Source organism: Aquimarina litoralis, from assembly GCF_039523995.1.
Classification (GTDB): domain Bacteria; phylum Bacteroidota; class Bacteroidia; order Flavobacteriales; family Flavobacteriaceae; genus Aquimarina; species Aquimarina litoralis.
In genome coordinates this window covers 1-115,343 of sequence record NZ_BAAAGE010000002.1, presented here as the reverse complement: position 1 = coordinate 115,343, position 115,343 = coordinate 1, and the positions used below count along the sequence as shown (strand labels likewise).

The 115,343-nt window shown below is 31.8% G+C and carries 113 protein-coding genes, 1 rRNA gene and 1 pseudogene (1 of these 115 running past the window's edge); 67 read left to right on the top strand and 48 right to left on the bottom strand.

Going from position 1 to position 115,343, the window contains the following annotated elements:
- A protein-coding gene (lpdA, locus tag ABD077_RS09460; protein ID WP_343912077.1) for a dihydrolipoyl dehydrogenase crosses the window boundary here: on the bottom strand, positions 1-1,151 show its 5' portion. The gene continues 256 nt to the left of window position 1, outside the view; only the first 1,151 of its 1,407 coding nucleotides appear in the window; its start codon is at positions 1,149-1,151; its stop codon lies off the left edge, out of view.
- A gap of 218 nt (positions 1,152-1,369) precedes the next feature.
- On the opposite strand from lpdA, the gene ABD077_RS09455 reads away from it, so the two are divergent.
- Positions 1,370-2,935: a hypothetical protein gene (locus tag ABD077_RS09455; protein ID WP_343912076.1), complete on the top strand. Its 1,566-nt coding sequence runs from the start codon at positions 1,370-1,372 to the stop codon at positions 2,933-2,935.
- Positions 2,936-2,956: 21 nt separating this feature from the next.
- A complete protein-coding gene (locus ABD077_RS09450; protein WP_343912075.1) occupies positions 2,957-3,253 on the top strand; it encodes a hypothetical protein in 297 nt (98 codons plus the stop codon).
- A gap of 10 nt (positions 3,254-3,263) precedes the next feature.
- Here ABD077_RS09450 and ABD077_RS09445 read toward each other — a convergent pair whose 3' ends face one another.
- Together ABD077_RS09445 and ABD077_RS09440 are read right to left on the bottom strand one after the other, a co-directional pair.
- Positions 3,264-4,133 (bottom strand): leucine-rich repeat domain-containing protein, encoded by an 870-nt coding sequence (locus tag ABD077_RS09445; protein WP_343912074.1) that lies wholly within the window; start codon positions 4,131-4,133, stop codon positions 3,264-3,266.
- 72 nt (positions 4,134-4,205) lie between these two features.
- Entirely contained in the window at positions 4,206-5,066 is an 861-nt protein-coding gene (locus ABD077_RS09440; RefSeq protein ID WP_343912073.1) for a CPBP family intramembrane glutamic endopeptidase, read from the bottom strand.
- Between the two features lie 222 nt (positions 5,067-5,288).
- Between ABD077_RS09440 and ABD077_RS09435 the strand changes: the two genes are divergently transcribed.
- The 3 genes from ABD077_RS09435 to ABD077_RS09425 are packed head-to-tail and all read left to right on the top strand — an operon-like array spanning position 5,289 to position 7,010.
- The gene (locus tag ABD077_RS09435; protein ID WP_343912072.1) at positions 5,289-5,831 is read left to right on the top strand and encodes a GNAT family N-acetyltransferase; all 543 of its coding nucleotides are present in this window, start codon (positions 5,289-5,291) and stop codon (positions 5,829-5,831) included.
- Positions 5,832-5,884: 53 nt separating this feature from the next.
- Positions 5,885-6,403 carry a signal peptidase II gene (lspA, locus tag ABD077_RS09430; RefSeq protein ID WP_343912071.1) on the top strand — a complete coding sequence of 173 codons (519 nt, stop codon included), beginning with the start codon at positions 5,885-5,887 and terminating at the stop codon, positions 6,401-6,403.
- A 1-nt stretch (position 6,404) separates the two neighbouring features.
- Positions 6,405-7,010 (top strand): carboxymuconolactone decarboxylase family protein, encoded by a 606-nt coding sequence (locus ABD077_RS09425; RefSeq protein WP_343912070.1) that lies wholly within the window; start codon positions 6,405-6,407, stop codon positions 7,008-7,010.
- A gap of 32 nt (positions 7,011-7,042) precedes the next feature.
- Here the strand turns inward: ABD077_RS09425 and ABD077_RS09420 are convergent, their stop codons facing one another.
- From ABD077_RS09420 to glyA, 4 genes are all read right to left on the bottom strand, one after another.
- The gene (locus tag ABD077_RS09420) at positions 7,043-7,426 is read right to left on the bottom strand and encodes a VOC family protein (RefSeq protein WP_343912069.1); all 384 of its coding nucleotides are present in this window, start codon (positions 7,424-7,426) and stop codon (positions 7,043-7,045) included.
- A gap of 85 nt (positions 7,427-7,511) precedes the next feature.
- On the bottom strand, positions 7,512-8,048 hold the full coding sequence (locus ABD077_RS09415) for a GNAT family N-acetyltransferase (protein WP_343912068.1): 537 nt from the start codon (positions 8,046-8,048) through the stop codon (positions 7,512-7,514).
- Positions 8,049-8,144: 96 nt separating this feature from the next.
- Positions 8,145-9,002, bottom strand: coding sequence for a hypothetical protein (locus ABD077_RS09410; RefSeq protein WP_343912067.1), 858 nt, complete (start codon positions 9,000-9,002; stop codon positions 8,145-8,147).
- A gap of 182 nt (positions 9,003-9,184) precedes the next feature.
- Positions 9,185-10,459 carry a serine hydroxymethyltransferase gene (glyA, locus tag ABD077_RS09405; RefSeq protein WP_343912066.1) on the bottom strand — a complete coding sequence of 425 codons (1,275 nt, stop codon included), beginning with the start codon at positions 10,457-10,459 and terminating at the stop codon, positions 9,185-9,187.
- Between the two features lie 203 nt (positions 10,460-10,662).
- Here glyA and fahA point away from each other — a divergent pair, with 203 nt between their 5' ends.
- The 4 genes from fahA (at position 10,663) to ABD077_RS09385 (ending at position 14,613) form a co-directional block, all read left to right on the top strand.
- The gene (gene fahA / locus ABD077_RS09400) at positions 10,663-11,943 is read left to right on the top strand and encodes a fumarylacetoacetase (RefSeq protein ID WP_343912065.1); all 1,281 of its coding nucleotides are present in this window, start codon (positions 10,663-10,665) and stop codon (positions 11,941-11,943) included.
- 103 nt (positions 11,944-12,046) lie between these two features.
- Positions 12,047-13,234, top strand: coding sequence for a hypothetical protein (locus ABD077_RS09395; protein ID WP_343912064.1), 1,188 nt, complete (start codon positions 12,047-12,049; stop codon positions 13,232-13,234).
- A 14-nt stretch (positions 13,235-13,248) separates the two neighbouring features.
- On the top strand, positions 13,249-13,848 hold the full coding sequence (locus ABD077_RS09390) for a Crp/Fnr family transcriptional regulator (protein ID WP_343912063.1): 600 nt from the start codon (positions 13,249-13,251) through the stop codon (positions 13,846-13,848).
- 369 nt (positions 13,849-14,217) lie between these two features.
- Entirely contained in the window at positions 14,218-14,613 is a 396-nt protein-coding gene (locus tag ABD077_RS09385; protein ID WP_343912062.1) for a group III truncated hemoglobin, read from the top strand.
- Positions 14,614-14,629: 16 nt separating this feature from the next.
- Here the strand turns inward: ABD077_RS09385 and ABD077_RS09380 are convergent, their stop codons facing one another.
- From ABD077_RS09380 to ABD077_RS09370, 3 genes are all read right to left on the bottom strand, one after another.
- Positions 14,630-15,283, bottom strand: a complete 654-nt coding sequence (locus tag ABD077_RS09380) for a VOC family protein (protein ID WP_343912061.1) — start codon at positions 15,281-15,283, stop codon at positions 14,630-14,632.
- A gap of 32 nt (positions 15,284-15,315) precedes the next feature.
- The gene (gene ytxJ, locus ABD077_RS09375; protein ID WP_343912060.1) at positions 15,316-15,711 is read right to left on the bottom strand and encodes a bacillithiol system redox-active protein YtxJ; all 396 of its coding nucleotides are present in this window, start codon (positions 15,709-15,711) and stop codon (positions 15,316-15,318) included.
- Between the two features lie 122 nt (positions 15,712-15,833).
- Entirely contained in the window at positions 15,834-18,524 is a 2,691-nt protein-coding gene (locus ABD077_RS09370; RefSeq protein WP_343912059.1) for a carbohydrate-binding protein, read from the bottom strand.
- 360 nt (positions 18,525-18,884) lie between these two features.
- Here ABD077_RS09370 and clpB point away from each other — a divergent pair, with 360 nt between their 5' ends.
- The gene (gene clpB, locus ABD077_RS09365) at positions 18,885-21,485 is read left to right on the top strand and encodes an ATP-dependent chaperone ClpB (RefSeq protein ID WP_343912058.1); all 2,601 of its coding nucleotides are present in this window, start codon (positions 18,885-18,887) and stop codon (positions 21,483-21,485) included.
- A 209-nt stretch (positions 21,486-21,694) separates the two neighbouring features.
- A complete protein-coding gene (locus ABD077_RS09360; RefSeq protein ID WP_343912057.1) occupies positions 21,695-22,345 on the top strand; it encodes a hypothetical protein in 651 nt (216 codons plus the stop codon).
- Positions 22,346-22,349: 4 nt separating this feature from the next.
- On the opposite strand, the gene ABD077_RS09355 is transcribed toward ABD077_RS09360, so the two are convergent.
- Complete coding sequence (locus ABD077_RS09355) at positions 22,350-24,311, bottom strand: endonuclease (RefSeq protein ID WP_343912056.1); 1,962 nt, start codon at positions 24,309-24,311, stop codon at positions 22,350-22,352.
- Positions 24,312-24,540: 229 nt separating this feature from the next.
- On the opposite strand from ABD077_RS09355, the gene ABD077_RS09350 reads away from it, so the two are divergent.
- The 4 genes from ABD077_RS09350 to ABD077_RS09335 all read left to right on the top strand — a co-directional run bounded on the left by ABD077_RS09350 (position 24,541) and on the right by ABD077_RS09335 (position 27,400).
- Positions 24,541-25,137: a TetR/AcrR family transcriptional regulator gene (locus ABD077_RS09350; protein WP_343912055.1), complete on the top strand. Its 597-nt coding sequence runs from the start codon at positions 24,541-24,543 to the stop codon at positions 25,135-25,137.
- 49 nt (positions 25,138-25,186) lie between these two features.
- On the top strand, positions 25,187-25,672 hold the full coding sequence (locus ABD077_RS09345; protein WP_343912054.1) for an acyl-CoA thioesterase: 486 nt from the start codon (positions 25,187-25,189) through the stop codon (positions 25,670-25,672).
- 57 nt (positions 25,673-25,729) lie between these two features.
- A complete protein-coding gene (locus tag ABD077_RS09340; RefSeq protein ID WP_299602388.1) occupies positions 25,730-25,855 on the top strand; it encodes a hypothetical protein in 126 nt (41 codons plus the stop codon).
- 258 nt (positions 25,856-26,113) lie between these two features.
- Positions 26,114-27,400 carry a glycoside hydrolase family 5 protein gene (locus tag ABD077_RS09335; protein WP_343912053.1) on the top strand — a complete coding sequence of 429 codons (1,287 nt, stop codon included), beginning with the start codon at positions 26,114-26,116 and terminating at the stop codon, positions 27,398-27,400.
- Positions 27,401-27,482: 82 nt separating this feature from the next.
- On the opposite strand, the gene ABD077_RS09330 is transcribed toward ABD077_RS09335, so the two are convergent.
- Positions 27,483-27,761, bottom strand: coding sequence for a hypothetical protein (locus ABD077_RS09330; RefSeq protein ID WP_299602392.1), 279 nt, complete (start codon positions 27,759-27,761; stop codon positions 27,483-27,485).
- A 158-nt stretch (positions 27,762-27,919) separates the two neighbouring features.
- On the opposite strand from ABD077_RS09330, the gene ABD077_RS09325 reads away from it, so the two are divergent.
- A complete protein-coding gene (locus ABD077_RS09325) occupies positions 27,920-29,044 on the top strand; it encodes an esterase-like activity of phytase family protein (protein WP_343912052.1) in 1,125 nt (374 codons plus the stop codon).
- Between the two features lie 11 nt (positions 29,045-29,055).
- The gene (locus ABD077_RS09320; RefSeq protein WP_343912051.1) at positions 29,056-29,568 is read left to right on the top strand and encodes a SixA phosphatase family protein; all 513 of its coding nucleotides are present in this window, start codon (positions 29,056-29,058) and stop codon (positions 29,566-29,568) included.
- Here the strand turns inward: ABD077_RS09320 and ABD077_RS09315 are convergent.
- A complete protein-coding gene (locus ABD077_RS09315) occupies positions 29,565-30,317 on the bottom strand; it encodes a DUF6503 family protein (RefSeq protein ID WP_343912050.1) in 753 nt (250 codons plus the stop codon). The two genes, ABD077_RS09320 and ABD077_RS09315, sit on opposite strands and share 4 nt — an antisense overlap.
- 218 nt (positions 30,318-30,535) lie before the next feature.
- Between ABD077_RS09315 and ABD077_RS09310 the strand changes: the two genes are divergently transcribed.
- Both ABD077_RS09310 and smpB read left to right on the top strand, forming a co-directional pair.
- Entirely contained in the window at positions 30,536-30,892 is a 357-nt protein-coding gene (locus tag ABD077_RS09310) for a DUF3887 domain-containing protein (RefSeq protein ID WP_343912049.1), read from the top strand.
- Between the two features lie 94 nt (positions 30,893-30,986).
- A complete protein-coding gene (smpB, locus tag ABD077_RS09305) occupies positions 30,987-31,448 on the top strand; it encodes an SsrA-binding protein SmpB (protein WP_343912048.1) in 462 nt (153 codons plus the stop codon).
- A 32-nt stretch (positions 31,449-31,480) separates the two neighbouring features.
- Here smpB and ABD077_RS09300 read toward each other — a convergent pair whose 3' ends face one another.
- Entirely contained in the window at positions 31,481-32,128 is a 648-nt protein-coding gene (locus ABD077_RS09300) for a protein-L-isoaspartate(D-aspartate) O-methyltransferase (protein ID WP_343912047.1), read from the bottom strand.
- A gap of 144 nt (positions 32,129-32,272) precedes the next feature.
- On the opposite strand from ABD077_RS09300, the gene ABD077_RS09295 reads away from it, so the two are divergent.
- The 8 genes from ABD077_RS09295 (at position 32,273) to miaA (ending at position 40,331) form a co-directional block, all read left to right on the top strand.
- The gene (locus ABD077_RS09295; RefSeq protein ID WP_343912046.1) at positions 32,273-33,235 is read left to right on the top strand and encodes a Gfo/Idh/MocA family protein; all 963 of its coding nucleotides are present in this window, start codon (positions 32,273-32,275) and stop codon (positions 33,233-33,235) included.
- 162 nt (positions 33,236-33,397) lie between these two features.
- The gene (locus tag ABD077_RS09290) at positions 33,398-34,285 is read left to right on the top strand and encodes a 3-hydroxybutyryl-CoA dehydrogenase (RefSeq protein ID WP_343912045.1); all 888 of its coding nucleotides are present in this window, start codon (positions 33,398-33,400) and stop codon (positions 34,283-34,285) included.
- Between the two features lie 34 nt (positions 34,286-34,319).
- Entirely contained in the window at positions 34,320-34,934 is a 615-nt protein-coding gene (locus tag ABD077_RS09285) for a M23 family metallopeptidase (protein ID WP_343912044.1), read from the top strand.
- Positions 34,935-34,959: 25 nt separating this feature from the next.
- Entirely contained in the window at positions 34,960-36,198 is a 1,239-nt protein-coding gene (locus ABD077_RS09280) for a DUF1015 domain-containing protein (RefSeq protein WP_343912043.1), read from the top strand.
- A gap of 77 nt (positions 36,199-36,275) precedes the next feature.
- On the top strand, positions 36,276-36,941 hold the full coding sequence (locus ABD077_RS09275) for a YggS family pyridoxal phosphate-dependent enzyme (protein ID WP_343912042.1): 666 nt from the start codon (positions 36,276-36,278) through the stop codon (positions 36,939-36,941).
- A gap of 58 nt (positions 36,942-36,999) precedes the next feature.
- Positions 37,000-38,382, top strand: coding sequence for an exonuclease domain-containing protein (locus ABD077_RS09270; RefSeq protein ID WP_343912981.1), 1,383 nt, complete (start codon positions 37,000-37,002; stop codon positions 38,380-38,382).
- 199 nt (positions 38,383-38,581) lie between these two features.
- Positions 38,582-39,418 (top strand): ion transporter, encoded by an 837-nt coding sequence (locus tag ABD077_RS09265; protein WP_343912041.1) that lies wholly within the window; start codon positions 38,582-38,584, stop codon positions 39,416-39,418.
- Entirely contained in the window at positions 39,411-40,331 is a 921-nt protein-coding gene (gene miaA, locus ABD077_RS09260; RefSeq protein ID WP_343912040.1) for a tRNA (adenosine(37)-N6)-dimethylallyltransferase MiaA, read from the top strand. The genes ABD077_RS09265 and miaA overlap by 8 nt, the downstream gene beginning before the upstream one ends.
- Before the next feature lie 171 nt (positions 40,332-40,502).
- On the opposite strand, the gene ABD077_RS09255 is transcribed toward miaA, so the two are convergent.
- From ABD077_RS09255 to ABD077_RS09155, 21 genes and pseudogenes are all read right to left on the bottom strand, one after another.
- Complete coding sequence (locus tag ABD077_RS09255) at positions 40,503-41,216, bottom strand: response regulator transcription factor (RefSeq protein ID WP_299602427.1); 714 nt, start codon at positions 41,214-41,216, stop codon at positions 40,503-40,505.
- Between the two features lie 3 nt (positions 41,217-41,219).
- Positions 41,220-42,788 carry a sensor histidine kinase gene (locus tag ABD077_RS09250; RefSeq protein ID WP_299602430.1) on the bottom strand — a complete coding sequence of 523 codons (1,569 nt, stop codon included), beginning with the start codon at positions 42,786-42,788 and terminating at the stop codon, positions 41,220-41,222.
- Positions 42,789-42,872: 84 nt separating this feature from the next.
- The gene (gene coaE, locus ABD077_RS09245; protein WP_343912039.1) at positions 42,873-43,466 is read right to left on the bottom strand and encodes a dephospho-CoA kinase; all 594 of its coding nucleotides are present in this window, start codon (positions 43,464-43,466) and stop codon (positions 42,873-42,875) included.
- Positions 43,467-43,502: 36 nt separating this feature from the next.
- Positions 43,503-44,462 (bottom strand): CdaR family protein, encoded by a 960-nt coding sequence (locus ABD077_RS09240; protein WP_343912038.1) that lies wholly within the window; start codon positions 44,460-44,462, stop codon positions 43,503-43,505.
- A 6-nt stretch (positions 44,463-44,468) separates the two neighbouring features.
- Positions 44,469-45,473 carry a glycosyltransferase family 2 protein gene (locus ABD077_RS09235; protein WP_343912037.1) on the bottom strand — a complete coding sequence of 335 codons (1,005 nt, stop codon included), beginning with the start codon at positions 45,471-45,473 and terminating at the stop codon, positions 44,469-44,471.
- Between the two features lie 117 nt (positions 45,474-45,590).
- Positions 45,591-46,409 carry an enoyl-ACP reductase FabI gene (locus ABD077_RS09230; protein ID WP_299602437.1) on the bottom strand — a complete coding sequence of 273 codons (819 nt, stop codon included), beginning with the start codon at positions 46,407-46,409 and terminating at the stop codon, positions 45,591-45,593.
- Between the two features lie 84 nt (positions 46,410-46,493).
- On the bottom strand, positions 46,494-48,149 hold the full coding sequence (recN, locus tag ABD077_RS09225; RefSeq protein ID WP_343912036.1) for a DNA repair protein RecN: 1,656 nt from the start codon (positions 48,147-48,149) through the stop codon (positions 46,494-46,496).
- 82 nt (positions 48,150-48,231) lie between these two features.
- Positions 48,232-49,119, bottom strand: a complete 888-nt coding sequence (gene porD, locus ABD077_RS09220) for a type IX secretion system protein PorD (RefSeq protein WP_343912035.1) — start codon at positions 49,117-49,119, stop codon at positions 48,232-48,234.
- Complete coding sequence (gene coaBC, locus ABD077_RS09215; protein ID WP_343912034.1) at positions 49,112-50,326, bottom strand: bifunctional phosphopantothenoylcysteine decarboxylase/phosphopantothenate--cysteine ligase CoaBC; 1,215 nt, start codon at positions 50,324-50,326, stop codon at positions 49,112-49,114. Before coaBC ends, porD begins: the two co-directional genes overlap by 8 nt.
- 7 nt (positions 50,327-50,333) lie before the next feature.
- Positions 50,334-50,666 carry a DNA-directed RNA polymerase subunit omega gene (locus tag ABD077_RS09210; protein WP_299602446.1) on the bottom strand — a complete coding sequence of 111 codons (333 nt, stop codon included), beginning with the start codon at positions 50,664-50,666 and terminating at the stop codon, positions 50,334-50,336.
- A 14-nt stretch (positions 50,667-50,680) separates the two neighbouring features.
- Positions 50,681-51,472, bottom strand: a complete 792-nt coding sequence (locus ABD077_RS09205; protein ID WP_343912033.1) for an outer membrane protein assembly factor BamD — start codon at positions 51,470-51,472, stop codon at positions 50,681-50,683.
- A 123-nt stretch (positions 51,473-51,595) separates the two neighbouring features.
- Positions 51,596-52,525 (bottom strand): ion channel, encoded by a 930-nt coding sequence (locus ABD077_RS09200; RefSeq protein WP_343912032.1) that lies wholly within the window; start codon positions 52,523-52,525, stop codon positions 51,596-51,598.
- A gap of 9 nt (positions 52,526-52,534) precedes the next feature.
- On the bottom strand, positions 52,535-53,410 hold the full coding sequence (gene dapA, locus ABD077_RS09195; protein ID WP_343912031.1) for a 4-hydroxy-tetrahydrodipicolinate synthase: 876 nt from the start codon (positions 53,408-53,410) through the stop codon (positions 52,535-52,537).
- 1 nt (position 53,411) lies between these two features.
- Positions 53,412-53,936 carry a DUF6913 domain-containing protein gene (locus ABD077_RS09190; protein WP_299902224.1) on the bottom strand — a complete coding sequence of 175 codons (525 nt, stop codon included), beginning with the start codon at positions 53,934-53,936 and terminating at the stop codon, positions 53,412-53,414.
- Between the two features lie 1,637 nt (positions 53,937-55,573).
- Positions 55,574-56,155 (bottom strand): hypothetical protein, encoded by a 582-nt coding sequence (locus ABD077_RS09185; protein ID WP_343912030.1) that lies wholly within the window; start codon positions 56,153-56,155, stop codon positions 55,574-55,576.
- A gap of 230 nt (positions 56,156-56,385) precedes the next feature.
- Complete coding sequence (locus ABD077_RS09180; protein WP_343912029.1) at positions 56,386-57,069, bottom strand: lysoplasmalogenase family protein; 684 nt, start codon at positions 57,067-57,069, stop codon at positions 56,386-56,388.
- Positions 57,070-57,149: 80 nt separating this feature from the next.
- On the bottom strand, positions 57,150-59,144 hold the full coding sequence (gene ligA / locus ABD077_RS09175) for an NAD-dependent DNA ligase LigA (RefSeq protein ID WP_343912028.1): 1,995 nt from the start codon (positions 59,142-59,144) through the stop codon (positions 57,150-57,152).
- A 565-nt stretch (positions 59,145-59,709) separates the two neighbouring features.
- Positions 59,710-61,125, bottom strand: a pseudogene (dnaA, locus tag ABD077_RS09170) (chromosomal replication initiator protein DnaA); the annotation flags it as partial.
- Position 61,126: 1 nt separating this feature from the next.
- Entirely contained in the window at positions 61,127-61,717 is a 591-nt protein-coding gene (locus ABD077_RS09165) for an LOG family protein (protein ID WP_343912027.1), read from the bottom strand.
- A complete protein-coding gene (gene prmC / locus ABD077_RS09160) occupies positions 61,710-62,585 on the bottom strand; it encodes a peptide chain release factor N(5)-glutamine methyltransferase (RefSeq protein WP_343912026.1) in 876 nt (291 codons plus the stop codon). The genes ABD077_RS09165 and prmC overlap by 8 nt, the downstream gene beginning before the upstream one ends.
- 2 nt (positions 62,586-62,587) lie before the next feature.
- Positions 62,588-63,073, bottom strand: coding sequence for a GNAT family N-acetyltransferase (locus tag ABD077_RS09155; protein WP_343912025.1), 486 nt, complete (start codon positions 63,071-63,073; stop codon positions 62,588-62,590).
- A gap of 94 nt (positions 63,074-63,167) precedes the next feature.
- Here ABD077_RS09155 and ABD077_RS09150 point away from each other — a divergent pair, with 94 nt between their 5' ends.
- From ABD077_RS09150 to ABD077_RS09130, 5 genes are read left to right on the top strand one after another with little or no spacing between them, the layout of a single operon-like run.
- Positions 63,168-63,629, top strand: coding sequence for a hypothetical protein (locus ABD077_RS09150; protein WP_343912024.1), 462 nt, complete (start codon positions 63,168-63,170; stop codon positions 63,627-63,629).
- Positions 63,630-63,654: 25 nt separating this feature from the next.
- Positions 63,655-64,692: a bifunctional diaminohydroxyphosphoribosylaminopyrimidine deaminase/5-amino-6-(5-phosphoribosylamino)uracil reductase RibD gene (gene ribD, locus ABD077_RS09145; RefSeq protein ID WP_343912023.1), complete on the top strand. Its 1,038-nt coding sequence runs from the start codon at positions 63,655-63,657 to the stop codon at positions 64,690-64,692.
- Positions 64,670-65,278: an HAD family hydrolase gene (locus tag ABD077_RS09140; protein WP_343912022.1), complete on the top strand. Its 609-nt coding sequence runs from the start codon at positions 64,670-64,672 to the stop codon at positions 65,276-65,278. The genes ribD and ABD077_RS09140 overlap by 23 nt, the downstream gene beginning before the upstream one ends.
- Complete coding sequence (locus ABD077_RS09135) at positions 65,275-66,144, top strand: EamA family transporter (protein WP_343912021.1); 870 nt, start codon at positions 65,275-65,277, stop codon at positions 66,142-66,144. The genes ABD077_RS09140 and ABD077_RS09135 overlap by 4 nt, the downstream gene beginning before the upstream one ends.
- Before the next feature lie 5 nt (positions 66,145-66,149).
- On the top strand, positions 66,150-66,764 hold the full coding sequence (locus ABD077_RS09130) for an IMPACT family protein (RefSeq protein WP_343912020.1): 615 nt from the start codon (positions 66,150-66,152) through the stop codon (positions 66,762-66,764).
- On the opposite strand, the gene ABD077_RS09125 is transcribed toward ABD077_RS09130, so the two are convergent.
- Positions 66,753-67,166: an acyl-CoA thioesterase gene (locus ABD077_RS09125; RefSeq protein WP_343912019.1), complete on the bottom strand. Its 414-nt coding sequence runs from the start codon at positions 67,164-67,166 to the stop codon at positions 66,753-66,755. The two genes, ABD077_RS09130 and ABD077_RS09125, sit on opposite strands and share 12 nt — an antisense overlap.
- A gap of 192 nt (positions 67,167-67,358) precedes the next feature.
- On the opposite strand from ABD077_RS09125, the gene dnaA (ABD077_RS09120) reads away from it, so the two are divergent.
- From dnaA (ABD077_RS09120) to ABD077_RS09110, 3 genes are all read left to right on the top strand, one after another.
- The gene (gene dnaA / locus ABD077_RS09120) at positions 67,359-68,786 is read left to right on the top strand and encodes a chromosomal replication initiator protein DnaA (RefSeq protein ID WP_219010186.1); all 1,428 of its coding nucleotides are present in this window, start codon (positions 67,359-67,361) and stop codon (positions 68,784-68,786) included.
- Between the two features lie 16 nt (positions 68,787-68,802).
- Positions 68,803-69,255, top strand: coding sequence for a low molecular weight protein-tyrosine-phosphatase (locus ABD077_RS09115; RefSeq protein ID WP_343912018.1), 453 nt, complete (start codon positions 68,803-68,805; stop codon positions 69,253-69,255).
- Between the two features lie 190 nt (positions 69,256-69,445).
- Positions 69,446-70,177: an SAM-dependent methyltransferase gene (locus ABD077_RS09110; RefSeq protein WP_343912017.1), complete on the top strand. Its 732-nt coding sequence runs from the start codon at positions 69,446-69,448 to the stop codon at positions 70,175-70,177.
- Between the two features lie 18 nt (positions 70,178-70,195).
- Here ABD077_RS09110 and ABD077_RS09105 read toward each other — a convergent pair whose 3' ends face one another.
- From ABD077_RS09105 to dapF, 4 genes are all read right to left on the bottom strand, one after another.
- Positions 70,196-70,840 carry a peptidoglycan-binding protein LysM gene (locus ABD077_RS09105; protein WP_343912016.1) on the bottom strand — a complete coding sequence of 215 codons (645 nt, stop codon included), beginning with the start codon at positions 70,838-70,840 and terminating at the stop codon, positions 70,196-70,198.
- Between the two features lie 351 nt (positions 70,841-71,191).
- Positions 71,192-72,235 (bottom strand): endolytic transglycosylase MltG, encoded by a 1,044-nt coding sequence (gene mltG, locus ABD077_RS09100; protein WP_343912015.1) that lies wholly within the window; start codon positions 72,233-72,235, stop codon positions 71,192-71,194.
- Positions 72,225-72,752, bottom strand: a complete 528-nt coding sequence (locus ABD077_RS09095; protein ID WP_343912014.1) for a GNAT family N-acetyltransferase — start codon at positions 72,750-72,752, stop codon at positions 72,225-72,227. The genes mltG and ABD077_RS09095 overlap by 11 nt, the downstream gene beginning before the upstream one ends.
- Positions 72,746-73,531 (bottom strand): diaminopimelate epimerase, encoded by a 786-nt coding sequence (dapF, locus tag ABD077_RS09090; RefSeq protein ID WP_343912013.1) that lies wholly within the window; start codon positions 73,529-73,531, stop codon positions 72,746-72,748. The genes ABD077_RS09095 and dapF overlap by 7 nt, the downstream gene beginning before the upstream one ends.
- A 166-nt stretch (positions 73,532-73,697) precedes the next feature.
- Between dapF and ABD077_RS09085 the strand changes: the two genes are divergently transcribed.
- The 17 genes from ABD077_RS09085 to ABD077_RS09005 all read left to right on the top strand — a co-directional run bounded on the left by ABD077_RS09085 (position 73,698) and on the right by ABD077_RS09005 (position 91,394).
- Positions 73,698-75,119: a trypsin-like peptidase domain-containing protein gene (locus ABD077_RS09085; RefSeq protein WP_343912012.1), complete on the top strand. Its 1,422-nt coding sequence runs from the start codon at positions 73,698-73,700 to the stop codon at positions 75,117-75,119.
- A 134-nt stretch (positions 75,120-75,253) separates the two neighbouring features.
- Positions 75,254-76,702 (top strand): glyceraldehyde-3-phosphate dehydrogenase, encoded by a 1,449-nt coding sequence (locus ABD077_RS09080; RefSeq protein ID WP_299602512.1) that lies wholly within the window; start codon positions 75,254-75,256, stop codon positions 76,700-76,702.
- Positions 76,703-77,071: 369 nt separating this feature from the next.
- Positions 77,072-77,689, top strand: a complete 618-nt coding sequence (locus ABD077_RS09075) for a tRNA (guanine-N1)-methyltransferase (protein ID WP_299602514.1) — start codon at positions 77,072-77,074, stop codon at positions 77,687-77,689.
- Positions 77,690-77,748: 59 nt separating this feature from the next.
- Entirely contained in the window at positions 77,749-78,426 is a 678-nt protein-coding gene (trmD, locus tag ABD077_RS09070) for a tRNA (guanosine(37)-N1)-methyltransferase TrmD (RefSeq protein ID WP_343912011.1), read from the top strand.
- A 211-nt stretch (positions 78,427-78,637) separates the two neighbouring features.
- Positions 78,638-78,988: a 50S ribosomal protein L19 gene (gene rplS, locus ABD077_RS09065; protein ID WP_299602520.1), complete on the top strand. Its 351-nt coding sequence runs from the start codon at positions 78,638-78,640 to the stop codon at positions 78,986-78,988.
- Positions 78,989-79,930: 942 nt separating this feature from the next.
- Positions 79,931-82,156 carry an NADP-dependent isocitrate dehydrogenase gene (locus tag ABD077_RS09060; protein ID WP_343912010.1) on the top strand — a complete coding sequence of 742 codons (2,226 nt, stop codon included), beginning with the start codon at positions 79,931-79,933 and terminating at the stop codon, positions 82,154-82,156.
- Between the two features lie 178 nt (positions 82,157-82,334).
- Positions 82,335-82,874 (top strand): RNA polymerase sigma factor, encoded by a 540-nt coding sequence (locus tag ABD077_RS09055; RefSeq protein ID WP_343912009.1) that lies wholly within the window; start codon positions 82,335-82,337, stop codon positions 82,872-82,874.
- 4 nt (positions 82,875-82,878) lie between these two features.
- Entirely contained in the window at positions 82,879-83,433 is a 555-nt protein-coding gene (locus tag ABD077_RS09050) for a hypothetical protein (RefSeq protein WP_343912008.1), read from the top strand.
- A complete protein-coding gene (locus tag ABD077_RS09045; protein WP_343912007.1) occupies positions 83,414-84,505 on the top strand; it encodes a hypothetical protein in 1,092 nt (363 codons plus the stop codon). Before ABD077_RS09050 ends, ABD077_RS09045 begins: the two co-directional genes overlap by 20 nt.
- Before the next feature lie 51 nt (positions 84,506-84,556).
- Positions 84,557-85,225 (top strand): hypothetical protein, encoded by a 669-nt coding sequence (locus ABD077_RS09040; protein ID WP_343912006.1) that lies wholly within the window; start codon positions 84,557-84,559, stop codon positions 85,223-85,225.
- Between the two features lie 81 nt (positions 85,226-85,306).
- Entirely contained in the window at positions 85,307-85,939 is a 633-nt protein-coding gene (locus ABD077_RS09035) for a hypothetical protein (RefSeq protein WP_343912005.1), read from the top strand.
- A gap of 89 nt (positions 85,940-86,028) precedes the next feature.
- A complete protein-coding gene (locus ABD077_RS09030; protein ID WP_343912004.1) occupies positions 86,029-86,577 on the top strand; it encodes an outer membrane beta-barrel protein in 549 nt (182 codons plus the stop codon).
- Positions 86,578-86,642: 65 nt separating this feature from the next.
- A complete protein-coding gene (locus tag ABD077_RS09025; RefSeq protein WP_343912003.1) occupies positions 86,643-86,822 on the top strand; it encodes a hypothetical protein in 180 nt (59 codons plus the stop codon).
- Positions 86,823-87,113: 291 nt separating this feature from the next.
- Entirely contained in the window at positions 87,114-89,498 is a 2,385-nt protein-coding gene (locus tag ABD077_RS09020) for a TonB-dependent receptor (protein WP_425545858.1), read from the top strand.
- A 4-nt stretch (positions 89,499-89,502) separates the two neighbouring features.
- Positions 89,503-90,324 carry a DUF4249 family protein gene (locus ABD077_RS09015; RefSeq protein WP_343912002.1) on the top strand — a complete coding sequence of 274 codons (822 nt, stop codon included), beginning with the start codon at positions 89,503-89,505 and terminating at the stop codon, positions 90,322-90,324.
- Positions 90,325-90,349: 25 nt separating this feature from the next.
- A complete protein-coding gene (murQ, locus tag ABD077_RS09010; RefSeq protein ID WP_343912001.1) occupies positions 90,350-91,162 on the top strand; it encodes an N-acetylmuramic acid 6-phosphate etherase in 813 nt (270 codons plus the stop codon).
- Entirely contained in the window at positions 91,152-91,394 is a 243-nt protein-coding gene (locus ABD077_RS09005; protein WP_343912000.1) for a DUF6095 family protein, read from the top strand. Before murQ ends, ABD077_RS09005 begins: the two co-directional genes overlap by 11 nt.
- An 85-nt stretch (positions 91,395-91,479) precedes the next feature.
- On the opposite strand, the gene ABD077_RS09000 is transcribed toward ABD077_RS09005, so the two are convergent.
- Positions 91,480-91,902: a hypothetical protein gene (locus ABD077_RS09000; RefSeq protein WP_343911999.1), complete on the bottom strand. Its 423-nt coding sequence runs from the start codon at positions 91,900-91,902 to the stop codon at positions 91,480-91,482.
- A 335-nt stretch (positions 91,903-92,237) separates the two neighbouring features.
- On the opposite strand from ABD077_RS09000, the gene ABD077_RS08995 reads away from it, so the two are divergent.
- The 7 genes from ABD077_RS08995 (at position 92,238) to ABD077_RS08965 (ending at position 100,103) form a co-directional block, all read left to right on the top strand.
- Positions 92,238-94,106: a type VI secretion system Vgr family protein gene (locus ABD077_RS08995; protein ID WP_343911998.1), complete on the top strand. Its 1,869-nt coding sequence runs from the start codon at positions 92,238-92,240 to the stop codon at positions 94,104-94,106.
- Between the two features lie 2 nt (positions 94,107-94,108).
- On the top strand, positions 94,109-94,960 hold the full coding sequence (locus ABD077_RS08990) for a hypothetical protein (protein WP_343911997.1): 852 nt from the start codon (positions 94,109-94,111) through the stop codon (positions 94,958-94,960).
- A gap of 22 nt (positions 94,961-94,982) precedes the next feature.
- Positions 94,983-97,988, top strand: coding sequence for a DUF4280 domain-containing protein (locus ABD077_RS08985; protein WP_343911995.1), 3,006 nt, complete (start codon positions 94,983-94,985; stop codon positions 97,986-97,988).
- Between the two features lie 14 nt (positions 97,989-98,002).
- Positions 98,003-98,851, top strand: a complete 849-nt coding sequence (locus ABD077_RS08980; RefSeq protein WP_343911994.1) for a hypothetical protein — start codon at positions 98,003-98,005, stop codon at positions 98,849-98,851.
- A 20-nt stretch (positions 98,852-98,871) separates the two neighbouring features.
- On the top strand, positions 98,872-99,486 hold the full coding sequence (locus ABD077_RS08975) for a hypothetical protein (protein ID WP_343911993.1): 615 nt from the start codon (positions 98,872-98,874) through the stop codon (positions 99,484-99,486).
- 259 nt (positions 99,487-99,745) lie between these two features.
- Complete coding sequence (locus ABD077_RS08970; RefSeq protein WP_343911992.1) at positions 99,746-99,925, top strand: hypothetical protein; 180 nt, start codon at positions 99,746-99,748, stop codon at positions 99,923-99,925.
- A gap of 34 nt (positions 99,926-99,959) precedes the next feature.
- The gene (locus ABD077_RS08965; protein ID WP_343911991.1) at positions 99,960-100,103 is read left to right on the top strand and encodes a hypothetical protein; all 144 of its coding nucleotides are present in this window, start codon (positions 99,960-99,962) and stop codon (positions 100,101-100,103) included.
- 690 nt (positions 100,104-100,793) lie between these two features.
- On the opposite strand, the gene ABD077_RS08960 is transcribed toward ABD077_RS08965, so the two are convergent.
- Positions 100,794-101,396, bottom strand: coding sequence for a LytR/AlgR family response regulator transcription factor (locus ABD077_RS08960; protein WP_343911990.1), 603 nt, complete (start codon positions 101,394-101,396; stop codon positions 100,794-100,796).
- Positions 101,397-101,615: 219 nt separating this feature from the next.
- Here ABD077_RS08960 and ABD077_RS08955 point away from each other — a divergent pair, with 219 nt between their 5' ends.
- The 4 genes from ABD077_RS08955 to ABD077_RS08940 all read left to right on the top strand — a co-directional run bounded on the left by ABD077_RS08955 (position 101,616) and on the right by ABD077_RS08940 (position 104,080).
- On the top strand, positions 101,616-103,289 hold the full coding sequence (locus ABD077_RS08955; protein WP_343911989.1) for a helix-turn-helix domain-containing protein: 1,674 nt from the start codon (positions 101,616-101,618) through the stop codon (positions 103,287-103,289).
- A gap of 111 nt (positions 103,290-103,400) precedes the next feature.
- On the top strand, positions 103,401-103,613 hold the full coding sequence (locus ABD077_RS08950) for a hypothetical protein (protein WP_343911988.1): 213 nt from the start codon (positions 103,401-103,403) through the stop codon (positions 103,611-103,613).
- Between the two features lie 33 nt (positions 103,614-103,646).
- Positions 103,647-103,850: a hypothetical protein gene (locus ABD077_RS08945; RefSeq protein ID WP_343911987.1), complete on the top strand. Its 204-nt coding sequence runs from the start codon at positions 103,647-103,649 to the stop codon at positions 103,848-103,850.
- Positions 103,851-103,867: 17 nt separating this feature from the next.
- Complete coding sequence (locus ABD077_RS08940) at positions 103,868-104,080, top strand: hypothetical protein (protein WP_343911986.1); 213 nt, start codon at positions 103,868-103,870, stop codon at positions 104,078-104,080.
- Positions 104,081-104,123: 43 nt separating this feature from the next.
- Here the strand turns inward: ABD077_RS08940 and ABD077_RS08935 are convergent, their stop codons facing one another.
- From ABD077_RS08935 to ABD077_RS08925, 3 genes are all read right to left on the bottom strand, one after another.
- Positions 104,124-104,843 carry a LytR/AlgR family response regulator transcription factor gene (locus tag ABD077_RS08935; RefSeq protein ID WP_343911985.1) on the bottom strand — a complete coding sequence of 240 codons (720 nt, stop codon included), beginning with the start codon at positions 104,841-104,843 and terminating at the stop codon, positions 104,124-104,126.
- Between the two features lie 15 nt (positions 104,844-104,858).
- Entirely contained in the window at positions 104,859-107,078 is a 2,220-nt protein-coding gene (locus ABD077_RS08930) for a tetratricopeptide repeat protein (RefSeq protein ID WP_343911984.1), read from the bottom strand.
- Positions 107,079-107,255: 177 nt separating this feature from the next.
- On the bottom strand, positions 107,256-107,765 hold the full coding sequence (locus ABD077_RS08925; protein ID WP_343911983.1) for a DinB family protein: 510 nt from the start codon (positions 107,763-107,765) through the stop codon (positions 107,256-107,258).
- Positions 107,766-108,052: 287 nt separating this feature from the next.
- Between ABD077_RS08925 and ABD077_RS08920 the strand changes: the two genes are divergently transcribed.
- The 3 genes from ABD077_RS08920 to ABD077_RS08910 all read left to right on the top strand — a co-directional run bounded on the left by ABD077_RS08920 (position 108,053) and on the right by ABD077_RS08910 (position 113,222).
- Positions 108,053-108,871: a hypothetical protein gene (locus ABD077_RS08920; RefSeq protein WP_343911982.1), complete on the top strand. Its 819-nt coding sequence runs from the start codon at positions 108,053-108,055 to the stop codon at positions 108,869-108,871.
- A gap of 164 nt (positions 108,872-109,035) precedes the next feature.
- Positions 109,036-110,247, top strand: coding sequence for a DNA polymerase IV (gene dinB / locus ABD077_RS08915; protein ID WP_343911981.1), 1,212 nt, complete (start codon positions 109,036-109,038; stop codon positions 110,245-110,247).
- 17 nt (positions 110,248-110,264) lie between these two features.
- Positions 110,265-113,222: a DNA polymerase III subunit alpha gene (locus ABD077_RS08910; protein WP_343911980.1), complete on the top strand. Its 2,958-nt coding sequence runs from the start codon at positions 110,265-110,267 to the stop codon at positions 113,220-113,222.
- Positions 113,223-113,236: 14 nt separating this feature from the next.
- Here the strand turns inward: ABD077_RS08910 and ABD077_RS08905 are convergent, their stop codons facing one another.
- The gene (locus ABD077_RS08905; RefSeq protein ID WP_343911979.1) at positions 113,237-113,833 is read right to left on the bottom strand and encodes a hypothetical protein; all 597 of its coding nucleotides are present in this window, start codon (positions 113,831-113,833) and stop codon (positions 113,237-113,239) included.
- A gap of 135 nt (positions 113,834-113,968) precedes the next feature.
- Positions 113,969-114,796: a LytR/AlgR family response regulator transcription factor gene (locus ABD077_RS08900; RefSeq protein ID WP_343912979.1), complete on the bottom strand. Its 828-nt coding sequence runs from the start codon at positions 114,794-114,796 to the stop codon at positions 113,969-113,971.
- A 177-nt stretch (positions 114,797-114,973) separates the two neighbouring features.
- Here ABD077_RS08900 and ABD077_RS08895 point away from each other — a divergent pair, with 177 nt between their 5' ends.
- Positions 114,974-115,180, top strand: a complete 207-nt coding sequence (locus ABD077_RS08895; protein ID WP_343911978.1) for a hypothetical protein — start codon at positions 114,974-114,976, stop codon at positions 115,178-115,180.
- Between the two features lie 85 nt (positions 115,181-115,265).
- Here the strand turns inward: ABD077_RS08895 and rrf are convergent.
- Positions 115,266-115,343, bottom strand: a 5S ribosomal RNA gene (gene rrf / locus ABD077_RS08890); the annotation flags it as partial.

The following is a 115,343-nucleotide window of genomic DNA, read 5'->3' as shown; positions in this document are numbered from 1 at the left end:
GCTCTAAATGGAAACTGACCAGATTTATAAGCTATTCCTGCTTCTTTTAATTCTTCCTCTGTTTTACCTACAGCAGCAACCTCTGGCCAAGTATATACTACACCAGGGATAAGATTATAATCAATATGTGGTTTCTGACCTGCTAATGTTTCTGCAACAAAGACACCTTCTTCTTCAGCTTTATGTGCTAACATTGCTCCTTTTATTACATCTCCGATAGCATAAATATTACTAGCTGATGTTTGTAAATGATCATTTACTTCTACTTGCCCTCTATCATTTAGTTTAACTCCAGCTGCTTCTGCATTTAATCCATCTGTATATGGACGTCTTCCTACAGAAACTAAACAATAGTCTCCTTTAAACTCCACAGGATTTCCTTTTTTATCATCTGCAGTAATAGTCACCTGTTTGGCAGTTGCCTTTACTCCGGTTACCTTATGCGAAGTATAAAATTTAACTCCTTGTTTTTTAAGAACTTTCTGTAATTCTCTAGATAAAGCCTTATCCATTCCTGGAATGATTCTATCCATATATTCTACTACAGAAACCTCAGCTCCTAAACGACGATATACCTGCCCTAGCTCTAAACCTATAACACCTCCACCAATAATGACAAGGTGTTTCGGAACTTCTTTGAGTTTTAATGCTTCTGTAGAAGTGATTACACGCTTTTTATCAATAGTAATAAAAGGTAAAGTAGAAGGTTTTGATCCTGTAGCAATAATAGTCTGCTTTGCTTCTATAGTTTCTACTGAGTTATCGTTTTTTGTAACATTTATATGAGTAGCATCTTTAAAAGAACCTATACCCTCATAAACGTCTATTTTATTTTTCTTCATTAAGAAATCAACTCCTCCTGTTGTCTGATCAACTACTGCTTGCTTGCGGGCAATCATTTTTTCTAAGTTGATCTTTACATCTCCTGGAATTTCAATTCCGTGATCCGCAAAATGCTTTATTGCGTGCTCGTAATGATGTGACGAATCTAATAATGCCTTACTAGGAATACACCCTACATTAAGACAAGTTCCACCAAGTGTTGAATATTTTTCGATTATTGCAGTTTTCATACCCAGTTGTGCACAACGTATTGCTGCTACATATCCACCAGGTCCAGAGCCGATCACGGCTACATCATATGTACTCATAAAGAGATTTTTATATTGTCTTATAAAATTTTAGAATAACAAATGTACAAATGTTTTGCTTCTTACAGAAGTGAAGATCTTATCAAATTTTTATTACCAAAGCAATATTAGTAGTGGTTAAAAAGTTATACATTTAACACGACGATTAGCTTTTCTAATGATCATACAATTTTTAAAAAGGCTTTTTGGATATATTTTAACAAAATAGCTAGTTAATAATGCGATATTTATCTTCTCTTCTCCTCCTTGTTCTTATTGTTTTATGGAGTTCTTGTCGTAAAGATTTCGAATCTGCTCCGAGTACTGGTAATCTACAGTTCTCCATAGACACTTTGTTTTTAGATACTGTTTTTACTAATATTGGTTCGAGCACCTATAGTTTTAAGGTATACAATAGAACTAATGATGATTTTACAATTCCAAGTATAGCATTAGAGAGAGGAGAAAGTTCTAATTATCGATTAAATGTAGATGGAATACCAGGAAAATCTTTTCAAGATATTCAAGTATTAGCTAAGGATAGTATTTTTGTATTTGTAGAAACTACTACTGATATTACACAGCAAACAGGTGATTTAGAATTTTTATATACGGATCGAATTTTATTTGACCCTACAGGTAGTCAGCAAGACGTAGATTTAGTAACTCTGGTGAAAGACGCTGTATTTTTATTCCCTTCTAGAGATGAAAATGGAGTTGTAGAAACCTTATTATTAGGAGAAGATGATAATATGGAAGAAATTCGAGTAGAAGGTTTCTTTCTCGAAGATGACCAACTTAATTTCACCAATGAGAAACCCTATGTAATCTATGGCTTTGCGGCCATTCCTCCTGATAGAACGTTAACCATAGATGCGGGAGCAAGAATTCATTTTCATGATCAATCAGGAATCATCGCTGCCAACAATGCTACACTTTTAGTTAATGGTGAAGTAAGTTCGGATCCAGAATTATTAGAAAACGAAGTGATCTTTGAAAGTGATCGATTAGAACCTGAATTTAGTGACGTTCCTGGTCAATGGGCTTTTATATGGCTTACTGCAGGTAGCACAGGACATGTTATCAATCATGCTACTATAAAAAATGGAGCTGCAGGAATTATTATGGACTCTAATGATGGAGGTCCTGATCCTACATTAACCATTACTAATTCTCAAATTTATAACCACTCCGCTTTTGGGATTCTAGGTAGAACAGCAAATATCAGAGGAGAAAACTTGGTCATAAATAATGCAGGGATACATGCAATGTATGCTTCGTTCGGAGGAACTTACAATTTTAACCACTGTACATTTGCTAACTATTGGAATGTAAGTTTTAGAGATACACCTGCATTGGCAATTGATAATATATTTGTAGTGAGAGATGAAGGAGGAAATATTACAGAGATATTAGCCGAGAATCTCGTTGAAGCTAATTTTAATAACTGTATTGTGTATGGAAACGAAAATCTAGAACTTGGAATTACTAGAGCCGAAGGGACAACCTTTAATTATAATTTTGGAAATTCTCTCATACGTTTTAATGATTTTAATGGCCAGTTTTCTGATAATGCATTGTACGACTTTACTAATAATAGTTTGTTTAATAACGTCATTTTAAACGAAGGTCCTGATTTTAAAGACCCTTCAGAAAATGAATTGAATATTGGAGAAAACTCCGCTGCAAATGGACAGGCATCTACGCCAACTATGGGTACTGATATTTTGGGTACACCAAGAGATATGACAGCACCAGATATTGGTGCTTATGAAAGTATTATTTTCGAAATGGAAGAAAATTAACTGATTACCTTACTTTTTACTATGAAGATATCTAAAAACAAAGAACTTTTTATCTTAGGATCTAGCGCTATTTTAATAACACTTTTTCTATTTTTTATAGATGAAGGTAATTACAATTTTAATTGGTTAGAGGAACCTTTCGTTTGGGTAATATTTGGAATCTACGCTATTCCGATTTTCTTAGGTCAGTTATTTATTTACAAGGTATTTCTCAAAAATAGTAGATCAACAAAAAAGATAATGCTTAGTATCTTTGGTGGTTCTATCATTGGAATAACTGCAACAGTAAGTATCTTACTAAGTGGGATACTTACATAAAATAAGGATATTAAAAAATCACTTTTGTATCTGGCAACTGTTCTTTTATTCTTTCTTTTTCATTTTCGGAAAAGTTATTTTTACTAAGTTCTAAAACTTTTAACTTAGTAAAACCTTTTAAATTTTGAGGCATAAATTGAAAGTTGTTGTTTCGTAATAGTAGTACTTTTAAACTTCGTAAAGAATCTACTGCAGCTATAAGATTGGAAAGCTGAATTTTTGGATTAGCATCCAAAACCAAACCTTCTATTTGATTTAGTTTACTAATGTTTCTGGGGATTTCAGCAATTTCATTATTAGATAAAACCAAAATCCTTAATGATTTTATTTGTGCTATCACAGAAAATACTTGATCCAAGTCAAGCTCTGGATTATTATTAAGATGTAGCTCTTGCAATACATTACATTTAGAGAATTCTTCTGGTAATTCCTTAAGATTATTTTTACTTAAATACAAAAAATCTAATTTCTTGATTTGGGTTAATACTTTGCTGGCTTGTAAAATATCTAGGTTAGGATTTTTAGCTAAATCAATCTCCCTTAGATTCAGCAATTCACTCAAAACGTTCGGTATTTCATTAAAGTCATTACCCCTAACATTTAATACTGTTAATTGGTTCATTTTATTAAACTCTAGTGGTAAAGAAGTTAATTTATTACCTTCTACATTAAGAAGTTTCAATTTTGACAACCTTAGTACCTCTTTGGGAATCTGTTTTAAGTTACAATCCTTAAGATATAATGATTCTAGTATCATAAATTTATCAATAGATTCAGAAAACAAATTTAACTCTTCACAATCCAGAGATAAGCTAGTTAGCTTTTCATTTCCTTGTACTGCATTCTTTAAGTTTGAACTTTTAGTGTTTTGTGCACTCATAAAGCAATTTGTACATATCAAGCAAATAAAAAATAGTATTACTCTCATAGCGTTATCCTTTACCAACATAAACTATACATTTTCCTTTCTATATCCTTTACTAAGAATAATATAAGATATAACTCCAACAACCATCCAAATACATAATATTCCAAAATTGGCTTGTAATTTATATTCACCAAAATCCATTTCAAATAAAAGTGTCATAACGCCATTAACACCTCCATGAGCAAAAACCGCTGGCCAAACACTTTTGGACTTAATTGTCAATAAAGCTAAGAAACTTGATACAAACACCGTATTTATGGGAAGAAATATAAAAGCCCCTAAAATTGGATATTCTGGATAATTAAATCCATCTAAAACTATTGGTAAGTGCCAAAAACCCCAAACCAATCCTAAAAAGACTATTGATTTTAGTAAACTGTTTTGCTCTAATAATTTCTTTTGTAAAAAACCTCTCCAACCAACCTCTTCTCCAAATGCTAGTAGACTTGAAACTAAATTAACAACAAGCATTGTTATGAAAAAATTAGCCAAGAAAAAAGAAATACTTTGATCTTCACTCCCTAAAAATAACGACAAATCTATATCAACAACCTTATTATCTACAATTAAGTATTCATGATTAATACCCCAACCAATCTTTTCAAACAATAGTCTACCTAGTAATGTAATAATGATAGGAACAAGTAAACTTAATAGAAGATACCAAAATGTACGAGGTTTCCAATTAATATATTTTAAACCAATTTTACTCTTCACTAGATAAATGATGGCGCCAATACTAGGAATGAACATAGCTAAAACCATAAAAGGCTGAAAAAACTCATACTCTTGTCCTCCGTTGAGAATGATAAATATTTGTACTAAATACGTCGCTAACATTACGAGAATAAGGTAAATCCAAACACTTTTTTCTAATTTTATCATGGATATAAGTTTCTAATCTTTTTATCAATTATTATTCCGTTTTATTTATGCTTTATAAAAGCCTTGTCTTATTTAAAGAGCTTCAAATTCTAATAAACCATAGTTTTACGATTTTCTAGAAATGGTATCAAAATTATTTTAAGGTTTTTTAAATATATGTAACTTTCCCTTCTTTATCCATCTTTACAAAACGAGAAGTAAAAATCATCAAAATTCAAACTTTTGAAATCTTATTTGTTTACATCAGAACGACTTGGCTTCCGTAATTGGTTTATGGAGGACTTAGACATCATGCATAACGAGGTTAATAATGACGACGATGTTATGGAGTTTTTCCCATATAAACCTACATTGGATCAAACCAAAGATTTTATTCTTCGCATGCAACAACATTATGAACGTACTGGCTTTTGTTATTTTGCAGTAGACTTATTAGAAAGCAATGAATTAGTTGGTTTTATTGGACTTAGTGAACAATCCTATCTTGAAGAGTTAGGAACGTTTATAGATATTGGATGGAGATTAAAAAAATCAACTTGGAGAAAAGGATTAGCTACAGAAGGTGCAAAAGCTTGTTTAGCATATGCCTCTGAGCATTTAGAATTAGAAGACATTTACTCTGTAGCGCCAGAGATAAATAAAAATTCTATAGCTGTGATGGAAAAAATCGGAATGAAACATCTAAAAATTTTTGATCACCCCAAATTATTAAGTGATGTAAGGTTAAAAACATGTGCTCTTTACCATAAAAACCTTAGAAACTAATATATCCCATATTTCTTTGCTACATTTAGGACTTTATATCGTTATTTATTCATATGAAAAACCTAACCAATAAAATCCGAATTCTTGTAATTTTTTCGCTAGTATTACTAAACGTTAGTTGTGATCAAATTTCAAAAACTGTAGTAAGACACACTATTGAAAAGGATGAAAGAATACATGTTTTTAATGACAACTTTGTATTAACCAAAGTAGAAAACACTGGTGCTGCTTATAGTTTAGGATCAGATCTTGCTCCAGTCCTTAAAATTATTTTGTTGCAAATATTACCAATTCTTGTGCTACTATTTTTACTTAGACTTCTGATTATAAAAACTAATTACTCTAAAGAAACTATAGTAGGTTTTACCTTCATTATAGGTGGAGGAATTGGAAATCTTTATGATCGCATTGTTCATGGTTCGGTTACTGATTTTATGATCATGGATGTAGGAATCATAAAAACTGAGATTTTTAATATGGCTGATGTTTCCATTATGCTGGGTTCCTTCATTATTTTAGTCACAGCTTTGATTACTAAAAAAGATACTTTCTTTAGAGAAACTACAAATTAATATGGCTTGGATACAGGAAATCACTTTCGAAAATGCGAAAGGACAGCTAAAAAGACTTTATGAACGAGTAAAAGGTCCAAATAATAATGTCGACAATGTCTTATCCATTCATAGCCTAAGACCTCATACTTTAGTAGGTCATATGGGATTATATAAAAATATATTGCATAATTCTAATAACACATTACCAAAATGGTATTTAGAGACGCTAGGTGTCTATGTAAGTTTTTTAAATCAATGTGATTATTGTGTCGCACATCATAGCGCAGGATTAAAGCGTTTACTTGCTGATGATCTGAAATTCGAACAAATCATCAATTGTATTCAGAAAGATGAGGCAGCTTCTTATTTTGATACAAAATACCTCGAAGGAATGCGGTATGCTAAAAAATTGACCTTATCCCATCATACTATTACAAAAATGGATATTGATGTATTAAGAGAGCAAGATTTAACTGATGGTGAGATTTTAGAAATCAATCAAGTGGTAAGTTATTTTAATTATGTAAATCGAACAGTTGTCGGACTTGGAGTAAATACTGATGGAGATATCATAGGGTTATCTCCAAATGATTCTAACGATCCCGATAACTGGGGACACTCTTAAAAAACATCAACTAGGCTGATTTTGGATAAATATCAGTTCTCAAGAGGTTCCGTATATTTTACAATATCGATTCCTATTCCATTTGGATCTTCGATAGCAAAGTGTCTTTCTCCCCAAGGTTCATCTCTTAATTCAACTTTAATAACTATATCTTTTGTTTTTACCTCTTCGTACAACTGATCCACATCATCTACTTCGATTGTTAGATACATACCTTGTCCCATAAAAGGTTTATGAAAAAATGGTTGCTGTGTCGGATGATTGGGTAAAAGAAAACTTAGAGTATCCTTAGCATTAGGTGTTTTGAGAAGAAGATAAAAATCATTTTCAAATTTTACTGTAAACCCTAATGTTTTACTGTAAAACTCCTTGGTTTCTTTTAATTTAGTTGTTAAAATACCAGCATTTAATCTCATTATAAAAAAGGTTTTTGTTGTATCCTAAAATTACAATATTCACCTTTTTTTGATTATAGATTTAATCAATTATTAACAAGTAATGTCATTGCGATTTCAACCAGTCAGATTTTTTTAGCGTATAGAAGTTGAGTATTTCATTATCATATTCAAAAGTCTCCACAAATTGTAATCCTACTTTTTTTAGGACTGTATTCGATGCGATATGTTCGATTTCTGCTGCTGCACTAATTTCTTCAAGATTTAATTTTTCAAACCCATACTTTAGCGAAGCTATTGCCGTTTCTGTGGCGATTCCGTTTCCCCAATATTTTTTAATAAGTCGATAACCTATATCATAATAATGAAATTCCTTTCGTAATTCTTTCTCATATTTTAGGCCAGACCAGCCTATAAAATCATGAGTCTTCTTATCAATTACTGCCAATCTACCTATTCCATTGTCTATATATTGAGCCCTGATGGTCGTAATAACTTTTTGTGCTTCTTCTATGGTTTTTATAGGTCGTTTACCTAAAAACTCATGAACATCTGGATCAGAATCAAGTTCAAACATTCCTTGATCATCATATGTCTCCAACTCTCTTAAAAAGAATCTGTCTGTTTCTATGTGTATTTTCATTAATGATTGGTCTTAATTCTGATAAATCCAACTAAATATCAATTAAAAACTTATCAAACATTTATATGATAAAATTAGTGAAAATAAATTCTAATTCTAAGGAGTTGCGGGTATTGGTGCGTAAGGAGATTCTAAGATAATCCAATTATTATTCTTCAACCTTTCTATAGCATCTTCATAAACTTTTATGTAAGCCTTTTTATTTTCTAGCGATATCCTATCTTGATATGTATTGTTTGGATTATTTAATTCCTCTATTGCCAACTGTAAATTAGTTTTGGCCGTTTCTACTTGTCCTTCATTATAAAGTTTCCAAGCGTAATAATAATAGTCTTCTGGATGATTTAATTCTTGATTTGCCAAATCCATATATAAAATTCCATATAATCTACTTTCTCTTACCACTAGAAAGAACACTGAGATTATCAAAATTACTCCAAGTACTAATTGCCCCGAAGTAACCCTATCTTTCATTACAAACATAATGACCAAAGCAATGAAAATGGTCAAAAAAGCAGCAAACTTAAGTGCAGTTGATCCTGGCCAAAACAATACTTTAAAACAAAATGCTAAACTACAAAACCCTAAAGCCAAAAATAAAATCGACACTCCTATTTTATGTTTTTTAATACTACTATAGATAAAAAATATAATGGAGCTTAAGCATACAATTTGACTTCCAATAATGATCATTTCATTTCCAAAAGGCCAACTCATTAGCCAAAACAATACACCCATAATCAATGGAATAGAGACCAACATCATGAATGCTTCGATTCGATGTTGTTTCCTTATTAATGATAGTATGGTATAAATTGGGATACATAACAGAATAATCAAAACTCCTATTATTAAAAGTGCATTAGTTTGTGGAAAAAGAAATAAAAATCTAGAAACTAAACCAAAAAGAGACAATCCAAATAAAACTAAAAGTATGTATTTAAGTATTTTCATGTTTATTTATTATGCTATTCTATTATTTCAAACATATTGTTATTAATCTTAACATCTTTAGTTAGTATCTAATAATGATTAAATGTTACCTAACAATTTGACTTTTTAGGTTTAAGTTGATACAAAAAAAAAAGCGTAACCTTGGGTTACGCTTTTCGAATACATTTATTTTATGTCAATGATTATACTACAAACAAAGGTTTGTCTGCCATCATTGCATTTACATCATTTGCAATATTATGAAGCTCGTCTTCATTTTCTACGTTGTTAATCACACGATCTATTAACTCTACTATCTCCAACATATCATCTTCTTTTAATCCACGTGTTGTTACTGCAGCAACTCCAATGCGAATACCAGAGGTTACAAACGGTGACTTATCATCAAACGGTACCATGTTTTTATTTACCGTAATTTCTGCTACTCCTAAAGCTTCTTCTGCTTCTTTACCAGTAACACCTTTATTTCTAAGGTCAATTAACATCATGTGGTTATCTGTACCTTCAGAAATTACTTCGTATCCTTTCTTTACAAATGCATCTGCCATGGTAGCTGCATTTTTCTTTACCTGAATAATGTAATGTAAAAACTCATCTGTTAATGCTTCTCCAAAGGCAATTGCCTTTGCAGCAATAATATGCTCTAACGGTCCTCCTTGATTTCCTGGAAAAACAGCACTATCTAATAAAGAAGACATCATTCTCTTTTTACCACTTTTAAGTGTAATTCCGAATGGATTTTCAAAATCTTTACCCATTATGATCAGTCCTCCTCTTGGTCCTCTTAATGTTTTATGAGTTGTTGTTGTTACAACGTGACAATGAGGTACCGGATCTGCGATAACCCCTTTAGCAATTAAACCTGCAGGATGCGCTATATCTGCTAACAAAATTGCTCCTACACTATCAGCAATCTCTCTAAATCTTTTGTAATCGATCTCTCTAGAATACGCAGATGCTCCTGCAATAATTAATTGTGGTTTTTCTGCTGTAGCAATTTCCTGAATTTTATCATAATTCAATCTACCTGTCTCCTTCTCTACACCATAAAAAACTGGATTGTATAATTTACCAGAAAAGTTTACCGGAGATCCATGAGTTAAATGCCCTCCATGAGAAAGGTCAAATCCTAAAATTTTATCTCCTGGCTTAAGGCAAGCATGGTATACTGCAGTATTTGCTTGTGATCCTGAATGTGGTTGTACGTTAGCATATTCTGCTCCGAACAATTCTTTAGCACGATCGATAGCGATTTGCTCCACCACATCTACCACAGAACATCCTCCGTAATATCTCTTACCGGGATATCCTTCTGCATATTTATTAGTTAAAACTGAACCGGCTGCTTCCATAACCTGTTCACTTACAAAATTTTCTGAAGCGATCAATTCCAATCCGTTGATCTGGCGCTCTTTTTCGTCTTGAATTAAATCAAAAATCTGCTCGTCGCGTTGCATGTTGTATTGTTTATAAAATAGATCTTCAAAAATAGGAACATTCCATAAAATAAATCTATGGAATAACAATAAATTTCAACATTTTCTTCACAATTAAAAATATCACATTTTTTAGTTAACTTTCACAGAAATAAAATATATAAAACGTTCTATTATTATATATTTGATCATAAGAAGTACCAACACTTATTAAAAGAAAAATAATGCCCATAACAGCAAATAACCCAAATAGAAAAACCTGGATCGATACTCCTACAAATACCGATTTTCCGATTCAAAACATTCCTTTTGGCGTATTCCTTACCAGAGATGACGTCATTACTATAGGAACCAGAATTGGAGATACTGCTATAGATCTTGGTGCTTTGCATCAACTAGGTTATTTTGAAGGAATTCCTCTAACCGATGATATTTTTTTACAAGATTCTTTGAATGATTTTATATCCGATGGTAAAAAAACGTGGAGACTAGTACGCAATAGAATTGCTGAAATTTTTGATGCAAAAAATAATACGCTAAAAAAGAATAAAGAACATTGTAAAATTGTACTCTTTACACTAGATGAAATTGAAATGCAGTTGCCAGTTACCGTTGGTGATTACACAGATTTTTATAGTAGTATTGAGCATGCTACTAACGTAGGAACCATGTTTAGGGATCCTGATAATGCTTTATTACCTAATTGGCTTCACATACCAGTAGGATATCATGGACGTAGTAGCTCTATCATTCCATCGGGAATTCCTGTGCATAGACCACAAGGACAAAAACTAATTAATGGGACCGAAAAACCAATTTTTGGACCTTCTCGATTAGTAGATTTTGAATTAGAGATGGCCTTTATCACTACAGATGCCAATTTATTAGGAGAACCTATACCTATTGAAGAAGCTGAAGATTATATTTTTGGTTTAGTTTTATTTAATGATTGGAGTGCCAGAGATATTCAGAAATGGGAATATGTTCCATTAGGGCCATTTTTAGCAAAAAACTTTGCTTCCTCTATTTCCCCATGGATTGTAACGCTGGATGCACTAGAACCTTATCGTGTTGCAGGTCCAAAGCCTATCAAAGAGCAGCTTCCTTATTTACAATATGAAGGCGATAAAAGTTTTGATATTCATCTAGAGGTAGCCATACAACCAGAAAAAGCGAAAGAAACTGTCGTTTGTAGAAGTAATTTCAAACATATGTATTGGAACATGTCTCAACAGTTAGCACATCATACAATTAATGGATGTCCTGTAAATTCTGGAGATATGATGGGTAGTGGAACGATCTCCGGTCCTACTCCAGATTCTTTTGGATCTATGTTAGAACTTAGTTGGCGTGGAGAAAAACCAGTTCAACTGGATGAAGGAGGAAGTCGTAAATTTATTGAAGATAACGATACCGTAATTATGAGAGGTCATTGTGAAAAAGATGGCGTACGAATTGGATTTGGAGAAGTATCAACAAAACTGTTGCCCATATTTAAAAAATAAAGATCAACAATTCTTAAATAAAAACCTCAAAGAGTGACTTTGAGGTTTTTTTGTTACCTTTTGGCATCAAAATTGAATAAGTGTCCCCCAAACGCATGATATTATGAAAAGAAAACTACTTTTATTTTTAATCACTATTGTTTTGTATTCCTGTGGTGGTAAAAAAAAGACCGTTACTGCATTAAATACTGGTAACTATGATCAAGCCATTAATACTTCTGTTAGTAAATTAAGAACTAATAAACATAAGAAAGGAAAGCAAGATTATATTCTTATCCTAGAAGAAGCTTTTGCTAAAGCTGTAGATAGAGATATGAACGCTATCGCTTTTATGCAAAAAGAAGGAAATCCTGCTAACCTAGAACGTATTTATAACTCTTATACTACTCTTAAAAACAGACAGGAAAGAATTAGACCGTTATTACCTCTATTCCACGTAGAACAAGGGCGTAATGCTAATTTTACTTTTGATAATTATGATGATGAAATTCTGAATACAAAAGAACAATTATCAACCTATCTGTATGATAGTGCAAAATCCTTATTATCCAAAGCAAGAAGAAAAAGCGATTATCGCAAAGTATATGATGATTTGGTATATCTAAATAAAATTAATCCGAACTATAAAAACACCAATGATTTAATTGAAGAAGCTCATTTTAAAGGAACTGATTTTGTAAAAGTAAGTTTAAAAAACAACACCAATGTAATCATCCCAAGGCGTTTAGAAAGTGATTTATTAAATTTCAGCACATATGGATTAAACGATTTATGGACAGTATACCATAACGAACCACAACGCTCTATAAATTATGATTATTTAATGGAAGTGTCCTTTAGGGAAATTAATATCTCTCCAGAACAAATTAGAGAAAGACAACTAGAACGAGAAAAATTAATAAAAGATGGTTGGGAATATCTATTAGATGAAAATGATGATTTTGTTTTAGATGAAGATGGAAAGAAAATTAAGGTGGACAAAATGGTGACAGTAAGATGCGAATATTATGAATTTATGCAGTTTAAAGAAGCTCAAGTGGTCGGAAACGTTCAATATCGTAATCTTAACACCAAACAATTACTAGATGCTTTTCCTTTATCTAGCACCTATGTTTTCGAACATATTTATGCTAATTATAATGGCGATAAACGTGCTTTAGATGATGACTTAATTAGATATTTAGGTTTACAAGCCGTACAATTTCCAACTAACGAACAGATGGTATACGATTCTGGTCAAGACTTAAAGAATAAACTAAAAAGTATTATTACTAGGTATCGATTTAATTAAACGTTGCTTTATTTATGATTGAGGAGGATATCTTAATAAAAGCTGGTACAATCCTTAAAGATTACAAAAGGAATGAACAACTTTTTAAGGAGGGAGATTTTGCTAAATACTATTATCAAATTCATTCTGGAGAAATTAAAATGAATAATTTTAATGATGAAGGAAAAGAATTTATTCAAGGCATTTTTAATAAGGGGCAGAGTTTTGGAGAGCCACCTCTTTTTGCAGATTTCAAATACCCTGCAAATGCTGAAGCGATTATAGACTCAAAAGTTTGGCAGTTACCTAAGGATAAGTTTTTAGAAATCTTGGAGAAAAATCCAAACATCCATTATAAGTTTACAAGTACCCTTGCATCTCGATTATATTACAAAGCAATAATGGTTTCTGAGATATCTACTCAAGAACCAGAACATCGGATTCTAAGAATTTTAGATTATTTCAAAAATAATACTAAAAATAACGAAGATAATACGGATCCTTATAAAATGAAGCTTACTAGACAACAACTAGCAGATTTAACGGGTTTACGTGTAGAAACTGTAATTCGTGCGGTAAAAAAGCTAGAACAAAAAGGTAAATTGATGATTAAAGAACGAAAAATATATCGATAATTTTCCTTTATGATTCAAATCATAAACTGAAGCCTACTTTCTGAAATACCTTTGGACATAACTTTAAATTTCGATGTTATGTATTCCAAATTATTAAAAGATTTCACAGAAATGTATATGGCTTATATTCCTTTAATGATTATTCTATCAAGCTGCTTAGGATCAATAGCTGCGATGTATATTTTAATGTAGGATAGATCTGTTTCGCAAATTTTTCAACTAGTACTTTGTGTTCTTGTATCCATGATTTTTAATGCTTCAATTTTAGCGCAAATGAAACCTAAAATTGTATTTAATTTACTCATAACAAGTTTGATTACAAATACACTTTTGGTAATTATCAACTTTGGACACTAGTAATCTCTTGACATGAATACTTCTGCAAAAAAAGATATTGAAACAAGAAATGATATTTACCTTATCGTTTCTTGCTTTTACGAAAAGGTAAAAACAGAAAAAACCTTAGGTCCTATTTTCAATACTATCATTAAAAACTGGGATGAGCATATTAACACACTAACAGATTTCTGGGAAACCAATCTGCTATGTGTATCAAAATATAAAGGAAATCCCATTAAAAAGCATAAAATAGTAAACACAGCATTTAATAGTAGTATTACGGTATATCACTTCGGGATTTGGCTACAGATATGGTTTCAAACTATTGATGCGTTATACAGTGGAGAAAAAGCAGAAACTGCAAAACGAAGGGCAAGAAAAATGTCTACACACTTATTAATTAAAATGCATGCATCTCAAAAATAATCCATGCATAACTTTATTAATACTTTATCGTGAGTCCTAACTTGGAAAAAATTTCCTCACTTTCTTGTTTTTGATCATCAAATTCAAGAGTTAGATGAGATCGATTACTCTTTATGAACGATATATTGGAGAATTCACTAAAATAATTAGTGAATTCTTTTTCTTTATCTGTAGTATTAACTTCAAACTCAACTTTGGTTAAGGATTTGATTCTATTCAAATGAATTTTAGGTTCATTATTAACCTTCTTTTCATTTCTGTAAGGGAGCCTAAAAGTCCATGGTAACACTGGATTTTCTTTATTAGTGATGATGTCTATCGACATCCCTTTCGGGAAATAATCTGGTTGATACACCTCGCTATTTTCAAAAAGTGGATCTGTAGCTTCCGAATTTACCAAGCATAATCCATATCGTGAGTAACCATTTTTATTGAATTGAGAACGCTCCCAAAGTTTCGTAGGCGAAGTAATATTATTTTGAATTTCTTTTTCATTAATAACCCATAAAACCTCAAGGAAGAAATCTTCGAAATAAAACTTACGATTTGTAGTGCCTTGCCCTGGATGAACTCTACTACTACCTTCTATTAAACCAAAACTGCGTAAATCATCTGCTTCTTTTCCATTATTATCAGAAAATACAAATATATGATCAACTTCCATTTTCATTTAATAATAGCCCTCAAATTACAATTAATATACTATATAAATTGATGCAATACCTGAGCATCTATAGCGCTATGCGAAGCATGGTGCACTGTTTCCCCATTTCTGATCACGATAAACTGTGGAGACTCATGATACACCTGAAATTTAGCTGCAATTTCGGATGAAATATCTCTGTGATTTAATAAATCTAAATAATATAAATCTACCTGATTTTCAGAAACGTCAAAACTACTTTCAAAATTTTTAATCACCATTCTACTAATTCCACAACGGGTAGAATGTTTAAAAATAGCTTGCGTTTTACCCTTTGAAGCTTCTGCAATTGTATCTAATTGCTCCAAAGATTTCAGTTCTTGCCAAGGTAGAGCCTGTTTTTCTTCTTTAGGTTCTTTGTCTTCCGACCCAAATATTTTTCCGAATAATCCCATGCAATTTTTATTTATTAAGTCGTGCAAAAATACTAAAAATTACGGCTAGATTTCTATTTCAAAAAAATAGCGAGCTCCTAGGAACTCGCTACACCAATAAAACAAATATCCAATCAAAAATTCTATGATTTAATAAATTTTAAGACTGTTTTGGTCTCATTTTCTGTAAGTATATATAAGCCATTGCTAAGCTCCGTAACGTCTACTTGTGTAATCTCATTAGAAAGTTTTATTTTCTTCACTACTCGCCCAGTGATGTCTGTAATTTTAAACTCATGTTCTTTTCTTAAACCTAGTAGTGATATCGATGTTTTTGCTGGGTTAGGAAATATGATTACGTCTTGTAAATTAACGTCATCAACAGATAAAACGGAAGAAGAAAACTCTACACTATTAATATTAAATAAAAATCCACTCCCTCCATTATAAGAAAATCGAATATTTTGATTACCAGATGTAAGATCAACAGAAGTATTAATTGTGTTCCAGCTTTGCCACCCTCCAGTATTAGAAACATCTACAGAACCTATCACGGTTTGATCACTCAAAATGTTAATAGTTCCTCCTTGAGAATTGGATGCTATTCTAAAAGACACATCATAAGTACCTGCAGTTTCAATAGAAGATCGATAAGTAGTATAATCACCATTTTCTATATAACCAATATTCATTCCTCCTCCGGTATCACTTGTGGTTTCCCTTTGTATACCTTGTGCTGTTGTATATTCTTCAACTTCAATAATTCCAGGAATAATATGTAAAATAGTACATGTATTAAGTTCATCTACAGGACAATCATCATCAGCATTAGATACATATCCTGTTGGTTGTGCACATGCAGAAACAACATCAGTACTATCTCCTAAACCATCATTATCATTATCCGCATACCAATTAGTAGGATTGGTGCAATTTTGAACACAGTTTTCATTTTCTCCCGGCAAACCATAACACCCTAAACCATTTGGCCCCAGAGTGATATCCCAATCAATTCCTGCAACCCAATTATCACCATTAAATTCATATGCTCCGGCATCTGGATTAGCCCCATTAAATCCATCGGTAATGCCATTGATCACTCTTCCTGCATCTATGGCAGCAGATCCCTGACTTAAATTGAAATTTCCATTGGCAATACTTACATAAGAATCCGAATTGACAACTATATTATTTTGCTTATCTGATTGGGGCTCCCATTCTCCTTTGAAGCCCAAATTATTCCAAACCTTCACATTGGTAAACGATGTTCCTTCTTTATGCCAAGCTCCCATCTCATCAGAGTTGTTATAAAAGGTATTATTAAAAACATCTATATCTTTTCCATCCCAATTGATTTGAACACCTGTCCATTCTGTATTCCAAACCACATTATGATGTACAGAAAAAGCTTCTGCATCATTATCTAAATAAATCCCTGCTGCTTTATTTTTAGATCCGCGAGAAGCAGTATCATGGAACCAATTATGGTGTATTTCTGTGTTTTGTGGTCCGCCAACGGTATAAAAAGTGGCACAATCATCTGCTATTAAATTACTTTTATACACATCGTTATAAGCAATCTCGCATCGGTTTCCATTAAAATTGATACCATCACGCCCTCCATTAAAAATAGTATTATTCAAAATTTTATTATCAATTCCTCCTCTTGCTACTAAAGGCGCGTCATAGGATCCTAAATAATTAAAATCATGAATATAGGAGTTACGGACTTCATTAAACTGTCCTCCCAGACGTAATCCAGTAGCTGCGCTAAATGCTATCTCGCATTTTTCTATCACATTTCTAGAACCATTAACCTCTACGCTAGGCTTACCTGCATTAAATCCTCTGAAAATTCCTTGTGTATGATTACCATAAAACGAAGAAATTCCAAATAAAACATTATTATTCGAATTGTTCTTTAACTCTATAGCACCACCAAAAACAGCCAAATTCCTGATTTCTATATAACTTCTACCATTAAGATCAATAGTTAATCTTCGTTTTCTCATTCGCACCATCCCATCTTGTGGAGCATTCCCATTTGGTAATTGTACAAATAGTTCTTTGGTATTTTCTTTAAACCACCATTCATTTTGATAATCAAGAGCTGCCTTTACACCTTCTAAATAAAAGTCACCAAAATCACCTGGAGCATGAAAAGTTCTAATCCAAGTTGGATTTTTGTCTAGATTAAAATTTACTCTTCCTGCTGAACTTGATGTAATAAAAGATTTCCAGGCAATCCAACCAGATCCTGGTTTATCGCCATAAAAAAATACAGAACCTCCAGTCCAATCAATATTTGGGATTTGTGATGAAGTTAAAAAAGCATTATTTACCACATCTGGCCCACTTCCACCGTCATTACGCAAAGAATTTAGTGTAAAAGGTTCTCCATCTATATTATTTGGCCATCTGGCAAGATCTAATGCTGTGCTTCCGTTCATCACAAAATTTTCTTGCCCCAACGAATCAAAATTTATCGTTGTTTTATAAATAGTTCCAGAATCATTAGACCATCCGCTAAGTGATTCCATTGCAGAAATAATCACTTTTTCACCAGGATATGATGTAAATATAATTGGATTTCCAGCAGTACCTGAATTCGAAGGTTTGAGTATCTCTTCATAAGTACCTTCTCTAATATATACGATATCCCCAGCAACAGCTACAGATGCTGCTTTAGTAATTGTCTTGTAAGGATTGTCAATAGATCCATTACTAGCATCATCCCCATCCATAGCTACATAAATATCTCTTGAAAAAGCGGTGCTATGAGATAAAAATAACATAGCAATATATACTATGAGTGTTTGTTTAAAAGCGTCCATGTGATTAGTTGTTTTTTCTTAGAGGCTAATGACCTCTTTTTTTCCAATTTTCCTCGAAAATATATCACTTATGATAAGGGTTACTATGTAAAACTAGAATTCGTTTGGAATGATTGAGAATATGTCAACTTATCAATAATATTTAAAAAAGTATCATCTATCTATGACAAATAAAATACTTAGATACTACGATAGCATTAGCATAAATTAATTATCTTCAGACTGCTTGTAATGAATCAAATCCAGAACACAAAAAAAGACAAAACGTCATAAGAAACAGAAGGTTTCAAGACATTTTGACATTTGCATAGCAAAGGAATACTATTTGATTTTAGGTAGTTCAAAACAAAGAAATATACTATGAATTTCAATAATTTCACTATAAAATCACAAGAGGCTATACAGCAAGCCCAACAGCTTGCTCAGAGTTATGGTCATCAACAAATAGAAAACGAACACATCTTTAAAGCTATATTTAATGTAGATGAAAATGTGCTTCCTTTCTTGTTAAAGAAACTAAATGTAAATATTACTATTTTACAACAGGTATTAGATAGTACTTTAGAAAGTTTTCCAAAGGTAAATGGAGGAGATATGCAATTATCTCGAGAAGCAGGAAAATCTCTTAATGAAGCTAGTATTATTGCTAAATCGATGCAAGATGAATTCGTTTCTATTGAACATTTGATCATTGCTATTTTTAAATCTAAAAGTAAGATTGGTCAAATCTTAAAAGATCAAGGAGTTACTGAAAAGCATCTAAAAGAAGCTATTAATGAAATTAGAAAAGGAGAACGAGTTACTTCGCAAAGTGCAGAAGAAACCTATCAATCCTTGAGTAAATATGCTAAAAACTTAAATGAATTAGCTGAAAACGGTAAACTAGATCCTGTTATTGGAAGAGATGAAGAGATTCGTAGAATTCTCCAAATCTTATCGAGAAGAACAAAAAACAACCCTATGCTTGTCGGAGAACCTGGAACAGGAAAAACAGCCATTGCAGAAGGATTAGCGCATAGGATTATAGCAGGAGACATTCCAGAAAACTTAAAAGATAAGCAAATATATTCTTTGGACATGGGAGCACTAATTGCTGGTGCTAAATTCAAAGGAGAATTTGAAGAGCGACTAAAAGCAGTTGTTAAAGAGGTAACGGCTAGTGATGGAAATATCGTATTGTTCATTGATGAAATACATACATTGGTGGGTGCTGGCGGAGGTCAAGGCGCTATGGATGCTGCCAACATTCTAAAACCTGCATTAGCAAGAGGAGAGCTAAGAGCGATCGGAGCAACTACTCTTGATGAGTATCAGAAATACTTTGAAAAAGACAAAGCATTAGAACGACGTTTCCAAAAAGTTGTAGTTGATGAACCCGACACAGAAAGTGCTATCTCTATTCTTAGAGGAATCAAAGAAAAATACGAAACACATCATAAAGTAAGAATTAAAGATGAAGCAATTATTGCCGCGGTAGAACTTTCTCAACGATATATAACGAATCGTTTTTTACCAGACAAGGCCATTGATCTGATGGATGAAGCTGCTTCTAAACTTAGAATGGAAATCAATTCTAAACCTGAAGAGCTAGACGTGTTAGATCGAAAGATTATGCAATTAGAAATTGAAATTGAAGCGATTAAACGGGAAAATGATGCTTCAAAACTAAAATCTTTAAATGCAGATTTAGCAAACTTCAAAGAAGAACGCAATGAAATTTTCTCTAAATGGCAAAGCGAAAAAGAAGTTGTAGACGCTATCCAAAATACTAAAACTGCTATAGAAGCATATAAACTGGAAGCGGAACGTGCAGAACGTAATGGTGATTATGGAAAAGTAGCAGAATTACGCTATGGAAAAATTAAGGATGCTCAGGAAAATTTAGAAATATTACAAGAACAATTGAGTCAACAACAACATAAATCTTCTTTGATTAAAGAAGAAGTTACTAATGATGATATTGCAGAGGTTGTTGCCAAATGGACTGGAATTCCTGTAACTAAAATGCTACAAAGTGATCGTGAAAAACTTTTAGTTTTAGAAAAAGAATTGCAAAAGCGAGTTGTTGGACAGTCAGAAGCAATTCAGGCAGTAAGTGATGCAGTTAGACGAAGCCGTGCAGGATTACAAGATCAGAAAAAGCCAATTGGTTCTTTCTTATTCTTAGGAACTACAGGAATTGGTAAAACCGAACTTGCTAAGGCATTAGCAGAATACTTATTTAATGATGAAAGTGCCATGACTCGAATTGATATGAGCGAATATCAGGAGCGACATTCAGTGAGCAGATTAGTTGGTGCACCTCCTGGATATGTAGGATATGAAGAAGGAGGACAACTTACAGAAGCGGTAAGAAGAAAACCATATTCTGTTGTACTCTTAGACGAAATTGAAAAAGCACATCCAGATACCTTTAATATCTTATTACAAGTACTAGATGAAGGTCGTTTAACGGATAATAAGGGAAGAACTGCTGATTTTAGAAATACAATTATTATTATGACCAGCAATATGGGAAGCCATATTATTCAGGAAAAGTTTGAAGCTGTCAAAGATATAGACACTGCTATGGAAAATGCTAAAATCGAGGTATTAGGGCTATTGAAACAAGCTGTACGTCCAGAATTTCTTAACAGAATTGATGATATCATTATGTTTACTCCATTAACTAAAGTGAACATCCAAGAAATCGTGAGATTGCAACTAAAAAATGTTTCAGCAATGTTGGCACAACAAAATATTACTTTAGATGCTACTGAAGAAGCAATTAACTTTTTATCGGAAAAAGGGTTCCAACCAGAATTTGGTGCTAGACCTGTAAAAAGAACAATACAAAAAGAAGTGTTGAATGCGCTTTCCAAAGAGATCCTTGCAGGAAAAGTATCTACTGATAGTATTATACTATTAGATGAATTTGATAATAATTTAGTATTTCGAAACCAAACAGATCTTGTGATGTAATAAACTGTAATTGTTTTAAATATACCTTTATGAAGGGCAAATTTTACTAAAATTTGCCCTTTTCTTGTTTTATTAAAAAACTTTTGATCATCTCTATCTAGATGAAAACACTTGATATTACGGTTTTACCGTAGTTATTAACAAATACATTCTTACATGGTTGATAAAATTTTCTTACACGAGATGAACTTTTAAGTAACTTGCCATCGATGAAACCAACTTTAATTGTATATATCTACCTCTTTTCTTGCACTTTATCTTTCGCTCAAAGTAAGAAAGAAATTTTTGCTGATATTAAAAACAAGTATGAATTAATTAGAGAATTAGTAGATAATAATACACTTAGACAATTTTATACAGATTATACCTGTGAAGAATCTCTGGAAAAAGGCTCCATTACGTTCTATTATAATAGCAGGGAATTAAAGCTCATCGTACATCGATATTCACAGGGAAGAGTATCTTATGAAGATGAATACTATGTTTGGAATGATGAATTATTCTTTGAATTCTCTAAGCACAAGGTAAGATATGAAGACTACAAGCGTATAAAAAAGAAAAAAATCAAAAAAATAGATGTTATACTCAACTTAGAAGAACGATTCTACTTTTATAATTTACTTCCTATTAAATGTCAATTTAAAGATTTTGAAACTAGGAGTAATCGCAGTAAGAATCCTAAGACCAATTACGTAAGAAATAAGAGTACCGATTGTGAGGAAGCTGGTAGAATTCTTGAAAAATATACACTACTGCTAGAATATCAAAACATAGATATGGTGGATAATTGCGATCTTCCAAGAAGCATCGCAAAAATAATATCAGATGATGTTATTTATGGAAGTCTTGGTAGAAATTAATTTGTTAACGAATTATAATTCTTTTCGTTTCTGATTGTTGATCATAATGCATTTTAGCAAAATAAACACCTGTAGAAAGGTTAATCTCTATTCTTGTATTCTCTCTAAGAGGTTGCTCTATTAATATATTTCCAAGCGTATCAAAAATCTCTAACCTTCCTTCTCTTCCATTTGTTTGTAATATTATATAATCCGTTGCGGGATTGGGATATATTAGAAACTGTGATTGTATATTTTCTGAAACTGATAACGTATTTGACCATGGTTGCCCGACATTATTACCCCAAATATACTCTACCAGATCTGGTTGATCTATGAACGGATTGCGATTAAATTGCCAGGTGTAAATAACATTATTTCTATTCATCTCAAAATCGTCAGGTGGATCATTACGATGCCAATCCAATAAGGTTGCTAAATCACCTAGTTGACCAACCGTAGAATTATCTGGATTACCATTTACCACATCTAACCCATTATAACGTACGGTAAGAAAAAAGATACTACGTGCTACATCTCCCTGCCAACTTCCTTGATTTCCAGATGGACCGCTATATTCTCCATAATCCTGATTTCCTCTAGAACTATTCTCTGGACCATCTGTAGCTCTCAATCCATGTGCATCTGAATTAGCATGTCTTAATGAATCTGGTCTGGTTACCGTAAAAACATCAATGCCATCGGCTATATCATCTTCTTCTATACTATCAAAACCACCTCTAGATCTTGGATATGTGTGTTCTCGATTCCATTTTCCTACATTACTCCCTCCACTGGACTGAAAATCTAATTTAGGCCGCTGTTGTTCTGTATACAACAGCCAAACTTGATTACTATTTAACGGACTCTGATCAGCTTCCTTTAGAATATCAATAATGTCCGTGTACGTTTGGGCTCTCACCACTGAAGGATCAGCTATAATATCCTGAATTCCCTGCACCAAAACTCCATCTGATAATCCTTCTATAGCATTATAATAATCTTCTGGTGCTGTTGTAGTAACATTACCATAAGTCGGATTCAAAGGAGTTCCCCAGGAAGCTACAGTAAAATCATTATCTACTATCCTAAGTTCTCTATTGTCATTAAGACGTTCAAAACCATCAGGAATTTCACCAAAGGTTATTTTCATTACTTCATCTCCTTCATCATCTACATCATCTATCAATTGTATGGAGTTAGTTGTTGTATTTGTTCCGTTAAGAATCGTTACCGAGGTACTCCCGGAATAATCCTCTGTTGTAAAGTTTCCACTGGTAATAGAAATATCAAAAGTAACATCGTCAGTAACGTTCGTCTCGGTAGTAAAAATAATATCTATAATATCTCCTTCTTCATAACTCTGTGATATTGTGGATATAGATATCCCATTAAACTGAATACCACTTCCATCATTAAGAGCTCCTGGTGTAGGAGTAGTTACCGTATAGGTACCATCTGCATTACGCTGAATAGACTCGATAGTTTTATTATTATTTTCATCTTCATTAATTTGTTCTGTGATTCCTAATAATGTCATAAGTCCCATGTCATCGGCATCATCCGTATCATGAATCAGGGCATCAATTAAATTAGTAGTAGTCGCCAAGGTACCTTCTGGAAAATCAGTACCATTACCTATGTATAATGCCACAGCATCTGCTCCATTTTGAATAGTGTTTTCAGATAATGTAAAACCTGGAACAGGTGAAACTTCTGGTCCACCTATTAAAAAAACACCGTTTACATCTGTAGTAAAACCATCCAAATCTAAACTAAAATAACTGGAATCTCCTCCGCTAGTCGAACCATTAAAAAGAACTAATACGAATCCATCTAAAGAGAAATTTGGATTATCAGATTTTAGCTCGATGAATTCTTGTGTATCCGTACTAGGCGTATCCGAATCTAATTCATTAATTACTAATTGCCCAAACGACAATTCAGATAGTAAAAAGACAAAAATTGTAACATAAAGGTGCTTCACAAACTTAATTTTTTAATGATAAGTTACCAAATTACTTCAGTTTACTATACATTATATTCATAAAATAATAGCAAAACAAGATACGTATAATAAGTAGTTTATTAGGTTATCTTATTATTAAAAAATCAGAAAAGAACTTGAATTCTAAAAAAGCTTATGTGTTAAATTAAAAACATAATATACCAATTGGTATATTATTCGTTATATTTGTTTCTGTAATTGACTATTAATGTATACTAAAGCCGAAAAAACCACTGAATTTATTATAGAAACAGTTGCTCCTATTTTTAATAAAAATGGATATGCTGCCACAAGCCTTAGTGATATTACAAAAGCAACAGGCTTGACAAAAGGAGCGATTTATGGTAATTTCAAAAATAAAGAAGAACTAGCCGTAGCTGCTTTTACCATGACAGTAAAAAGTATGCTCAGACGAATTACAGAGCATCAATCTTTAAGTAGCTCACCAATCCAAAAACTCTTTTTAATCTCTGATTTTTATAGAAACTATTATAATTTTAGTCAGGAATTAGGAGGATGTCCAGTACTAAATATGGGTGTAGATGCTAAACACCAGAACTCAGCGCTTTTTAATTATGTTCAGTACACCATAAACAAAATTCAGAATAATCTTGCATTACTAATTGATCAAGGAAAGGAATTACAGGAAATAAAGCCCAATATAGACTCTCAATTATATGCCAAACGATTATACACTATGATTATTGGCGCCATATTTATGACACATACTATGGAAGATAATAGTTACTTATTACAAACTATGGACCAAATAGACACAATGATTCAATCCGAATTGAATCTCTAAATATTTTTTTTAAACATTAATATACCAATTGGTATAAAACTTAAAAGTTATGACAACATTACCAAAAACCTTAGAAAGTAAAGCAAAAATCAGATTTCAGCACTGCGATCCCTTCAACCACCTCAATAATGCTGAATATATAAACTATATGATCAATGCCAGAGAGGATCAGATTATAAATAATTACAATTTAGATCTATTTAAAATGGCACAAACTCAAGGAATAAGTTGGGTAGTAGGTACAAACCAAATCGCTTATTTACGTCCTGCATTTCTTATGGAAGATATTATTATCGACTCTCAGCTCTTATCCTTTACAGAAAATGAACTAAATGTTGAAATACGTATGTGGAATCACGATAAAACCGAATTAAAAGCAGTAATGTGGAGTTCTTTTGTTCACTTTAATTTACTAAAACAAAAACGATGGAATCACACGAATGAATTAATGGAATTATTTACATCCATTGTAAACCCGATTAAAGTGCTTTCGTTTAATGAAAGAATTTCTCAATTAAAACCACAAAAAGTGTAACATATCTTCTGGAGAGCAGTCTTATAATATACATCAATCAACAAAATCTAACCATTTATGAAAACTTCTGACAATCTTGGCTCCTCTCACAAGAAGAGAAGTTCTTATTTTTTTATTGCATTTTTTATAATTGCAATTTTATCCATGGCTGTAGTAGCCTGGAAATTAGGAGTGTTTGGATAATATTTTCAAAGTAATTTGAAAATATCAATATAAATCAAAGTCGTATTTCTTTATACTTGGGAAAATACGACTTTTACTGCTTATTGTTATTTAAGAAATTAAATCAGGCCGATTTCAATTTTAATTAATGTATTTAGTTTTACATTCATAAAACATATTCCTATTTACTAAATCATGTATATTCTATACTAAATGAAGATTAAGTGCGTTATGTTGAGATATTGTTAACCAGTTTTAATAACGTCTCAAGCACACATCATGAAACTAAACTTTACACACGTAAACACATCTAAAACATCCAAAAAAACACTTTTTTTAATTACCAGTACTCTATTTTTATTTTCCTTTTTCAATTATACTATTATCGCTCAAACTCCCGTAGAAAGATATGGGAGACTGCAAGTAAATGGAAGCCATGTTACTGCAGAAAACGGTGATAAAATAAGTCTAGCCGGTATGAGCCTTTTCTGGAGTAATGCCGGAGATGGAGGAGATTTTTATAATAGTCAAACAGTTAATCATCTTGCGGATGATTGGCAAAGTCCAATTATCAGAGCTGCTTTAGGAGTAAAAGAAGCTTGGGATGGAGGTAATGGGTATATAGACAATACCGCAGCTCAAAAAGCTAAAATAAGAACGGTTATAGATGCAGCTATTGCCAAAGGTGTATATGTAATAATTGATTGGCATACGCATGCTGCAGAAGTATACAAGGATGAAGCAGTAGCCTTTTTTACCGAAATGGCCGAATTATATGGATCTAATGATCATGTGATTTATGAAATCTACAATGAACCAATTAACCAATCTTGGAATGATGTAAAAAATTATGCTCAAGAAGTTATCGCTGGTATTAGATCAAAAGATCCTGATAACCTAATTATTGTTGGTAGTCCAACTTGGTCTCAGGATGTAGATCAAGCTGCAGCAAATCCAATAACCGGAGATCCTAATCTTGCATATACACTGCACTTCTACGCTAATACACATAAACAAGAATTAAGAAATAAAGCTTTAGCAGCAATGAATAGTGGTATCGCAATATTTGTTACTGAATGGGGAACTACTGATGCTAGTGGAAATGGAGGATATAACCCTCAAGAATCACAAGTATGGATCGACTTTATGATTCAAAATAATATTAGTTATGTGAACTGGACGGTGTCACATAAAAATGAAGATTCGTGTGTAGTAAGTCCTAACCAAGGATTACAAGGACTTCTTAATGGTAGTTTAACTACATCAGGAACGTTTATAAGAAATCATATTCTTTCTAGAGCACAAACATTAAGTACTGATGATTTTGTAATTGGATCAGAAAAACTATCATTGCAACAAAATCCTGTAAAAAACATCCTATCTATTAATTCTTCTACTATCATCGACGACATTACAGTTTTTGATATGAATGGAAGGTCTGTACTCTCGAGAGATGTTAATCAAGACAACCCACAAATAGATATCACCACTTTAACAACAGGTAAGTATATTTTACAAGTGAATGGCAATAATAGCAGTGCCACTACAAAATTTATAAAGATTTAAAGAGTACCATAACGCAAAAAAAGACCTTTCAGTTTTACTATTGAAAGGTCTTTTACTTTATCACACTAATAAAATAAAATCTCTAATTTCCAGCATTAGCACAATCCAAAGGCAAAAGTGCCAATTCATCTGCATATGCCAGTTCACTAGTACATTCTAAATCTCTATACTCCTCTACTGTATCCTTTATAGCTTGACAAGTTGTTTCATTCTGATCTGCTTCATATGCTTCGATAGCAGCTTCTACAGATAGTTGTAAAGCGTCTTCTGCTACATCACAAGCTGCGTCTTCCACATCATCTCCATCACAAGAAATACAAAAAGATCCAACTAATAATAAGGTAAAGATTGTTTTTTTCATCATTGTTTTTTTAAAGTTATGATACAAATATCTCGTTTCCTCCTACTTGTAAGTGTCTCTAAAACAATTTTTCTTAACTCTATTCAATTTCATCAAAAATGCTATCACAACTAAACATATAAATAGTATTTTTGGATACCTTCGATATCATTACAATTATGCACTCCAAACTAAAATTACTTAGCATATTTATTTCTATATTTTTTTTTCTAATTTCTTGCAAAAACACTAATAAGAATTCTAATAAAAATAAAATTTTAATTAATTACTTAGATGAATATGTAATTTATAATGATACCATTTTCACCGAATCCAAAATAGGGGGATTATCAGGTATCGATTATAGTAAAGATGATAAATTTTATTACCTCGTATGTGATGATGCAAAAAAACCTAGATATTACAAGGCTTCTATTCTGTTAGATAATAATCAATTTAGTTCGGTCGAAATAAATGAAGTTGTAGAACTTAAAGACACTATACATCAATTTTTAAATAACAACATAATCGATTTAGAAGCTATCCGAACCTTTGAAGAAAACAAGCTTATATTCGCTAGTGAAGGTTCTATTAAGAACGACTATAATCCTTCTATTTTTATTACAGACCCATATGGAAATTACTCAGAAAGTTTTCCATTACCTAAATACTTTTTAACGGATACAAATTCGAGAAATAAACCTATACATAACGGGGTTTTTGAGGGACTGGCAATAGATATTACAAATGATGGATATTGGGCAGCAATGGAACTTCCTCTAGAATTAGATGGTAAAGAACCTACTTTTAATCATTCTGGAGCTCCTGTGAGAATTACTCATTTTAATACGAAGGCAAATCAAGCAGATTTTCAGTTTACATATCCTTTGGATAAATTAACAAAAGATCCGAAGGGCAATTTTGGGGTAAATGGTGTTACTTGTCTATTACAATTATCCAAAAATGAATTTATTATAATAGAAAGAGCATATTCTGAAGGATATGGAACACAAGGAAATACGGTGAAAATATATCTTGCAAATATTGAAAAAGCCACGAATACTTTACCTTATGATACGCTACAAAATAAGGAATATAAGGTATCGAAAAAGGAATTACTTTTTGATTTTGAAACCGTAAGGGAACAATTAACCAATAATATCTTGGATAATATCGAAGGTATAACACTAGGACCCATTTTAGAAAATGGAAATCAATCATTAATTTTAGTGGCGGATAATAATTTTAGTCCCGTTTCAAAACAAATAAATCAGTTAATCTTACTAGAGCTAGTAAAACCATAACAGTATATCTTATGAAACTCAATATTACGATCTTCATCTTTTGTTTATTTTCTCTTTACGGATACAGTCAAGAAACCAATAAAGAAGCATCAACTACCACTTATATCTTGGTAAGGCATGCAGAAAAAGATCTAAGCAATCCAGAGAACAAAAACCCTGATTTAACCGAAGAAGGTATTTCAAGAGCTAATCGATTGGTAAAAATCTTAAAAGATATCCATATCGATATGGTGTATAGTACTGATTACAAAAGAACACTACAGACTGCTACTCCTATAGCTAAGGACAGAAATATAGAAATTGAATTGTACGATCCGAAGAAATCATATGACAAAACTTTTCAGGAACAAACGCTAGGAAAAACAACCGTAATTGTAGGACATAGCAATTCAACTCCAACATTTGTAAATAAAATCATTGGACAGAAGAAATATAGCGGTATTGATGAAAAAGATTATAACAAACTATTTATCATTTCTTTACAAAAAGATGTGATAACAGATATGATGCTTAATTTCGATTAGAACAAATTACTTTCATCATATACATAAATGTCTTTGAGTTCAATCTGGGATAATAGTTTTAACGCTCCCTTTTCAAAAAGTACATCTAAATTGGATAAAGGAGTTGACATGTCATCGGTTTTGTAGTTGTTATAATCCACAAAACGAATATTTTTAATAACCCTATCGTTGTATGCCTCTCTAAAACGTATTCCACCTCCGTCAACCGCATATTTATAAGCTAAATAGTCTACTGTGAAGTTTTCTTTATGAATCCAATATAAAAACTCATCTTCAAAATCTGTTCCTCCTCCTTCTTGATCAAAGGTTACTTTAATTTTATAATAAGGGACATCATTAATTTTTGATTCACCAACTAACTCCTTATTCACAGCCGGAGCATTTAATCCGTACGGCAAATTAGCAAAATAATGAACCGAATTTACCCCATCGCTAATTTTGGTGATTAATGAATCTGCAACTTTAACCACACAGTTTTCTACAGATCTGGTCAAACCATCGTTCGCAACTATATCATGAACTATTCCTTCTTTGCCAAAGATCTTTCTTTCTAAAAGATAATTCCCATGATCTCTTGTACTTATGTATTCTTTATCTCTAAAATTGAAACGTATTTTAACAGCATCAAATTTAGCTCCTCCAGCTGCATTTATTGTTTTATCAATAATCTCTTGCGCAGAATATTGATCTACTAAAACGTCAAAAGACATTAAAAACAATACCATTGTAAACAACATGAACTTCTTCATAAAATCTTAATTTATTATTGTGCTAAAATACTTTTTACCGGTTTCAAATTTGTAAGAGTTTTGTTAAACTAACATATGATTAGTAAGTTGCAAAACTAATATCACCTAAGTCTATTCTTGAAAGGAAAACTTTCATAATAATGCCTAATTTTAAGTTTATTTTTTTTTAAATCTTCAAAAAGATAATTAATTTGCAATGCCTAAATTCTATGAACATTATGAAATATTTATTACTTTTTTTGGTAGGATTTGCCATCCAACCACTATTAGCCCAAGATGCCGCTGCTTATGAAAAAGCTACAAAGGCTTTTCAGGAAAATTTCAATGCCCAAAATATAGATGCTGTTTTTGATTTGTACGCTACCGAAATGCAAGAGGAAATGACCAAAGAAGGAGTTACTCGGTTTATTAAAGGATGTCATTCGCAATTTGGAAATTTAAACACTGTAACTTTTATAGAATCTGCAGAAGGTATTAATAGTTACACAGCTGCTTTTGATAATATTAGTTTGGTTATGGAATTAAAATTAAATCCAGACGGAAAAATAGCAACGATACAATTTCAAGAACCTTAAAAAAAGATTCTAATTATATATTATAATTCACAAAGCTTTCTATATAGAAAGCTTTTGTATTTTTGTACTCTTTGCAAACATTCTGCATTACCATATGAACAAAAACAAAATCAATATACTAAACAGAAAGGCCAAATTCGAATATGAATTTTTGGATAAATATACTGCTGGAATTAAACTAGCAGGAACAGAAATAAAAGCAATTCGAGAAGGTAAAGCCGGTATTGCTGAAAGTTTCTGTGAGTTTCATAACGGAGGAGAACTTTTTGTAATCAACATGCATATAGAAGAGTATTCTCATGCTACTTATTTTAATCACAATCCAAAAAGTGAACGCAAATTATTATTAAATAAACAAGAATTAAAAAAGCTCGAAAAAGAAGTTAAAAATTCTGGGCTTACCATTATTCCCACACGACTGTTCATAAATGAGAGAGGACTAGCCAAACTTGATATTGTACTTGCTAGAGGTAAAAAACTATATGATAAGCGAGAAACAATTAAAGATAGAGACAACAAACGCGCACTGGACCGAATAAAAAAGAATTACAAGTAATCTTGTAACCTATTATTTTTTTTAAAAAGTGTTTAGTTTTTGTTCTCCAACAAAGGCACAAAGCGGAATTCTCCAAACTCATGCTTCTCAAATTTGGTATCGCTTTTTCGAATAAATAAAGTCATTATTTGAGGATCGTTACCAACAGGAATAACTAACCTACCTCCTATTTCTAATTGAGCTAATAATGCTTTTGGAACATAAGGAGCACCAGCAGTAACTATAATCCCTTTGTAAGGAGCAAATTCTTCCAATCCTTTATAACCATCTCCAAAAGATAAATGTTTCGGTCTATATCCTAATTTAGGCAAAAACAGCTTCGTCTTTTTAAACAATTCTTGCTGTCTTTCTATACTATAAACTTTACATCCTAGCTCACATAACACCGCTGTTTGGTAACCCGATCCAGTTCCTATTTCCAATACTTTATCTCCTCGTTCTACCCGTAATAGTTCTGATTGAAATGCAACCGTATAAGGTTGCGATATCGTTTGATCCGCTCCGATAGGAAAAGCTTTATCCTGATAAGCATGATCATCAAAACTAGAATCCATAAACAAATGTCTAGGAATAGTATTAATTGCTTCCAAAACGGATGCGTCTTTGATGCCTTTACCAATTAATATATCAACTAGTTGCTTTCTTTTTCCAGCGTGTTTTAGCGTATCTTTAGATTTCATTAGGGTAGATTAACAGGCTAAAATTACATAAAGATTTTAAAGAATAAAGAAGAAACTTATCATTAAAATGAATATTTTTTATTTTAGATAGAATTAAGATTTAGAATTTATAAATAATACTATTTTTGTGTAAAATCTTTAATTATGCTCAAAGCCGGAGTACTTGGTGCGGGACACTTAGGTAAAATCCATTTACGTCTACTAAAACAATCCGAAAATTACGAACTCGCTGGTTTCTACGATTCCAGTGAAAAACAAGCAAAATCAATTTCCGAGGAATTTGGTTACACACTTTTTAACTCTGTAGAGGAATTGATAGATGCTGTGGATGTAGTGGATATCGTAACACCTACTTTTGCTCATTTCGAGGTAGCCAAAAAAGCTATTGAAGCAGGAAAACATGTTTTTATAGAAAAACCAATAACCAATACTGTAGCAGAAGCTGAAAAACTTATCGCATTAGCAAAAGCTCATAATGTCAAAGGACAGGTTGGACATGTAGAACGTTTTAATCCTGCCTATACTGCCGTTGCCGATAAAATAATTAATCCTATGTTTATCGAAGCTCATAGACTTGCGGAATTTAATCCTAGAGGAACAGATGTACCTGTAGTTTTAGATCTTATGATTCATGATATTGACGCAATTCTAAGTGTCGTTCATTCTGAAGTAAAACATATTAGCGCGAGCGGTGTATCTGTAATTAGTGAAACACCAGATATTGCCAATGCTAGAATAGAATTTGAAAACGGTTGTGTAGCCAACCTCACGGCTAGTCGTATTTCTCTTAAGAATATGAGAAAAGCAAGATTCTTTCAGAAAGATGCTTATATCTCCGTGGACTTCTTTGAAAAGAAATGTGAAGTAGTAAAAATGAAAGATGCTCCGGAAAACCCTGGAGATTTTGATATGATTTTGCAAAATGCAGAAGGTGTTAAAAAGCAAATTTACTTTGATAACCCTGAAATTCCCTCTAATAACGCCATATTAGACGAACTAGACACGTTTGCAGAAGCTATACAGAATGATACAACACCTATTGTTTCTCTTACTCAAGGTAAAAAAGCATTAGAAGTAGCATTAAAAATAATTGAGTGTTTTAATTAGTTATTAGTTGACAGTTCATAGGTCATGGGAAGCAACTTCAAAAAGATTAAGAATAGGCTTTAACACAAAACCGACTAATAATACCTAAACCACAAAATAAAAAAGCATAAACAAACAACATCTCATTCACTAGTTATTAGTGAAAAATTATAACTATAATACATGAAAAACGTAGCAGTAATCGGTGCGGGAACAATGGGAAATGGAATTGCCCATACTTTTGCACAAAAAGGTTTTAAAGTTCAATTAATTGATATCTCCCAACAATCGTTAGATAAAGGATTGGCAACAATCACAAAGAATCTAGATAGAATGATCGCTAAAGAAAAAATTTCTGAAGCGGATAAAGAAGCCACTCTTGGAAACATTTCTACTTACACTACTATAAAAGAAGGAGTTGAATATGCTGGACTTGTTGTAGAAGCTGCTACCGAAAATATAGAGTTAAAACTAAATATCTTCAGAGAATTAAGTGAAGCTTGCCCAGAAGATACAATATTAGCGACCAATACATCTTCAATTTCCATTACTCAGATTGCTGCGGTTACCAATAGACCCGATATGGTAATCGGAATGCATTTTATGAATCCAGTTCCAATAATGAAATTAGTAGAAATCATTAGAGGTTACAATACATCTGATGAAGTGACCAATACTATTATGGAAATGTCAAAAACTTTAGGTAAAGTACCTGTAGAAGTGAATGATTATCCAGGATTTGTTGCTAATAGAATTCTAATGCCAATGATTAATGAGTCTATAGAAACATTATACAATGGAGTTGCCGGAGTATCAGAAATTGATACCGTAATGAAATTAGGTATGGCACACCCGATGGGTCCGTTACAATTAGCAGATTTTATAGGATTAGATGTATGTTTATCCATTCTAAATGTAATGTATGATGGATTTAAAAATCCTAAATATGCACCTTGCCCATTATTAGTTAATATGGTAATGGCTGGTAAATTAGGAGTGAAAAGTGGAGAAGGTTTTTATGATTACTCAGAAAGCCGAAAAGCTGAAAAAGTAGCTAAACAATTCTCATAAGATATAGTATCAATTCATATAAAAATACTTGCCAATGAAAACTATTTTATACACAACTTTCATTTTGGCAAGTATTTTTTTGTTTAAAGATATTTTCCATACAAGAGAATTTTCGGATTGTAGAAATACTACCAAAGGATTGCAAAACAAATTCCATAAATATGATTCTATTTTCGCAAAGCATCCAGAATTTATAGCCAAAAGCTTTGATTTTCCTATTGGGAAGCCTAGTGCTAAAGGTTATTATAATGCACAAGGATTTCAAGTAAATTATCATTTAGGTGATGACTGGAATGGTGTTGGCGGTGGTAATTCGGATCTTGGAGATCCGATATATTCAATTGGTAATGGATATGTATCATTTGCAGCAAATATTGGTGGCGGATGGGGAAATGTAATTCGAGTTATTCATAAATATAAAGATGCATATTACGAATCGGTATATGCACATTGCGAGTCCATAAAAGTTAATAAAGGAGATTTTGTAAAAAAGGGAAAACTAATTGGAACCATTGGTAATGCTGATGGCACCTATTTAGCACATTTGCACTTAGAGATTAGAGATGATATCTTTATGGACATCGGTCCAGGATATTCTGACAATACAGAAGGATATTTAGATCCAACCAAATTTATTAACGAACATTAGAAAAAATCCAACTAAAAATTTAGCAATGGCAAAAATTCATCCTTTCAGAGCCGTAAGACCGACTAGAGATAAGGTAAGCCTAATTGCCTCTCGTTCCTATCAAAGTTATACTCCAGAAGAAAGAGATTCGAGAATGGATTACAACCCCTACTCTTTTCTGCATATTGTAAATCCTGGTTACAAATATCATAAAGAGATTTCTGGAGAAGAACGTTATAAATTAGTGCGTAATAGATATTTAGAATTCAAAGAAGATGAGATTTTTATCCAAGATAATACGCCATGTTATTATGTGTATAAAATTGTAAACCGAGAACAAGAGTCTTTTTCAGGAATTATTGCAGCTGCTAGTGCTACAGACTATGAAAATGATATCATTAAGAAGCATGAAGACACTTTAGCAGATAGAGAAAGTACATTTAAACAGTATCTAAAGACGGTAGGATTTAATGCAGAACCCGTATTACTAACCTATCCAGATAATGATGCTATTACAAGTATCATTGAAAAAGTGATTAAAGAAAGAGCTGAATATGAGTTTACTACTACATACAGAGATACTCATTACCTATGGAAAGTGGCTGATCCAACTAACATCGAGCAACTAAAATCTGCATTCGAGGGTATGAAAACCATCTATATCGCAGATGGACATCATAGATCGGCCTCATCTTACCTACTGGCTAAAGATCTTTCCAAAGAAAACCAAGAACATAAAGGTACAGAACCCTATAACTTTTTTATGAGTTACTTAATTCCAGAATCTGACTTAAAAATTTATGAGTTTAATAGATTAGTCAAAGATCTAAACGGACTATCTAAAGAAGAGTTTCTGATACGGTTAGATGAATGGTTTAGAATAGAAAACAGAGGAATAGAAGTATACAAACCTTCTAAACCTCATCACTTTAGCATGTACCTAGATGGAGAGTTCTATTCTCTATATCTTAGAAAAACTATTTACGAATTTACAGATGCTCTAGCAGAATTGGATGCACAAGTACTATTTAAAACCGTATTAGAGCCGGTATTGGGTATTAAAGATCTTAGAACCGATACCCGAATAGAATATTCTCATGGTAAAAACGATATTGTATACGTAAAAAGTAAAGTAGATCAAGGAGAGTTTGAAGTCGGTTTTGGTTTATTTCCTGCCACCGTAGATCAAATGAAAAAAATTGCGGATCAAGGGTTGAAGATGCCCCCAAAAAGCACTTACATTGAACCCAAATTACGAAGCGGAATTACTATTTATGAATTCTAATTTGTAATTATTATTTATGATTTACTAAAACGAAATACACCTGCTAATTTCTCTAAATTTAGGTATATTTACGGCTTATGAATTCTATTGCGCAAAACTTAAAGTACATTGAAAATACACTAGCTGATGGAGTAACTCTTGTGGCAGTCTCTAAGACAAAACCTATTCCTGATCTTATGGAGGCCTACAATGCTGGGCAACGTGTTTTTGGAGAAAACAAAATTCAGGAAATGACCCAAAAATGGGAAGAAATGCCAAAAGATATTTTGTGGCATATGATTGGTCATGTTCAGACTAATAAGGTGAAATACATGGCTCCTTATGTAGATACTATTCATGCAGTAGATAGCTTAAAACTTTTAAAAGAAATCAATAAACAAGCGCTTAAACATCATCGAAAAATCAATTGCTTACTACAAATTAAGATCGCTGAAGAAGAGAGTAAATTTGGATTAAGTGAAAACGATGCGATAGACCTCTTAAAATCTGAAGAAGTACAAAAACTAAGAAACGTAAAAATTAAAGGTCTTATGGGAATGGCAACTTTTACCAATGATTCTAATCAAATTAAAAACGAGTTCGATAGAATTCAAGTACTTTTTAAAAAACTAAAAATTACATTTACCGAATTTGAAACTTTATCAATCGGTATGAGTGGTGATTATAAAATTGCTATGGATTGCGGCAGCACTATGGTAAGAATTGGAAGCTCTATTTTTGGAGTAAGAAACTATTCCATTTAAAAACACTATTTTAGGTCATTATTAGATAAACTTATACTACCCCACTCAGTAACGTATGATGTACGCGATTTTAGATATAGAAACTACAGGAGGAAAATATAATGAAGAAGGAATTACAGAAATTGCGATTTATAAATTCGACGGGCATAAAGTTGTTGATCAGTTTATAAGCCTTATTAATCCAGAAAAACCTATTCAACCATTTGTTGTAAATCTTACTGGTATTAACAATAAAATGCTACGTAATGCACCAAAGTTTTATGAAGTTGCTAAAAGAATCGTAGAGATTACAACAGATTGTATTATCGTAGCACATAATGCCTCTTTTGATTATAGAGTATTAAGAACTGAATTTGATAGACTTGGTTATGAATACGAACGTCAATCTTTATGTACTGTAGAGCTATCTCAAAAACTTATTCCCGATCAAAAATCATATAGTTTGGGTAAATTGGTTAGAAGTTTGGGCATAGCCATTTCTGACCGACATAGAGCCACAGGAGATGCACAAGCAACCGTAAAACTCTTTAAATTATTACTTTCTAAGGATATTGAAAAAACAATACTAACAGAAACGGTAAAACTAGATACTAAAAAAAAGGTAAATGATAAATTACTTCGACTTATAGAAAACTTACCGTCTGCAACTGGTGTATATTATATACATCGCAAAGATGGAGGAATCATATATATTGGTAAAAGTAAGAATATAAAGAAGCGTGTTACACAACATTTTACCAATGAAAATAGGAAATCAAGAAAGATTCAGGAAGAAGTTATCAATGTAACTTATGAAATTACAGGTAGTGAACTGGTTGCCCTATTAAAAGAAAATGAGGAAATAAAACGTAACAAACCCAAATACAATAGAACGTTTAAACGAACTAAATTCAATCAGGCGCTTTATGAATTTACGGATGAAAATGGGTATTTAAATCTTCAGGTAAAAAAGGTAGATCGTCGTAAAAAGAGTATTACCACTTTTACCAATAGACAGCAGGCAAAATCATTTATGTATCGCTGGGCAGAAGAATATAATTTATGCTTATTGTATCTGGATCTTGACAATAATAATGAAAAGTGTTTTAAAAATACAACGCAAAAATGTAATGGAGCTTGCATCCAAGAAGAATCAATAGACACCTACAACGACAGAGTACGAGAACTAATATTCAAACATACTTTTAGAAATAAAAACATGATGATTATTGATAGAGGTCGTGATATCGATGAACAGAGCGTTATTTTGATCGAAGAAGGTAAGTTCATGGGGGTTGGCTATTTTAATCTTAATCATCAAATTAATAATATCAATATTCTAAAATCTATTATCACTCCCATGGAGCATGATAAAGATGCTCAGCATATTATTCAGAGTTACATAAGACAACATAAAAGACTGAAAGTTGTCCCTTTGGATAAAAATAAAATTGATTCTTAAGAGCATCATTTAGTCAAAACATGCAACTATAAAAAGAAAAAAATATCCATAAATTAATTGTATTTAAAGTTACAAATAACTTATAATCATTAGTTTTTTACTAGATTTTATAATCCAATTGTAGATATGGAGACCAACACCTTAATAGCCATCAAAAAAACAAGTTAATTTTTTAGTATTTTCGCTTAAACATTCAATTTTGAAGGATACTTCCAAAAATAAAAACTGGAAACATCAATTACATGAGGTAATTTATGAAGCAGACACAAGAGCTGGTAAAACTTTTGATCTGATCATTCTTATTATCATCCTTGCCAGTATTGTGCTGGTAATGTTGGAAAGTGTATCATATATAAATGATAAATATGCTTCTTTATTCAATATCTTAGAATGGATTATTACGATTGTATTTACCATCGAATATTTTTTAAGAATTATTGCAATAAATAAGCCTAGAAAATACATTTTTAGCTTTTATGGAATCATTGATTTACTATCAACAATTCCAAAATATCTTTCCATTCTATTTGTTGGTACTCATGCCTTGGTAGCACTAAGAGCGCTTCGCTTGCTTAGGATTTTTAGAATTTTAAAATTAGCTCGTTTTATAGGAGAGTCTAACAGTCTTGTAAAAGCGCTAAAAGCCAGTAGAGCTAAAATATCCGTTTTCTTATTTGCTGTATTAATTGTTGCCATAATTTTAGGAACTGTTATGTATTTGGTAGAAGGTCCAGAGCATGGTTTTAACAGCATACCAAGAAGTGTTTATTGGTGTATCGTAACACTTACTACAGTAGGATATGGAGATATCTCACCAGAAACACCACTAGGACAATTCATCGCATCTATTGTTATGGTTTTGGGTTATGGTATCATAGCAGTACCTACAGGCATTGTTAGCGCAGAATACACACAACAAATAAAAAAAAATCCAATCAATTTAAACACCCAACATTGCTCAAACTGTCTAGAGAGCAATCATTTAGACAATGCAAAATTCTGCCATAAATGTGGACATACCTTATTCAATGATTAATAATACTCTTATTGTAGTAGTTGGTCCTACCGCCATTGGAAAAACTAGTTTAAGTATCAAACTAGCCAAACATTTTAATTGCGAAATAGTATCCGCTGATAGTAGACAATTTTATAAAGAAATGCAAATTGGTACCGCTGTACCTAGTTCTGAAGAATTGCTACAAGCCAAACATCATTTTATACAACACAAAAGTATTCATGAAAATTACTCGGTTGGAGATTTTGAAAAAGACGCAATTAACAAATTAGATTCACTATTTGCTACTAATAATTATGCTATTTTAGTTGGAGGGTCGGGATTATATGTAGATGCAGTTACAAAAGGATTAGATAGCTTTCCGGAAGTTCGAACTGATGTTAGAGAGCAACTACAAAAAGTACACAAGAAAGAAGGAATTATTTATTTACAAAATCAGTTAAAAAAACTTGATCCTGTTTATTACGATAAAGTTGACATTCATAATACACATAGAGTAATGAGAGCTCTAGAAATATGTATTAGTACTAATAAACCATATTCTTCTTTTATTACTCAACCAAAAAAGAAACGATCTTTTAAAATTATTAAAATCGGCATCACTGCAGAACGACCTACTATTTATGATAGAATTAATCAAAGAGTTGATATTATGGTAGAAGAAGGATTACTAACTGAAGTAAAAAGTCTATATCCTTATAAAGAGCTTAATGCTCTTAATACCGTAGGCTACAAAGAGATTTTTAATTACATGGATGGAGTTTGGGACTTAGATTTTGCTATTTCTGAAATCAAAAAAAATACAAGACGTTTTGCTAAAAGACAACTCACCTGGTTTAGAAAAGATGAAGAAATACATTGGTTTGATTATGTAACATCCAGAGAGCATATTGTAGAAAAAATTCAAAATTTTAGTCAAAATAAAAACAACTAAAACTAAAGAAAAACATTAAACCCCTTGGTTTTTATTAAAATAAAACCATTCGTTTATTCTAAATATTACTTCTTATTCCATGTAGATATATATAAAAACCGCTTTAGAGTAGGATCTAAAGCGGTTTTAGTATATAGATAATAATTTTATTACCGTTATTAAGATCGGTTTTTATGATTCATCACTACGAACTACTAACCTAAATCCTTCTCCATGAATATTTAAAATTTCCACGTTTTCGTCTTTCTTTAGGTATTTTCTAAGTTTAGCGATATATACATCCATACTTCGAGAAGTAAAGTAATTATCATCTCTCCATATTTTAGTTAATGCCAATTCTCTAGGCATTAAGTCATTTAGATGTAACGCTAACAATCGTAATAATTCATTTTCTTTAGGGGATAACTTTATCGGATCTTCTTCTCTAAAAGTTAAAAATCTTAATTTCGAATTTAAGTGGAAACCACCGATTTTAAATTCAAATTGCTTACTATCTGCAACAGACTCAGTCGTTTTACGTTGCATTATAGCTTGTATTTTCATTAAAAGCACTTCGCTATCAAAAGGCTTATTAAGATAATCGTCTGCTCCTACTTTGTATCCCTTAAGAACATCCTCTTTCATTGCTTTCGCTGTTAAGAAGATAATAGGAACTTCTTCATTCTTATCTCTTATCTCTTTTGCCAAAGTAAATCCGTCCTTATAAGGCATCATTACATCAAGGATACACATATCATAGTCATCCTTTTTAAATTTTTCGAAGCCTTCCATACCATTTTTAGCATGTACAACATCATAATCGTTCATAACAAGATAATCCTTTAGTACGGTACCAAAGTTTGGATCATCTTCTACAAGCAAAATCTTTTTGTTTTCTGTTTCCATAATTTAAGATATTAACGGTAATTTAGTTATAAATGTGGAGCCTTTTCCCCTTTCGCTCTCCACCCAAATTTGACCATGATGGTCATCTATTATTCGTTTTACGTAAGTTAATCCAAGTCCATGTCCTTTCACGTTGTGTAAATCTCCTGTATGCTCTCTAAAGAACTTTTCGAAGATTTTCTTCTGCGCCACTTTACTCATTCCTACTCCCTGATCACGTATTTTAAGGACAATACTATTTTTTATATTTTCTGTGTAGATATCAATCTTTGGTGCTCCTTCTGAGTATTTGATTGCATTATCTAACATGTTAACCACCACATTCGTCATATGGCTATCATTAGCCAAAATAGAAGATTTTAACGCTCCTAGATGCGTTTTTATATACCCTTCTCTATTTTCCACTATTAAAGAAACATGAGTTATAGCATCTTCTATAATATCATGTAGCTCTAGCCTTTCTTTCTTAATGTTTAATTCATTTTTCTCTAATTGAGAGATTCTTAAAACATTCTCTACTTGCGTAAGCATCCTTTTGTTTTCCTCTCTAATCATGCTCATATAACGCTTTCGCTTTTCCGGATCATCCGAAATTTTCGGATTCTTAATAGCATCAAGTGCCAAATTTATTGTAGCAATTGGTGTTTTAAGCTCATGAGTCATATTATTAATGAAATCCGTTTTTATTTGCGATATCTGACGTTGCTGTAACAGTTGTGACAATGCACTCGAATAAGCAACTACAATTACCAACGTAAAAATAATCGACAAAATTGCCATTCCCTTTATTGTCGATAAAATGTATCTATTCTTACCTGTAAAGTTTACATATAACTGATACAAGCTAGAACCATCCTCATTATTTACAAAAAGAGGCACGGCAAACGTATTTCCATCACTTTCTGTGGCACTAAAATCTTCAGAACGTACTCGAGTAGCCAATGCATTACTATATATAGCATACTCAAAATCAACTTTCATATCTCTCTCAGCTAACTCTTTTTTGAGCAATCTTTCTACCTCTTCCTTCTTTACTCTCCTATGAATCGGAATAAAATTAGCCAGCTGATCTATTACAATTTCATAATCTCTTCTTTGCAAATCAGTAAGCGTACTTAGCCTATCTAGTTTTGATTTGGATCTTTGCTTCGTTTGATAAGCTTTTTTCTTATCATCGATGATTTCCGCATTTCGATTTAAAATATCCTTCAACCTTACGGTATCAATATTAAAATCTATAAAGGAAGAAAACAACTTAGAATCTTCTTCCAGCACACCATCGCCAAAAGCGAATGATCCTTTATCAAAACCTATGTCTAAGAGCTGCTGTATTGTTTTGCTATCAGGTTGTTTTATACTATCCAAAATCTCTTGTAGTGGATAGTACATTTCTTCGAATTCCCTATATTCAATTTTATTGGAAACAGATATTAAAATTTGCTTTGCATTGAAAGAGAACTGTTCTCTATTGTTCTCTACCGTATTCTGAATCCAATATCCCTGAACAAAAATAATCCCGATTAATGATAAACTCATTAAGAGGATCAGCAATGCGAATAACCTTTTATTCATAGGTCAAAAGTAAGACTTTAACATTTAGCTACTTTAGGGTTTAACCAAATGTTAACAAAATGAAAGATTGTGAAAATTACCCAATTATAGAATGAGTTTATTATGGATTTTATTAACTTGAAGCCAAGTTTTCTCTAAATCTGTATTTTTTATTACAAAATCTGCTAACGGAATCTTCTCAGTATCTGCCCATTGATTTTTTAGTCTCTCTAGAACCTTGGATTTCGTCGTACGATCTCGTTTTATTACTCGATTTATTCTTATTTCTTCTGGAGCTGTAACCAGAATTGTAAAATCACATTTCTTATAACCACCATTCTCAAATAGAATAGCTGCTTCTTTAATCACATAATTTGATTTCTGCTTATTTTTCCAAGATAAAAAATGATTTGCAACTGCAGGATGTACGATAGCATTCAATTTTTCTAATAATTTTTTATCATTAAAAACAATATCAGCTATATAAGTTCTATTCAATTGATCATTCAAATATGCATCTTCTCCTAATAGTGCTATAATCTGATTTTTGACTTCTACATCCTCATGCATCAATTTTTTCGCTTCATCATCTGCTATATAGATTGGAACTTCAAGTTTAGTAAACATTTTTGCAACTGTCGACTTGCCACTACCAATACCACCTGTTAATCCGACTACCTTTACTTTTTTATGTTTCATCAATGTATATTCAGAAAATACAAAATGTGCTATGTACTAATTAAGAATTACAAATTGCACTTGTTTATCTTGTAATCTTACGTCATGTATGGATTCTGGCATATCTACCAATTCCAAAATTAGAAAAGGGCTGTCAGCAGATACTTTATTGTAATCTGCGAGTACTTTAAAATCCCTTAAGCTAATCTCGTTATACTTGTCGAGTCCTACCCGGTATACTACTTTAACTTCTTTTGGAAAAATTTTAATTTCTTTTCCTTCAGGTACATTCATCAGAGTAATCGGGATTTCCTGACTACCTTCGGTAAACTTACTTACACCAATACTTGCCTCCACTTCATCTGGAATAACTACAACTCTCGATGGTAGACTGTCTGTTTTTATTGCCAAAGTGGTTTTATAATCTGTATTTAACCCTTCTAACTTTAGGTCTTCCGTAGTAACATAACTTATGGTATCAATAGTATTTTTTGGGCCATTTATTTTTACCGAATCCGGCATAAGAACCACACCTTTATCACTTCCGTAACCTGCTGCATACTGTAATTCTTTAGACACCTTTACTGGAATCTTTTTTTCTAAATTTACATCTAGCTTGATTCGCAATGTATCCTTTTCCGAAGAAAGAATCCTTCCTTTAAAATTTAATTTTTCCTTTAATGATTGATCGGCTTTGTTTACATAAAAATAATATTCATTTTCAGAGGTTTCAATCGCTTTTGAAATATCAAGTTGTAGTTTAGGCTTGCTCCAAGTATGATTGATCAGTCTAAATCCATTGCCATTAAGCGTTAATTTTAATGCCTGATCACTTCCTTCATGTAAAATTCTGTCTTTAGGAAGATTTATATATTGAATATCAACTTCTACTTCTTCTGTATAATTTTTAGAAAACTGTATAAACAACCAAAGAATAGAAGTAAAAACCAAAAAGAAAAGAAATGTTTTTACATTATTTCTTTTTAAAGAAAATCGACTTAATTTATTTTTGGACATATTTTGTTACTTTGAAAAAAACAGCTTTTTAAACTTTTGCTCTGGATTCTTTTTCAATAGATGAATATAATAATAAGATTTTAGGAATCCTTTTCCATACCCATAAAACTGAACAAATACTGCTATTACTGCTTGTATTCCAATAGAAAAGCTTCTATAACTTAGGGTCGCATTGATCAAAATGATCCCAAAATACACTCCCAATAAAGCTATAAAATACCAATACCCTACTAATAAAGACAACAAAGAGAATATCGTGTAGCCCAAAAATAAGGTCGGAAACCAATAGGTAATTTTAGCTGTTTCGGGATGCCATAAATTAAGAATAGGACGAACTTTCCCAAATTTATTAACTTGAATATAAAATTTATTCCAAGAAATTCTTCTTTTGTGAAATACTTTTGCTTCTGGAATCAAAGCGGTTTCATACCCCAACTTCCACAATCTAATGGTAAGATCAGGATCTTCTCCTGGATGAATATTTCCAAAACCTTTTGAAGACTCAAATGCCTCTTTGGAGATTCCCATATTAAAGCTCCTAGGCTGAAACTTACCTACATTTTTCTTTCTTCCTCGTATTCCACCAGTAGTAAGGTATGAAGTCATGCTAAAGCTGATAGCCTTCTGAAGATCCGAGAAATCTTTATGAGCATCATCAGGTCCTCCAAAACAATGGACAAATTTGTGAGAAAGAAATTCATCTACTTTCTTTAAATAGTCAGCTGGTAAAATAACATCACTATCTAATATCAGGAAATAGTTCCCTTTTGCCTTTTGCATCCCAAAATTTCTAGAATCACCGGGGCCAGTATTTGGTTTTTGATAATAACTTATCTGTAATTTATCCGTGTATGATGCTATAACATTTTCAGAAGTTTCTGATGAACCATCTTCTACAATAACAATTTCATAAGATTTCGAATAATCTAACATTGTCATGCTATCCAATAATTCATCTATTTCATTGGGCCTATTAAATACAGGTATGATGAAAGAAAAAGAAACACTCATTAGACAAAGGTAAATAAATAGGTTTGTTTGATACGTTTAGGTTGTGGTTCAAAACTAAAAAAGCTTAATTCTAGTCGAATTAAGCTTTCATAATCCATCATGGATTAGATGATAGTTTTATTCTTCATCTACAAATTTCTCCATCACCATTTGGCTTACCCCCATATTAGAGAAACCTCCATCGTGATATAGATTTTGTAGTGTTACTTTTTTGGTAAGATCAGAAAATAAGGTAATGGTATAATCTGCACAGTCATCAGCAGATGCATTCCCTAACGGTGACATCTTATCAGCATACTCTATAAATCCATCAAACCCTTTTACTCCTTTACCTGCTGTTGTAGGAGTTGGAGATTGCGAAATAGTATTTACTCTTACTTTTTTATCTCTTCCGAAGAAATATCCAAAACTTCTTGCGATCGATTCTAGATATGCTTTATTATCAGCCATATCATTATAATCAGGAAAAACACGTTGTGCCGCCATATAGGTTAATGCCACAATACTTCCCCATTCATTCATTGCTTCTTTTTTGTAAAGCGTCTGCATGGTTTTATGAAAAGATAAGGCAGATACATCCCATCCTTTTCCACTCCAATCATAATTTAAATCTGTATAATGACGTCCCTTTCTAACATTTACGGACATTCCAATTGAGTGTAAAACAAAATCTAGCTTTCCGCCTAAAATCTCCATTGATTTCTCCACTAAATTTTCTAAATCTTCTATGGAAGTAGCGTCTGCAGGTATAATCTCAGAATTTGTTTTTTCTGCTAATTGCTTAATTGCGCCCATTCTCATAGCAACTGGAGCATTAGTAAGCACAAAACTCCCTCCTTCTTCATAAACACGTTCTGCTGTCTTCCAAGCGATTGAATTCTCATCCAATGCACCGAATATAATTCCTTTTTTGCCTTTTAATAAATTGTATGACATTTAATCCTAAATTATAAAATGATTTATGAGTGGTAAAGATAACAAAACGACTGTAATCAAAATGACACTCTACCTATTTTCGTATTAATTATGTAATAATGATTTTGCGTGTGTTAAAGCAGAATCAGAAACTTGCTTACCTCCTATCATTTCAGCAATTTCTCGTATTCTATCCTCTTCGCTTAACAATTTCAATCTTGTTACGGTAACATTATTTACATCCTCTTTAAAAACTTTATACTGTTTATTACCGTTAGCAGCTATTTGTGGTAAATGCGTGATACTAAAAACCTGAAGATTCTTACTCATCACCATCATCAAATCAGCCATTTTATGAGCTATTTCTCCAGAAACACCCGTATCAATTTCATCAAAAATTATTGTGGGCAATTGAGTATATCTAGAAAGAATAACTTTAATACCTAACATAATCCTGGATAATTCTCCTCCTGATGCTACTTTCTTCAGCTCTCCATAAGTACCTCCTTTATTAGCAGAAAACAAAAACTCCAATGCTTCTTTCCCATTAGAAAGATATTTCTCTTGTAGCGATAAAGACGTTTTGAAAGTTGCATTAGGCATTCCTAAACCTTTTAAAATACCTTCCAGCTCAGTCACTAATTTTGGTAGTGCTTTCGTTCTTTTTACATGTATCCTCTCTGCAACCTCATCCAACTGCTTTTTAATAGTTCCTATTTCTTTTTGGATACCCTCTATATCATCAGAAAGTGATTCGGTTTTAGAAACTTTTTCTTGTAATTCTTCTTGGATCGTTAGTAACTCTTCTATCGAAGAAACTGTATGCTTTGTCTGAAGGTTATGTATAATCTGTAATCGATTACTAACTTCTTCTAATTGTTCTGGATCGGCATCCAGTTTTTCTAATTCATTTTGCAATGAATCATTTACATCCTCCAGCTCTATAGATACACTTTCAACTCTATCAGATAATTCTTTTAGACTACTTGAATACGATGCGATTTTAGAAAGATTATTTTTTACGGTGTTCAAAAGATCTGAAATCCCGATTTCCTCAGAAGAAACCAAAGACACAGCGTTAGATAATCGTTCTTGTATTTCTTCAATATTAATCAACGTTTCATGACGTTCTTCTAATTGTGCTAATTCTCCAGATTGCAGCTTTGCTTCTACCAACTCGTTTAGCAAAAAAGAATTATAATCATGTTCCCTCGTTAACTCATGCTGACTTTCTAGCAATGTTCTTTGCTCTTTTTCTTTTATTTTTAGGAGAGACAATCCCCTTTTATAAGATTCTATTTCTCTTCCTGCATCTGACAATGCATCGAGTACTTCAAATTGAAAGTCATTTGTCGTTACTTCTAATGTCTGATGTTGACTATGAATATCAATCAATCGAAGTCCTAACTTGTTCAACGAACTTAGCGTTACTGGAGTATCATTAATAAAAGCTCTGGATTTACCTGATGGTAATATTTCTCTTCTGATTATTGTTTCGATTTCATAATCCAAATCTTCTTCTTCGAAAAGAGAAGCTAAATCATACTTTTCTATATCAAAAACACCTTCTATAGTACATTTATTGGCGCTATCTTTTATACTAGACAGATCTGCACGTTTACCAAGCAAGAGACCTAAAGCTCCTAATAACAAAGATTTACCAGCACCAGTTTCTCCGGTTATGGTTGTCAAACCAGTATCAAATGAAACTTGTAACTGTTCTATTAAAGCGAAGTTTTTTATTGAAAGACTTCTAAGCAAAGGATAATACTATTTTGTGATTTATTAAAGGAAGTAAAGATACTATAGTTTTAAAAAGATTTCAATGACAAAAGAGAAAAACTTATAACTTTATCTCAGCCCAATTGGTAGCGTATGTTGGGGCTATTCTTCCTAAAATAGAAATAGTTTCTGCAACGTTTAGCGCTGGTCCACCTGAAAGAATTTTAGCTACTTCATCTGCTTTTGCATCAAAGAAAACCCTCATGATATATGAGTTTGGTCGGGTTCTATGCAAACCTTCTAAAGTTTTCATAGACTCTAAAATAGATTCCTTTCCTTTTTTCAGGTCATTATTCATAATATCAAGACCTTCTCTATGATAAGTATACAATGCGGTTCTGTATCCATCAAAGGTACCAGACAATAAATCATCATTTAATCTAAATCTGGTTTGTGGCCCGTCTTGTCCATTCCATCCCAAAGTATTACTGCCTTGTGCATTACCCACAATATTTTTTGCCTCCTGAAAATAATTTGTACCTGAATTTAATTCAAAAGAATCCGCATCAACACCTAAAATCGTATATAGATAAAAAGCAACTACTGATATTAGATTAGATTCGAAATTATTAGGATTGTAATTTAATGGCTGAAACTCTAAATACCTAAAATTAAACTGTTTGTCATTTATATTAAGAATGGTAGTTTTATAATTAGATCCATATACAGGTCTAGAAGCTTGAACCTGCAAGGTAGCATTGAAACTATCATTATCGTTCCCCGTAATGGTTATAAAAAAACTACAATCAATTCTTTCTTCATTTCTATAATCCGTTTCAGTCCACTTTGTATTATTTATAAATTCTGCCACAGACCTCTCCAAGGTTTTAAAAACTTGCAAGTTTGGATTTCCAGTCTGTTCAGCATTTACTACAACGGTAGCATTAAACTCTTGAGCATTTACTAAAATGCAAGATAAAAGTAGTGTAAGAAGAAAAAAATTACGCATTACGTTGTGTATTGATTTCGTTAAAAATATCCTGTGCAACTTCAGCTTTGGTCTTTAAATCAAACGCTTTAATTTCCATTTTATGATTAATAAGCGTCACTTTATTAGTCTTCCCTTTAAAGCCAGCTCCCTTATCATTTAAAGAATTTAAAACTATTAAGTCCAAATTCTTCTTTTTCAATTTTGCTTTCGCATTCTCCTCCTCATTTTGAGTTTCTAAAGCAAAACCAACTAAAAACTGTTCTTTCTTTACCGATCCCATCCATTTAAGGATATCTGTAGTACGTTCTAATTCGATTGCAAAGCTACTGTCGGATTTTTTAATTTTTTGATCGGAAACATTTTTAGGTCTATAATCAGCTACAGCAGCAGAAGCTATAGCTATATCACAACTCTCAAATTCCTTTTCAACCGCCTCATACATCGATTCAGCATTTACTACAGGAACTACATTAATTAATCCATGATCTACTGTTAAAGAAGAAGGACCCAAAACCAACGTTACTTCCGCACCAAGTGATGCTGCCTGAGAAGCCAGTTCGATTCCCATTCTTCCTGTAGAATGATTCCCTATAAAACGTACTGGATCTATTGCTTCATACGTCGGACCTGCAGTAATTAAAACCTTTTGTCCTTTAAGTGGTAATTTTTCTAAGATATCAGCTTCGATAAAACTGACAATATTTTCAGGTTCCGCCATCCTTCCCTGTCCTACAAGGCCGCTTGCTAGTTCTCCAGATTCGGCAGGAATCATAATATTACCAAACTCTTGCAGTTTTTTGAAAGTTTCGTGAGTAGAAGGATGATTATACATATCCAAATCCATAGCTGGAGCAAAATATACAGGACATTTTGCAGACAAATATGTAGCTAACAGAAGATTATCACTATTACCTGTGGACATTTTAGACAAGGTATTAGCTGTAGCGGGTGCTATGATCATAAGATCTGCCCATAATCCAAGCTCTACGTGATTATTCCATTCGGCGTTTTCATCTTCCTCATCATAAAAAGAAGAATTTACTGGATTTTTCGATAATGTAGAAAGTGTAAGTGGAGTTACAAAATCCTTTGCTGCAGGAGTCATAACTACCTTAACCTGTGCGCCCGATTTAATAAACAAGCGCACTAAGGAAGCTGTTTTATACGCAGCGATACCAGCGGTAACACCTAAAAGAATTTTTTTACCGCCTAATATTGATGCCATAAATTATTTATAAAGATTCAGAATCTGTTTTTGTATTTCTGAAGTAAATTTTACCTTCTAACCACTCCTGTGCTGCTAGTGAATGAGGTTTTGGTAGTCTTTCGTAGAATTTAGAAACTTCTATTTGTTCTTTATTCTCAAAGATTTCTTCTAAACTATCATTATAGGTAGCAAACTCATCTAGTTTTTCTAAAAGCTCCTTTTTAATATCTGTATTAATCTGGTTTGCTCTTTTAGATATCACAGAGATTGCTTCGTATATATTACCTGTTGGTTGGTCTACTAAATTCTTATCGATAGTAGTGGTATTTACAGGCGCATTACTTTTTTTCAAATCCATCTTCTCCTAATTTTCTATTTATATTTTTCTAAACGTGTCTTAATATCTTCTGAAATTTCTTCAGCATCGGCAGTAAACTCACCTTCTTTGTAATACTTTTTGTAATTATTATAAAAACTTTCGGCAGTTTCTAAACGTTCTTTAACAAAAACTTCGTAGCTACCGATAGCTAATAAATATTGTGATTCTAGTTTGTAATATAATGCTTTTTCTCTAAAAGAAGAACCCGGATAATCTATTAAATAGTTATCAAAAGCTTTTATAGCCACTTTATAATTCTCTCTATGATGATATTGTTTTGCTATTTCGAAAGCCTTTTTTTCTTTTTTGTTTCTTAATTCTGCAACCAATTTATTGGCTTCTTCCAGATTTTCACTATCTGGATATGCATTAATATAGGCTTGAAGCTTTTGAATCGCTTCATCAGTTTCTTCTTGATCCAAACTATATCTAGGAGATAAGTAATAGTAACTTTTCGCTCCTTTATAGGCAGCTTCTTCCCTTTTCTCACTATTCGGATATGATTTAGCAAATCTTTCAAACTGATATCCAGCAAGGTAATAATCCTCCAAATTGTAGTACGTGTCAGAGTAATAATACATTACCCTTTCTGCCTGAGGCTTTCCACGAAACTGCGGCACGATTTGCTCAAAGAGACGTAAAGCTTTTTTATACTTTCCTTCTTTATACAATTCTTCTGCTAACTTATATTTAGGCCCTACTTCTTCTTCTTTAAGTACTTTTTGATACTCGCTACAAGAACCTAATACCAATACCAAGGTTAACAAAAACAATAATTTCTTCATATCTTAAAAAACATCTGGCAAAAATAGATATTTCTACCGTATTACAAAAACTTTAATTGATCTATTAAATAACTAAAAGAAGAGGTCATTGTTGCAAAAATGTAACATAAAAAAACAGCCGCTCTATTTCTCTGAATTATACACTTTGGTTTCACTTATTTTATCATGGTCCAGTACTGTAAACCCTTCATCATCATAATGAAATGCAGGAACGAAAGCTTCATCAATTTTTATATCATTAAGAACATAAGAGTGCACCTGATGTACTTCTTGAGTAAAAGACTCATCATAATAACTTATCAAGATCAGGACTTCTCCGTGTAATTTAGAAAAGTCTTCGCGCTTAAACTCTGCCAATGGACTGGTTTCTGTAATTGGATGGACAATGGTCCAGGTAGTCGGCAAATAAGTAATTTGACTTCTCTCTAACTTAAGATTGTAAAAATTATTTACATATTTAGCACCTTCTGTTTGTTGAGACAGCGCTAAGGTAACTTCAGCTTTTGGACGTATCATTACATTGGTACTTCGGCTCATTAACCGGAACATAATACAATCATTTCCATTATGTTCTCTGAGCACCATTTTTTTGCTAAATTTTATACTCGATTTTGGTTTAGAAAATCTTCCGTATAACAATCCTGTAATAAAAGAAAAGCTTAAAAGACCTACCAATGCTTCGATAGAAGAAATTACCCCAAAAACAACTCCCTTCGGAGCCATTGCTCCATACCCTACGGTAGTTACTGTTTGAGCAGAAAAAAAGAATGCTTTTAGAAAATCACCAAATAAACTACCTGTCGGAACTGTAATTGCAGAAATACCTATAGATACATAGATTATGGCAAAAACTGAATTTACAAAAACATACCCAAGAAATACCCAGCAAAAAAACTTTAACCAGCTGATACTAATCAAATAATCGTAACTCCTTGAAATTGAAGTACGCCTATTGATATGTTTTATATTAAAAGAACCATCAGAACTGATAAATCGTTTCGCTAATTTATCTGATGATAAACCAATCCCTGGATCTTTTATTTTTTTTGCCATAAAAGCTTGTTAATTACTTTTTACGAACTCTCCTATTTTATCAGCTAAATCGTTTGATACAGGCACTAAAGGTAATCGTAAATAATCATCACAAACACCTTTTTTCTTTAAAATATTCTTTATCCCAGCTGGATTACCTTCTTCAAAAGCATAATCTAAAACAGGTAACAATTTATACAAAATTTCAAATCCTTCTTTAGTATCACCAGAAAGTCCTAACCTAATCATGTTGGAAAATTCTTCTGGAAATCCTTGACCAATTACACTAATTACCCCATCACCACCAGCTGCTACCAAAGGAAGTGCTAGCGCATCATCTCCAGAAATCACTAAGAAATCTTTAGGCTTATCTTTTAAAATTCTAAGTACTTGTGTAAAATCATCTGTCGCTTCTTTAATTCCAACAATTTTATCTAATTTGGATAATCTTAATGTTGTTTCTGCACTCATATTTGTTCCCGTACGTGAAGGGACATTATATAACAACACAGGTAACGGAGACTGATCATTTATCATTTTGTAATGCTGATAAATTCCTTCTTGACTTGGTTTGTTATACATTGGTACAACTGATAAGATAGCATCAAAATCTGAAGTATCCGTATCTTTCATTTCTTCTAGAATCGCGGCGGTATTATTACCACCAATACCTATAACTAAAGGTAATCTTTTGTTATTTATTTTTACAATATACTGTACTAACTCCTTTTTTTCTTCCTTTGAAAGTGTAACTGACTCTGCTGTAGTTCCAAGGACAACCATGTATTCTACACCACCATTTATACAATATTCTACTAATGATTCTACTCCTTTATAATCAATTGAACCATTACTATTAAAAGGCGTTGCTAATGCAACACCAGTTCCTTTCAGAAAAGCACTCATATTATATTATCTGTAAAATTTTTAAATATTTTTTTAATTCGGAAATAAAAAGGTTGGTATCTTGATCTGCAGAACCTATTACGAGATCATTAATTCTATTATCAATCTCTGCAAAACCAACTTTAAACTTTGCTTTGGAAGCGGCAGCAACATAATCTAACTCCAATTTACTTTCGGAGTAAAAATTGATTAAAATATCATAATCCTTTTTTATAAAATCATTTAAAGAATTACTCTTTACAGAACCACCAACACCAAAACTTTTATCGTTGTAATAATCGGCATCTTTATCATCTGAAATTTCTTTCTGGTCTTCCTTATACCCCATTACTTTCAAGTTATCAGACTTCACACCTAGTTCATTTGCCAACTTAACCACCGACAAAATATTAACAGATTGCGAAGCATCAATCAAAACTGCTAAATTTCTAATATTAGAAACCTCTTTAGCTCTTGATTTTCTTGATTTAATATGAGATTCAACACTCTTTTTTAAAGCATTTCGCTTTAGACCTTTTAAAATCATTTACAATTAAAGATTAAATAGCAAATGTAGGTATTTTCAATTTTAAATAACACTACAAAGCCTAATATAAATTAAAAACTAAATAATATTTAACACAAAAAGTTATATATATAACAAATAAATTTAATCTGTTTGATGTAGATTATATCGATCAGATTAAAGATATCTATGGCTTACTTCATTATTCTCTTTCAGCTTTACATCCATAAGAAATTTCAAGAAACAATATAAGCCGATAATCTCCGCAACATTTGCCAAAACAGTAAAAACCTTACTGTAGTAATAAAAATGATTGATTAAAACCAAAGCATTTACAAAAAGACAACAGCTAGCAGAGACAAATAGCTTAAAATTACCTTCATATTTATCCACGAGATAAATCACAAAACATGCTCCTACAAATACAAAGAGTATAAACATTATTGCAAAGAATGAAAAAACAACATTTATAAGCGTTGGTAATACCATTTGAGAAACAGAAAAAACCAAATACGCAACTAGAAAAAAACTTATAATTATAGGCAATGATGTGAACCTAGTAATTTTGATATCCTTTAAAGCTATATATTTCCTTAATAAAAAAATATTCACCAGATAGAATAAAATTATCGTAAACGCTACATGATTAAAATACTTATAAAAATCCAAATAAATCAAAGTATCACTAACCATAAGTATTAACATACTTAACGAATAACAAAACCAAATAGATTTTTTATCCGAGATGGATATAAAAATAAGCGCTACTGGAATTAATGGTTTAACATATACCAAATGTATATTTTCACAAAGCACTGCAGTAAACACAACCACAATAAAGGAAAAACCAAAAAATAAATATGCTAATCTACTATTCTTCTCCACCTAACTCAATCTTGGTAACTTTAATTACGCTTTCAAAATAATCATTTCAATTATGGTATCAAAAAAACTCAACAGTATTAGGTTTCAGGTCATTTTGTTCAATAAAAAATTTAATTAAAAAGTAGTGACCAAAAACTTGCAGAACATTGCTCAGAATAACAAATACATCTAAATGAATATATAACTTATTTAATACCGTAATAATATTCACAATCAGAAAACTTGAGGCAGCCACCATAAGCGAATAACTAATTATTGTTCTGCTATTCAAATAAATATAATAACAAAGCCCTATGAATAATATAAATAAAACAATAAAAACATTGAGATACAATTGATCCTGCGATATACTCCCTGAAATCATATCAGCTACAGAATAAATAACATAAGTTATCAATCCCATGGTAATTAATAACTGAACTGTGAAGATCTTTTTAAATTGTATTTTAATTCTTTTCAAGCTTTTACCTAGAAGTAATATATTAAAACAATAATACAAAGACATCAATATATTAATTATCCTAAAGTAATTTTTAAAATCTATGACCGCTAAAATTTCTGAAATCAAAACGAACAACAACCCCAAAATAACTAAGTACTGTATTTTACCCACCTTCGTTATATAGATAAAAAACACGGAAAAAACCACTAAAGTTTTAGTATAAACTAACCAATTTTCGTTAAAAATGGCTGTTATTAGAAGTAAAACCCCAGAGATATACAATAGCCAGTATGGAAGTTTAGTTCTATCCAAAATTACTTTAATTTATATTTCAAAATCCTTCAAACTCCTCTGATTTAAGATACTTATATTTTGTAATCATATAGTTTACCAAAAACACTAGGGCTAATGATTCACATATTATACGAATCACTTTTAGCTCATTGGATTCCAAATAAAAATGATCTATAAGTAAGATAAAATCACTAAAGGAAAAATTCAACATGGTTAAAAAAAACCATAATGACTTTTCAGATCTAATATTAATGTAGTGCATTGCAGCTACAATCAGCAAAACATATAGCAACAACAGATGAAGAAAACCTATTAAACTTAGACTTCCCATAGGTTCTCTAAGCACATAATAAGTCATAAAAAATATAGCCGTATATAAGGAGCTACCTAATACCAAAGTAAAAACATCTCTTTGATTGTATTTAAAAGATTTATGATTGTAATACAAAAAATAAAACAATATCAGATATCCAATAATTCTGATGAACATAACATCTCTAATTGTTATTTGATTACTTAATAATCCTATTAATTCTGCGAAAAAAAATATTGAAAGAACAATAAAATTAAGTAGTTTACTTTTTTTACTACTCCAAAAATAAAATATCAAAATAATCATAAACAGCAAAGGTTTGCTAAAAGTGTATAACAGCGGAAACTGAAACACAAAACCTATTACCTGTAAAACAATCAAATAAGAAATTAAAAATCTTAGTAGTTTTCCTCCATCCATTATGATTTAATGTAAAAAAGTGCAAATATTCTTCACTTCTTACTCCGTTAACAATTTTTCCTTTGGTTAAGATACTAAATTTCAACCAAATACCTAACACAGAAATTAAACTTCAATTAATTTTTTATTTTAAGAGAGTCAGGACTTGAAATTTTAAATTTCACCAGAAAGTATACTGCTAACAATTGGTAGATGGAATTAATAATTTTTAATTCTAATGAAGGAACATAAAATCGGTCTAACGCAAAACAAGCATCACTAATTACAAAATTAAGTATCGCGATTACAAACCAAAGAGATCTAGGAGACCTAATATTTACATACTGAAAGACAGCACCTATTAAAAGCAGATAAAGAATGATTATATAGATAATACCAAATGGTCTTATGGCACCCACATTCTGATTCGTAACAGCATAAATCTCATAGACAATTACCGTCCACAAAACTAAAAAACCTGTCAGATATACAATATCTATATTATTGTAATCTAGTTTTTTATGATTTCGATATAGAAAATAGAATAAGATAAAGTAACATAAGGTATAGCTTAACAAAACATATCTAAACCCATCTTCTATCCCTGTAAGTAAAAAAATATCACCCAAAAAACAGAGGAGTAAAACAACCGCAAATAGCGAATCAACCTTTTTTACATTAAACCAATATAACATAAAAAACAAGGGAACGGTCATTGGTTTTACGTACAACTCCAAAGTAGAATTCTGCAAGATTGTACTAAGAACACATAAACTTCCAGTTAGTAATAACAATATTTTAATAAGTGTTCTTATTTTCACGTAGTAATAATTACTTTATTTAGAATTCATACGAAATCCATTATGCTCATATGATTCAAAATTCAATTACAATACTCTATTTATTCCAATAAATTTAGGAAATCATCTTCGGTTATAATAGCTATCCCTAGCTTATTTGCTTTTTCCAACTTACTCGGTCCCATATTAGCTCCAGCTACTACGTAAGATGTTTTAGAAGAAATTGAACTAGAAACTTTCCCTCCATTATCTTCAATAAGCTTCTTTAACTCATTACGAGAAACCTTCTCAAAAACTCCCGAAACAACAAACGTTTGGCCATTTAATGTATCCTTTTGATTAGCTAATTTCTCCGCTGAAATCTGCAATTGCACGCCATAATCCAACAGTCTTGTAATAAGTGTTTTATTTGATTCTGCGTTGAAAAACTCTTTAACACTTTGCGCTATTTTGATTCCAATCTCATCAACACTTACTAAATCCTCTTCTGAAGCTTGCATTATCGCTTCGATTGTCTTGTAATGTTTTGCTAATTTTTTAGCTACAGTCTCTCCTACATATCTAATTCCTAAACCAAACAAAACTCTTTCGAAAGGAATCTCTTTAGATTTAGCAATTCCTTCGATGAGATTATCCGCACTTTTTTCTGCCATACGCTCCAGTGGAATAACTTGTTCTTTTTTAAGCATATACAAGTCTGCATAATCTTTAATTAAGCCTTCATTTACCAATAACGCTACGGTTTCTCCTCCAAGACCTTCTATATCCAGTGCTTTACGAGATATGTAATGCTGTATTCTACCCACAATCTGCGGTGGACATCCGTCTACATTCGGGCAATAATGCTGTGCTTCTCCCTCTTTTCTTATTAATTCTGTACCACATTCTGGACAAGAAGAAATATACACAGTGGGCATAGAGTCTTGATCTCTTTTTGTGAAATCTACACTCACAATTTTTGGAATGATCTCGCCTCCTTTTTCTACAAAAACCGTATCATTCTCTCGGATATCAAGCTTTTGAATTTGATCTGCGTTATGCAATGAAGCTCTTTTTACTGTAGTACCTGCCAACTGAACAGGCTCTAAATTAGCAACTGGTGTTATTGCTCCTGTGCGCCCTACTTGATAAGTGATTTTCTTTAGCTTGGTAATCGCTTGCTCTGCCTTAAATTTATAAGCCATTGCCCATCTCGGAGCTTTTGAAGTAAAACCAAGCTCTTCTTGTTGTTGTAAATCATTTACTTTTATAACAACACCATCTGTTTCATAAGGTAAATCTCTTCTTCTTTCATCCCAAATATTCACAAACTCCAACACTTCATCTATAGAATGCACTAAACGTGATTCTTCTGGAACTTTAAATCCCCATTCTCTAGCTTTTTCTAAACTTTCATATTGTGAAAAAATACCTAATCGATCTCCGGCCAAATTATACAACAAACAATCTAATGGTCTTTTTGCAGTTTCACTACTATCCTGAAGCTTCAAACTTCCAGAAGCAGTATTTCTTGGATTTGCATAAGGTTCTTCTCCTGCTGCTATTCGCTCCTGATTCATTTTAGCAAAGCCTTCATAAGGCAATACAATTTCTCCTCGGATATCAAACTTTGCGGGATAATCTCCTTTTAATTTTAAAGGTACAGACTTAATTGTTTTTACATTGGTCGTAACATCATCGCCCTGGATTCCATCACCTCTAGTTACTGCACGTAATAATTCTCCATTTTCGTACGTAAGACTAATGGAAGCACCGTCATATTTAAGCTCGCAAGTATAACTTACATCGCCATCAACCAATTTCTTTATTCTAGTTTCCCAATCCAACAAATCTTCTTTAGAGTAAGAATTATCCAACGAGTACATTCGTTGCTCATGAACTACTGTATTAAAATTTTTAGTAACCTGCCCTCCTACTCTCAAAGTTGGTGAATTAGGATCATAAAACTCAGGGTGTTTTTCTTCTAAAGCTTGAAGTTCTTTAAGTTTCATATCGAACTCATAATCACTTATAGTAGCTGCATCTAAGACATAATAGCTATAATTATGTTGTCTTAATTCTTCTCTTAACTGATTGATTTGTTGTTCTATATTCATTGTTATGGTGTTCGTTACGCTATTATTTTATTACTTCTTCTATAAGATTAATAACATCTTTTATTTCAATCCCTAGATATTCTGCAAGTTTTTGTAGAGATTCTTTTCCTTTTATAAAAGTTTCCGCTGTTTTTCTTGTCCAATTAACCCCATCTATTCCAGCTTTAATTTTATCAAAAAAACGTCTAAAACGAATTTTAAAACCGCCTTTTTTCAAATATTCAATATTTTCTTGATTAACAGCATCCAAGTCTTCCTGAAGCTTCTCAGCATCGTCAAATAGTTCTGTATTTCTTAAATTATTTACAATAAAATCAAATGCATCTTGAAAATGAATGATCTCTTCTTTTGAAAATTCTAAAACTTGAGACTGATATTGAAGTTGAGATTGTTCTTGGTTTTGATTTATATTTAAATTAACCCTTATTGGTTCTTTTTCCCTATTTAAAAACAAATTACGAAACTTCGAAATATCTTCTTCTAAGTATTTAATTTTATAATTAGCGAAATCAAGGTTTGTTTTAAACTGTTGAATTTGGGCTTTATATTTGATTTCTAAAAACTCTATTTCCTTGGTTAATTCTTCAACAATTACTTTATCTCTTAAAGACAGGTTTAAATTGTGAACCAAATTGACATATTCATTAATATATAGCCGAATATCTTCAATATTCACATCTTTATCAACCAAAATTTCCAACTCTAAACCTTCAGATATTTTATTTATTTGAAACTCTATTTGAATCCCCTTAGTATCTTTAACATACTCGTCAAAACTTATTAAATATTTAATGAATGCATTTCTTAAAAGGTCATGAATTTTAATTTTATCTCTATAACTCTTTTTGTTATTTAAAAAATAATTATGAATAATTTTCCTAGCAAGGTCAATAGTCACATCCTCTTTTTTAAATGAAGAATGTGCTATGATTGAGATCAGAGCTCCTTCCAACACATTTATGTTAGTTTTAATATTATTTGCCAAAAACTCCACAACATCTTCTGGCATTTCTATGCCATCTCTATAAAGTTTATTTTTGATAATAGATATTTTGGTCTCATAATCTGGTTGATGAAGCTCGGCAGACAATCCTTTTTTAATTTCGGAACTCAAACCCTCATCTATTCCATATAAATTCAGTGGAACTTTGTTACAAGTTAATATTACCTGCTTACCTTCTTTTCTTAAATAATTAATAATATAGAAAAACACATCCTGTGTATCTTTTTTTCCTAATAATAATTGGACATCATCTACAATTAACAAATCAAGAATTTTGTACAATTGAATAAAATCTTCTCTCCCTTTATTCTTAATAGAGTTAATATATTCTCGTGTAAATTTTTCTGCCGAAATATATAAAACTGTTTTTTCAGGATAATTGTTTTTTATGTTTACACCTATTGCATGTGCCAAGTGTGTCTTACCTAGCCCTACTCCTCCAAAAATTAACAAAGGATTAAAAGACGTTTCTCCAGGTTTGTTAGCTACTGCCATACCAGCAGATCTTGCTAAACGGTTCGAATCCCCTTCTATAAAGTTATCAAAATTATAATTAGGGTTTAATTGAGATTCTATTTTTAAACTTCTAATCCCTGGAATCACAAATGGATTTTTAAGTTCGGGGTTTTTACTTCTAATAGGAATATCTACTTCTTGAGAACTTATAGTTTTACGAGAAGTACTTGGTATTTTCTCATAAAACGCTTTTTTTTTTCCAAATACATTCTCCATTTTAATAATATATACTAACTTAGAATGTTCGCCTAATTCCCTAGTCAAAGATAATCGTAAAAGTTCTACATAATGTTCTTCGAGCCACTCGTAAAAAAACTTGCTAGGTACCTGGATGCTCAAAGCACTATCAGTAAGTTTTACAGCTTTAATAGGTTCAAACCAGGTTTCAAAAGCTTGTGGAGTAATTTTGTCCTCTATATATAACAAACAATTATTCCAAACTGAGTCTGCCGTTTTATCCATATCAAGTTCTATCTGGTTGCAACCACTTCGGCACTTGTGCAGGTTCAAATGACTTCATTTTTTCTAATAACGAATCGATTTGATCATCCACAATTAGAAGATCATAGTTTTCTTGTTTTAGAAAGCCACTTTTCACCATATTCTCTAATAAAAGTAATAAATGATCGTAAAATCCATTGACATTTAATAAACCAATAGGTTTTTGATGCAACCCTAACTGAGACCAGGTAATGATTTCAAATAGTTCTTCTAGCGTTCCAAAACCACCGGGTAAAGTAATAAACCCATCGCTAAGATTATGCATTTTCATTTTACGTTCGTGCATATTTTTAGTTGTTATCAGCTCAGTTAACCCAAGATGAACAACTTCTTTTAATTTTAGGAAATCAGGAATAACTCCTATTACTTTTCCTCTATGATTAAGAGCACCTTCTGCTACTTTCCCCATAATACCGATTTTAGCTGCTCCATATACCAAGGTAATTCCCTGATTAGCTAATTTTTCTCCGAGCAATAATGCATCACCTACCGTTTTAGTATCATTACCTTCGCTACTTCCGCAAAAAACACAAATAGAAGTTAGATTATTCATTAATTATATTTTTAGTATTACAGGCACGGATCATTCGATCGTTACCATTTATATCTTTACGAAGATCAATAAATTCATATTTGTATTCCTGAATCATATTTTTAGTTTCGACACCAAGGTATTGATTAATTTCAAAATACAAAGCACCAGTTTCCACCAAACCTTCTTTAGCAAGAGCAGTTATTTTTTTATAAAAAATTAAAGGGTTTTCATCAGAAACGAACAGTGCGATACTTGGCTCATTTTCTAATACATTAGCCTGAATTTCTTCTTTTTCTAATTCTCTAACATATGGGGGATTGGAAACAATAATATCAAACTTTTGAGGTAAAGAATTCATTTCTAAAATATCCGAATGTATAAACCGAATATCTATCTCATGATATTTGGCGTTGAATTTAGCTACTTCGATAGCTTGTTCTGAAACGTCTATAGCATAAACATCAGCATCAGAAAGCGCTTTAGCTAAAGAAATAGCTATACAACCACTACCTGTTCCTATATCCAAAATTTTAAGTTTACGAGTATCGTTGATAGACTGCCAATCTTTCACAATCCAATCTACCAATTCTTCAGTTTCTGGTCTGGGAATTAATACGTGCTGATTCACCTTGAATAAAAGTCCATAAAATTCGGTATCCCCGATAATGTATTGTATAGGCTCTTCATATAACAATCTTATTTTTGCTTCTTGAAAATATAAGACATCCTCTTCATTTATGATTCTATCCAACTCTAAAGCTATATTCACACGTTGTAGACCAAGTTTATACTCAGAAAGCAAATAAAAGAACGATCTAGCTTCTTCTAAACCATACAATTCTGATAGTGAATCAATAAAATCTTTTCTAAGATCTTTAATTTTCAAATCTATAAATCTTTAATCATCCAAGCCTGACAACTGTAATGCCCTGTATCTCCCATTGGAGCATCTAAATAAGTAAAGCCAACTTTAGCATACAATTTCCTTGCGTCTTTCATATAAGGCATTGTCTCCAAATAACATTTTGTAAATCCTTGTGTTCTGGCAAAATCAAGACAGGTATTCATCATTTGATGCCCTAATCCTTTTCCTCTAGCCTCCGGTAAAAAATACATTTTTTGAAGTTCACAAATCTCATCACTTCCTTTTTCTAACTGAGCAATCCCTGCACCTCCAATAATTTTCTCATCCTCTTCTACTACAAAATATTCTTTCCTTGCGCCTTCATAAGTTTCAAACATTATATCCAGCTCTTTATCCTCATAAGCAGTACCTACTTTAGGAACTCCCATTTCTATTAAAACCTCTCTTATTACAGCTGCTAAAGCTTTATTATCTTTCAGAGCAACTGGTCGTATTTTTATAGTACCCATTCTAATATTAAATGTTACTTTTGTGATTACAAAAAGTGACTTTATTTTGTTTCATAAACGAACTGAAATATACATTAAATCTGCTCAGTAATCAATGAAGAAGTTTCTATTCTTATCAACAATATTTCTTATACTAGCAAGCTGTTCTTTATCTAAGAAACCTGAGTTCGAGCGTATCTCTAAAATAGATGTTAAAAACGTAAGTATGCGTAATATAACAATCCACGCAGATGCTGTTTTTAACAATCCAAATAATGTAGATGGAACACTTTCTATCGAAGACATGCACGTTTTTGTTGATAACATTGATGTTGGTGTGATATCCTCCAAAGAATTTGATGTTCCATCGAAAAATGAATTTAAAATCCCTTTAGAAGGAACATTTTCACTTTCAAAAATATATGAAGACAATAAGAGTAATCTCTTAAATAGCGTGCTTAAAATCGTTCAAACTGATTCTATTCATATTCAATACAAAGGGAATATAAAATATCATTTTGGAAATTTTTCTTATCCCTATAAAATTGACAAAGAACAAAAAGTTAGTTTAAAATAAAACTTTGGATATACACAAAAAACATATGCAACGATGCATTCAGATTGGAAAGAATGCCTTGGGATACGCAAGACCTAATCCAATGGTCGGATGTGTAATAGTGCATAATGAACATATTATTGGAGAAGGCTTCACTAGTACCTATGGAGGAAATCATGCAGAAGTTAATGCAGTGAATTCCGTAAAAGATAAATCCTTATTAAAAGAAGCAAGTCTTTATGTAACGTTGGAACCTTGTTCCCATTTCGGAAAGACTCCTCCCTGTAGCGACATGATTATTCGAAATCAGATTCCTAAAGTATTTATCGGTACTATAGACACGCATAGTAAAGTAGCAGGCAGAGGCATCGAAAAGCTTAAGAAAGCTGGATGCGAAGTAATGGTAGGTGTATTAGAAGATGAGTGCAGGAAACATCACAAACGTTTTTTCACTTATCACAACAAGAAACGGCCTTACATTATTTTAAAATGGGCTCAAACACAAGATGGATTTATTGCTCCCGAAAAAAGTTCTGAACGCGCTCCTGTTTGGATCACAAATTCAAATTCTAGACAGTTGGTACATAAATGGCGCGCAGAGGAGCAAGCAATTTTAGTTGGTAACAAAACGGTTATAGAAGATAACGCAAAACTTACTACTAGAGATTGGTCTGGACATCATCCGGTAAGGGTTCTTATTGATTTGTATAATAAAACTCCAATAGATTCTTCAATTTTAGATAAAACAGTAAAAACAATTGTGATTACCTCTAAGAATAATATTAATAAAAATAGCTCCAATCTGATTTATGAAACTATTGAGCCGGGCAAACAAATTACAACAGATATTTGTAAAATTCTCCACAAACATGAAATACAATCTGTAATAATAGAAGGTGGCAGTTTTACCATACAATCTTTTATTGATGAAAATCTTTGGGACGAAGCAAGAATATTTAAAGGAACCACTGATTTTTCAAAAGGCACAATAGCTCCTAAGATTCATGGAAAACTAACATCCTCTGAAAAAATTTTAAATGACACTCTAAGCATATACATCAATGATCACAACAATCATTTTTGATTTTGGCGATGTGTTTATCAATCTGGATAAACCAGCCACCGAAAAAGAACTTAAGAAATTAGGCTTGCCATCTATTAATAAAGAACTATCAGATTTTAATAAGTTATATGAAATTGGTAAGATAACTACATCCGATTTTATTGATCATTATCAAAAAATCATCCCTAACACTAGAAAAGAACAGATTGTTTATGCATGGAATGCTATTTTGAAGGAATTTCCAGAGAAACGACTAGACTTTATCAAAAAACTTTCAATTGAAAAAAAATATAAATTATTACTATTAAGCAATACCAATGAATTGCATATTAATTGGATACAAGAAAATATTTCTTTTTATCATGATTTCAAGTCTTGCTTTGATTCCTTTTATCTATCTTATGAGATTAACTTAAGAAAACCTGATTCTGATATTTTTCAATATGTTTTAGAAGAACACAAGTTAACTCCCGAAAATACTCTATTTATCGATGACACTGAAGAAAATACGTTAGCTGCTCAACGATTAGGAATAAAAACATGGAACAATAATCCAGTAACCGAGGATGTCACAGAATTATTTTCTATAAAATCTGATTTATTTTGATATACCTATTACTAAGCATACTTTCCTCGAGCTGGATATTAATTACTTTTAAATTGTTTAGTAAATACAAAGTAGATACTTTACAAGCAATCGTTGTTAATTACATTGTTGCTTCTACTTCTGGTTTTATCGCATACCAGAAGCCTATAGAGGTTAGTAAAATTGGTGAATCCAGCTGGTTTTATGCCACCATTATTTTAGGTTTAGTTTTTATATTGGTTTTTAATCTCATGGCAATAACCACACAAAAAAACGGGCTTTCTGTAGCTGCAGTGGCAAGCAAAATGAGTGTAGCAATCCCCGTAGTATTTGGTATTCTAGTTTATAAAGAAAGTACAGGGTTTTTAAAAATCTCTGGTATTTTAATTGCACTGATTGCTGTTTATCTAACATCGGTAAAAAACACCAGTGGAATCTCTATAAAGACACAAAACTTAATATTTCCATTATTAGTTTTTCTTGGTGGAGGAATTATTGACACGAGTTTAAAGTTTATGGAAAAAAATCATGTAACTGAAGAAGAAACCGCTTTGTTTTCGGCTTGCATATTTGGTTCTGCTGCTGTTATAGGAATTTGTATCTTATCTTATAAATTATTTAAAAAAACTTTAAAAATAGCTCCAAAAAACATCATTGCAGGAATCTGCTTAGGTATTCCGAATTATTTTTCAATTTATTTTTTGATTCAAGCATTAAGAAACGATACTTTAGATAGCTCAACGGTTTTTATCATTAATAACGTTGCTATATTATTATTATCTACCATTGTAGGAGTGCTATTTTTCAAAGAAAAATTAATACAAAAAAACTGGTTAGGTATTATATTAGCAATAATTAGCATTCTGTTAGTTACTTACTCTATTTAATAACATTGAACAATAGCGATTTATATAAAACCATAGACTCTCCAGGAGAAGAAGTCTTATTTAAAGATAAAAACAGTAAATTCTTTGGATATTCATTTCCTATTTCCAAGGAGGAAGATATTAAACCTATAATTGAATCTTTAAAAAAACAACATCATGCTGCTAGGCATTGGTGCTATGCTTGGCAATTAGGTGTAGGAACTATTCAATATAGAAGCAATGATGATGGAGAACCTTCCAATTCTGCCGGACAACCTATTTATGGCCAAATACAATCTTTTGAAGTTACGAATATCCTTGTGGTAGTTGTACGATATTTTGGTGGTGTTAAGCTTGGTGTTGGCGGATTGATTAATGCCTATAAAACGTCTGCTAAATTATCACTCGAAGCTTCAAATATTTTAGAAAAAACAATTGATATTAAGTTTTGCATCACTTTTGAATATAAAAACATGAATAAAGTAATGCGAATCATCAAAGAAAAAAAGATCAAGATATTAGACCAAAAACTAGAATTAAACTGCAAAATATATATTTCTGTAAGAAAAACTATCTCCAATGAAATAAATGATCTTTTCTCTACGTTGTATGAAGTAGAAATTGAAAGATTAACTAGTTAAGGTATTTTCTATAATTTCTAATAAGTAGGGAGGACATAAAATCGGCTTTCGTGTTTTCGTATCGACAAACACCAAAGTAGAAGAAGCAATTGTTAATAAATCTTGATTCTGATTGTATATTTCGTAGTCAAAAACAATACGAGCTGTAGGAATTTTCTTAAGAAAAGTTTTAACAGTTAATTCATCGTCAAAGAACGCAGATTTCTTAAATTTAAAGTTTAAAGTAAAAACAGGAAGCATCACACCGTTCTCCTCCATATTCTTATATGAAATACCTAAACGAGACAACCAATCAATACGGGCTAACTCTAGGTATTGTGCGTAATTACCGTGGTGTACAACACCCATTTGGTCTGTTTCAGAATATCTAACTTTTAATAAAGTTTCAGAAGTGATTGACATATATTTAATTATAAAAAAAATGAGCCATTCGGCATTAGAATCATTAAAGTATGCGAAAAAATTATTTAAAATTCAACCCCAAATTCGTTTTTTTTTTACATTTTTTGTTCACATATTTGTCAAGCAAAAAAAGAAGGAACTTTTTCAACAATTTTCCGTTAATAACGATATTAAAGTAATCTAACCACTCTAATGAATTTAACTGCGCAATCAGTTTGGGATAATTGTCTGTCGTTTATAGAAGATAACATTACCCCACAAGCTTTTAAAACCTGGTTTGAACCTATTAAAGCTGTAAAGCTTACTGATAGTGCTTTGAGCATCCAGGTACCTAGCAAGTTTTTTTACGAGTGGCTCGAAGAGCATTATGTAAACCTTTTGAAGGTTTCTCTTACTAGAGAATTAGGAGAAACAGCAAAGCTGGTTTACATTATAAAAATGGAAAATACTTATGGTAATAAAAAACCATTTACAGAAAAAATTCCTAGCTCTAACAGAACACCTGTAACTTCTCAAGAAGTAGACGTACCTATTAAGAGTAAAAATCCAGAACTTAAGAATCCTTTTGTAATTCCTGGTATCCGAAATGTAAAAATTGAATCTCAACTAAATCCAAGCTATAATTTTGATAATTTCCTAGAAGGAGACTCTAACCGTTTAGCAAGATCTGCAGGTATGGCAGTAGCTAACAAACCAGGAGGAACTTCTTTTAATCCTTTGTTGATTTTTGGAGGGGTTGGATTAGGTAAGACACATTTGGCACATGCAATAGGTGTAAACATAAAAGATAACTATCCGGAAAAAACAGTTTTATATATTTCTGCAGAAAAATTTACACAGCAATATATAGAGTCTGTTAAAAAGAATAATAGAAATGATTTTATACATTTCTACCAAATTATAGACGTTCTTATTGTAGACGACATACAGTTATTATCCGGAAAAGCTGGAACTCAAGATGTTTTCTTCCATATCTTTAATCATTTACATCAAAATGGAAAACAGGTAATTCTTACCAGTGATAAGGCTCCTGTAGATATGCAAGATATCGAGCAGCGATTACTATCACGTTTCAAGTGGGGATTATCAGCAGAATTACATCAACCAGACTTTGAAACCCGTATATCTATAATTAAAAACAAACTTTATAGAGACGGTGTAGAAATGCCAGAAGATATAGTTGAGTTTTTAGCTAATAATATAAAAACAAATATCCGAGAACTAGAAGGCGCCATTATCTCTTTAATAGCTCATTCTTCTTTTAACAAAAAGGATATTACAATCGACTTAGCGAAAGCAATTGTAGACAACTACGTTAAAAACACTAAACGAGAAGTTTCAATTGATTATATTCAAAAAGTAGTAAGTGACTATTTCCAAATGGATGTAGAAACTCTACAGTCCAAAACTCGTAAACGCCATATCGTACAGGCAAGACAATTAGCTATGTTTTTTGCAAAAAAGCTAACAAAAGCTTCATTGGCTAGTATCGGTACTCAAATAGGAAAAAGAGACCACGCGACAGTACTGCACGCTTGCAAAACTGTGGACAATCTTTCTTCTACAGACAAACAGTTTAGAAAATACGTAGAAGACTTAGGTAAAAAACTTACATTATAAACAAAACATTTAATTAATGAAGACTAAAATTCTAATGGTTTGCCTTGGAAACATTTGCAGGTCTCCATTGGCAGAAGGTATTTTAGCTTCTAAACTTGATCCTGATCTCTATCAAATCAATTCTGCTGGAACAAGTAATTATCATATCGGAGAAAAACCAGATATGAGATCTATACAAACAGCTAGAAATCATGGTATAGACATTGGTAATCAAAGAGCTGCACAATTCACTGTTAGTGACTTTGATTTATACGACATCATCTATGCCATGGACAACTCAAACTATCAAAACATCATAAAATTGTCTCGCCATTCTAGCGATAGAAAAAAAGTAAAACTGATTTTAAACGAATTGCATCCTAACGAAAATCTAGATGTACCAGATCCATACTACGGAGGAGATCAAGGATTTGAAAATGTATTTGAGATGTTAGATAAAGCTTGTGACCAACTAATCCAAGAGTTATAACAAATAAAGATCTTACAAAACAAAGTTTTTGTATATTTAGTAAGCATTAACTACTTAAAATATTACATTCTTTGAAAAACATTACAACGTTTTATGATAATTTAACATGTATTCATCATACATCTAATCATATTAACAACAACCACATTAGTTCAAGTTCATTTAATCAAAAAACTATTATTTTATAAATATGGAATCAAAACCCCTAGATCCCAAAGGAAAACTATATCTAATACCTACTCGATTAGGCGATGATGTTCCTTTAGAAGTATTACCGATATCAATAAAAAAGGTTTTAGAACAAGTAAACCACTATATTGTTGAAAATGAAAAGCCCGCAAGAAGATTTATAAAAAAGGTAAGCCCAAGTAAATCTCAGAGATCGCTAATCATTCACTCAGTGAATAAATACACAGATGCTACGGAAATACCAAATTATTTGGCTCCCTGTTTAAATGGAGAATCTATTGGATTATTATCAGACGCCGGATGCCCTGGTATTGCAGATCCAGGAGCAGAAGTTGTGAGATTAGCACATGAAAAAGGAATCCAAGTAACACCGTTGGTAGGACCATCTTCCATATTTTTAGCAATGATGAGTAGCGGAATGAATGGCCAGAACTTTTGTTTTAATGGATATTTACCAATAGATAAAGCTGACAGAAAGTCCACTATCAAATCCCTTGAAAAAAATTCTTTAGAAAAGAATCAAGCTCAAATCTTTATAGAGACTCCGTATAGAAATGATAAAATGCTAGCTGATCTTACCGCTATTCTAAATCCAAACACTAGATTATGCATTGCTAGTGATATTACACTTACTACAGAATACATACGCACCAAAACCATAGAAGAATGGAGAAAAGAACAAATTGAGCTTCATAAGAAGCCTACAATTTTTATTATCCAAAGAGATTTTTAGGAAATATAGAAGTTTAAACTAAAACTGAACTTTAGCTTTTCTATTCGGAACTACAAAAGAAGTATCAAATCCTGAAAAACGTTTCATGTAATAACGAATTGTAGTACCAAAAGCATCCGAAAAACCATCAACTCCTCCACTACGAAGGTATTTCTTAACAGCGCCTGGACCAGCAAGATGTGCTGCAGCTAACACTCCAGACTCGGTAACAACTACTCCATTCATCCTCCTACCCGTAAACCATTTAAGATCTCTACGTAAAATCCATTTATTTCTGGAAAGATTTGCGTAAAATGCTTTTTCCTGTAATTCTGGGTTATTTAGAAAATCGTTTTTATTCTTAATACCAATTAACGCTAGTGTTCCTATACCAAATTGATATTTACCCATGTAACCAAATTGATTTACTACCCCATAATCACCTCTAGACTCCTTAAAGGCTAATGCTTCTTTAAAACCTACATAAGAATTACCTAGTTCTGGATAAATTATAATGTTGTTAAGATCATCTTCAATCTCGTTGAAATTAGGTGTAATGTAGTAGAGATCCAAGCCCTCAGTGCTATAAGAACTTAGATCTACTCTTTTTTTTGGTGTAAAACTTACTAAAACAACTCCCCCAATTGTAAGAATTACAAAAAGTCCAATTATCCTTTTTATCATATAAAAAATTTCTAAGTAGACACTAAAAAAGCGTTCCCCTCTACTTAAATTTTTGCGGTGCAAATATACAGCTTTTTTTTAAACAAAATAGATGTTTATGTTAAATCTATTATAACACTGAAAAACAGTATTTTACACTAAAAAAAGAGTTAAAAAAGCACTGAAAAAGTCAAAAAAAGTCTTAATTATTACACTTAAACGTCTAACAAGTAACTTTTGTCGATAAAAATTAAATCAAAGTACCGTAAAGAAATCCACAACAACTCAAACGATTTTGTTAATAAATAAAATCGAAAAACAATAAGTCTTCTGTAAAATCTTTATTTTTTTCCTACAAAAAAGCTAAGTGATTTATCGCCTTACACCTTGCTTATTAATCCAATTTATATATTGCTTTTTATTACGATTATGTTGTTCAATACTCTTAGCGAATTTGTGATAACCGAAGTTTTCCACATTCGCTACGAAAAAATAGTACTCATGCTTTTCATAATTAAGAACAGCGTCAATTGAAGAGATATCAGGCATCGTAATTGGACCTGGTGGCAATGTATTGTATTTATAAGTATTATAAGGACTATCTAACTCTAAATCTTTAAACAAAACTCTTTTGATTACTATATCCCAGTCATTCCTATGCTTCTTAAGTGCATATATAACGGTAGGATCTGCATCGAGTTTCCATCCATTATTATACCGATTCATGTAAACTCCAGCTACTCGAGGTCGTTCATCTACTTTAGCAGTTTCTTTTTGAACAATAGAGGCTACAGTAGTAACTTCAGTAGCAGTTAAACCTATTTTTTTAGCTTTCGCTTTTCTTTTATCATTCCAAAAACGATTATACTCCTTTAGCATACGACTTCTAAACTGTTCTGCTGATGTATTCCAAAAAAATTCATATTTGTTAGGTATATACATGGATAACGCATTATCGATAGTAAATCCATTTTCGTTAATAAAGCTTTCATCCTTAAAAGCTTTTACAAGAGAAATACTATCCGCCTCTATCTGTTGTGCTACTCTACCTGCTAAATTCTCTAAACGCTCTTGATTATTAAATGTCAATTGAATAGGAGTATTTTTACTTCTTAACAGATCCACAAGTTCGTTATTATTAAGCCCTTTTTTAATAATATATCTTCCTGCTTTCACTTTATTAGCATACCCTTTTTTTGCAGCAATTTTATCAAAACCATAAGGATCCTTTAATAAAGGGTGTATTTCTTTTTTCAATTCCTGAAAAGTAGTTCCTGAAGGAATAAATACGGTCTTAGTCTCTACTTCAAAATTTGTATTAGGAGAAAATACAGCGTTATATACATAATACGCAAACCATCCTCCTGCTAATAAACCGATAAGTGCTATTAATAATAATATTCTTTTAATGTACATATATATATTGATATAATAATTCATTCTTGTAAATACCATTTACAAGATTCCATTCTTTTTTTATTCCTACTTTCTGAAATCCTTCTCCTTCAAAAAGTCCTATGCTTGCTAAATTATCATCTGCAATATTCGCATATAGTTGGTGTAATCTTAGATGAGTATCGCCGTACTTTTTAATTAGTCTTAAGGCTTCTTTACCATAACCTTTTCCACGTTGCTCTGGTTCAGCAATGAGAATCCCTACTCCTGCTCTATTATGTGTTGGATTAAAATCAAATAAATCAATTAATCCAATAGAAGCTCCATCATTAGTACTTATTAAAAGTCTTAATTGTTTAGCATCATATATATCCTGATGTGCATTTTCTAGATATTGCTTGATTAAAAAGCGAGAATAAGGAGTTTGTGTTGTACTCATTTCCCAAATCCGCTCATCATTCTCAATAATATATATAAAATCTAAATCTTCAGGCTCTAATGCTCGCAGATATATATGTTCACCTTTTAACGTTAACATGCAATTTCACCTTTGAAAACTTGTACTGCTGGCCCAATAAGAAATACATCTTCATAACCATTATAAGTTTCACGGAAGGTAACTTTCAATTCTCCTCCTGGAGTTTTGACCGTAACCTCTTCTTTATTTGTATTTTTGGTAGCGTGCATAGAAAGTGCCACCGCAGTAACTCCAGTTCCACAAGACAATGTTTCGTCTTCTACTCCTCGCTCGTATGTTCTTACTGAAAACACATCATCATTTTGTTTTTCAACAAAATTCACATTACTTCCAGCTTCAAAATAAGGTGCTCCATTTCTAATTTTACGTCCAACATTAGCAACATCATAATTTACTATATCATCAACCATAGTAACATGATGCGGAGAACCAGTATCCAAAAACAGATGGGAATCATGCTTTTCTATCTCAGAAACATTTTGCATTTGCAAATACACCAAACCCTCTTTAATTTCAGCTACGTGCTTACCATCTATTGCTGTAAAAACAGCTCTGTCTTTGATAACTCCTAAGTACGCCGCAAAAGCAACAAGGCATCGTCCACCATTACCACACATAGTACTTTCGTTTCCATCGGCATTAAAATAAACCATGGTAAAATCATCCTCTTCATTTCCTGGAAGCTCTAATAACATTAGACCATCTGCTCCAATACCAAATTTTCTGTCACAAAGTCTTGCAAATAATTTGGTATCATTTTTGGATAATATCGAATCTCTGTTATCGATGATTACAAAATCATTACCTGTACCTTGGTATTTATAAAAAGTTAAGTTCATTATTTTAATTCAAATGTAAACAACAAAGGTACAAAGAAAGTATCCATATAATCGTTGTTAATAGAGCGTTAAATATCGAAAAAAAATATACTATAATTGTAATTTTAATTGTTATCAACAGTCTATAATATAGTACTAGTCAAATTAAACGAAAAAAGAAAAGAAGATGAAAAGATTTTTGAGCTTATTGGTTGTCGCTATTTTAGCAGGTGTAATGACGTTAGGAGCGTATAAAATATTTCTGGAAACAGAACCTATCGTAATTACCAAAAACGAAACTACTCCAAAAACAAATGTAATACCCACAGCATACAATGCTACAAATTTAAGTACCGTTCCAACAAATATTGATTTTACCGTTGCAGCAGAAAAAACAGTAAATGCTGTTGTACACGTAAAACAATACGGGATTACGAAAACTCCTAGAAATCTGATGGAATATTTCAGAAACGGTGGTGCTACAGAAAGAAGAATTCAAGGAGCAGGTTCTGGAGTAATTATTACAGAAGATGGTTATATTGTTACTAATAACCACGTAATTGATGGAGCTACAGATTTAGAAGTTACCTTAAATAACAATAAATCATATAAAGCAGAAATCATTGGTACTGCTCCACAATCGGATATTGCGTTGATTAAAATTAATACAGATGAAAAATTATCGTATATCCCATTTGGAAATTCTAATACTGCCAAAATTGGAGAATGGGTACTTGCCGTTGGAAATCCTTTTAACCTAACCTCTACTGTAACCGCTGGTATTATTAGTGCGAAATCTAGGGATTTAAATGAATATGATGGTAATTTTCAATCTTTCATCCAAACAGATGCTGCTATAAATCCAGGAAATAGTGGAGGTGCTTTGGTAAATACAAGAGGAGAATTAATCGGAATAAACACTGCTATTACTTCGCAAACAGGAAGTTATGTAGGGTATGCTTTTGCCGTTCCTTCTAATAATGCAAGAAAAATTGTTGAAGACATTTTGGAATTTGGAGATGTACAAAGAGCTATTATAGGAATAGGAAGTAAACCATTAAACCAAGAAACTAAGAGCCAATATAACATTTCCACTTCGGAAGGTGTTTTAATTGCAAGTGTTGAAGAAAATAGTGGTGCTAAGAAAGCTGGGCTAAAAGAAGGAGATGTAATTAAAGAAATAGATGGGGTTAAGATCAGAAAATTCTCTGATTTAACCGGATATGTAAACAGTAAAAGTCCAGACGACACAATACAAGTAACAATAACTCGTAACAATCAAGAATTTAACGTCCCAGTTACCTTATCTAAATATGTGATACAACGTTATGAAATTGAAGACGTTGGTGTGGAGGTAGCAAATCCACCAAACGGAAAATACCTCGAAAAATTCAACATTGATCATGGAGTCGTTATAAGCAAGGCTCTCAGCTCCAGAATGCAACGATACAATTTAGAAGGTTTAATTATAAGTGAAATAGATGGCCAAAAAGTTAAAAACGTTTTACAAGTAAAACAGATCATAGAAAGCAAATATCCTGAAGACGATATTACGATCAGTTTAATAGATCGTAGTGGAGAAAAAAGAGAATTTGTTTTTCAGAATTAAGAATTATTGATCATTATATATAGAATCCCATTGTTTATAAAAAGCAATGGGATTTTTATTTAAAAAAAGCTTTACGAAAACGTTTGAAATTCATACTTTTGCGCGAAATTTCAAGATAGTAAAACACAACAACTATGAGTTCTAACGAAGTTTATGAGAAAGAACTTGCCTTTCAGGCAGATAGACGCCGTGCTACGGTAGCATTTATTAAAACTGTAAGTGATTTATGGTACGATAATTCTATTGAATTAGTTTTATTCCGTAACCAACTAATCGACAAAAATGTAAGTGAAATTCTTAATTTACATGAGTATGCAGGAGAATTTGTTCAAAAGCCTATATCAATATTTGATTCGGTTGAAATTGCTCAAGCGATAAAATTGATGGATTTACCTCCAGCAAAATTAGATATCGGTAAATTAACGTATGAATATCACCTTGCAGGAAATGAATATGACTCTGCAACGAGCTTCGTTATGAACAAGCTTAAGGATGCTAAAAAATTTAAAAATATTTCTCCAAAAGATGTAGTTCTTTACGGTTTTGGAAGAATAGGACGATTAGTTGCAAGAGAACTTATGACCATTACTGGCAAAGGGAGTCAGCTGCGTTTAAGAGCTATCGTTACCAGAGGTGCTATTACCGAAGAAATCTTAGAAAAAAGAGCTTCTCTTTTAAGGAATGATTCAGTACATGGTGAGTTTGCTGGTTTAGTAGAAACTGATATTGCCAATAGCTCTCTAATTATTAATGGCACTACTGTAAAAGTAATTAGTACTAATAACCCAGAAGATGTAGATTATACTTCTTTTGGAATTGACAATGCTTTATTGATTGACAACACAGGTGCTTTTAGAGATAAAGAGGCTTTAAGCAGACACCTAATTGCTAAAGGTATAGACAAGGTATTACTAACCGCTCCAGGAAAAGGAATCCCTAATATCGTACATGGTGTAAATCACCAAGAGCATAACCCAGATAAAGTAAATATCTTTTCGGCAGCATCTTGTACCACCAATGCGATCACTCCAATACTACAGGCAGTAGATGAAAGCTTCGGAGTTATCAATGGACATTTAGAAACTATCCATGCATATACTAACGATCAGAACTTAGTAGATAATATGCATAAAAAATATCGAAGAGGTCGTGCGGCAGCCTTAAATATGGTTATCACTGAAACTGGTGCTGGAAAAGCTGTTTCAAAAGCATTACCTAGTTTTGAAGGAAAACTAACTTCTAACGCAATTAGAGTTCCTGTGCCTAATGGTTCTTTGGCAATTCTTAATCTTAATTTGGAAAAAAGTACTACTAAGGAAAGTATGAATGCCATTATTAAAAAATATGCTCTAGAAGGAAATTTAGTAGAGCAAATCAAATACTCTCTTGATAATGAACTAGTATCAAGTGACATCGTTGGTTCTTCTGCTCCTTCTATCTACGACAGTAATGCAACCATCGTTGATACCAAAGGAAAAAATGCTGTTTTATATGTTTGGTATGATAATGAATATGGATATAGCCATCAGGTAATTAGACTTTCTAAATACATTGCTAAAGTGAGAAGGTTTACATATTACTAACAATTAAAATTAGTTAGAAATAATATTAAAAAGTCGTTATCATAGTGTAGCGACTTTTTTTGTTAGTCATTATTATGACAATCGTAAAACTCTTTATGTCAGCATATAATATACAATAATACTATTCATAATGGCTTCGTTATTGCTTTTTCAAACCCTCAATTTAGAGACTGATACATAAATATCGTGCATTTAAATCTTTTAAATCGCTTACAATATCGTATATTTATTATCGTTAGAATAAATTAAAGACTAACGTAAAAGAATGAAATCTGTTTACCCAAAGGATTCTATAATTTGGCAAGTAACATAAATTGATCCAAAACAATTCAGACTTCAATCGACCATTAAAATTACAAAAACTCACACATGAAATTATCAAAGTACCTATTAGTTTTCATAGCTTTTCTCCCCATCTTTGAAACCATTCAGGCACAAGAAGAAGAACTAACTGCAGAACAAGCACTCAAGAAAGAGAATATCAAAACTCAATTTGATGTCGTAATTAAAAAATCTGGAAGATATCAAGAATACAAGGTAGTAAAACGAGTATGGTTAGATAAACTTAAAGGAAATACTATCGATTCGCTTAAAACATTAGAGTCGAAATTAAATAGTTCTAATCAAAAAATTATAGCACAGCAAACTTCTATTACAAACCTAGAAGCCTCTTTAGCAAAAACTAACGAAGATTTATCCGCAGTTACCGAAGAAAAAGATAACATGACATTTTTAGGAATGTCATTTACCAAAGGAAGTTATAAAACGATGATGTGGACTATTGTTGGTGCTCTGCTCGCTTTGTTAGCATTTTTTGTATTCAAGTTTAAGAATAGTAATTCTGTAACAATTCAGGCTAAAAAGGCTTTAGCTGAGACAGAAGCAGAATTTGAAGATCATCGACGTAGAGCATTAGAAAGAGAACAAAAAGTAATGCGTAAACTTCAGGACGAGATCAACAAGCAACGCAAAGCTGGCGCTAAGTAGATCATTTTTCTGGATTTTATCAGATAGTTTTGCATCTTTGCATATTCTAACAATAAGAAATGCGAATAGATATAATTACTGTAGTTCCTGATATCTTAAAAAGTCCTTTTGAAGCTTCAATTATGAAGCGTTCGATAGAAAAAGGACTGGTAGAAGTGCACTTACACAATCTTAGAGACTATACTTCTAATAACTACAAACAAGTAGATGACTACCAATTTGGTGGCGGTGCAGGTATGGTTATGATGGTAGAACCTATAGATAAATGTATCTCTAAACTGAAATCTGAGCGCAATTATGATGAAGTCATTTATATGACTCCTGATGGAGAAACTCTAAATCAAGGAATTGCAAATCAATTATCTCTAAAAGGGAATCTTATTATCCTTTGTGGACATTATAAAGGTGTTGATCAAAGAGTAAGAGATCATTTTATCACCAAAGAAATCTCTGTAGGAGATTATGTATTATCGGGCGGAGAATTAGGAGCACTAATTCTTTGTGATGCCGTTATTAGGTTAATTCCTGGAGTTCTAGGTAATGAGACCTCTGCATTAACGGATTCTTTTCAAGACGACTTATTGGCTCCACCAATTTATACAAGGCCAGCGGATTATAACGGATGGAAAGTACCTGAAGTTCTAACGTCAGGTAATTTCCCTAAAATAGAAGCTTGGAGAGAAGAACAAGCCTATCAAAGAACCAAAGAAAGAAGACCTGATTTATTAGAAGAATAAACAGACATATTTATTTTTATCAAAAAAACTCCCAAATCATTAAATCACAGATTAGAAATTAAAGATAGACCACTCAAAAACAGCAAGTAACATTTACTAAAAAATACTTGCAAATCATTAAATAATACTTATTTTTGCACCCTAATTAAAATAACCTCTGGCGAAAATCGTGAATGTTGTTTTGATAAAACATAAGTAAACTACTTCAAAAATGGAAGATTTAGTAAAATTCGTACAGAACGAATTTGTTACAAAAAAAGAATTACCTGAGTTTTCTGCAGGTGATACAATCACAGTATATTACGAAATTAAAGAAGGAAACAAAACACGTACTCAGTTTTTTAGAGGTGTTGTAATCCAAAGAAGAGGTTCTGGTGCTAGTGAAACATTTACAATTAGAAAAATGTCTGGTACTGTAGGTGTTGAGCGTATTTTCCCAGTGAATTTACCTGCACTTCAGAAAATCGAGGTTAATAAGAGAGGAAAAGTACGTAGAGCACGTATCTTTTACTTTAGAGAACTTACGGGTAAGAAAGCTCGAATCAAAGAAAAAAGAAACTAAATTATTCTTTATTTCACAATACAAAAAGGTTGTCATCAGGCAGCCTTTTTTTATGAACAAAAGTTAATATCTTAAGTTCATAACCAGTTGATAACTAAACTTATATAAAAAATTGTATTGCAAATTAATTTTAAGTAATTTTAAATAAGAAATTTTATAATAGCTGATAGTGATGACACAAGGATTCCTATTTTATAATTTTTCTAAACTCGTTCTTTGAACATTTTACATAAACCATCTTAAGATTAGGATAAATATAAAACGAAAGTTATTTTTTTGAATACATCATTGAAATTAATTTAAAGATCTACTTTAAAATCATTTTCAGCATGAAATCCAAAGGAAAAAATTAAGTTTTGACACCTTTTTAATTTTAAGTGGAAATAGACTATTCGGATGAAAAAACGCAAAATTACATAAGTAATTTATACACAAAAGCGTTCGCAATAGTCTAAAGGTAGTATTTAAATCTCATATACTGTTATCAGTTTAAAGCTGCCTATCTTACAGAAAGTATCTTTTTGGTATAACAAACGAAAGTTATTATTTCATAGCGGGTAAAACAGCTGACAAAATTTTATTTCTGTACAAAAGCCATATCAAGGTATTCGTATTATGATATGGCTTTTTAATTTTTAAAACGATTCTTAAAATTCTCTTCTTTTTTTGCGAGTCCCATTTTTTGACCCCAATCTTTTTTAAAGATATTTAATTCAAGCTCTTTAACGCAAAACTAACAGTAATCAGGTTGCATTTACCTCGCTATATTTGTATCTTCGCGCTCGGAAAATATTACTGTGAATTACCATAGCCTTACACTGGTAATCTTGTAATATTAAGTATGAAAGGTTAAACAACCTATCGTTTTCTAAACAGATCGTATAATACACACAAGATATTACACCGAAAGGCAACCGAATATCTTACTAAAAATTAAAAAATATGGGAATTGAATCCTCAAAAATTGTGTACACTAAAACTGATGAAGCACCTGCATTAGCAACATACTCTTTTTTACCAATTGTAAAAAAATTTACTAAAGCAGCCAATATAGAGGTTGAAACAAAAGATATTTCACTAGCAGCAAGAATTTTAGCTGTATTCCCAGAAAACCTTTCTGATAAACAAAAACAAGCAAATGCTTTAGCAGAACTTGGTGAATTAGCATTAAAACCAGAAGCTAACATTATTAAGCTTCCTAATATTAGTGCTTCTGTTCCACAGTTAAAAGCTGCAATTGCAGAATTACAGTTACAAGGTTTTAATATTCCTAATTACCCAGAAGAGCCGGAAAATGATTCCGAAAAAGAGATTAAAGGAAGATATGATAAAATAAAAGGTAGTGCCGTGAATCCTGTATTACGAGAAGGAAACTCCGACAGAAGAGCACCAAAACCTGTAAAACAATACGCTCGAAAAAATCCACACTCTATGGGTGCTTGGAGTAGTGATTCTAAGACACACGTTGCCACAATGTCTAGTGGAGATTTTAGATCTAATGAAAAATCTGTAACTATAGCTAATGCTGGAGATGTAAAAATTGAGTTAGTTGGTACAGATGGAAACACTACTACATTAAAGGAAAAAACAGCATTACTAGAAGGTGAAATTATCGATGCTACGGTAATGAGCAAAAAAGCATTAATAACTTTCTTAGAAGAGCAAGTTGCAGATGCCAAAGAGAAAAACGTTTTGTTCTCTTTGCACATGAAGGCAACCATGATGAAAGTATCCGATCCGATTATTTTTGGTCATGCGGTAGAAGTATTTTTCAAAGATGTTTTTGAAAAACATGGTGAAACCTTAGAAGAAATCGGTGTAGAAGTAAATAATGGATTCGGTGATCTTGTAAACAAACTAAAAAGAGTTACTGACACTGCTAAAAGAGCAGAGATAGAGGCAGATATCAAAACATGTTATGAAAATGGCCCTAAACTAGCCATGGTAAATTCTGATCAAGGAATTACCAATCTTCACGTACCTAGTGATGTAATTATTGATGCTTCAATGCCTGCTATGATTAGAAATTCTGGTCAGATGTGGGATGCTGATGGAAATACTCAAGATACTAAAGCTGTAATTCCAGATAGTAGTTATGCAGGTATTTATCAAGAAACGATTGATTTTTGTAAAAAGCATGGTGCTTTTGATCCAACTACGATGGGAACTGTTCCTAATGTAGGTTTAATGGCTAAAAAAGCAGAAGAATATGGATCTCATGACAAAACTTTTGAAATTAAAGAAAATGGAACTGTTCGTGTTGTAGATGCGACTGGCACTGTTTTAATCGAGCATGAAGTAGAGCAAGGAGATATTTGGAGAATGTGTCAAACAAAAGACGCTCCTGTAAAAGATTGGGTAAAATTAGCTGTTAGTAGAGCTAGAGCAACAGATACTCCTGCTATCTTTTGGTTAAATAAAGATAGAGCTCATGATGCAAGCTTAATAACGAAAGTTGAAAAATATCTTCCTGAGCACAACACTGATGGTTTAGATATTAGAATCATGTCTCCGGTAGAAGCTACTCGATTCTCATTAGAAAGAATTAAAGAAGGTAAAGATACCATATCCGTTACAGGAAATGTACTACGTGATTATAATACAGACCTCTTCCCTATTCTAGAATTAGGAACAAGTGCAAAAATGCTTTCTATTGTACCATTAATGAATGGTGGTGGATTGTTTGAAACAGGAGCTGGAGGATCAGCACCAAAGCATGTACAGCAGTTTAATCAAGAAGGTCATTTACGTTGGGATTCTTTGGGAGAGTTTTTAGCACTAGCCGTTTCCTTAGAACATTTAGGAGAAGTTAATGATAACCAAAAAGCACTTGTAATAGCAGAAGCATTAGATAAAGCAACAGAGGAGTTTTTAGAAAATAAAAAATCTCCATCTAGAAAAGTGAATGAACTTGATAATAGAGGAAGTCACTACTATCTTGCTTTATATTGGGCTCAAGCATTGTCGGAACAAACAAAAGATACTGAACTGCAACAACAGTTTTCTTCAATTGCTAAGGATTTAGGTGATAATGAAGCTAAAATTATCGAAGAGCTGAATGGTGCTCAAGGAAGTGCTGTGGATATGGGAGGTTATTACTGGCCTGATGTAGTCAAAATAGAAAACGCAATGAGACCAAGCGAAACATTAAATAAAATCATTTCATAAGTTTTTAAACAAAAAACAACTTATATAAAAGCCTGAAAACATTACGTTTTCAGGCTTTTTTTTATAAATATCTACGAAAATTTATAAGTAGATGCAACCCTTTGTTTTTTGGTTTGTCAATAATAATAGTTAGAAAGAAAAAGTTACTCTAGTAAGACTGATAACTAATCATAAATAATTGAAAACAAATATTCTTTATACGCATAAAGATCTTATAGAAAAAAGCAAATCTGGTGATCGGGTTTCGCAATATCAGCTATATAAGTTATACGTAGATGCTATGTACAACGTGAGTATGCGAATATTGAATATTAAGGAGGATGCTGAGGATATTATTCAGGATAGTTTCGTAGATGCTTTTAAAAACCTAAACTCATTTCGATATGAAAGCACTTTTGGTTCTTGGTTAAAGAGAATAGTTGTTAATAAAAGTATTAATCATCTAAAAGCAAAAAAAATCCCTGTAATACCATTAGATCATCATGAATATCATATCAGTGAAGAGATTCATAAATCAAATATAACACCAGATATAAAAAAAATTAAACAAGGAATTGCAGCATTACCAGATGGATATAAACAGATTATCGTACTCTATCTTATTGAAGGATATGATCATAAGGAAATTTCGGAAATATTAGGAATTACCCATTCTACATCTAAATCGCAATACCACAGAGCTAAAAAAAAACTAATTCAAATCATAAACACATTATAAAATTATGGATGATTTTGAAAAATATATAAGAGAAAATAAATTACTATTTGATGAACATAAGGCTGATGAAGATAAAATCTGGGCAGACATCGAATCAAAACTTGATATCGAAAACAAAAAAGAGTCGGTAAGATTTGTTATTTGGAAATCTCCATTCATTAAAATTGCAGCCGTTATATGTGTTCTTTTAGGAAGTTTTGCAATGCTAAAACTTGTTACAAAGATTGATACCAATACTACTCACAAAAATACTGCGATTCATCGAGAATTAAATGATATTGATAATTACTATAAAGGGCTAGTATCATTTCAAGTTGCGCTGGTAAAAGAACATTCAAAATTATCGGCAAGTGATAAAGAAGAATTCCTCTCTTTTATGGATGAACTAGATAAGGAATATATGATACTGAAAGAAGAAATGAATGCTAATCTTAATAACGAATACATTTTAGAAGCCATTGTACAGAACTACAAAAAAAGAATTGAACTAATAGAAAATCTTTTAGAACAAATTAAAGATTCCAAAAAATCTGATGATAATGAAGGATATATATTATAAAAGAATAACTCTCATCTTATTGATAATTTTCCAGTGTTATCATCTAAATGCTCAGGAAAAACTATCAAAATCAATTGAGAAAACATATGATTTTACAAATTCAGGAACACTGCAACTAGAAAACAAATATGGTAATATTATCATTGATGGATGGGATCAAAATAAAATAGCAATTACAATTAATATCTCTGTCTCAAAAAAGGAAAAAGACGATGCTCAGGAATTGTTAGACAGAATTCGACCGTCCATTAGTAAAACCAATAGTTTTATAAAAATTGTTTCGGATATAGAAGAAAAAAATTACAGCTTCTTTACAAGAGTCTTTAATAGTGTAAACCCATTTGATTTTGATAAAGGAAATGTCCAAATAGACTACAAAATCAGCTTACCCATAAATGCTGAAATTCAGCTTAAAAATAAGTTTGGGGACATCATAATTAGTGAATGGGATGGTAAACTGACCTCAGATTCACAACATGGTGATATGTGGATTAATAATGACATTATTAATGCCAATATAAAAATGACATTTGGTAAGCTACAGACCAAATCTATATCCTATGGAAAAGTAGAATTAAAAAATAGCGAATTTGACCTTCAAACCTCTAAAAACTTAAGAATACTAAGTAATGGATCAACAATCAATATAGAAAAAGTGAATCAGCTTCAGTTATATTCAAATAAAGACAAAGTGTTTTTAGGAAGTATAGAAAAAATAAAAGGAGAACTAAAATTTTCTACAGTTTGGCTAGACAATCTTATTAATGAAATTGACCTCATTATGGATGTCGCAGATTTCAAAGTAGATAAAATCACGAATCCCAGCGCAAATGTGGATATCAATCAAAAATCTTCTGAAATCAACATTGATATTTCTGATCTCAACTTTGATTTCGAAGCATCGTTAGAGCAAGGTTTATTAAGAATTCCTAAAACTTTTAAGAATATCAAAAATAAAATGATTGATGATAAAAAAAGACTACGTGAGATTCAGGGTACTTACGGGTCAAATCTAGAAAAAGGAATATTCAAAATTACAGGAAGAAAAGGGGTAATCATATTAAAGGAATAACAACATTACAATCGCAACCATTTATCAATTCAACAAAACAAATCAATATCAATGAAAAAAACAATCCAACTGCTAATCACACTGCTAATAGTCAGCTCTAGCCAAATATATTCTCAAGATAAAAATGACAGTGATTATATAGAATTCAATGATCGTAAAAATATCGTTCACGGAGTATATCTTGGTTTTAGCACCAATTATGGCGAGATTGATGGAGAAGAAACCGGATCAATCGGACTTAAATTAGCATATGTTGCTAATCGAAAGTTTGAAGTTGGTTTTGGAATGAAAGGTTTCTATTCACAACAAAACTTACCAGGAATATCGGCATCTAATGATGAAGATCTGATTGGAGGATATGCCGGAATGCATTTCGAACCCATATTATTTAGTAAATCCAGAGTAAACCTCTCTTTCCCATTACTCGTTGGTTTTGGAGGTGTTGGCTATATAGATGGTCAATTAAATGATGGTGAGTTTAATGAAGATGATTATGAATGGGATGCCATATTTGTAGCAGAACCTGGAGTAAATGTGTTATTTAATATTTCGCGATTCATACAACTTGAAGCAGGGGTAAAATACAGATTCTCTAGTAAGTTTAACATTCATCCTAGCGGAATTGATAGAATTAATGGGTTTTCTGCTGGATTAGGAATAAAGATTGGAGTCTTTAATCTCGGAAAAAATAGATACAAGAAAAAAGCACCAAAAAACTAAGAGAGAAACGCTAAATACTAAATGTGGTCAAAACAAAATTCTCTACAATAAAACTGATTGACATTAATAGCACTAAATATTATGAAAAAAAGGAAAATAGTATTATTCATATTTATCTTCATTAACTGTTTTTACGCAAAAGCACAGGATAAAGATTATATAGAATTTAATGATAGAAATAACATCCTACATGGCGTTTATCTAGGAGGAGATGTTGGTTTTGGTCGAATTAAAAAGAATGAAACATTCTCAGCGGGAATGAAATTGGCATATGTTTATAATAAAAAAATGGAACTAGGAATAGCCATAAAAGCATTAACTTCAGATTTAAGGTCTGTTGATGGTACTTTTGGAGAAGATTATGATTTATTTGTTATTTATGGAGGCCTTCATTCGGAAAACATTATCATTCGTTCCTCCAATTTTCATTTATCCTTTCCATTTTTAATTGGTATAGGTTTTACGGAAATTTCTGGTCCATCAATTACTAATAAAGATGCTACGTTAATAGCAGAGCCAGGTGTCGGTGTTTTATATAATCTAACTAAATATATACAATTTGAAGGAGCCATTAAATACAGGTTTTCGTCACCTATTGATCCGATACCCAATACACTTGATAATATCAATGGTGTTTCTATAAACTTTGGAGCTAAAATAGGAGTGTTCAATTTAGGTAAAAACAGATACAAGAAAAATCCACCAAAAGAGTAACAAATAAAATCTATTCATAAAATTTAATTTATTCAGCTATTTACTAGTTGAAAAGAAACTTTACATACATAACTCAAAAAATATTTATCATGAAAAATTCTTTGTTTCTTCTTACTATTCTAATTTTCAGTTTACATTCATTCTCACAAGATTCTAAAATAAATTTAGAGGTGAATTACCCTATACCGTTGGGTGATAATTTTATTGGAAAATTTTATGATGGAATAGCTGATATCGGAATTGATTATAAGTTTTTTACTAAATCAGCTTTTAGTGTTGGAGCATCTTTAAATGGAGGTGTATTGATAAATAATTCATTTCAAGATGTAACCACTATTGCATATACACTACAACCAAGATTATTTGGAGAACTAGTAGTTTTTGATAAAATTCATCCTTCTTTAGGAATTGGATATACTATATTAGGTTTTAATGTATCTGGAGATTCCAATTTAGAAACACCATCAACCGAAGGTGGTTTAAATCTTAATCTTGGAATTGCATACGATATCACCAAAAAAATCTTTGCACAAGTACAATATGATTTTAGCAGTATCAGTGCACCAGATGGTATTCCAGATACTTCATTTAATACGCAAATACAGCTACTTAAAATAGGAGTTGGATACAGATTTTAATAACAAATTAAATTTAGGCACAGATGTTGATATTAGTTATTTATAAAATGTTACAAAAGCCCCAAATGAAAACTAAAGTTATTGTTGAAACCAAAAAAATAGAGACTAACTATGTATTTTCAGAAAACAACCAGGTATATCTTAAACGCAAATCAAATACTAATTCCACAAATAGTAATTCTGTATGCTCCGAAGAATGGCTGCCCATTGCTTTTTGCTGGAAACCTGAACTAAAATCCAATTAATTTTTGTTACCAATATTTAGGCCTGTTTGACCTTTTTAAGGCCATAAGCTTTTTATTTACAATTCGATAATGTAACAAATCATCAATACGATCTTCTTATTGGTATCTTATGTACATATAACATAAAAGAAGTCCTTAATTTTAGAGGAAGATTAGTTAGTAAGGCTATCAATAAATAACATATATTTAGGAAATGTATACGGTTTTAAAGTACTATTATTTAGTACTTTTGAAACAATAGTACGTATTGCAAATACTTTTAAAACCGTACAAATATTAAAAATACCGCTTTTGAAAAAGAACATTTTATGTAGCCTTTTGGCTATTTGTACTCTGCAGTTTGCCATATACGGTCAAGAAAAATTTACAATTAATGGTACGATTTCAGAAAAATCCAGTAACGAAACTTTAATTGGTGTTAATGTACTTTTCCCAGAAATTGGCAAAGGTGTAGTTACTAATGAATATGGATTTTATTCTATTACCTTACCAGAAGGAATCTATAAGTTACAAGTTAGCTACTTAGGATTTAAGGATATTATTCAGGAAATTAATCTAAATGAAGATAAGAAACTTAATTTTCAATTAGTAGAAGCTTCAGAGATGTTAGATGAGGTAGTCATCACCGAAAATGTAGAAAAAGTAAACATCAAAACACCTCAAATGAGTCTTAACAAACTTACAGCAGGAACTATAAAACAAATTCCTGTAGTACTTGGTGAGGCAGATGTGATTAAATCTATCGTATTACTACCAGGAGTAACCAGTGGTGGTGAAGGAGCTTCTGGATTTAATGTACGTGGTGGTGCAGCAGATCAGAATCTTATCTTATTAGATGAAGCCACTATTTTTAACTCGTCCCACCTTTTTGGATTTTTTTCCGTTTTTAATCCAGATGCTATTAAAGATATAAAACTTTATAAAGGAGGAATCCCAGCTCGCTATGGTGGTCGTGTATCATCAGTTTTGGACATTTATCAAAAAGAAGGAAACAGTAAAGAATATCATATCAATGGAGGATTGGGATTAGTAGCAAGTAGGTTATTAGCCGAAGGGCCCATCGTAAAAAACAAGGGAGCCTTTTTGGTAGGTGGTCGAGCTTCTTATGCGCACCTGTTCCTACCTGTTGTGGATGATGGAAATGATAACATTGCTTATTTCTACGACCTCAACACAAAACTTAATTACAAAATCAACGAAAACAACAATATCTTCTTATCAGGGTATTTTGGTCGAGACGTTTTCGCGATTAGTGAAAGCTTTAGAAACACCTATGGTAATACTGTTTTAAATCTACGATGGAATCACCTATTCTCCGACAAATTATTTTCTAACTTATCACTTATTTATTCGGATTATTTCTACGGATTGGAACTGGACTTTGTTGGATTTGAATGGGATTCTGGTATTCGAAATTTTAATTTGAAATATGATCTGAAACACTATCTAAGTGATAATTTTCAGTTGAACTACGGAATTAACAACATTTATTATCGATTCAATCCGGGGGAGATTAAACCAAATAGTGATGATTCTGGTATCATTAGAGATAAATTAATTGACAAATACGCTAATGAATTTGGAGTATATGTGGATGCAGAACATAAGATATCTAACAATTTATCATTGCAGTATGGAATTCGATTAAGTAACTTCATACGATTGGGCCAGGATGAAATAAACATCTACGAAAATAACAATCCACTTCTATTTAATGAAGAATTACAAATTTACGAGTCTGCAGATCCAATTGGAACTGAAAGCGTAAGCAGAAGTGCTCAATTAGCAAACTTTACAAACCTAGAACCTAGAGTTGCCCTGGCATATGCTTTTAATGATAATACTTCGATAAAAGCAAGTTATAATAGAATGGCACAATATTTACACCTTCTTTCTAATACCAGCTCCCCCACTCCACTGGATGTTTGGACACCTAGTGGAAGGTTCGTAAAACCCCAAATGCTTAATCAATATGCCATTGGATATTTTAAAAGTATCAAGGACGATGCTTATTCTATTGAAACAGAAATATTTTATAAGGATATAGAAAACAGAATTGATTATATAGATGGTGCCGAACTTATTGCTAATGATGCTATAGAAAGAGAAATTCTAAATGGAGAAGCCAGAGCTTATGGATTAGAATTATTAATCCGCAAAAATGAAGGAAAATTCAAAGGTTGGCTTGCATATACTCTTTCTAAATCTGAACAACGTACACCGGGAAGAACCCCTACGGAAACAGGAATCAATAATGGTGAATGGTATAATACTCCGTATGACAAAACTCATGATATATCCTTTAATGGAAGTTATGAGCTAAATGATAAATGGAAATTCAATGCTAATTTCTTATTCCAAACAGGACAACCTACCAATTATCCAACAGGACAATTTGAATTTCAAGGTTTAGTAGTTCCGGTATTTGATGGTTTGCGTAACGATCAACGATTACCATCGTATCACCGTTTAGATATTTCGGCTACACTTACACCTCGAAAAAATAAAAATAGAAAATGGCAGGGCGAATGGGTTTTTAGTGTATATAATCTTTATAATCGTAGAAATGCTGCATCTATAAATTTTAGTCAAAATACGGAAACTCGTGTGAATGAGGCGGTACGTACTTCCATATTCGGAATCGTACCCGCTGTAACTTATAATTTTAAATTTTAGCATTATGAAAAAATTATGCTTTTATATCATAGGACTCTTAATCATCACTAGTTGTGAGGATGTTATTGATGTTGATGTACCTAATGGGGAACCTAGACTGGTTATTGATGCTTCTTTTGAAATTTACTTAGATGAAACACCTATTGATGCTTTAGGTGGCGTAAGACTTACACTTTCTGCTCCTTTCTTTGATGATAGTGTTCCTACAGTTAGTGATGCTACTGTTTTTATTACTAATCTTTCAGATAATTCTATCATTAATTTTGTAGAATCTTTAGGAGAACCTGGCTTTTTTGTCCCTGAAGATCCAAATGTAATTCCAGAGTTTGATATTGATTATGAACTTACGGTAATATATAATGAAGAAACTTATAAAGCTACCACTCAATTAATCCCTACAGTATCTATTGATAATATAGAACAAGGAGATGGAACTTTGTTTGAAGGTGATGAAACAGAAATAATTGTTTTCTTTACAGATGATGGCAACCGAGAAGATTTTTACCTATTTGATTTTGACTTTAACTTATATCTTCCAAGCGAAGACAGATTTTATCAAGGAGAATCATTTAATTTCTCTTATTTCTACGAAGATATGGTTGGTGGTGAAGAAGTAACTATAAAAATTCTAGGTATAGATGAAAGGTATTTTAATTACTCCAATATTTTAATTGAACAAAGTGAGCAAGAAGGTGGAAACCCTTTTCAAACACCACCTGCTCAAATAAGAGGTAATATTATAAATACAACGAATCCAGACAATTATGCTTTAGGATATTTTAACCTTTCTGAAGCAAATCGTTTTCAATTTACTATTGAAGAGTGATCTGAAAAAGCTGTATTTTTGAAGCATGAGTTTTACCAAAACAACAGAACAGGCTTCTAAGTATAATCATCTGGAAAAGATGAGTATTTCTGATTTACTTAGTAATATCAATAAAGAAGACCAAACCGTACCCGAAGCGGTAGAAAAATCAATTCCACAGATAGAGGTTTTAGTTACTAAAATTGTCGAAAAGCTAAAAGTTGGAGGAAGACTTTTTTATATGGGTGCAGGTACCAGTGGTAGATTAGGTATTGTAGATGCCAGCGAATGTCCTCCCACCTTTGGAGTATCTCATGATCTTGTTATAGGATTAATTGCTGGTGGTGATACTGCTATACGCAAGGCTGTAGAATTTGCAGAAGATAGTACCGAACAAGGATGGAAAGATCTACAATCTTATCAAATTTCCGACAAAGATGTTGTAATTGGTATTGCAGCTTCTGGTACTACTCCGTATGTAATTTCGGCATTAGAAAAATGTAATCAATCTAATATCATTACGGGGTGCATAACCTGTAATGAAGGTAGCCCGTTAGCTATTACTGCACAACATCCTATCGTGGTAACTGTAGGACCAGAATTTGTTACAGGAAGTTCTAGAATGAAAGCCGGTACTGCCCAAAAACTCGTGCTTAACATGATATCAACTTCTGTTATGATTCAGTTAGGCAAAGTAAAAGGAAATAAAATGGTAGATATGCAACTTAGTAATAATAAACTGGTTGATAGAGGTACACGAATGATTATGGAAGAATTAGAAATCGAACGAACTCTCGCAGCAGAATTATTAGAGAAATATGGTAGTGTACGAAATGCAATTGATAATTATGGAACCTAAAAGAACAGATAAAGAGTTATTAGGAAAAGGAATACAACGTATGGCTATTTCTTTGATTTTTATGTTTGTTAGTCCAGTGATCATTCATTCAGCCTTTAAAAATCAGGATCATCCGTATTATTACTTGGTTTTAGTTCTAGGGTTATTAGGAGCATCTTTTGCTATATTCATGGCGTTTAGAGGATTAAAAACCATTATGGATGCCATCTTTGGGAAAAAACAAAATCCTTAATAATCGCTGTTATATAGGATATCCTAATACAAAAAAGAGTGACTTTAGAAAAATCACTCTTAACTTTATAAAATTACTTTGCATATTAGTTTGGAACAAAAGCCCAAACATTACTATCTATTGTTGCTCCAATAGTTAACTCGTTACCTTCTATGGCAATACCCGCTACTGAACCACCAGTACCTATAGACGCATAGTTCCCATTAGAACTTCCTAAGAATCGTATTCCAGTAATGGAAGGAACTCCATCACTAAAACTAATTGTATGATTGGTACCTGAAACCGAAATAGTAGCGGTGCCTTGTACTCCTGCTACTATACCCATACCGCTCGCAGGGGTGTACGTCAACTCTCCGCTAAAAGTAGTTAGAACTTCAGAAGGAAGCGCTACAAATGGTTCTGCAGGTACTGTTCCATCATCATCACTTCCACAAGATGAGATAAACAATACAGATAAAACAAGCATAACTTTAGTTAATTTCCCAAATAATTTGTTTTGTAATTTCATTGCTTTAAAATTTTTAAATGAGTTTAAATTCTTTGGTAAACTTAGTGTTCTTCTATACTAAGAGTTCACCAATGTGGAGGTTCGGTAAGATTGTGGTGCTGTTTAGCAGAAATAAAAGGAAAATAGAACTAATCCTTTTTTTTAGATAATACCCTTTCAATCTTCTAAAAAACAAATATCATATGGGTTAGCTCTTTAAGGAATTCTCTAAAACCACAAAATTCAATACAAACATCCTACAATAATTACTATTCGTCACTATTTTGTTATTTGAGATATTTTAATACACTAATTTAAGTGTATCAACACCAATTTATTTATCAATTAGATAAACCATGGCAGCAGATACACATATACAATTATTTATAGATGGTAATCCCATCCCAGCATTTAAAAACTTATCACTACATCAGGAAATAGATGCTCATCATAATTTTGAACTCATCTGTAGAAAAGATGTTCTAGAAGAAAACAATGATCATATTTCTGGAGAAAGCGTCCAATTTTTAGGTGGTGTTTTTTTAATTAGAATCCAATCAGTTAATGGTTTTTCAGAAAACGAAATTTTAGAGTTCAAAGGAATTGTCACTTCCGTAAAAACCGTGAAAGGCTTCTATCAAAAAACTGGTGACCTTATTCATATCTCGGGAAAAAGTTCTAGTATCATTGCAGATGATGGACCGCATTACGCTTCTCATCAAGATATAGCGATTTCTGAAATTCTCGAAAAGACGTTTACAGGATATGACAAAGGTATTCTACAATGTTCCATTTCACCAAATATGGTCACTCCCATTCATTATAGTGTACAACAGGAAGAAAGTGCATTCCAATACGCCAGCAGACTTGCCGCACAGTATGGAGAATGGTTTTATTATGATGGTATCCAATTGATATTTGGAAAACCAGAAAGTAAAGATACTGTTACGCTAAGATATGGATATGACTTATTAGAATTATCCATGAAATTAGAAGCTATCCCGAATAATTTTAAATATTTCACTAACGATTATCTCACCGATGCTTTCCATGAGGTAAAAACCAAAGAATTACACTCTCATTCTAAAGGTTTTATTTCTACAATCAATCAAAAAAGCGACAAGTTATTTCAAAAGGAAACTCAGATTTTAGTAAGCTCACATGATGATCCAAGAATGAAGTCCAGAATAGACGATCAGATACTCCATCAAAAAAGAGCCAATGAGGTAAATCAAATAAAAGTAACCGGAAAAAGCAGTAACCCAAGTATTACGATCGGATGCAAAATACTTATCGATGGAGAAAGTACTTCTTATGGTGGATATAGAATTACAAAGGTAATTCATAATTGTAGCGAAAATGGCAGGTACGAAAATACATTTGAAGCTATTACAGCAGAATCTGATGTATATCCTAAAACTTCTATAAAAGCATTCCCCAAAAGTAAGTCACAGACAGCAGTGGTCGTAGATAATGTAGATCCTGAAGGGATGGGTAGAGTGAAGATACAATATGCTTGGCAAAAAGAGACCGGAGAAACCTCTCCATGGATCCGCCAAGCTAGTCTAGCAGGAGGACCAGGACAAGGAATGTATTTTGTGCCAGAAAAAGGTGATGAAGTTATTGTTGACCACGAGGGTGACAATGCTGAATTACCTATAGTAAAAGGAAGTGTTACTAATTCATCATCTGTTCCAGAAAGTTTTAAAAGTGGTAATAATCACTTGAAAGCCATTAAAACGAGAAGTGGCAATCAGGTGACGTTAAATGATAATGATGGTAGTGTTACTATTGCAGATCCAAGTGGTAATACTATCATGATGGCCGGTAATGGTGAAATTACCATTAGCGCACCAAACAAAATCACCTTCTCCTCTACCGATATTGCTATAGAAGCTAGTAACGATGTTACCGTAAATGCTGGAAATAGTATAGCATCTACAGCTTCAAAAGATTTAAGCTACAGTGCAGGAACAAACTTTACTATGGATGCAGGAAGTAATTTAAAAGCAAAAGCAGGTGCCAAAGCGACAATAAACGGTTCGAAAAGTGTTAGTGTATTTGGGAAAAGGGTATCCATAACTGGTGCTGTAATGGCTAACATACAGAGTGGAGCTATTCTTACTATTATTACCGCTGGAGTACTTAACCTTACTGGTGCCGCTAGTAGTTTGTTAACGGCGGCAAGAGTAAAAGTTCTTGGAGGGAAAGTTAATATCAATTAATCATGACAACATTATTACTACATGAAGATCTATCGATAGATACAAAAGAGCGATCAAATACATATTCCATAACAACTAGTGTATTTATAAAATCCTCCGAAGAACCTATAGAAAACAACATAAAATCAACTGTAAGGAAAACCTTTATTCAAAAAGATCAAATCGGACACCTTTTTTCTGTAGAGGTGCTTGAAAGAATACAAAGTAATAAAGAAGGTATCTTTTCTTTAGAAGATAAATTGAACATTATTCAACATAAATTAGTCCTATATACAGATCAAAAAGGAGAAATTATTTCAATTGTCAATAGAGGAGAAATTGCAGAAGCATGGTATGACCAACAAAAGATTTTACAAAAAACATTTGAAAATGATATTGAAGACATTCATGTTATACTAGAAGGCATTCATCAAATTATACATGATGAAAATGAATTTTTAAGCCTTGTAAAAAAATCCGACATCATCACATTACTATTTCCTCCGATTTATCAACAACATATCACTTCTGAAGTATCTATTTCACAAAGAAAGATATTTGCTGATTTTTTTGACACTACAGATTTACCTTTTAAAGTAGATACTAAAGTTATTGCTATTCATGAAGTTACTAAAGGATACCAAATAGTAAGATCAGGAAGTTTAGACACTCAACTATTTGATAACGAAATGGCAACTTCTTTACTTGGTAATCTTTTTAAAGTCCACCCCTATAACATTAACATTGATGCTAATTATTTTGAGGCACAAGACTTAAAAGAAAACGGAGATATAGAAGAAGGTATTTTCTTTCTAAATATTGAAGTCCCTGAGATCTATAGCTATAGACAAATTAGCAAGTTAACTTCCATGTAATCATAAATTACCTCACCGTATTATGAAAGAAAAAAGAATTTCCTATGAAGGTTTTAAAATAAAATGTGATAAATGTCCTGGTACTTTGCTTCCTATGATTTCTACCACCAAAATGGTTACTATTGGAGGAAAACCTGTGGTAAATATTACAGACAAAACTATCGGTGCGAATATCCCAATGTTTCCTAGTTGTACAGCCACTCCAACAAAAATTTGCAATCCAAAATTCACTAAATGGATAGATACAGCTGAGCCCACAGTAAATATAGAAAAGGCTATCCCTTTGGTAGAGCATAGTGAACTTATATGTACTGCTGGTGGAGGCTTTGTTGGTTTCGAACCACCTGTTGCCAAATCAGAGATTATGGGTCCTAAAAAACCTAATATGGTTGATAAAGCTAAGGGTAAAATTAATGGTGTCGCTAATAAAGCTAAGTCAGTAGCAACAAATGCTACCAATAAAATAAATTCACAAATTTCTGGAGTCTTAGATGGAGCAAAACCGATTGGAAAAATCTTTGATAATAAAGCTCTAAAAAGTACAATTAATGGTGCCAGTGCAGCATTAAACCAAGCCAATCTAAGTAAGAAACAGATCGATATACAATTAGAATCCCTAGAAAATCAAATTCCGCAACTTAAAAACAAAATATCATCCACCATTAATGACATTGAGGTACCACAAATTAATGATTTGGGTATCGAAAAAAACGACGCGATTACTGATAAAGAGGAACAGTTTTTTCAAAATGAAATTCAAAATTCTATAAACGAATTAGAAAACTATTACAATCAAGAAATTAACACCAGCAGTTTAGTAAATCTGGATGGTACTCCCTCTAATAGAATTCCAACCTTTGACGATCGTACACCGTTAGAGCGGTGGTCAGATAACAAAAAGGAACATGAAAAATTACTGGATCAATTAGCGGAGCATGAATATAACCGAATGACAGAAGAGGTTACAGCTTATAATAAGGACGCCATTTTTGAGGAGGATGAATCTAGTAAAAAAGCCATTGCTTCCTTATATGGGTTATATGTATCATCTGGACAAAGTAGTATTCCTCCTAATCCTCAAAAAGGAGAAATCACGAAAATATTAAAAGAAAAAGCTCAGAAAAAAGCCCAGAAAAAGCTTGATAAAAAAACCGCAAGATCCAAGAATAAACTCAATAAAAAAATTCAGGATGAATTAGATGAGGAGTTAGAGAAATTAGGATACAATAAAGCCCAAAAGAAAATCAATGCTGCTCAAGCAAAATCAGCAGAAGTACAAAAGGATATGGATAAGGCTTCAAAATGGTTAGGTAGAATGGACAATTTTGATGGTTTTATCGATAATTTAAAAGAAAAATATACTGGGAAAGTAAGTGCTAAATTAAATAAATCTATTACGAGTATTAACCAAAACATGGCACTGGCTAATACCTCCATGGATGGTATGAGTTTCGCTGTAGATGGCTTTCCAAAAGGAGATGTAGTAACTAATGTAAAAGCAAAACAAGAAAAGAAAAAAGAAGAAGAGGAAGAAAAAACAACACCTCCACCTGTTGTTACACCACCAGAAGAAACAAAACCACCAGAAGAAACTGAGGAAGAAACGAATGAATGTAGTTTTACTAAAATTACAGTAGTTAAAAACAATAAAACTCATGAAGTCCTCTATGGAAAAGATGAAAAAGATTATGGCAATACTAATAAACATCATAATAGAAGTTTACCAGAACCAATTCAATTTGTTGCTGGAACTAGAGAAAAGTATAAAAAAAATTTAGAATTAATTATTGAAAACCTAAAATTACCTCCTAATGAATTTGATGATGCAATTTTTTATTCAATAGATAACGATACAAAGACAACTCCTTTAAAATCTGGTAGTATAGTTAAGATTCCTTTTGATATAAATTATCAGTTTGAAGGTGATCATGATAAGATTCTATATAGTTTTATGGGGTTAACAGAACCTAGAAAAACGATTTATAACATTCCTCTGGAACTTTGTAGCTATAGTACAAATATAGATGTAGAAGTGCTGCCTGATGCCGAATGGGTACTGCTATTTTCTTTTGGTTCTAAAGACCCATTGGTATATACACACGGTAATCAACCCCCAGGTGATATTTTTAAAAAGCATCAAGACAAAGCTATAAGAGTTGGAAGAGCTAACTCCTCTAAAAAAGGAATGGGTAAAGGCAAAAGAAGTGCTGAGGTTAAAGTCCTTTATGGTGCAAATTATAACAATGGGAAAACAATTATTAACAAAGGTGCTTCTGTAATCTTAGACAAAGCCTATACTCCGCTTAAGCGTATATCAAGACTTACCGAATTATTAGATAAAACTGCAGACTATTTAAGAGGCGATCATGTAGACGGAAGTGATAAAGCAGTATCTATAGCTATCATACCCACGGCTATTTCTATTGCTGGATATCATAAATATATTGATAGCGATGCTTTTTACTCTAAAAATAAGGAGGTAAAATTTGAAATCAATGTAGATCCACTTCTAGGAGCCAATATCGAAGTTGATCTGGTAAGAACTGGTCAAAAGAGAGTTCCAATAATTATTTTCCTGAATAAAGTAATAGATAAATTAACAAGTAAAGAAATTTCAGAGGTGTTCTATTTTACCATTGGTGTTTCTTTTAATATTAAGCTCAAAGCGAGTCTTAGTGCAAATAGCGGAGAGGCAGAGTTAATTGGTAAAACTACAGCCACTGCGGCTTTAACTATAAAAATGGGATTTCATATCGAAGGATCTTTTTTGGGTTTTGAATATGAAGCATTGATGGAAGGAAAACTTGCTGGTAATTTTGATTTCTTTATAGAAGCTGGGTACAGAAAAAAATGGTTTTTTAATCCTGAAGTTGATTTTTCGGGAATTAAGGCTTCTATTCTTATTAGAGGTTCCGTTTCCGGATGGTTTATTGAAGAACAAATAGAAGCAAAATATCAAGGTGTAATAGGAAAATGGGATAGCCCATTCGCCACTGGTGAGCTAACCATTATTGATGGTAAATCATAAAACGAAACAATTAGATGAAACTTAATTTCATTAAACCTACATATGCAATTCAAGTGAGCCTTGTAGGTTGTCAATTAGAAGTAAAATGTAATGACACTCATGTTTTTGAGTACAAAAGCAAATCATCTCAAAAAGGAAACGGATTGTCAATCACTGTTCCTATTAATCATTTATTATTAAAAAATGATGTTTTTACAATCACAGCAAAAGTATTGCCAGTGCATGGCAAGGATACTTTAAAAAGATCAGCTTATGCTCAAATTCAGATTGTTATGTTAGATTATGTTGCTCCCAATGAAACTAATACTGCATTATTTACAACTGAAACGCCCAGTCAGACTACAGAAAATGATGAAATAAAACCAAAAATAGATCTGGAAGGTTTACCATTTTATATCCTAAAAGCTGGAGCTACGGCAAGCATATTACCATATTCATTAACTGGATGGATGGATTCTATAGATTTTTCGTCATTAAACAGACAAAAGTTGCTAACTGATACCTATCATTTTTATAAAAAAGTAATTAATTATATTGATCAAAAAGATATTGTCTCTTTTTCAAAAATTACACAAGAACAAAATACACTTTTAGAAATCGCTTATTATTATGGTTCCAGAGAAATTAAAAGAGAAAAACAACAGTTGGAAAATATCTTTAATGAAACAGGATTACAAGTAGTTCCTTTCAATTTTGAAGATATTGAAATGGAGTTTATGGGAACCAACAATCAACTATTACGATTAAAAAGACGTAATGGATTTCCTATTTTAATGCTTTATAATCCCATAAATCAAAAAACTATAAAGCTAGATTTAAAACTGCAGAAAAAAACACTGGAAGCACCTTTAAGCATTATATAATTTGATTTAACACTAAAGTTATGAACCTATTTATAGAAGACTCTATCCATGGAATTCATGCAGAACACTATCAAGTGAATGAGAGTCAATCCATTCAGCTTTTTAGTGGTCTTTCAGACCACCAAGATTCTGAATTAAAACTCTACAAATCAGACATTAATGATTACACTATGTCCTTGAATTGGTTTGGAATCAATAAATGGAAAATAGATTATCCTATAGAATTAAAAAAAGTTCATAAACAATCTTATGGTAGTAAAGAACAGTGCGTTGCTATTATTAAAGAACTTTATGAAAAGGGAAATATTGATGAAATACCTGATTTTATAGAAGTACCTATCTCCCATTTCACATTAGATGAAATGCTTCAGTTTAAAAAAGAAGATGAGATGATGCTTCGTGGTGAAGATCCAGACGAATATTCAGATCATCAAGAGATATCCCAGCATGCCACCATCTCTAATCAAAATCCCAATGCTGAGAAAAGTAGTGAAGCTTCCTTACAAATGGGTGAACAACTAGGTAATAGTCAAAAACAATCCTCAACTCCTCCTCCAACCAAAGTAAAAACAAAGTCTACTATAATAAAAGAAAATAAATCAACTAATAATGACAATAGTCTATTTAGCATATAGATAGCCGTTTAACAATTAGTTCAATAAATAAGTAGGACCATTTTATTTTTTGAGATGCTAATCTGGTCTACAATAATGGTAGAATTATCTAATCAATATAAAATATCTACTACTATGTATTTTCTAAAACTCCACATCAAACTGTAGTTGATCCACATTCCCGACACAAAAACCCACTATTCAACCAATATCATGTTTCTAAATTTTACCTTATAAGAACTTATTACATCGTGTAATACACTAACTTAATTTTTACATTATGATAAACAACTTATCAAACTTAGGAACGGCTTTAACGAAAAAACAACAAAAAACAATTACCGGAGGATTATTACCATGCCACAATAATCGTGATTGTGTTGACCTTACGGCAAGCTATAATTATCAATGTGTTTCTGTTCCTAGTTCACCATTTGGTAGATTATGCGTTTTACGATAATTATTAGAATATAGTATTATTAAAATTTTATAAAATGAAAAATGACTTTTTAAAACTAGAAGGCATAAAAGTGCTAGGAAAAGAAGCACAGAAATTAGTAAACGGAGGATATGACGGGTGTGATTGTGGAATACACACAGAAATGCCATTCTTTTGTCCGCATAGAAATTGTGACTAAAGGAATTATTTTTTTTAATTAGAAATGTAAAACCCTCATCAATTTTTGTTTTGATGAGGGCTTTTTATATTGCAATAGATTACTTTTCCGAATTGTATATTTATAAATTCAGTTTAATCGTTATCAATTCATAAGGGTCAATAGTAGTTGTTACAGCAGCATCATCTGTATTAAATAATCGGACACGATAGGTCCTCATAGGAGGCAAATCATCGGCTTCTAATAATCATAAAAGAAGTTGCTTTTTAAACAATGATTATATCTATGAAGGTTTAATACATTGCAATTCTACAGAAATTAGTACGCCTCCATCAAATGTTATTGGGATTTACCGTGGAAAACTAAAAACCTATGAAATAGAAATAAATAAAGGAATCTGTACTATTGTAAAAACTGGATGTAAAACATATCGATTAGATTTCAGCAATGGCATCCCTTCAATTCATAATATTCAATTTGGAAGAAAAAATGATTTTGATGAATATACTTCTGTAATTATAGAAGGCGCTTACTCTTCAGCAATGGAAATTGATATGTCATTTGATGATTTAGAAATCGATGGAAAAATCCTTCGTGTTTCATTTGACGGAAAAAAGGATTAAAAAGAGAAACTACTTATTTGTCCGAAATTAGCAGAAATGTGGATTGATAAGATTGATGTCAGCATTCTAGTCAATCCACTTTACCATCTTAAATGATTGTCATTTTATTATATAACCTTTCTTTAAAAGTTCTTCCTATAGGAATATGATGTTCTTGGATTTTTATTGTCTGATCTAATTCGTAAAAGGATTCTATTTTATGCCAATTTACGATATACGATCGATGTGTCTGAATAAAAAAATCTCTATTTAAAGCCTTGAGCAAACTACTTATAGAATGGCGTACAGATAATTTTTTACCATCACTAGTTACGATCGAACAATAATTTTTAGAATCTGTATGAGCAAAAATGATAGAGGATATCGCTAATTTCACCAATTTATTACCACACTTCACAAAGATATGTGACTTTTTACATTCTTCAATTTGAGTTTTTTTCACATCTGAAAACTCCTGAAATGATTTCGAATTCTGATATAATGAATTTACCTTTTTTGATAACCCTAAACCCGTATGCTTTGATTTAATATAAAATCCAATAATAATACCTTCTGTAGTATGTTTAATTACTTGTTTTTGGATTATTAGTGAAGTATCCAAATTACTTAACGATGTATTTTTAAGATCATCGATATCAATATTCATCTCTTTGAAATATGAATCATTTGCTTCTATTTGATACGTCTTCATACATTAGAATTTTTGATGTTCATTATTTCAAATCTAGCACCTAGGGACTCTATTTTACAAAGACTTATTGTTGGCATTTATAAATCAGTAGTTGAAATTTATAAATTTCAACTACTGATAAATTCTTTTCATAATCCTTCTATATACATATTTAATTTTTACATTCGTAACAGTTTTAAGCCGTCTAGTATAGCGATAACAAAGTTTTCTTTTAACAACATGAAATATTTATTTTTCTTTTCTACAATTTCCCTCTTGCTATGCAATTATCCAGCGAAAGCGCAAGATCATTTTGAGGAATTACGGGAGCTTTTAAGAAAAGAAACTGAAACTTCTAAAAGGATAAAGATCACGGAGGACGCACTACATCAGTATAAAGAATCTTCGGATACTTTAAAGATGGCAAATGCGTATCACTTTTTAGCTTTCCTGAAACCAAATGACAAATCAGCATATATAGATAGCATCATTTTTATTACTAAGAATAAAAGATATTCTAGGTTCCCCGCCGGTGCGTATTTAGAAAAAGGAAATATTAGATATGAATTGGGAGATTATAGTGGTACTCTAGAATCTTATGTACAGGCCTCTGAAGCTGCTAAAAAAAATGGAAATGATGACTTACATGCTGTTGCTAAATTTAACGTTGGCCTGTTAAAAAATCAGGCAGGTGACTACGAGGAATCTCAAACTATATTTGCAGAGTATATTACATTTTTAGAACAAAACACTAATTATCAAACCACATTTAATTATAACCCTGCATTATTTGCATTAGCAGATTCTTATATCCACACTAAAGATTTAGATCTTGCTGAAGAGGTTATTAATAAAGGAATTGAACAAACACTTAAAACTAAAGATTCTACTACCTATTCCTATATCATTGTAACTTCCGGAATTCATCAATATCTATTAAAAAACTACCAGAATGCAATAGATAGTTTACAAAAAGGGAAAGAATTAATACGCAAATATGATCCTTTAGAAACCAGAATTGCAACCTGCGATTTTTATATTGGAAAAAGCTATAATGATCTTGGAGATAAAGAAATAAGTCTATCATATTTTAAAAAAGTCGATACTACACTAAGAAGTACCAAGGATGTAATTCCTGAAGTTATTGGTGTTTATGAATATTTAAAAGAAGATGCAAAAGCTAACGATGACTATCAACTTCAATTAACATATCTAAATACCCAATTAGAATTGGATAGTATTAGATATGCCAATCAGGTTTATTTAACAAGAAATATCACTAGAAAATATGATGCTGCAGAATTAATTTCGGAAAAGGAGAGGTTAATTGAGCAACATGAAAGAGATACCTTTTTAAAAAATAATACCATTACTTTCTTGATAGTTCTTTCACTAATTTTGGTATTGCTAGCTATTTACGGATTTAGGAGGAGTTATTTGAATAAAAGTAGGTTTCAAAAATTATTATTAGAACAGCAAGAAAAGTCTAAAATACATCAATCTGTTGCATTTGAAAAAGAGATAAAAACTAATCTAACTAAAAAAGAGGATTTAGATATTCCGGAAGATGTAGTTCAAACTATTTTAAAGAAACTACAAGATTTTGAAGCTAAAAACCAATTCGCAAAAAAACATTACACTCTGAATTCGTTAGCTAAAGAACTTAATACGAACAGTGCTTATCTTTCTAAGATCATTAATGTTTATAAACATATAAACTTTGCAAATTATCTTAATAATTTAAGAATTGACTTTGCTGTAGATCAACTGAGCACAAACAAAGCCTTACGATCTTATACCATTCAAGCAATAGCAGAGGAAGTTGGTTTTAAAAATGCGCAATCATTTTCTTCAGCTTTTCATAAAAAAACAGGTATCTATCCATCCTATTTTATAAAACACATAAAAGATTAATTTACAAACGCATAGCACCTTTTTTATCTCGTGAAATTTATAAATTTCAACTATTATGCCCTGTACTTTTCTGTATAAAATCGTAGATTGTGAGAAACACAAAAATCGAAAATGAAAAAGGGAAAATCAAAGCGATTAAGTTTGGATAAGATTAAGATAGCACAATTGAATCACATACAAAATATCAAAGGTGGATTTAATCCAAATACTGCTACCAACATATCAACTATAATTGATAATAATACAACAACTTCTAAAAATTGCGAGCTTACATCACTTTCTACTAAAACTGTTCCGGTGAGTAACACTAGAAACTGTATCTAGATTTTAAAATTTTTGTTTTTAACAATTATCACCATGAAAAAATATAAGAAATTAAGTTTAGACAAGATAAAAATTGCAAGATTACATAACCCTCAACTAATTTCTGGTGGTGCTGGCAATGATGAATTCCCTACAGGTTCTGCACCAGAACATTGTGAGACACATCCATTCTTTTGTTGGGAAAGTATATCAACAAAAACTGTTCCCATTAGTGGTCAAACATGTGTTTGCCTATAAATAATTATAAGTATACTATGAACAAACAAAATAAAAAAAAGCTAACCCTTGATAAAATAAAGATTGCTAAACTTGATAACCTTAATAACTTTAAAGGAGGACAACAAGAAAACACAGCAAATGCTAATTTCGAGGTTTATCTTACTAAACTAACTATTTGCGATACTTTTGGAGACTGTGTTTCGACAAAAACAATTCCAATAAGTGGTCATACTTGTATTTGTTTATAAATTAGACGAGAATTATACTAGTATAGATATATTTACAAACGTTTCAAATTACTTTTAAACGTCTGTAAATATATTCCTTAAAAGTTCTGCCAATAGGAACATGATGTCCTTGTATTTCTATAGTTTGATCATATTCATGTAGAGAATCAATTTTATTCCAATTAATAATATAGGATCTGTGGGGTTGTATAAATTCTTCATTTTTTAACTGCTCATGTAACTTCAAAATAGAATATCGGACCGATAACTTTTTATTACCCTCAGTAACTATAGAACAATAATTTTTAGAATCTGTATGTGCAAATAATATTGTATCTAAACGCACCCTTACCAGCTTATTCCCACTTTTTATAAAAATAACTTCCTCTTCTTTATTAATTACATCTTCAGTTAAACTTGTCACATCCTGTTTCTGAGCTAAAATTAATGCAGCTTGTAAATCATCTTTATTAATTGGTTTAGTTAAATATGCTACAGGACCAATATCTGCTGCAAGATTCATAGTATTTTTATCAGTATCAGAAGTGGTAAAAAAAACTGGAATTTTATATAAAGTTTTAATTTTATTTCCCAAAGAAATACCAGATTCTTCACCCTGAAGATGAATATCTAAAATTACTGCATCCGGTTTTAACTTTTCTACTTCTTCTAGTATTACAAATGGTTTATCAGAACTTCCTACGCATACATACCCCAACTCATCCAAGGTTATTTTAATATCTTCTAAATGAAAAATATCATCTTCAACAATATAAATATTCATGACTTGTGTAATTTATTATGCTGATAAAGATTCAGAACTGTTTTTTTCTGTGCTCAATATCATCGTTATGGGAATCCTTAAGTCAAAACGTGTGCCAATTCTTTTCTCAGAAGAGACGTCGATGGTTCCATTATGCATCTGTATAAAACGATACACCAAATTTAGTCCTAGTCCTGTACCCTTTTCTCCTTGTGTACCAATAGTAGATTTCTTCTCTTCCAAACTAAAGAGATGTTCTAACTGATCCTTAGACATGCCAACGCCAGTATCTATAATTGAACATAAAAATAACCTATCTTTATGAGAAAACGTTATCCGAATGCTTCCTTCTTCCGTGTATTTTAGTGCATTACCTATTAAATTTCTGAAAATCACATGAAAAGCACCTTTATCCATTGAGATCATTATATCTTCCTGATATTGTAACTCGATATTGGTTTTTTTATAAGCAGACTGTGCTTCATACACGGCTACAATCTCTTTTATATCGGTAGCTACATCGATAGTTTCTGGATTCATTTTATAACCATTCATTTGCTCCAAAGACCAATTGAGTAAATTGTCTAAGGTTATAGAAAGGCGTTCAGAATTTTGTTCTAATGCCTGAGATAACTCTTTGGTTTTTTCTATATTTCCTTTCTCGATATGATAGGTAAGTATTTTACCAGACCGTTGAAAAGGAATAATCATTCCTCTTAGATCATGTGATATAATAGAAAATAATCTATTTTTTACTTGATTCGTAGCTTTCAATTCTTTTTGTTGTTTCTGAAGTTTTCTGAAAGCCCAAGTTCCAATACCTAGAAATAACAATAAAACTCCAGTAGCAAGAAGATACCAGTTCTGTCTGGCTTGAGCTTGTTGAGCTAATAATTTTTGAGCATCTTTCTCTTTATTAAGAGTAACAATTTCTAATTCTTTCTTTTTAGTATCATATTTTTTGTCTAAATCTGCTACTTTAGTCTGAACCTGTTGATTAGAAACAGAGTCTTTAATCTTATAATACTTTTTCAAATGTTTTAACGCTAAACCAGTCTGACCCGTTTTCTCATAATAAGTACTAAGAGTTTTATGCATCTGTTGTATTTCATCAAGTACAACTAACTTTTTTGCTGTTTCTTCATATAGCTTTAGAAATTTTTTAGCATCATCATATTTTTCTTGGATAAGATATACGTTTATCAACGCATGAAAACAACGAAATAGATATTGATTCTTCTCTTGATTAATTAAATTAGTAGTACTATAAGCTTTTTCAAAATATTGTTCTGCTAAATCATATTGTTGTAGATTATTAAAATATATCCATCCCTTTTGTATTAAAGCCTGAAAAATCCTTTCATTATTCTTTATTTTAGTCGCTAGTTCAAAAGCTTTATTAGAAAATTCTAAAGCGTTATCGATTTCTTCTGTTTCTATAAAACTTTCTACCAGATAGGAGTAATTTAATATTAATAGGAAATCATTACCCTCTTTTTTTGCTAGAGGAATACTTTTTTTTAAGTACTTCAAAGCTGTTTTGTATTGTCCCCATTTAACATAACAATTCCCTAAAAGATAGTACGTTCTAGCAATTCCATCAGGATTTTGTTGATTTTCCTTTAAATCTATGGCTAATAATAAACTCTGAATTGCTTTTTCGTATTTCGACAGCCTAAAATAAGATAGCCCTTGATTATGATAACAAACGGCAAGTTCAATATCATTATTAATTCTCTTAGAGATAGTAATTGCCGAATCTATATATTTTAAAGAATTATGAAAATCCGACTTATTATCATGCAATTCTGCATAGCTTTGATAATAAAAGATCCAACGTTTATCATCAAAAAAATTATTTAAAATTCTCCGAGCATTAGATAAATCTTCTTCTGCACTTTCATACTTATTGTTTAATAAGTATGTATCAGCTCTATTAATATAAGCTTCGGCTAGAAATTCTTTTTCATCTATATCATTTCCTAATTCAATAGCTTTATTACAAAAATATAGCGAAGAATCTGTTTTTCTTTTCGATTCATACATTATAAAAGCAGAACTCAAGTAAATTTTCATTTTACAAAGTTCGTCCACTTTTGAAATCATATTATGATTATGCTTCAATTGCATGTCTGAACTTGTAATCGTATCCTTTTGCTTTCTCCATAAATCACAACGATCTTTTAAGCTCTGAGTATATATATTGATATTGGTAAGACAAAAAATGAATATAAATATATCTTTTACTTTGATCATAGTTGGTGATGATTAAAGTATGAATCAATACATACTTGGATATTAGTATATCAAAGATAAACGCTTAAAATTTATTTTAGATTGATTATGACTAAAACATTAATAAGAAGTAAAATCATATCTGGATAGTAACCTTATGCCAAATCCAAATTATCGAAGATTAAATTTTGTAAGATACTAGATCCCCTCTCTTTTTTTGATCGGAGTAGTAGGATTGTATCCAAACCCAGAAACTTCTAATTCTACATTCAACTGATTTAGAATATATCCTATAGTAGCATAATGATGAATCGCATGGCTATTGGCATGTGCCAAGATACTTTCTAAAGTATAATTAACAGTTACTTTACCTTGTCCCATATTATCAGTAACATGAATCAAATAGTCTGTATTGGCATCTATATAAGAAAGTAATGTTTTCTGCAGCATATATATATGATCTTTTGCTGCATCAATGTTGGTAGATAAAATTTCATCCCTCTTACGTGCGGTAAGATCAATATCATTTGTATCTAGTCCGTCTATAATACAATCAAAAAAATCAAGAGTATGTCTTATATGAGAACCAATACTTGAGTAATAAGGTCCTACAGAGGCATTACAGTAAGTTTTTAAATCTATTGCGTCTAATAATGCAATTGCATTATTGAGATTGTGGTTTATTGAGGATATTATAAGTTCTTTCATAGGGAATATTGACGTAAGATACACAATAAACTTACATAATAACTTTTGAAAAACGTTAAAATTATAAATAACGCAGAGAAGTATATACTACTCAATATCCAATATCGTTATTGATAAATCGAATGATAACCGCCGCTGTTAAACAGTAGGATATCTATCACTTTACTTATGGGTTTTCCATAAAAATTAAGACAAAGTGCGCATTTCATCGATTAATGACATTTATTTTTGGATGTTACTTAGAAAATATTGTATACTTGTACTGTTCATTAAAAAGCCCCATACAAATGAAAAGGATAGCATCAATTTTATTTTTACTTTGTTTTGTTAACCAGATTAATGCCCAAGATCTTTATGAAGATGCCTTAACAGCCGCTAGCTATGCATACTCTCACTCTAAGAAAGCTCATGGTGCCAATAATGTATTCCACACTCAAGAATATGCTGATAAAGCTATAGAAGCTTTCGAAAAAGTAGAAGCTCTTGCCGACAAATGTGGATGTGATGATGCTAATGAAACGGCTTATGAGGCTAAAACTAAAATGGTAAGTTCTATGGATCAGGACACTTATGAGCGTAGTAGATACTATGCTAAACAAGCGAAAGAGCTTGGTCCTAAATTATTAGAGCAATTAACAAATTGTCAAGCAAATAATGGTAGTGATTCTTATTCTGAAGATATAGCTGATGTAAGTGAGGAAGAAGAAGCTATTGCTGCTGCTTCTGAAGAAGTGGCTCAAAAGCAAAAAGAATTAGAAGCGCAAAGACGTCAATTAGAAATCGAACAACAAAAACTACAAGAGCAAATCGCAGCACAACAAAAAGCGCAAGCAGAATTTGAAGCACAACGTGCAGCAGAATTAAAGCAACAAACTGCAGTAAAAGCGAAAGCTGAGCAGGCATTACAAAAATTAGAAAGTGCTTTACAAGAATTAAGTATTGCTTTTGATGACAACTCTACATTTGAAACTCAAAAAGATTATGTAAGAAGTGAAAATGATTTAATGAACGAAACCCTTGACGATACAAAAAGTTTCTATGTAAATAGAGCAAAAGAACTAACCAAGAGTGCTATGCAACAATTCGCTGGTTACACAGAAAATTAATACAATTGAATTTTATTTTGTAGCCCCAAAATAAAATTTTTCAGAGACGGCACTTTTAACTAAGTGTCGTTTTTTTTTGCTTTAATCCGAACAAAACAAAGTATCAATCTTGAATAATTTGGAATTATTCCATAAATTTGGAATTATTCCAAAAAAAAGTAAGATTGAGAACTATACTACATTTAGACTTAGATACATTCTATGTATCTGTAGAGCGACTCATAGACAGTTCTTTACAACAAAAACCTTTGCTAGTAGGGGGAATTAGCGATCGCGGTGTTGTAGCGGCTTGTAGTTATGAGACCAGAACATTTGGTGTGCATTCAGGAATGTCTATGAAAATAGCAAAAGAATTATGTCCTGAAGCTACTGTTATAAAAGGTAATGCAGGTACCTACAGTAAATATTCTGATATCGTTACAGAAATCATCAAAGAAAAAGTTCCTGTATTAGAAAAATCCAGTATCGATGAGTTTTATGCTGATCTTTCTGGGATGGATAAATTCTTTGGTGCCTATAAATATGCATCAGAATTAAGGCAAAAAATTATATCCGAAACTGGATTACCGATCTCTTTAGGTTTTGCTCAAAACAAAGTAGTTTCTAAAGTAGCTACTAATGAAGCGAAACCCAATAACCAATTAAAGATTGATTTTGGTAAAGAAAAACCTTTTCTAGCTCCACTATCCATTAAAAAAATTCCGATGGTGGGTGATAAAACATTTCAGACACTTCGTAATCTAGGAGTTAGACAGGTAAAAACAATACAGGACATGCCTGTAGATGTTATGCAAAGAGTGTTAGGGGCCAATGGACTAACGATTTGGAAAAGGGCAAACGGAATTGATGATACTCCTGTGATTGGTTTCTCTGAACGAAAATCTATTTCTACAGAGAGAACATTTGATAGAGACACTATAGATGTGCATAAACTGCGAAATATTCTAGTTGCAATGACAGAGAACTTATCTTATCAGCTACGCAGAGGAAATAAATTGTGTGCGTGTGTTGCTGTAAAAATTAGATACTCCGATTTCAACACCTACTCTAAACAGCTTAAAATACCTTACACTAGTGCTGATCATGTATTAATTCCAAAAATACTTGGACTATTCGAAAAACTATATCAAAAAAGATTGTTAGTACGTCTCATAGGAATTCGATTTAGTCATTTAGTAACAGGAAACTATCAGATTAACCTTTTCGAAGACAATGAAAAGCAGCTAAATCTTTATAAAGCTTTGGATCATATAAGAAATCAATATGGAGACCGAAGTGTTATTAGAGCTGTTGCTATGGGATCTAAAACTATTGGCAGAATGCAAAACCCTTTTAATGGTCAACCTCCTATTGTATTAGCACATAGAAAACAATAAAATAGATTTTATATCTCATGTATCTAAATTGTCATTCATATTATAGTCTAAGATTTGGAACTTTTTCTGAAATTGAACTACTAGAATTAGCTAAAGAAAATTGTGTTGATTCTTTGGCTTTGACGGATATCAATAATACATCAGCATGCCTTAATTTTATCAGAAAAGCCAAAGAATACAACATTAAACCAATTGTAGGTATTGATTTTAGAAATAATCATCAACAATTATATGTAGGGCTTGCCCAAAATAATAAAGGATATAAGGAATTGAATGACTTTCTATCGTATCATTTACACAATAAAATAGCATTTCCAGAAACTGCTCCCCTATTCCAAAATGCTTTTGTCATATATCCATTTAAGCAAATTATAGAAACCCTAAAAAAAACATTAAATACAAATGAATTTATTGGTGTTACCATAAAAGATATTCCAAAACTTAGACTTTCAAAAACTTTACTATTAGAAAATAAGCTTGTTATTCTTCAGCCTGTAACTTTTAGATCTAAAAAAGATTTTAATACTCATCGTTTACTAAGAGCTATAGATAATAATATTTTATTAAGTCGATTACCCGAAGATCAGCAAGCTTGTTTTTCTGAACAAATGATTCACAAAGATCAAATTACAAAAGAGTTTCAGGAATTTGACTTCATCATTAGAAATACCAAAAAGATCGGCAGTCAATGTACTATCGACTTTGACTTTTCTAAAAACAAACCCTCCTTAAATCAAAAAACATATACAGGAGATATTCAAAAAGACAACGAATTATTACAAAAACTATGTACAGAAGGGTTGCCTTATCGATATAAAAATCCTGGTAAAAAAGTAAAAGATCGACTAAAAAAAGAACTAGATCTCATTACCAAAATGAATTTTGTATCCTATTTTCTTCTCAATTGGAGAATCATTTCATATGCACAAGAACAAGGCTATTACTATGTTGGTCGCGGTAGTGGAGCCAATAGTATTGTTGCATATTTACTTAAGATCACAGATGTGGATCCTATAGAGTTAGATTTATATTTCGAACGTTTTATCAACTCACATCGCACTAGTCCTCCTGATTTTGATATTGACTTCTCTTGGAGAGATCGACAGGATATCACACGTTTTATCTTTTCAGAATTCAATAATGTAGCATTATTAGGAGCGTATGTTACATTTCATTATAAAGGAGCCGTAAGAGAATTAGGAAAAGTATTTGGGTTACCTAAATTTGAAATCGATAAACTTAGTGGAGGCGATTATGATTATAACTCTTTAGATCATATCCACAAATTAGTGATTACTTATAGCCAGCTATTACAAGGAATTCCTAACTACATTAGTATCCATGCCAGTGGTATCTTAATCAGTGAACAACCACTCCACAATTATGCCGCCACAGATTTGCCTCCAAAAGGTTTTCCGACAGTACAATTTGATATGATCATTGCAGAAGATTTAGGACTTTATAAGTTCGATATCCTAGGTCAGCGCGGTTTAGCAAAAATCAAAGAAGCTATAAACATAATTCAATATAATCAACCAGAGAAAGCTAATTTCGACATTCATGATATTGAAAAATTCAAGAAAGACCCTAACATAAATGCTCTGATTAGAGATGCTAAATGTTTGGCTTGTTTTTATGTAGAATCTCCCGCTATGCGTATGCTACTAAGTAAGCTAAAAACAGATAATTATTTGGGATTAGTGGCGGCAAGTTCTATCATACGACCTGGAGTAGCCAAAAGTGGAATGATGAGAGAATATATTTTAAGAGAGCACGATAAAAATAGGCGTAACAACTCTCACCCTATTATGCTAGATCTTATGAAAGATACTTATGGCATTATGGTATATCAAGAAGATGTAATTAAAGTAGCTCATCTTTTTGCTAAACTTACCTTAGATGAGGCTGATGTACTACGAAGAGGAATGAGTGGTAAATTTAGATCTCGTAAAGAATTTAAAGAAGTACAACAAAAATTCATTCAGAATTGTAGGAATGAAGGGTATGAAGAACAGCTTATATTCGAAATATGGGATCAGGTAGCGAGTTTTGCTGGTTATGCCTTCCCAAAAGGACATTCGGCCTCTTACGCTGTAGAAAGTTATCAGAGCTTATTTTTAAAAGCTTATTTTCCTCTAGAATATTTAGTAGCTACTTTAAATAACGGCGGAGGATTCTATCGACCAGAAGTATATTTACATGAAGCTAAATTACTAGGAGCCATAATTCATACACCTTGTATTAATGTTAGTCACTATGAACATATTCTTAAAAACAATCATATTTATCTCGGACTAAACATTTTACGAAACTTAGATCATAAAACAGCTGAGCTCATACTATCAGAGCGTCAAATACATGGAGACTATGTTTCGCTTAATGACTTTATTGATCGTGTTCCTATAAGTATAGAACAGATAAGTATTTTGATTAAAATAGATGCTTTTGCTTTTACCCAAAAGAATAAACATGAATTATTATGGGAAGCTCATTTCAAATTACATAGTATTTCGTCAAACTATGACCAACCCCTTTTATTTAAAGAAAAGCGCACAGAATATAGATTACCTGAGTTCGCATCTTCTAAATTAGAAGATGCTTTTGAGCAAATTGAATCTTTTGGATTTCCAATTTGCGGGTATTATGAGATATTAACCACTAAACCTGTTAATCAAAATAGAGCAAATGACTTAAAAGCATATCTAAATAAAAAAATTGATATTTATGGCTATCTCATTGCTATGAAAAATACAAGTACTTCCAATGGTAAAAGAATGGCTTTTGGTACTTTTTTAGATCAATTTGGTGATGTATTTGACACTGTACTATTTCCACCTGTACAAGAAAAATATAAATTAAGACACAAAGGTATTTATCGTATGTATGGCAAAGTGGTTGAAGAATTTGGTTTTTTAAGTATCGAAATTATCAAAATTGTAAAACAAGACTATATCCAAGATCCACGATATGCTTAACAAATTAGTTTAATTTATGTTCCACCACAGTCATACTTTATTTTTACAGTCTGTAAATTCTCCCATATAGGTTCGTGAAACTCTTTTGGTGATAATCTAAAATAAACAATATACTTTTTTAGAACATTGCAGTATGAAGAATTTATCTTCGCATTGAGTATTATTTTTTCCCGTTTAAAAAAAGCATCGTATACTTCAATTTTCCCTTCAAACATTGAATTTAGTCCTTGAGACTTATAAATAGTAACTTTTGTTTTTGGCAGTTTTTTAAAAAACTTAAGTTTGGTAAGCAATCCTGTTTTCATTAAGCCAGTAAAATATGTGTCCATATCAGAGGTCACTCTTGAGTTTGTCAAATCTGGATCATCTTCTAAAATCCATATAAAAACATAACTAAAATAATCTTCATCATCTACATCTCCCCAACCTTCTGCAAAACGGATATGCTCTTCTCCTTTGTAAGGAAGTGATCGCGCAAAAATCAATGGAAATTCTAATACTTCTTTTCGCCAAGTATTAGGTGCTTCTAATAAATTTTCAATCTTAGTCGATTTACATCCATTGATCATAATCATAATGATCAAAACTATAATCTTTTGTAATAACCTCATTTGATAAACTTCGCTTTATAGCGTACAAATCAATAGCATTAAGGAGTAAAAAAATAAATTATGTGATCAATAGGATATATTAGGGATGAATAGGAAGGTCGGAAAATTAATCGCAATCAAAACACAAAGAATAAGTTACTTTTTATCAGAATAAACTTCATGAAACAGATCTATTCTAGATCTAGAAACGGGTATTGCTTCTTGTAATCCAGTTACAGTTATTGTGTACCCTCTTTTGTTTCCTTTTACTTTTTCGATTCTATCTGTGTTTATCAAATAAGAACGATGACACCTAAACAAAAAAGGATATAGATAAAACTGCTTGGTAACTTTTTCTAAAGTACACCTAAGTATATTACGAAAAATTTTTCCTTCTTTGAGATAAAAAACTTCAATATAATTACCACTACTTTTTATTAATAATATTTCCTGAGGAAACACTTCTAATATGTCATTTTCGGTATCTGATAATAAGCATACTTTACCCAATGATAAATTAAAATCTTCACTGCTATTAAAGCTTGAATTTAGATCTCCATTAACTAGATTAAAATAATGTTTAATGAACAACGAAAGTGGTATAAAAAACAATTCAAAAATCAAGACGTCTTGAAAAGATACCCCTAACCAATCTATAAAACGTATATTTCTAAAACCACCTGAAATTAGGTTAATTAAAAAGGTAACTCCTAAAAACAGAGTTATATCCAATAAAACTTGGATATATAAAATTTGGCTTACAAACCTTTTTCTAAAAACACTATAAGTAACTTTTCTCGAAGTAAAAGTTATTAATAATACAACTATTGATGATATGAATGAATCCCCCAACAATCGACTATATGAATAATTATTATAACCAAACGGTTGAAATAATAATAATATAAAAAAAACAGAAACTCCTAATGTGATTGGAGTGACAATTTGTTCTTTTGCTAACCACTTATTCAAACCAAAGGACATCACAAATAAAAAATTGATTCTATAGATTCTAATTTAATAATAATCTAAAATTAACAAGAAGCTTTACAAAATCAAAAGTATATATTAAATCTTAATATTTATTTATCAGTCTATGATGACACGCATAATAACTAAAATATTAATTTAGGGGAATTTTTAACCTATAAATTAAATATTATGTACAAAAAACTGTTATCCATTCAGGGTATTAATCAATTAAACAAGCAAGAGCAATCCACTATAAATGGTGGTTATCAGTCTAGTTGTCCATCTAATGGAAGTGGTGCTACAGGTCAGAGTTGTAGTGTTGCATCTCAATGTAGACCCATCCTTTCTGGTTTCCCTGTAGCGTGTATTCGTGGTTGTTGTCTGAGTGCTTTTTAGTGCTTTGTTGACTATAGTTTCATAGTCTACATTTTGAGTTTACTTCATAAAAAAACCCTTCATTGTTATAATGAAGGGTTTTCAAGGAAGGCGGCGACCTACTCTCCCACGATTGTAGTACCATTGGCGCTAACGGGCTTAACTTCTCTGTTCGGAATGGTAA

Bases quoted from the DNA above. Each gene is read 5' to 3' on its own strand.
- murQ (WP_343912001.1), top strand. From the start codon at position 90,350: ATGAGTTTTACCAAAACAACAGAACAGGCTTCTAAGTATAATCATCTG.
- ribD (WP_343912023.1), top strand. From the start codon at position 63,655: ATGCAACGATGCATTCAGATTGGAAAGAATGCCTTGGGATACGCAAGA.
- dnaA (WP_219010186.1), top strand. From the start codon at position 67,359: ATGAATTTAACTGCGCAATCAGTTTGGGATAATTGTCTGTCGTTTATA.
- ABD077_RS08955 (WP_343911989.1), top strand. From the start codon at position 101,616: ATGAAATATTTATTTTTCTTTTCTACAATTTCCCTCTTGCTATGCAAT.
- ABD077_RS09205 (WP_343912033.1), bottom strand. From the start codon at position 51,472: ATGAAGAAATTATTGTTTTTGTTAACCTTGGTATTGGTATTAGGTTCT.
- ABD077_RS09335 (WP_343912053.1), top strand. From the start codon at position 26,114: ATGAAACTAAACTTTACACACGTAAACACATCTAAAACATCCAAAAAA.
- ABD077_RS09110 (WP_343912017.1), top strand. From the start codon at position 69,446: ATGGAATCAAAACCCCTAGATCCCAAAGGAAAACTATATCTAATACCT.
- ABD077_RS09415 (WP_343912068.1), bottom strand. From the start codon at position 8,048: ATGAAAATACACATAGAAACAGACAGATTCTTTTTAAGAGAGTTGGAG.
- ABD077_RS08975 (WP_343911993.1), top strand. From the start codon at position 98,872: ATGAACCTATTTATAGAAGACTCTATCCATGGAATTCATGCAGAACAC.
- ABD077_RS09080 (WP_299602512.1), top strand. From the start codon at position 75,254: ATGAGTTCTAACGAAGTTTATGAGAAAGAACTTGCCTTTCAGGCAGAT.
- ABD077_RS09060 (WP_343912010.1), top strand. From the start codon at position 79,931: ATGGGAATTGAATCCTCAAAAATTGTGTACACTAAAACTGATGAAGCA.
- ABD077_RS09210 (WP_299602446.1), bottom strand. From the start codon at position 50,666: ATGGATTTGAAAAAAAGTAATGCGCCTGTAAATACCACTACTATCGAT.
- trmD (WP_343912011.1), top strand. From the start codon at position 77,749: ATGCGAATAGATATAATTACTGTAGTTCCTGATATCTTAAAAAGTCCT.
- ABD077_RS09420 (WP_343912069.1), bottom strand. From the start codon at position 7,426: ATGAGATTAAATGCTGGTATTTTAACAACTAAATTAAAAGAAACCAAG.
- ABD077_RS09235 (WP_343912037.1), bottom strand. From the start codon at position 45,473: ATGAGTGTTTCTTTTTCTTTCATCATACCTGTATTTAATAGGCCCAAT.
- coaBC (WP_343912034.1), bottom strand. From the start codon at position 50,326: ATGGCATCAATATTAGGCGGTAAAAAAATTCTTTTAGGTGTTACCGCT.
- ABD077_RS09050 (WP_343912008.1), top strand. From the start codon at position 82,879: ATGGATGATTTTGAAAAATATATAAGAGAAAATAAATTACTATTTGAT.
- ABD077_RS08905 (WP_343911979.1), bottom strand. From the start codon at position 113,833: ATGAGGTTATTACAAAAGATTATAGTTTTGATCATTATGATTATGATC.
- ABD077_RS09085 (WP_343912012.1), top strand. From the start codon at position 73,698: ATGAAAAGATTTTTGAGCTTATTGGTTGTCGCTATTTTAGCAGGTGTA.
- rplS (WP_299602520.1), top strand. From the start codon at position 78,638: ATGGAAGATTTAGTAAAATTCGTACAGAACGAATTTGTTACAAAAAAA.
- ABD077_RS09390 (WP_343912063.1), top strand. From the start codon at position 13,249: ATGATTGAGGAGGATATCTTAATAAAAGCTGGTACAATCCTTAAAGAT.
- ABD077_RS09200 (WP_343912032.1), bottom strand. From the start codon at position 52,525: ATGGCAAAAAAAATAAAAGATCCAGGGATTGGTTTATCATCAGATAAA.
- ABD077_RS09165 (WP_343912027.1), bottom strand. From the start codon at position 61,717: ATGAATAATCTAACTTCTATTTGTGTTTTTTGCGGAAGTAGCGAAGGT.
- ABD077_RS09395 (WP_343912064.1), top strand. From the start codon at position 12,047: ATGAAAAGAAAACTACTTTTATTTTTAATCACTATTGTTTTGTATTCC.
- ABD077_RS09455 (WP_343912076.1), top strand. From the start codon at position 1,370: ATGCGATATTTATCTTCTCTTCTCCTCCTTGTTCTTATTGTTTTATGG.
- ABD077_RS09240 (WP_343912038.1), bottom strand. From the start codon at position 44,462: ATGTCCAAAAATAAATTAAGTCGATTTTCTTTAAAAAGAAATAATGTA.
- ABD077_RS09035 (WP_343912005.1), top strand. From the start codon at position 85,307: ATGAAAAAAAGGAAAATAGTATTATTCATATTTATCTTCATTAACTGT.
- ABD077_RS09290 (WP_343912045.1), top strand. From the start codon at position 33,398: ATGAAAAACGTAGCAGTAATCGGTGCGGGAACAATGGGAAATGGAATT.
- miaA (WP_343912040.1), top strand. From the start codon at position 39,411: ATGATTAATAATACTCTTATTGTAGTAGTTGGTCCTACCGCCATTGGA.
- ABD077_RS09425 (WP_343912070.1), top strand. From the start codon at position 6,405: ATGGCTTGGATACAGGAAATCACTTTCGAAAATGCGAAAGGACAGCTA.
- ABD077_RS09125 (WP_343912019.1), bottom strand. From the start codon at position 67,166: ATGTCAATCACTTCTGAAACTTTATTAAAAGTTAGATATTCTGAAACA.
- ABD077_RS09310 (WP_343912049.1), top strand. From the start codon at position 30,536: ATGAAATATTTATTACTTTTTTTGGTAGGATTTGCCATCCAACCACTA.
- ABD077_RS09385 (WP_343912062.1), top strand. From the start codon at position 14,218: ATGAATACTTCTGCAAAAAAAGATATTGAAACAAGAAATGATATTTAC.
- ABD077_RS09230 (WP_299602437.1), bottom strand. From the start codon at position 46,409: ATGTCATACAATTTATTAAAAGGCAAAAAAGGAATTATATTCGGTGCA.
- ABD077_RS08900 (WP_343912979.1), bottom strand. From the start codon at position 114,796: ATGTCCTTTGGTTTGAATAAGTGGTTAGCAAAAGAACAAATTGTCACT.
- ABD077_RS09030 (WP_343912004.1), top strand. From the start codon at position 86,029: ATGAAAAATTCTTTGTTTCTTCTTACTATTCTAATTTTCAGTTTACAT.
- ABD077_RS09285 (WP_343912044.1), top strand. From the start codon at position 34,320: ATGAAAACTATTTTATACACAACTTTCATTTTGGCAAGTATTTTTTTG.
- ABD077_RS09250 (WP_299602430.1), bottom strand. From the start codon at position 42,788: ATGAATAAAAGGTTATTCGCATTGCTGATCCTCTTAATGAGTTTATCA.
- ABD077_RS09270 (WP_343912981.1), top strand. From the start codon at position 37,000: ATGTACGCGATTTTAGATATAGAAACTACAGGAGGAAAATATAATGAA.
- coaE (WP_343912039.1), bottom strand. From the start codon at position 43,466: ATGAAACATAAAAAAGTAAAGGTAGTCGGATTAACAGGTGGTATTGGT.
- ABD077_RS09330 (WP_299602392.1), bottom strand. From the start codon at position 27,761: ATGAAAAAAACAATCTTTACCTTATTATTAGTTGGATCTTTTTGTATT.
- ligA (WP_343912028.1), bottom strand. From the start codon at position 59,144: ATGAATATAGAACAACAAATCAATCAGTTAAGAGAAGAATTAAGACAA.
- ABD077_RS09140 (WP_343912022.1), top strand. From the start codon at position 64,670: ATGATCACAACAATCATTTTTGATTTTGGCGATGTGTTTATCAATCTG.
- ABD077_RS08965 (WP_343911991.1), top strand. From the start codon at position 99,960: ATGAAAAATGACTTTTTAAAACTAGAAGGCATAAAAGTGCTAGGAAAA.
- ABD077_RS09350 (WP_343912055.1), top strand. From the start codon at position 24,541: ATGTATACTAAAGCCGAAAAAACCACTGAATTTATTATAGAAACAGTT.
- ABD077_RS08970 (WP_343911992.1), top strand. From the start codon at position 99,746: ATGATAAACAACTTATCAAACTTAGGAACGGCTTTAACGAAAAAACAA.
- ABD077_RS09000 (WP_343911999.1), bottom strand. From the start codon at position 91,902: ATGAAATTACAAAACAAATTATTTGGGAAATTAACTAAAGTTATGCTT.
- ABD077_RS09190 (WP_299902224.1), bottom strand. From the start codon at position 53,936: ATGATTTTAAAAGGTCTAAAGCGAAATGCTTTAAAAAAGAGTGTTGAA.
- smpB (WP_343912048.1), top strand. From the start codon at position 30,987: ATGAACAAAAACAAAATCAATATACTAAACAGAAAGGCCAAATTCGAA.
- ABD077_RS09360 (WP_343912057.1), top strand. From the start codon at position 21,695: ATGAAACCAACTTTAATTGTATATATCTACCTCTTTTCTTGCACTTTA.
- ABD077_RS08940 (WP_343911986.1), top strand. From the start codon at position 103,868: ATGAACAAACAAAATAAAAAAAAGCTAACCCTTGATAAAATAAAGATT.
- lspA (WP_343912071.1), top strand. From the start codon at position 5,885: ATGAAAAACCTAACCAATAAAATCCGAATTCTTGTAATTTTTTCGCTA.
- ABD077_RS09040 (WP_343912006.1), top strand. From the start codon at position 84,557: ATGAAAAAAACAATCCAACTGCTAATCACACTGCTAATAGTCAGCTCT.
- ABD077_RS09105 (WP_343912016.1), bottom strand. From the start codon at position 70,840: ATGATAAAAAGGATAATTGGACTTTTTGTAATTCTTACAATTGGGGGA.
- ABD077_RS08985 (WP_343911995.1), top strand. From the start codon at position 94,983: ATGAAAGAAAAAAGAATTTCCTATGAAGGTTTTAAAATAAAATGTGAT.
- ABD077_RS08925 (WP_343911983.1), bottom strand. From the start codon at position 107,765: ATGAAAGAACTTATAATATCCTCAATAAACCACAATCTCAATAATGCA.
- glyA (WP_343912066.1), bottom strand. From the start codon at position 10,459: ATGCAACGCGACGAGCAGATTTTTGATTTAATTCAAGACGAAAAAGAG.
- mltG (WP_343912015.1), bottom strand. From the start codon at position 72,235: ATGTACATTAAAAGAATATTATTATTAATAGCACTTATCGGTTTATTA.
- ABD077_RS09045 (WP_343912007.1), top strand. From the start codon at position 83,414: ATGAAGGATATATATTATAAAAGAATAACTCTCATCTTATTGATAATT.
- ABD077_RS09450 (WP_343912075.1), top strand. From the start codon at position 2,957: ATGAAGATATCTAAAAACAAAGAACTTTTTATCTTAGGATCTAGCGCT.
- porD (WP_343912035.1), bottom strand. From the start codon at position 49,119: ATGCGTAATTTTTTTCTTCTTACACTACTTTTATCTTGCATTTTAGTA.
- ABD077_RS09150 (WP_343912024.1), top strand. From the start codon at position 63,168: ATGAAGAAGTTTCTATTCTTATCAACAATATTTCTTATACTAGCAAGC.
- ABD077_RS09015 (WP_343912002.1), top strand. From the start codon at position 89,503: ATGAAAAAATTATGCTTTTATATCATAGGACTCTTAATCATCACTAGT.
- ABD077_RS08930 (WP_343911984.1), bottom strand. From the start codon at position 107,078: ATGATCAAAGTAAAAGATATATTTATATTCATTTTTTGTCTTACCAAT.
- ABD077_RS08995 (WP_343911998.1), top strand. From the start codon at position 92,238: ATGGCAGCAGATACACATATACAATTATTTATAGATGGTAATCCCATC.
- ABD077_RS09440 (WP_343912073.1), bottom strand. From the start codon at position 5,066: ATGATAAAATTAGAAAAAAGTGTTTGGATTTACCTTATTCTCGTAATG.
- ABD077_RS09325 (WP_343912052.1), top strand. From the start codon at position 27,920: ATGCACTCCAAACTAAAATTACTTAGCATATTTATTTCTATATTTTTT.
- ABD077_RS09315 (WP_343912050.1), bottom strand. From the start codon at position 30,317: ATGAAGAAGTTCATGTTGTTTACAATGGTATTGTTTTTAATGTCTTTT.
- ABD077_RS09115 (WP_343912018.1), top strand. From the start codon at position 68,803: ATGAAGACTAAAATTCTAATGGTTTGCCTTGGAAACATTTGCAGGTCT.
- ABD077_RS09185 (WP_343912030.1), bottom strand. From the start codon at position 56,155: ATGATTATTTTGATATTTTATTTTTGGAGTAGTAAAAAAAGTAAACTA.
- ABD077_RS09370 (WP_343912059.1), bottom strand. From the start codon at position 18,524: ATGGACGCTTTTAAACAAACACTCATAGTATATATTGCTATGTTATTT.
- dapA (WP_343912031.1), bottom strand. From the start codon at position 53,410: ATGAGTGCTTTTCTGAAAGGAACTGGTGTTGCATTAGCAACGCCTTTT.
- ABD077_RS09320 (WP_343912051.1), top strand. From the start codon at position 29,056: ATGAAACTCAATATTACGATCTTCATCTTTTGTTTATTTTCTCTTTAC.
- ABD077_RS09095 (WP_343912014.1), bottom strand. From the start codon at position 72,752: ATGTTAACGTTAAAAGGTGAACATATATATCTGCGAGCATTAGAGCCT.
- ABD077_RS08960 (WP_343911990.1), bottom strand. From the start codon at position 101,396: ATGAAGACGTATCAAATAGAAGCAAATGATTCATATTTCAAAGAGATG.
- ABD077_RS09025 (WP_343912003.1), top strand. From the start codon at position 86,643: ATGAAAACTAAAGTTATTGTTGAAACCAAAAAAATAGAGACTAACTAT.
- ABD077_RS08945 (WP_343911987.1), top strand. From the start codon at position 103,647: ATGAAAAAATATAAGAAATTAAGTTTAGACAAGATAAAAATTGCAAGA.
- ABD077_RS09280 (WP_343912043.1), top strand. From the start codon at position 34,960: ATGGCAAAAATTCATCCTTTCAGAGCCGTAAGACCGACTAGAGATAAG.
- ABD077_RS08980 (WP_343911994.1), top strand. From the start codon at position 98,003: ATGAAACTTAATTTCATTAAACCTACATATGCAATTCAAGTGAGCCTT.
- ABD077_RS08910 (WP_343911980.1), top strand. From the start codon at position 110,265: ATGTATCTAAATTGTCATTCATATTATAGTCTAAGATTTGGAACTTTT.
- ABD077_RS09300 (WP_343912047.1), bottom strand. From the start codon at position 32,128: ATGAAATCTAAAGATACGCTAAAACACGCTGGAAAAAGAAAGCAACTA.
- ytxJ (WP_343912060.1), bottom strand. From the start codon at position 15,711: ATGGGATTATTCGGAAAAATATTTGGGTCGGAAGACAAAGAACCTAAA.
- ABD077_RS09295 (WP_343912046.1), top strand. From the start codon at position 32,273: ATGCTCAAAGCCGGAGTACTTGGTGCGGGACACTTAGGTAAAATCCAT.
- ABD077_RS09410 (WP_343912067.1), bottom strand. From the start codon at position 9,002: ATGAAAATACTTAAATACATACTTTTAGTTTTATTTGGATTGTCTCTT.
- ABD077_RS08920 (WP_343911982.1), top strand. From the start codon at position 108,053: ATGAAAAGGATAGCATCAATTTTATTTTTACTTTGTTTTGTTAACCAG.
- ABD077_RS09275 (WP_343912042.1), top strand. From the start codon at position 36,276: ATGAATTCTATTGCGCAAAACTTAAAGTACATTGAAAATACACTAGCT.
- ABD077_RS09255 (WP_299602427.1), bottom strand. From the start codon at position 41,216: ATGGAAACAGAAAACAAAAAGATTTTGCTTGTAGAAGATGATCCAAAC.
- ABD077_RS08895 (WP_343911978.1), top strand. From the start codon at position 114,974: ATGTACAAAAAACTGTTATCCATTCAGGGTATTAATCAATTAAACAAG.
- ABD077_RS09075 (WP_299602514.1), top strand. From the start codon at position 77,072: ATGAAATTATCAAAGTACCTATTAGTTTTCATAGCTTTTCTCCCCATC.
- fahA (WP_343912065.1), top strand. From the start codon at position 10,663: ATGCCCATAACAGCAAATAACCCAAATAGAAAAACCTGGATCGATACT.
- ABD077_RS08990 (WP_343911997.1), top strand. From the start codon at position 94,109: ATGACAACATTATTACTACATGAAGATCTATCGATAGATACAAAAGAG.
- ABD077_RS09445 (WP_343912074.1), bottom strand. From the start codon at position 4,133: ATGAGTGCACAAAACACTAAAAGTTCAAACTTAAAGAATGCAGTACAA.
- ABD077_RS09340 (WP_299602388.1), top strand. From the start codon at position 25,730: ATGAAAACTTCTGACAATCTTGGCTCCTCTCACAAGAAGAGAAGTTCT.
- dapF (WP_343912013.1), bottom strand. From the start codon at position 73,531: ATGAACTTAACTTTTTATAAATACCAAGGTACAGGTAATGATTTTGTA.
- ABD077_RS09380 (WP_343912061.1), bottom strand. From the start codon at position 15,283: ATGAAAATGGAAGTTGATCATATATTTGTATTTTCTGATAATAATGGA.
- ABD077_RS09345 (WP_343912054.1), top strand. From the start codon at position 25,187: ATGACAACATTACCAAAAACCTTAGAAAGTAAAGCAAAAATCAGATTT.
- ABD077_RS08950 (WP_343911988.1), top strand. From the start codon at position 103,401: ATGAAAAAGGGAAAATCAAAGCGATTAAGTTTGGATAAGATTAAGATA.
- ABD077_RS09005 (WP_343912000.1), top strand. From the start codon at position 91,152: ATGGAACCTAAAAGAACAGATAAAGAGTTATTAGGAAAAGGAATACAA.
- ABD077_RS08935 (WP_343911985.1), bottom strand. From the start codon at position 104,843: ATGAATATTTATATTGTTGAAGATGATATTTTTCATTTAGAAGATATT.
- clpB (WP_343912058.1), top strand. From the start codon at position 18,885: ATGAATTTCAATAATTTCACTATAAAATCACAAGAGGCTATACAGCAA.
- ABD077_RS09155 (WP_343912025.1), bottom strand. From the start codon at position 63,073: ATGGGTACTATAAAAATACGACCAGTTGCTCTGAAAGATAATAAAGCT.